Source organism: Vibrio sp. J2-4 (assembly GCF_021728155.1).
GTDB classification, from domain to species: domain Bacteria; phylum Pseudomonadota; class Gammaproteobacteria; order Enterobacterales; family Vibrionaceae; genus Vibrio; species Vibrio diabolicus.
The window spans coordinates 807,401-922,743 of sequence record NZ_JAKKCN010000002.1 but is presented as its reverse complement, the minus strand read 5'-3'; the positions used below and the strand labels follow the sequence as shown (position 1 = coordinate 922,743).

General features: G+C 44.3%; 92 protein-coding genes, 4 tRNA genes, 5 pseudogenes and 1 other annotated feature (2 of these 102 running past the window's edge). Of the genes and pseudogenes, 46 read left to right on the top strand and 55 right to left on the bottom strand.

What is annotated here, in order from left to right; genetic code table 11:
* The 8 genes from ribA to nrfB all read right to left on the bottom strand — a co-directional run.
* Positions 1 to 47 carry the 5' end (the start) of a GTP cyclohydrolase II gene (gene ribA / locus L3V32_RS09615; RefSeq protein ID WP_005394759.1) on the bottom strand. The gene continues 610 nt to the left of window position 1, outside the view, so the window shows 47 of its 657 coding nt (coding positions 1-47); its start codon is at positions 45 to 47; its stop codon lies off the left edge, out of view.
* Between the two features lie 216 nt (positions 48 to 263).
* A complete protein-coding gene (locus tag L3V32_RS09610; protein ID WP_005394761.1) occupies positions 264 to 440 on the bottom strand; it encodes a hypothetical protein in 177 nt (58 codons plus the stop codon).
* A gap of 146 nt (positions 441 to 586) precedes the next feature.
* Positions 587 to 997: a heme lyase NrfEFG subunit NrfF gene (gene nrfF, locus L3V32_RS09605; protein WP_053808915.1), complete on the bottom strand. Its 411-nt coding sequence runs from the start codon at positions 995 to 997 to the stop codon at positions 587 to 589.
* Positions 984 to 1,517, bottom strand: coding sequence for a DsbE family thiol:disulfide interchange protein (locus L3V32_RS09600; protein WP_167426424.1), 534 nt, complete (start codon positions 1,515 to 1,517; stop codon positions 984 to 986). The genes nrfF and L3V32_RS09600 overlap by 14 nt, the downstream gene beginning before the upstream one ends.
* The gene (locus L3V32_RS09595) at positions 1,495 to 3,399 is read right to left on the bottom strand and encodes a heme lyase CcmF/NrfE family subunit (protein WP_237284183.1); all 1,905 of its coding nucleotides are present in this window, start codon (positions 3,397 to 3,399) and stop codon (positions 1,495 to 1,497) included. Before L3V32_RS09595 ends, L3V32_RS09600 begins: the two co-directional genes overlap by 23 nt.
* Before the next feature lie 9 nt (positions 3,400 to 3,408).
* On the bottom strand, positions 3,409 to 4,380 hold the full coding sequence (nrfD, locus tag L3V32_RS09590; protein ID WP_006743139.1) for a cytochrome c nitrite reductase subunit NrfD: 972 nt from the start codon (positions 4,378 to 4,380) through the stop codon (positions 3,409 to 3,411).
* The gene (gene nrfC, locus L3V32_RS09585; RefSeq protein ID WP_237284182.1) at positions 4,377 to 5,063 is read right to left on the bottom strand and encodes a cytochrome c nitrite reductase Fe-S protein; all 687 of its coding nucleotides are present in this window, start codon (positions 5,061 to 5,063) and stop codon (positions 4,377 to 4,379) included. Before nrfC ends, nrfD begins: the two co-directional genes overlap by 4 nt.
* A 1-nt stretch (position 5,064) precedes the next feature.
* Positions 5,065 to 5,667, bottom strand: coding sequence for a cytochrome c nitrite reductase pentaheme subunit (nrfB, locus tag L3V32_RS09580; protein WP_104969595.1), 603 nt, complete (start codon positions 5,665 to 5,667; stop codon positions 5,065 to 5,067).
* Positions 5,668 to 6,134: 467 nt separating this feature from the next.
* Here nrfB and nrfA point away from each other — a divergent pair, with 467 nt between their 5' ends.
* Positions 6,135 to 7,544, top strand: coding sequence for an ammonia-forming nitrite reductase cytochrome c552 subunit (nrfA, locus tag L3V32_RS09575; RefSeq protein WP_267136659.1), 1,410 nt, complete (start codon positions 6,135 to 6,137; stop codon positions 7,542 to 7,544).
* An 87-nt stretch (positions 7,545 to 7,631) separates the two neighbouring features.
* On the opposite strand, the gene L3V32_RS09570 is transcribed toward nrfA, so the two are convergent.
* From L3V32_RS09570 to gyrA, 3 genes are all read right to left on the bottom strand, one after another.
* Entirely contained in the window at positions 7,632 to 8,186 is a 555-nt protein-coding gene (locus L3V32_RS09570; RefSeq protein WP_104971905.1) for a hypothetical protein, read from the bottom strand.
* Positions 8,187 to 8,227: 41 nt separating this feature from the next.
* Positions 8,228 to 8,851 carry a cytochrome c gene (locus L3V32_RS09565; RefSeq protein WP_006743142.1) on the bottom strand — a complete coding sequence of 208 codons (624 nt, stop codon included), beginning with the start codon at positions 8,849 to 8,851 and terminating at the stop codon, positions 8,228 to 8,230.
* Between the two features lie 123 nt (positions 8,852 to 8,974).
* Positions 8,975 to 11,695, bottom strand: coding sequence for a DNA topoisomerase (ATP-hydrolyzing) subunit A (gene gyrA, locus L3V32_RS09560; protein ID WP_005394780.1), 2,721 nt, complete (start codon positions 11,693 to 11,695; stop codon positions 8,975 to 8,977).
* Positions 11,696 to 12,169: 474 nt separating this feature from the next.
* Here gyrA and ubiG point away from each other — a divergent pair, with 474 nt between their 5' ends.
* The 4 genes from ubiG to yfaE all read left to right on the top strand — a co-directional run bounded on the left by ubiG (position 12,170) and on the right by yfaE (position 17,157).
* Positions 12,170 to 12,877 (top strand): bifunctional 2-polyprenyl-6-hydroxyphenol methylase/3-demethylubiquinol 3-O-methyltransferase UbiG, encoded by a 708-nt coding sequence (gene ubiG, locus L3V32_RS09555; protein ID WP_031780424.1) that lies wholly within the window; start codon positions 12,170 to 12,172, stop codon positions 12,875 to 12,877.
* A 501-nt stretch (positions 12,878 to 13,378) separates the two neighbouring features.
* A complete protein-coding gene (nrdA, locus tag L3V32_RS09550; protein ID WP_006743144.1) occupies positions 13,379 to 15,661 on the top strand; it encodes a class 1a ribonucleoside-diphosphate reductase subunit alpha in 2,283 nt (760 codons plus the stop codon).
* A gap of 81 nt (positions 15,662 to 15,742) precedes the next feature.
* A complete protein-coding gene (nrdB, locus tag L3V32_RS09545; protein ID WP_005376818.1) occupies positions 15,743 to 16,876 on the top strand; it encodes a class Ia ribonucleoside-diphosphate reductase subunit beta in 1,134 nt (377 codons plus the stop codon).
* Positions 16,876 to 17,157 (top strand): class I ribonucleotide reductase maintenance protein YfaE, encoded by a 282-nt coding sequence (gene yfaE / locus L3V32_RS09540; protein WP_005376817.1) that lies wholly within the window; start codon positions 16,876 to 16,878, stop codon positions 17,155 to 17,157. The genes nrdB and yfaE overlap by 1 nt, the downstream gene beginning before the upstream one ends.
* A gap of 95 nt (positions 17,158 to 17,252) precedes the next feature.
* Here the strand turns inward: yfaE and L3V32_RS09535 are convergent, their stop codons facing one another.
* Complete coding sequence (locus L3V32_RS09535; protein ID WP_053808905.1) at positions 17,253 to 18,485, bottom strand: CinA family nicotinamide mononucleotide deamidase-related protein; 1,233 nt, start codon at positions 18,483 to 18,485, stop codon at positions 17,253 to 17,255.
* A 193-nt stretch (positions 18,486 to 18,678) separates the two neighbouring features.
* On the opposite strand from L3V32_RS09535, the gene L3V32_RS09530 reads away from it, so the two are divergent.
* Together L3V32_RS09530 and L3V32_RS09525 are read left to right on the top strand one after the other, a co-directional pair.
* Complete coding sequence (locus L3V32_RS09530; protein WP_031780425.1) at positions 18,679 to 19,581, top strand: DUF3943 domain-containing protein; 903 nt, start codon at positions 18,679 to 18,681, stop codon at positions 19,579 to 19,581.
* A 226-nt stretch (positions 19,582 to 19,807) separates the two neighbouring features.
* Positions 19,808 to 20,320, top strand: coding sequence for a glycine cleavage system protein R (locus tag L3V32_RS09525; protein ID WP_005394795.1), 513 nt, complete (start codon positions 19,808 to 19,810; stop codon positions 20,318 to 20,320).
* 78 nt (positions 20,321 to 20,398) lie between these two features.
* Here the strand turns inward: L3V32_RS09525 and nspC are convergent, their stop codons facing one another.
* The 10 genes from nspC to uvrY form a co-directional block, all read right to left on the bottom strand.
* The gene (nspC, locus tag L3V32_RS09520; protein ID WP_048625711.1) at positions 20,399 to 21,532 is read right to left on the bottom strand and encodes a carboxynorspermidine decarboxylase; all 1,134 of its coding nucleotides are present in this window, start codon (positions 21,530 to 21,532) and stop codon (positions 20,399 to 20,401) included.
* 103 nt (positions 21,533 to 21,635) lie between these two features.
* Positions 21,636 to 22,880, bottom strand: a complete 1,245-nt coding sequence (locus L3V32_RS09515) for a carboxynorspermidine synthase (protein WP_012841628.1) — start codon at positions 22,878 to 22,880, stop codon at positions 21,636 to 21,638.
* An 18-nt stretch (positions 22,881 to 22,898) separates the two neighbouring features.
* Positions 22,899 to 25,775 (bottom strand): pyridoxal phosphate-dependent class III aminotransferase, encoded by a 2,877-nt coding sequence (locus tag L3V32_RS09510; RefSeq protein ID WP_237284180.1) that lies wholly within the window; start codon positions 25,773 to 25,775, stop codon positions 22,899 to 22,901.
* 911 nt (positions 25,776 to 26,686) lie between these two features.
* Positions 26,687 to 26,762: transfer RNA gene (locus L3V32_RS09505), tRNA-Gly, on the bottom strand.
* Positions 26,763 to 26,775: 13 nt separating this feature from the next.
* Positions 26,776 to 26,862: transfer RNA gene (locus L3V32_RS09500), tRNA-Leu, on the bottom strand.
* A 77-nt stretch (positions 26,863 to 26,939) separates the two neighbouring features.
* A tRNA-Gly gene (locus L3V32_RS09495) sits at positions 26,940 to 27,015 on the bottom strand.
* 37 nt (positions 27,016 to 27,052) lie between these two features.
* Positions 27,053 to 27,126, bottom strand: a tRNA-Cys gene (locus L3V32_RS09490).
* Positions 27,127 to 27,590: 464 nt separating this feature from the next.
* Positions 27,591 to 28,148, bottom strand: a complete 558-nt coding sequence (pgsA, locus tag L3V32_RS09485) for a CDP-diacylglycerol--glycerol-3-phosphate 3-phosphatidyltransferase (protein WP_005394805.1) — start codon at positions 28,146 to 28,148, stop codon at positions 27,591 to 27,593.
* 46 nt (positions 28,149 to 28,194) lie between these two features.
* Positions 28,195 to 30,027: an excinuclease ABC subunit UvrC gene (gene uvrC, locus L3V32_RS09480; protein ID WP_237284179.1), complete on the bottom strand. Its 1,833-nt coding sequence runs from the start codon at positions 30,025 to 30,027 to the stop codon at positions 28,195 to 28,197.
* 1 nt (position 30,028) lies between these two features.
* Positions 30,029 to 30,673, bottom strand: coding sequence for a UvrY/SirA/GacA family response regulator transcription factor (gene uvrY / locus L3V32_RS09475; protein ID WP_005386783.1), 645 nt, complete (start codon positions 30,671 to 30,673; stop codon positions 30,029 to 30,031).
* A 427-nt stretch (positions 30,674 to 31,100) separates the two neighbouring features.
* Here uvrY and L3V32_RS09470 point away from each other — a divergent pair, with 427 nt between their 5' ends.
* Positions 31,101 to 33,464 carry a DNA polymerase II gene (locus tag L3V32_RS09470; RefSeq protein ID WP_237284178.1) on the top strand — a complete coding sequence of 788 codons (2,364 nt, stop codon included), beginning with the start codon at positions 31,101 to 31,103 and terminating at the stop codon, positions 33,462 to 33,464.
* On the opposite strand, the gene L3V32_RS09465 is transcribed toward L3V32_RS09470, so the two are convergent.
* Positions 33,461 to 34,228 (bottom strand): hypothetical protein, encoded by a 768-nt coding sequence (locus tag L3V32_RS09465; RefSeq protein WP_012841624.1) that lies wholly within the window; start codon positions 34,226 to 34,228, stop codon positions 33,461 to 33,463. The two genes, L3V32_RS09470 and L3V32_RS09465, sit on opposite strands and share 4 nt — an antisense overlap.
* Before the next feature lie 194 nt (positions 34,229 to 34,422).
* Between L3V32_RS09465 and yeiP the strand changes: the two genes are divergently transcribed.
* Together yeiP and L3V32_RS09455 are read left to right on the top strand one after the other, a co-directional pair.
* Complete coding sequence (gene yeiP, locus L3V32_RS09460) at positions 34,423 to 34,989, top strand: elongation factor P-like protein YeiP (protein ID WP_005376801.1); 567 nt, start codon at positions 34,423 to 34,425, stop codon at positions 34,987 to 34,989.
* A 2-nt stretch (positions 34,990 to 34,991) separates the two neighbouring features.
* Positions 34,992 to 35,312, top strand: a complete 321-nt coding sequence (locus L3V32_RS09455) for an HI1450 family dsDNA-mimic protein (RefSeq protein WP_005376800.1) — start codon at positions 34,992 to 34,994, stop codon at positions 35,310 to 35,312.
* 186 nt (positions 35,313 to 35,498) lie between these two features.
* On the opposite strand, the gene rluB is transcribed toward L3V32_RS09455, so the two are convergent.
* Complete coding sequence (rluB, locus tag L3V32_RS09450) at positions 35,499 to 36,437, bottom strand: 23S rRNA pseudouridine(2605) synthase RluB (protein ID WP_005376798.1); 939 nt, start codon at positions 36,435 to 36,437, stop codon at positions 35,499 to 35,501.
* Between the two features lie 547 nt (positions 36,438 to 36,984).
* Here rluB and L3V32_RS09445 point away from each other — a divergent pair.
* Positions 36,985 to 37,695, top strand: coding sequence for a calcium-binding protein (locus L3V32_RS09445; protein WP_047009985.1), 711 nt, complete (start codon positions 36,985 to 36,987; stop codon positions 37,693 to 37,695).
* Positions 37,696 to 37,799: 104 nt separating this feature from the next.
* Here the strand turns inward: L3V32_RS09445 and L3V32_RS09440 are convergent, their stop codons facing one another.
* Positions 37,800 to 38,420, bottom strand: coding sequence for an L-threonylcarbamoyladenylate synthase (locus L3V32_RS09440; protein ID WP_005376791.1), 621 nt, complete (start codon positions 38,418 to 38,420; stop codon positions 37,800 to 37,802).
* Positions 38,421 to 38,605: 185 nt separating this feature from the next.
* Positions 38,606 to 39,463, bottom strand: coding sequence for a PHP domain-containing protein (locus tag L3V32_RS09435; protein ID WP_005394817.1), 858 nt, complete (start codon positions 39,461 to 39,463; stop codon positions 38,606 to 38,608).
* A gap of 95 nt (positions 39,464 to 39,558) precedes the next feature.
* Here L3V32_RS09435 and L3V32_RS09430 point away from each other — a divergent pair, with 95 nt between their 5' ends.
* From L3V32_RS09430 to L3V32_RS09395, 8 genes are all read left to right on the top strand, one after another.
* The gene (locus L3V32_RS09430) at positions 39,559 to 39,684 is read left to right on the top strand and encodes a trp operon leader peptide (RefSeq protein WP_005394819.1); all 126 of its coding nucleotides are present in this window, start codon (positions 39,559 to 39,561) and stop codon (positions 39,682 to 39,684) included.
* Positions 39,631 to 39,734, top strand: a sequence feature (Trp leader region). Its footprint overlaps the gene before it by 54 nt.
* A 126-nt stretch (positions 39,735 to 39,860) precedes the next feature.
* A complete protein-coding gene (locus L3V32_RS09425) occupies positions 39,861 to 41,438 on the top strand; it encodes an anthranilate synthase component 1 (RefSeq protein ID WP_237284177.1) in 1,578 nt (525 codons plus the stop codon).
* 5 nt (positions 41,439 to 41,443) lie between these two features.
* Positions 41,444 to 42,052: an aminodeoxychorismate/anthranilate synthase component II gene (locus tag L3V32_RS09420; protein ID WP_046874475.1), complete on the top strand. Its 609-nt coding sequence runs from the start codon at positions 41,444 to 41,446 to the stop codon at positions 42,050 to 42,052.
* Between the two features lie 37 nt (positions 42,053 to 42,089).
* On the top strand, positions 42,090 to 43,100 hold the full coding sequence (gene trpD / locus L3V32_RS09415; RefSeq protein ID WP_152811983.1) for an anthranilate phosphoribosyltransferase: 1,011 nt from the start codon (positions 42,090 to 42,092) through the stop codon (positions 43,098 to 43,100).
* A 13-nt stretch (positions 43,101 to 43,113) separates the two neighbouring features.
* Positions 43,114 to 44,553, top strand: coding sequence for a bifunctional indole-3-glycerol-phosphate synthase TrpC/phosphoribosylanthranilate isomerase TrpF (gene trpCF, locus L3V32_RS09410; protein WP_047009989.1), 1,440 nt, complete (start codon positions 43,114 to 43,116; stop codon positions 44,551 to 44,553).
* A 64-nt stretch (positions 44,554 to 44,617) separates the two neighbouring features.
* Positions 44,618 to 45,808: a tryptophan synthase subunit beta gene (trpB, locus tag L3V32_RS09405; RefSeq protein WP_005394827.1), complete on the top strand. Its 1,191-nt coding sequence runs from the start codon at positions 44,618 to 44,620 to the stop codon at positions 45,806 to 45,808.
* The gene (trpA, locus tag L3V32_RS09400) at positions 45,808 to 46,614 is read left to right on the top strand and encodes a tryptophan synthase subunit alpha (RefSeq protein WP_237284176.1); all 807 of its coding nucleotides are present in this window, start codon (positions 45,808 to 45,810) and stop codon (positions 46,612 to 46,614) included. The genes trpB and trpA overlap by 1 nt, the downstream gene beginning before the upstream one ends.
* Before the next feature lie 201 nt (positions 46,615 to 46,815).
* On the top strand, positions 46,816 to 47,511 hold the full coding sequence (locus tag L3V32_RS09395) for a Crp/Fnr family transcriptional regulator (protein ID WP_006743300.1): 696 nt from the start codon (positions 46,816 to 46,818) through the stop codon (positions 47,509 to 47,511).
* Positions 47,512 to 47,636: 125 nt separating this feature from the next.
* Here the strand turns inward: L3V32_RS09395 and L3V32_RS09390 are convergent, their stop codons facing one another.
* On the bottom strand, positions 47,637 to 49,178 hold the full coding sequence (locus L3V32_RS09390) for a long-chain fatty acid--CoA ligase (protein WP_237284175.1): 1,542 nt from the start codon (positions 49,176 to 49,178) through the stop codon (positions 47,637 to 47,639).
* Positions 49,179 to 49,722: 544 nt separating this feature from the next.
* Between L3V32_RS09390 and L3V32_RS09385 the strand changes: the two genes are divergently transcribed.
* From L3V32_RS09385 to gspS2, 8 genes are all read left to right on the top strand, one after another.
* Positions 49,723 to 50,982 (top strand): dicarboxylate/amino acid:cation symporter, encoded by a 1,260-nt coding sequence (locus tag L3V32_RS09385; protein WP_237284174.1) that lies wholly within the window; start codon positions 49,723 to 49,725, stop codon positions 50,980 to 50,982.
* 155 nt (positions 50,983 to 51,137) lie between these two features.
* A complete protein-coding gene (locus L3V32_RS09380) occupies positions 51,138 to 52,322 on the top strand; it encodes an acyl-homoserine-lactone synthase (protein ID WP_237284173.1) in 1,185 nt (394 codons plus the stop codon).
* Positions 52,315 to 54,855: a hybrid sensor histidine kinase/response regulator gene (locus L3V32_RS09375; RefSeq protein ID WP_237284172.1), complete on the top strand. Its 2,541-nt coding sequence runs from the start codon at positions 52,315 to 52,317 to the stop codon at positions 54,853 to 54,855. The genes L3V32_RS09380 and L3V32_RS09375 overlap by 8 nt, the downstream gene beginning before the upstream one ends.
* Before the next feature lie 111 nt (positions 54,856 to 54,966).
* Positions 54,967 to 55,209 (top strand): hypothetical protein, encoded by a 243-nt coding sequence (locus L3V32_RS09370; protein WP_005392851.1) that lies wholly within the window; start codon positions 54,967 to 54,969, stop codon positions 55,207 to 55,209.
* 203 nt (positions 55,210 to 55,412) lie between these two features.
* Positions 55,413 to 55,976: a septation protein A gene (locus tag L3V32_RS09365; RefSeq protein ID WP_005392849.1), complete on the top strand. Its 564-nt coding sequence runs from the start codon at positions 55,413 to 55,415 to the stop codon at positions 55,974 to 55,976.
* A gap of 227 nt (positions 55,977 to 56,203) precedes the next feature.
* Positions 56,204 to 56,599, top strand: a complete 396-nt coding sequence (gene yciA, locus L3V32_RS09360) for an acyl-CoA thioester hydrolase YciA (protein ID WP_005392848.1) — start codon at positions 56,204 to 56,206, stop codon at positions 56,597 to 56,599.
* Positions 56,600 to 56,714: 115 nt separating this feature from the next.
* Complete coding sequence (locus L3V32_RS09355) at positions 56,715 to 57,011, top strand: YciI family protein (RefSeq protein ID WP_005392847.1); 297 nt, start codon at positions 56,715 to 56,717, stop codon at positions 57,009 to 57,011.
* 3 nt (positions 57,012 to 57,014) lie between these two features.
* On the top strand, positions 57,015 to 57,407 hold the full coding sequence (gene gspS2, locus L3V32_RS09350) for a GspS/AspS pilotin family protein (RefSeq protein ID WP_048625727.1): 393 nt from the start codon (positions 57,015 to 57,017) through the stop codon (positions 57,405 to 57,407).
* 133 nt (positions 57,408 to 57,540) lie between these two features.
* Here gspS2 and metE read toward each other — a convergent pair whose 3' ends face one another.
* Positions 57,541 to 59,823 (bottom strand): 5-methyltetrahydropteroyltriglutamate--homocysteine S-methyltransferase, encoded by a 2,283-nt coding sequence (gene metE, locus L3V32_RS09345; protein WP_237284171.1) that lies wholly within the window; start codon positions 59,821 to 59,823, stop codon positions 57,541 to 57,543.
* Positions 59,824 to 60,101: 278 nt separating this feature from the next.
* Between metE and metR the strand changes: the two genes are divergently transcribed.
* Positions 60,102 to 61,013, top strand: a complete 912-nt coding sequence (gene metR, locus L3V32_RS09340) for an HTH-type transcriptional regulator MetR (RefSeq protein ID WP_005392844.1) — start codon at positions 60,102 to 60,104, stop codon at positions 61,011 to 61,013.
* A gap of 20 nt (positions 61,014 to 61,033) precedes the next feature.
* Here the strand turns inward: metR and L3V32_RS09335 are convergent, their stop codons facing one another.
* From L3V32_RS09335 to L3V32_RS09325, 3 genes are all read right to left on the bottom strand, one after another.
* Positions 61,034 to 61,234 carry a DUF4250 domain-containing protein gene (locus tag L3V32_RS09335; RefSeq protein WP_005392843.1) on the bottom strand — a complete coding sequence of 67 codons (201 nt, stop codon included), beginning with the start codon at positions 61,232 to 61,234 and terminating at the stop codon, positions 61,034 to 61,036.
* Positions 61,235 to 61,387: 153 nt separating this feature from the next.
* Positions 61,388 to 62,098, bottom strand: coding sequence for a hypothetical protein (locus L3V32_RS09330; protein ID WP_012841615.1), 711 nt, complete (start codon positions 62,096 to 62,098; stop codon positions 61,388 to 61,390).
* Positions 62,099 to 62,184: 86 nt separating this feature from the next.
* The gene (locus L3V32_RS09325; protein ID WP_237284170.1) at positions 62,185 to 64,641 is read right to left on the bottom strand and encodes an EAL domain-containing protein; all 2,457 of its coding nucleotides are present in this window, start codon (positions 64,639 to 64,641) and stop codon (positions 62,185 to 62,187) included.
* A gap of 422 nt (positions 64,642 to 65,063) precedes the next feature.
* Here L3V32_RS09325 and L3V32_RS09320 point away from each other — a divergent pair, with 422 nt between their 5' ends.
* The 8 genes and pseudogenes from L3V32_RS09320 (at position 65,064) to L3V32_RS09275 (ending at position 76,885) form a co-directional block, all read left to right on the top strand.
* The gene (locus tag L3V32_RS09320) at positions 65,064 to 67,397 is read left to right on the top strand and encodes a YgiQ family radical SAM protein (protein ID WP_237284169.1); all 2,334 of its coding nucleotides are present in this window, start codon (positions 65,064 to 65,066) and stop codon (positions 67,395 to 67,397) included.
* 262 nt (positions 67,398 to 67,659) lie between these two features.
* Positions 67,660 to 71,179, top strand: a pseudogene (locus tag L3V32_RS26230) (T6SS effector BTH_I2691 family protein).
* A 3-nt stretch (positions 71,180 to 71,182) separates the two neighbouring features.
* On the top strand, positions 71,183 to 72,127 hold the full coding sequence (locus L3V32_RS09300) for a hypothetical protein (RefSeq protein ID WP_237284165.1): 945 nt from the start codon (positions 71,183 to 71,185) through the stop codon (positions 72,125 to 72,127).
* Positions 72,128 to 72,130: 3 nt separating this feature from the next.
* Entirely contained in the window at positions 72,131 to 73,075 is a 945-nt protein-coding gene (locus L3V32_RS09295) for a hypothetical protein (RefSeq protein ID WP_237284164.1), read from the top strand.
* Between the two features lie 3 nt (positions 73,076 to 73,078).
* Positions 73,079 to 74,023, top strand: a complete 945-nt coding sequence (locus L3V32_RS09290) for a hypothetical protein (protein WP_237284163.1) — start codon at positions 73,079 to 73,081, stop codon at positions 74,021 to 74,023.
* 3 nt (positions 74,024 to 74,026) lie between these two features.
* Positions 74,027 to 74,974 (top strand): hypothetical protein, encoded by a 948-nt coding sequence (locus L3V32_RS09285; RefSeq protein ID WP_237284162.1) that lies wholly within the window; start codon positions 74,027 to 74,029, stop codon positions 74,972 to 74,974.
* Between the two features lie 3 nt (positions 74,975 to 74,977).
* Positions 74,978 to 75,928 carry a hypothetical protein gene (locus L3V32_RS09280; RefSeq protein ID WP_237284161.1) on the top strand — a complete coding sequence of 317 codons (951 nt, stop codon included), beginning with the start codon at positions 74,978 to 74,980 and terminating at the stop codon, positions 75,926 to 75,928.
* 3 nt (positions 75,929 to 75,931) lie between these two features.
* A complete protein-coding gene (locus L3V32_RS09275; RefSeq protein WP_237284160.1) occupies positions 75,932 to 76,885 on the top strand; it encodes a hypothetical protein in 954 nt (317 codons plus the stop codon).
* Positions 76,886 to 76,987: 102 nt separating this feature from the next.
* Here L3V32_RS09275 and L3V32_RS09270 read toward each other — a convergent pair whose 3' ends face one another.
* Complete coding sequence (locus tag L3V32_RS09270) at positions 76,988 to 79,084, bottom strand: methyl-accepting chemotaxis protein (RefSeq protein ID WP_237284159.1); 2,097 nt, start codon at positions 79,082 to 79,084, stop codon at positions 76,988 to 76,990.
* A gap of 578 nt (positions 79,085 to 79,662) precedes the next feature.
* Between L3V32_RS09270 and L3V32_RS09265 the strand changes: the two genes are divergently transcribed.
* Together L3V32_RS09265 and L3V32_RS09260 are read left to right on the top strand one after the other, a co-directional pair.
* Positions 79,663 to 80,340: a response regulator transcription factor gene (locus L3V32_RS09265; RefSeq protein ID WP_005392834.1), complete on the top strand. Its 678-nt coding sequence runs from the start codon at positions 79,663 to 79,665 to the stop codon at positions 80,338 to 80,340.
* Positions 80,337 to 81,626, top strand: coding sequence for a HAMP domain-containing sensor histidine kinase (locus L3V32_RS09260; protein WP_237284158.1), 1,290 nt, complete (start codon positions 80,337 to 80,339; stop codon positions 81,624 to 81,626). Before L3V32_RS09265 ends, L3V32_RS09260 begins: the two co-directional genes overlap by 4 nt.
* Positions 81,627 to 81,721: 95 nt before the next feature.
* On the opposite strand, the gene L3V32_RS09255 is transcribed toward L3V32_RS09260, so the two are convergent.
* Positions 81,722 to 82,960 (bottom strand): leucine-rich repeat-containing protein kinase family protein, encoded by a 1,239-nt coding sequence (locus L3V32_RS09255; RefSeq protein WP_237284157.1) that lies wholly within the window; start codon positions 82,958 to 82,960, stop codon positions 81,722 to 81,724.
* A gap of 280 nt (positions 82,961 to 83,240) precedes the next feature.
* Between L3V32_RS09255 and L3V32_RS09250 the strand changes: the two genes are divergently transcribed.
* Positions 83,241 to 84,137, top strand: coding sequence for a 1-aminocyclopropane-1-carboxylate deaminase/D-cysteine desulfhydrase (locus L3V32_RS09250; protein WP_237284225.1), 897 nt, complete (start codon positions 83,241 to 83,243; stop codon positions 84,135 to 84,137).
* Positions 84,138 to 84,176: 39 nt separating this feature from the next.
* Here the strand turns inward: L3V32_RS09250 and L3V32_RS09245 are convergent, their stop codons facing one another.
* On the bottom strand, positions 84,177 to 84,719 hold the full coding sequence (locus L3V32_RS09245; RefSeq protein ID WP_025591497.1) for a hydrolase: 543 nt from the start codon (positions 84,717 to 84,719) through the stop codon (positions 84,177 to 84,179).
* A gap of 149 nt (positions 84,720 to 84,868) precedes the next feature.
* Complete coding sequence (locus tag L3V32_RS09240; protein WP_024700258.1) at positions 84,869 to 85,729, bottom strand: LysR family transcriptional regulator; 861 nt, start codon at positions 85,727 to 85,729, stop codon at positions 84,869 to 84,871.
* Positions 85,730 to 85,828: 99 nt separating this feature from the next.
* On the opposite strand from L3V32_RS09240, the gene L3V32_RS09235 reads away from it, so the two are divergent.
* Together L3V32_RS09235 and L3V32_RS09230 are read left to right on the top strand one after the other, a co-directional pair.
* Positions 85,829 to 86,893: an HlyD family secretion protein gene (locus tag L3V32_RS09235; protein ID WP_237284156.1), complete on the top strand. Its 1,065-nt coding sequence runs from the start codon at positions 85,829 to 85,831 to the stop codon at positions 86,891 to 86,893.
* Between the two features lie 9 nt (positions 86,894 to 86,902).
* Positions 86,903 to 87,922: a DUF2955 domain-containing protein gene (locus L3V32_RS09230; protein WP_237284155.1), complete on the top strand. Its 1,020-nt coding sequence runs from the start codon at positions 86,903 to 86,905 to the stop codon at positions 87,920 to 87,922.
* Positions 87,923 to 88,378: 456 nt separating this feature from the next.
* On the opposite strand, the gene L3V32_RS09225 is transcribed toward L3V32_RS09230, so the two are convergent.
* The 3 genes and pseudogenes from L3V32_RS09225 to L3V32_RS09215 all read right to left on the bottom strand — a co-directional run bounded on the left by L3V32_RS09225 (position 88,379) and on the right by L3V32_RS09215 (position 91,542).
* Complete coding sequence (locus L3V32_RS09225; protein WP_048625736.1) at positions 88,379 to 89,407, bottom strand: methionine synthase; 1,029 nt, start codon at positions 89,405 to 89,407, stop codon at positions 88,379 to 88,381.
* 30 nt (positions 89,408 to 89,437) lie between these two features.
* Positions 89,438 to 90,412, bottom strand: a complete 975-nt coding sequence (locus tag L3V32_RS09220) for a DUF1852 domain-containing protein (RefSeq protein WP_124008320.1) — start codon at positions 90,410 to 90,412, stop codon at positions 89,438 to 89,440.
* A gap of 230 nt (positions 90,413 to 90,642) precedes the next feature.
* A pseudogene (locus L3V32_RS09215) lies at positions 90,643 to 91,542 on the bottom strand (LysR family transcriptional regulator).
* A 112-nt stretch (positions 91,543 to 91,654) separates the two neighbouring features.
* Here L3V32_RS09215 and eamB point away from each other — a divergent pair.
* A complete protein-coding gene (gene eamB, locus L3V32_RS09210) occupies positions 91,655 to 92,239 on the top strand; it encodes a cysteine/O-acetylserine transporter (protein WP_237284153.1) in 585 nt (194 codons plus the stop codon).
* A 222-nt stretch (positions 92,240 to 92,461) separates the two neighbouring features.
* On the opposite strand, the pseudogene L3V32_RS09205 reads toward eamB, so the two are convergent.
* Positions 92,462 to 92,776, bottom strand: a pseudogene (locus L3V32_RS09205) (thiamine biosynthesis protein ThiJ); the annotation flags it as partial.
* A gap of 166 nt (positions 92,777 to 92,942) precedes the next feature.
* Entirely contained in the window at positions 92,943 to 93,767 is an 825-nt protein-coding gene (locus L3V32_RS09195; RefSeq protein WP_237284152.1) for a leucine-rich repeat domain-containing protein, read from the bottom strand.
* A 405-nt stretch (positions 93,768 to 94,172) separates the two neighbouring features.
* Between L3V32_RS09195 and L3V32_RS26310 the strand changes: the two are divergent.
* Together L3V32_RS26310 and L3V32_RS09190 are read left to right on the top strand one after the other, a co-directional pair.
* Positions 94,173 to 94,307: pseudogene (locus L3V32_RS26310) on the top strand (chromosome partitioning protein ParB); the annotation flags it as partial.
* A gap of 180 nt (positions 94,308 to 94,487) precedes the next feature.
* Entirely contained in the window at positions 94,488 to 95,495 is a 1,008-nt protein-coding gene (locus L3V32_RS09190; RefSeq protein ID WP_225473326.1) for a DUF1176 domain-containing protein, read from the top strand.
* A gap of 499 nt (positions 95,496 to 95,994) precedes the next feature.
* Here the strand turns inward: L3V32_RS09190 and L3V32_RS09185 are convergent, their stop codons facing one another.
* From L3V32_RS09185 to L3V32_RS09175, 3 genes are all read right to left on the bottom strand, one after another.
* Complete coding sequence (locus L3V32_RS09185) at positions 95,995 to 99,393, bottom strand: leucine-rich repeat domain-containing protein (RefSeq protein ID WP_237284150.1); 3,399 nt, start codon at positions 99,391 to 99,393, stop codon at positions 95,995 to 95,997.
* A 791-nt stretch (positions 99,394 to 100,184) separates the two neighbouring features.
* Positions 100,185 to 101,255, bottom strand: a complete 1,071-nt coding sequence (locus L3V32_RS09180) for a DUF1176 domain-containing protein (RefSeq protein WP_237284149.1) — start codon at positions 101,253 to 101,255, stop codon at positions 100,185 to 100,187.
* A 243-nt stretch (positions 101,256 to 101,498) separates the two neighbouring features.
* On the bottom strand, positions 101,499 to 102,647 hold the full coding sequence (locus L3V32_RS09175; protein WP_225473331.1) for a tetratricopeptide repeat protein: 1,149 nt from the start codon (positions 102,645 to 102,647) through the stop codon (positions 101,499 to 101,501).
* 738 nt (positions 102,648 to 103,385) lie between these two features.
* On the opposite strand from L3V32_RS09175, the gene L3V32_RS09170 reads away from it, so the two are divergent.
* On the top strand, positions 103,386 to 104,000 hold the full coding sequence (locus tag L3V32_RS09170; protein ID WP_237284148.1) for a PolC-type DNA polymerase III: 615 nt from the start codon (positions 103,386 to 103,388) through the stop codon (positions 103,998 to 104,000).
* Between the two features lie 104 nt (positions 104,001 to 104,104).
* On the opposite strand, the gene L3V32_RS09165 is transcribed toward L3V32_RS09170, so the two are convergent.
* From L3V32_RS09165 to L3V32_RS09120, 10 genes and pseudogenes are all read right to left on the bottom strand, one after another.
* Positions 104,105 to 104,647, bottom strand: coding sequence for a hypothetical protein (locus tag L3V32_RS09165; RefSeq protein ID WP_054824120.1), 543 nt, complete (start codon positions 104,645 to 104,647; stop codon positions 104,105 to 104,107).
* 129 nt (positions 104,648 to 104,776) lie between these two features.
* Entirely contained in the window at positions 104,777 to 105,469 is a 693-nt protein-coding gene (locus L3V32_RS09160; protein WP_237284224.1) for an ABC transporter ATP-binding protein, read from the bottom strand.
* A 22-nt stretch (positions 105,470 to 105,491) separates the two neighbouring features.
* Positions 105,492 to 106,775, bottom strand: coding sequence for an ABC transporter permease (locus L3V32_RS09155; RefSeq protein WP_237284147.1), 1,284 nt, complete (start codon positions 106,773 to 106,775; stop codon positions 105,492 to 105,494).
* Between the two features lie 2 nt (positions 106,776 to 106,777).
* The gene (locus L3V32_RS09150) at positions 106,778 to 107,992 is read right to left on the bottom strand and encodes an ABC transporter permease (RefSeq protein ID WP_237284146.1); all 1,215 of its coding nucleotides are present in this window, start codon (positions 107,990 to 107,992) and stop codon (positions 106,778 to 106,780) included.
* The gene (locus L3V32_RS09145; RefSeq protein ID WP_005385783.1) at positions 107,989 to 109,260 is read right to left on the bottom strand and encodes a TolC family protein; all 1,272 of its coding nucleotides are present in this window, start codon (positions 109,258 to 109,260) and stop codon (positions 107,989 to 107,991) included. The genes L3V32_RS09150 and L3V32_RS09145 overlap by 4 nt, the downstream gene beginning before the upstream one ends.
* On the bottom strand, positions 109,253 to 110,386 hold the full coding sequence (locus L3V32_RS09140; protein WP_005457947.1) for an efflux RND transporter periplasmic adaptor subunit: 1,134 nt from the start codon (positions 110,384 to 110,386) through the stop codon (positions 109,253 to 109,255). The genes L3V32_RS09145 and L3V32_RS09140 overlap by 8 nt, the downstream gene beginning before the upstream one ends.
* 227 nt (positions 110,387 to 110,613) lie before the next feature.
* Positions 110,614 to 111,175: pseudogene (locus L3V32_RS09135) on the bottom strand (GNAT family N-acetyltransferase).
* A gap of 3 nt (positions 111,176 to 111,178) precedes the next feature.
* Positions 111,179 to 111,604, bottom strand: coding sequence for a GNAT family N-acetyltransferase (locus L3V32_RS09130; protein ID WP_237284145.1), 426 nt, complete (start codon positions 111,602 to 111,604; stop codon positions 111,179 to 111,181).
* 19 nt (positions 111,605 to 111,623) lie between these two features.
* Positions 111,624 to 112,379, bottom strand: a complete 756-nt coding sequence (locus L3V32_RS09125; RefSeq protein WP_140309793.1) for a class I SAM-dependent methyltransferase — start codon at positions 112,377 to 112,379, stop codon at positions 111,624 to 111,626.
* A 25-nt stretch (positions 112,380 to 112,404) separates the two neighbouring features.
* Positions 112,405 to 113,037 carry a class I SAM-dependent methyltransferase gene (locus L3V32_RS09120; protein ID WP_069500984.1) on the bottom strand — a complete coding sequence of 211 codons (633 nt, stop codon included), beginning with the start codon at positions 113,035 to 113,037 and terminating at the stop codon, positions 112,405 to 112,407.
* Positions 113,038 to 113,429: 392 nt separating this feature from the next.
* Here L3V32_RS09120 and L3V32_RS09115 point away from each other — a divergent pair, with 392 nt between their 5' ends.
* Positions 113,430 to 113,963, top strand: coding sequence for a hypothetical protein (locus L3V32_RS09115; protein WP_005397084.1), 534 nt, complete (start codon positions 113,430 to 113,432; stop codon positions 113,961 to 113,963).
* Between the two features lie 49 nt (positions 113,964 to 114,012).
* Here the strand turns inward: L3V32_RS09115 and L3V32_RS09110 are convergent, their stop codons facing one another.
* Entirely contained in the window at positions 114,013 to 114,528 is a 516-nt protein-coding gene (locus tag L3V32_RS09110) for a protein disulfide oxidoreductase (RefSeq protein ID WP_237284144.1), read from the bottom strand.
* Positions 114,525 to 115,343 carry the end of a protein-disulfide reductase DsbD gene (locus L3V32_RS09105; RefSeq protein ID WP_237284143.1) on the bottom strand. 1,293 nt of this gene lie beyond the right edge of the window, so 819 of the gene's 2,112 nt are visible here — the last part of the coding sequence; its start codon lies off the right edge, out of view; its stop codon occupies positions 114,525 to 114,527. The genes L3V32_RS09110 and L3V32_RS09105 overlap by 4 nt, the downstream gene beginning before the upstream one ends.

The following is a 115,343-nucleotide window of genomic DNA, read 5'->3' as shown; positions in this document are numbered from 1 at the left end:
CGATTTATTGCTTGATGCGCTTGATGCGTTTTCGTTATTGCATTCATGGGATTCACTCATTGCTCTTCAACTATGGGGATTGATACCGCATTTTTCAATATAGAGATCACAATTGAGAGCAGTTATCCCCTAAAGACAGCCAAAGAGAACAACTCCCCGCGCTGACGAATTGTTATAGTATAACAATTTTGAAAAACTACAATAAAAAACCCCAGACAAATTTTGTCTGGGGTTGATAATGAGTTGCATGTAGGGGTGATGATTTAATGTGTTTGGCTACGTTTCCAAACAGTAAGCTCTATCCATACCGCTTCGAGTTCTTGAATTTCTTCTTCGGTTAATACGGCAAGAGACGATGTAACTTGAGGCAGTTTCGAGGTTTGCAATGCACGAATCTGCGAATAAAAGTCTTTTTTTAACTGTAATATAACTGAATCCACTGCGTGCACCTACTTAGTTCTTTTATTACTTCTCCAGCTCAAATCGTTGATTTTCTTTATACTGGAATCTTCATAAATTCGGAAAAATGATAACATTCTGTTTGTTATCTGCACGATTTATTTCCCATAGTGGAATAGTGGTCACATTATTGACGCTTTATCATTTTGATCGAAAATAGGATAAAAAAGATCAAAAGTAATAGAGGAAAGATCCACAACGCTGCTGTCGAATAATTAAATGGCGGCTGATACAAAACGATATTCCCATATCTCTGAACCAAATAATCTTTTACCTCTTGATCCGTACTTCCTTCGTTTACCATCGAGTACACTTTCAATCTTAAATCTTTAGCGGCTTGTGCATTAGATTCAACAAGGTTTTGGTTTTGACATTGTGGGCATCGTAAAGCCTTAGCTAATGCAATTGCTCTTTGTTGCAGTTCAACGGAATGAAATTCAAACAGATCAACATGCTGCGTAATTTGCTCTGCTTTGACCCAAGAAGAACACAAAGAAAACAAAACAATAATGAAGTAAGCATATTTAAAGTGAGACATTAAAATACCCCGAAAATAACGAGTTCCATTTGTCTATTGTTAACTTACCTCTATATTTGATCAAAACATTGCCACTTTGATCAATTAAGTAAGTTTCAGGCGTTCCTACTACACCAAGTTCAACCGCCAGTTGCCCATTAGGATCGGATATAACTTCGGTATATGGATTGTGTAAAGAGCTCAAATAGCGCTTAGCCGCGCTCTCTTTATCTCGATAGTTAAGGCCAACGATGGGCACACCTCGTCGAGCTAATTTGAGCAAATCATCATGTTCTTGTTTACAAACCCCACACCAAGACGCCCAAACATTCAATAGCACATAACCTTGATTTTCTAGTACTGCATCGGTGATTCGATTGCCTGAAATGAGTGAGTAAGCGGTAAAATCCGGGATAGATAACACACGATTTTGTTGTATTTCTACGTTTGGTCTATCGGATAATGCCAATGTCGCGGTGACAACAAAAATCGCAACTAGCAATATGAGAACGATCAGTTTAAGCGTATTTTTCGATCTCATTACCTTTTCCCCTTAGATTCATCATACTCCCCAAAGCACTTATTACGATTAAAGCGCCACCAAACCATATCCACCAGATACCCGCCCGATATTGCACTTTAATTGCGTAGGCGCTGTTGTCGAGCTTATCACCCAAAGTGATGTAGTAGTCTCCATGCCATAGTGATCGAATAGCGGGCTCGGTCATATTCATCACGCGTACAGGGTAATGCCGTTTCTCGGGTTGAAAGTTCAGCGCCTTACCGCTCTCCAAATAAAGATCAACACTTCCCTGTTCTGCGGCGTAGTTCGGCCCAACTAACCATTCAATTCCATGATAATCAACGGTGATACTCGCTTTTTGATACGAGCTACCAGGCTCTGCCCGTAAGTTGTATTCATACGAATAGTCACTATTAAATACTGCTCCGCTTGCAGCCAACGCAAAGCCAATATGAGCAAGAAGCATAGGCATTAATTTGCTCTTGTTTTCTGCATAAAACAGCAAAAGCAAATGAGAAACCACTACCCACGTCGCTAATACCAGAGTAATCAAAGTCGTTATATGAAGCTCTTTTGTAGTAAAAACGAAAATAGTACTAACCGCAATAACATGAATACCGACAAACCCAATGGTTTTAACGGCATGAGGATTGGCTCCTTTCGTCCACTTCAACACGGGCATAAAGGCGAGAAAGGTCAGAGCAAGTAATGTAAGGGGAAAAACGAGGCTATTAAAGTAAGGTGCCCCAACGGATATATTACCCAGGCCAAGCAGTTGATAAAGCATTGGGTAAAAGGTACCGAGGAAAACAATCGCCATACAAACAACGAGAAGTCCAATAGCGATGTATACCATGTAGGCACGACTTATTAACGAATCGAGCGTAAAACGAGGAATATGTAGCCCTCGCACAATGAGCACACCAAAGGTGACAACCACCAAAACGCTGAGAACGGCAAGAAGTACTACACCTTTGGTTGGATCAACCGCAAACGCGTGTACTGAGGTTAATACACCCGATCTCACCACAAATGTGCCGAGAATACTCAAACTGAACGTCGCAAAAGCCAATGCGTAGGTGCTCCAAATTGCTCCTTTATTATGCTTCGACAACACACCGCTATGCAGTAGTGCGGTACCCATTAACCAAGGCAGCAAAGACGCGTTTTCTACCGGGTCCCAAAACCACCACCCGCCCCAACCTAATTCATTGTATGCCCACCAAGAACCAATCAAAATTCCAATTGTTAGCGTACCCCAAGCAAAGAAAGCGGCACTACGGGCAACACCATACCATTCATTTATAGGTCGTTTCGCTAATAACGCAGCTAAGGCGAACGCCAGTATCGCGGCATAACCAACGTAGCCCAAATATAACAGCGGTGGATGAATAATAAGCCCGATATCTTGCAACATCGGATTGAGATCTCGTCCCTCCAACGCTAGTGTCTGAGCATACTCAAAAGGATTGGACGTGGTGAGGGTAAACCAAGCGAAAATAGCAATAAGTAAGTTCATGATACCCAAGCAATCGCCTGTATATTGAGTGCAAACTGGCGACTTGATAGCAATAAAAGACGCCCATAAGCTCAACGTAACCACCCAAAACAACATAGACCCTTGATGGCCGCCCCAAGCAGCTGCAATCTTAAACGCGATAGGTAACTGGCTGTTCGAGTGTGTAACCACATACTCAAGCGCAAAATTATCCTGAATAAAACAGACTATCAAAAGCGCCAAACAAACTAAGGAGGCTAAGCTGATAATATGAGACGTTGCGGTTTGGTGTGGCAACACTCCCTTCTTCCTCAGCGTAAAGCAAACCCAATGCAGCAGCGTCGCACATGTCGATGCGACAGCCACCAATATCAACAAAAAGAAACCGAGCTCAGCCTCCATTTTGCCTCCTTACACGATGGTCATTTGACCAGCATAGAGAATGAAAGTACGCAGCATGAGTACGCCAACCAAGCTCAACGTTGTGACCGCAAAAACGTAACTTCCCCTATGACGAACTTCTGAAGGCGTTAGCCAGTTTAGTGTCAACGGTGTGATCATTCCGATGAGCACCACCCCAACCCAGAACCACTGAGCCCAGAACCCACTCGAAATGGCATTCCAAGCCGCGGCTTCATTTTGCCCGCCACTAAAGATAAGCCCAGTGAAGAATGTCACTAAGACAAACAGCTCAAACAATACTACTGGGCGTTCAAATCCGTGTACCCAAGACACACTTGGGCTGCTGGTCGACTCTTTAAATACCAAGATGCCGAACATCAAGCATGCTGCTGCGCCAGATGACAGACTAGAGAACAGGAACAAGATTGGCAGTACTGGATTGTTTAGCATTGGGTAAGTCTTCAATGCAGACAATAAAAAGCCGGTGTATGCCGCAAGCACGATGGCTAAGAAGCCCAAGAATAATTCAATTGCGTTGTTGGCTTTCCCTGCTTTAATCAAGATGCCATCGGCAAAATCCAATAATTTACTCGGCAACTTTCCTTCGCAGAAGCTGATGATTTGATGACGGAAGATAACGCCGATCCAAACAAACAGCACTAGCATGTACACTTGGAACAAGACAACGCCCATCGACATCACGGAAGTCGGGTTGTAGTAAATCATGATCTTCCAAAACTCAAGCGGTTTAGTTAAGTGGAAAATCAAAATCACTAAGCCAGAAATAATGCCAAATGGCGCTAGCCAAGCCATTGCTTTTATAATGCCATTGTTTGCGGGATCACCTTCAATCACTTTGCGTTTTAAATAGATAGAAATCATCACCGCACCTGCTGACATCCCAGCGAGGAATAAGTAAATCGCAATAATCCAATCCCAGACTAACGAGTCAAAGTGGAATGCACTTTCGAAGCCGTTCATGATGACACCTCCCCTTTACTATGCGGAATTTTGTACAGTTTAGGCTGCGTACCTAAATGCGATTTATCGCGATAGACAACATGGCTTTCGATAGCTTTGCTCACCTCGCTAGCTGGGTCATTTAAATCACCAAAGATGAGTGCTTTTGTTGGGCAAGATTCCACGCAAGCTGGCTGCTTACCTTGCGCCAGGTTGGTATCGCGGCAGAAGTTACATTTATCCGCAGAGTGATCGACTGGATTAAAGAAGCGCACTTGGTAAGGACAAGCAGCAAGGCAATAACCACATCCGACACATTTCTCTTTGTGTACATCCACAATGCCCGTCGCTTCATCTTTGTATGCTGCGCCTGTTGGGCACACATAGACACATGGTGGATTATCACAGTGCTGACAGGATTCGCGAGTAAACTGGTATTCCACATCTGGGAATTCGCCAGTCGGTTCACTGCGATGAATTTTAAGTCGCGTTACGCCTTCAGGGACTTTATTTACTTCGCGACAAGCATCGGTACAAGCGGTACAGCCAATACAGGCATTTTCATCATGAACCATACCCATGCGCTTCGCTTGTTCACTGTTGCTGGCATAAAGAGAGGAGCTAACAACGGAAGTGCCCGCAACGCCTGTAGTTAAAATCAACGCACCGCTGCTAGCTAAAAAGTTTCTTCTCGAACATTTCATGCTATCTCTCCTCTTCTTTGGCAAGTTCAGGTTCGACGGCAAATTCAGAGTGACAATCCACACACTGCTTAATCAGCTGTTTTCTGTCATAAGACAAAGCTTTGGTTTTTGCGGCATGAACATCATGACAGTTTGAACAAGTGAGATTCTTGGCGTGCACATCGTGCGTCCAGTGGCTTTCTCTAAGCTGTGTCGGTGCATGGCAATCCACACACTGGCTATTAGCTTTGAGAATCAAGCTTGGGTCAAGGGACACTTTGTCGTGCACCGCTTTCGATTGCGCAGCAGAAAACTTAATCACATCGGGTGCGCCTTCACGGTGATCAGGGCCAATGTTGCTGTGGCAGTTAGTGCAATTGAGCTGCTTACCTTGACTCAATAACGCTTGCGAATCATGCGATAGATTCAGAGTATCTTTAGCATCCTTATGACATTGAAGACATTTATAGTCTCGGTCACGAATCAACTCGACTTGATGACGCTCAGCTTGAGCACCTTCAACTGGCTCTGAAGAAGTCGCATGGGCGGCGGTGAAAAAACCATAGATGGCAAAGATGAAGAGAAATTTCAGCATTGTCTCTATGGTCAATTTTATATTGCCCATATTTTTCTTTCCTTAGCTCGATAATAATTGATAACTGTTATCAACTATTATTTGAGCAACAATTAATTTCCTCTGAAGATATTTTTACACCTTCAAATGACATCAATTCTTATTTTGGAAAGCCACAACGCTAAACCTGTATTTATAATACCTCTATAATTCCTAAGAGGTAGAATCACATGTTCAAAAAGCGAACTTAATCACCTTATTTTTAAAATGGTTATCCCCATAACACACTGTGATTAAAGGGGATTACAATATACCACTTTAGGGGTATATGAACTTAAACATGATTAAGATCACTAGCATAAATTGATCTAAAACAAGGCCAATTTCGGTCACTATTTCATCTATTCAATTCACTATTAATATTAACGATAGATCTCCGATTCTTATTTGGAATAGCTCCTCACAACGCTGCTAATAAAAACGAATATGGAGATAACACCGTGAGCATAAAACACTGGATGAGCGCACCTATCGCGGTTGCGACCTTATTCGCCAGCCAATTATTTTTGGTTGGTGCTCCTTTGGCGGCAGAGGATACTGGTCTCATAGAGCCTCGCAATGATACCTTTGAACAAAACCATCCTGACCAATATCACTCTTGGAAAGCCACATCGGAAAGCGAGCATATTGAAGATGCCTTAAGTGAAGACCCAAACATGGTGATCTTGTGGGCTGGTTATGGTTTTGCTAAAGACTACAACAAAGCGCGCGGTCACTTTTACGCGCTTGATGATGTGAGGCAAACCCTCAGAACCGGCGCACCAGCAGACGAAAACTCCGGGCCAATGCCGATGGCTTGTTGGAGTTGTAAAAGCCCAGATGTCGCCCGCGTAATTGAAGAGCGCGGTGAAGACGGCTATTTTGAAGGTAAATGGGCGCGCTTGGGCTCAGAAATCGTCAACCCTATCGGTTGTTCCGACTGTCACAATACGGGTTCTGAAGCCTTCAAGAAGGGCGAACCCGCACTGGCACTGACTCGCCCATACGTCGAGCGTGCTTTTGACACCATCGGCAAAAATTTTGACCAACAATCTCGCTTAGATAAACAAGCGTCAGTCTGCGCTCAATGTCATGTCGAGTACTACTTCACAGGTCCGACTAAAGCAGTCAAATTCCCATGGGACATGGGGACCAACGTCGCTGATATGGAGAAATACTACGACGCGTTGAACTTTAAAGATTGGACGCACGCCGTTTCTAAAGCACCAATGCTTAAGGCGCAACACCCAGGTTTCGAAACTTGGAGAGCGGGTATTCATGGCAAAAACAAAGTGGTGTGTGTGGACTGTCACATGCCTAAAGTAACCAAAGAAGACGGTACGGTATACACTGACCACAAAGTGGGTAACCCGTTTGATCGTTTTGAAGACACCTGTGCGCAATGCCATACTCAAACCAAAGAGCAGCTACAAGGCATCGTTTCGACTCGCAAAGCGCAAGTACTAAACATGAAGCTAACCGCCGAGAAGCAAATTGTGGCAGCGCACTTTGAAGCTGGTGCAGCATGGGAAGCAGGGGCAACAGAAGAAGAGATGCAACCTATCCTACAAGATATTCGCCATGCACAATGGCGTTGGGACTACGCGATTGCTTCTCACGGTGTTCACATGCATGCTCCTGAGGTAGCACTTGAAGTACTCGGTACCGCAGTTGATCGCGCTGCTGACGCTCGTACTAAGTTAGTTCGTTTACTGGCAACAAAAGGTATTACTGACCCAGTTCAAACTCCAGATATCTCGACCAAAGCAAAAGCGCAACAAGCACTAGGTATGGATATGGAAAAGATGAACGCAGACAAGAAACACTTCCTAGAAACGGTGGCACCAGAATGGGATAAAGCAGCTGCTGAGCGCGAAGCAACGTACTGATCAGTATCGATTACACTAGGTTAAATGGATAAAACGAAGGGCGCACGTTGCGCCCTTTTTGTTTGATAGAAGGCAGAGGAAAACAGATTAGCGACGAGGAAGTCTCGGCCTAGGCTGAATATGTGGACGTGTTTTAGGCATCTGCACATTTGGGCGTGTAACTGGGCGCTGGATCTTCGTTTCCGGCAATGCTTTTCTTTGTTGAAGCTTTTCTGCCACGGCTTTGTCTTGTAAAGCCGTAGGCTCGATGCGCTCGGGGCGGTTCTCCCACTTGGTTTGAATCTCCTGCTTTTGCTCGTCAGGCAGCGATTGCCAATGATCGTCAAGCTGTCGCTTCATGTTATCGATATTGGCGGACATATCATCGTCTTTCCAATCTTCGACTTTGTCTTTGATGGATTGCTGTTGCTCTTCATCCAAGCCATTCCACCACTCTTCTAGTTTCTCTTTGTATTCATCGTCGTTGTCGCAACAACCCGGATAGTAATAAATCCAGTAGTCGTCATGATCGTACCACCAAGGGTCGTAATAACCGGAAGAGTAATAAACCGTAGATGAGGTGCCAGAATGTTCGGAAGAGCTACAACCCACTAACACGGAGCCGCACAGCACCACAAATATTCCGAACGCTTTATTCTTCATTCGTCCCCCACCTTTCTTCTACTACTTATTAGAGTCTACGCCTACAACAGCTCTTTCGCTTTATTGATCGAGTTAATAATTTGTACTCGATCTAAGCTTGGATCGTTCGAGTCGAGTAATAGCACCCAAGTATCAATGGCTTCCTGAAAGCGGAATGACAGAAAATGATCATTGGCAATCAACGACAAAGCCGCTTCATTATGCGGTTCTATCTGCAAAGCTTGTTCTAGAAGCAAACTGACTTCTTGCGTCATTGATTGCTGGTGAATGTAGTATAAGGTCGTTGCTTTCGCAGCAAGTTGCGTGGCACCGACTGGCTCAGTTAGTTGGATGGCGTAATCAAAACAAATCAGTGCGCCATCCAGTTCTCCCTCTAGCAGGTAGCCCTGCCCTAACTGAAACCACAATTCGGCATTGTTTGGGTCTTCACGTAATTGGTCTTGAATTTCCTGCATGATATCGCGAGCAGTCATCATTCGAGAGACTTCAGCTTGAATAGGTTGTGGAGGAGATTGACGCAACAATAAGAAGCTAGCGCTGGTTAACACTAGTACCAAAGCACAAAAACCGAACCATTGTGCCGCTCTTACTCTTGAAGCGCTGAGCGATAATACGACGACGAATAATCCCATCAAAGTGATGGCAATGAAAAACCAAACAGACATAACGCGCTCCCTAGACAAACTGAGTATTAGTGTACTGGTTTAATGCTTGTATTGCGTTGATACAGGTACAAAAAAGCCGAGCAACTGAGGCTCGGCTTTTTACATTAGAATAGTAACGAAAGATTACTCTTCGTTACCTTCCTCTGCATCATCAGCGGCTGGCGCTTCTGGAGTATCTTGCTGCGTATTTTCGTCTGTTGACTCTAACGCTTCTGCTTCTTCACCAGCAGGCAGCTCTTCGTCATCAACTTCTTCAATACGTTGCAAACCAACAACAGATTCGTCTTCCGCAGTACGGATAAGCGTTACACCTTGCGTGTTACGACCAACCTGGCTAACTTCACCCACACGAGTACGTACTAGTGTACCAGCGTCGGTGATCATCATCATTTCATCACCTTCAACAACCTGGATAGCACCAACTACCGGGCCGTTTCGCTCAGAAACTTTGATAGAAACGACACCTTGAGTGCCTCGACCTTTTGTCGGGTACTCGCTCAGCGCTGTACGTTTACCATAACCGTTTTCTGTAACCGTTAGGATGTCGCCTTCGTGCGAAGGAACGATAAGTGATACAACTTGGTCATTTTCAGCCAGTTTCATACCACGAACACCAGAGGCAGTACGACCCATAGGACGAACACCTTTAAACTTGATCTCTGGCTGACCATTCTCATCAAGAACTGGCTTACCATTTTCGTCAAGTACTGGAATTTCTTCTGCTTCTTTAAAGCGAACCACTTTACCCGCTTTAGAGAACAGCATGATTTCGTTTTCGCCGTTAGTGATATCCACACCGATTAACGAATCGTCTTCACGTAGGTTTACCGCAATCAGGCCATTTGAACGAACATTTGCAAATTGGTTCAACGGCGTTTTCTTAACCGTACCGTCACCTGTTGCCATGAAGATGAATTTGTCTTCAGAGAATTCATCAACACGCAGAATCGCGGTAATGCGCTCACCTTCTTCTAGTGGAAGGATGTTCACAATTGGCTTACCACGAGCAGTGCGGCTCGCTAGAGGCAATTGGTAAACTTTCAGACGGTATGTTTTACCGCGAGTAGAGAAACACAAGATGTTATCGTGGGTATTCGCCACTAGAAGACGCTCGATATGGTCTTCATCTTTCATCTTGGTCGCACTCTTACCTTTACCACCACGGCGCTGTGACTCGTAGTCGCTCAGTACTTGGTACTTAACGTAACCACCGTGCGATAGAGTAACCACAACGTCTTCACGTGCGATCAGCTCTTCCATGTCGATATCATGGCTCGCAGCTGTGATTTCTGTACGACGAGCATCACCAAAGCCGTCACGAACCGCTTCAAGTTCTTCGCGGATCACTTCCATCAAACGCTCAGTGCTTGCAAGGATATGCATGAGTTCAGCGATTTCTTCTAGAAGTGTTTTGTATTCGCCAAGAATCTTCTCGTGTTCTAGACCTGTTAGTTTGTGTAGACGAAGATCTAGGATAGCTTGTGCTTGTTGCTCAGTCAGGAAGTACTGACCATCGCGGATACCATATTGAGGCTCTAGCCACTCAGGGCGTGCTGCATCAGTACCTGCACGCTCTAGCATTGCTGAAACGTTGCCTAAATCCCAACCACGAGCGATAAGGCCCGCTTTTGCTTCAGCCGGTGTTGGCGCCTTACGGATAAGCTCAATGATTTCATCAATGTTGGCAAGCGCTAGCGCTAAACCTTCAAGGATGTGGGCACGTTCACGCGCTTTACGTAGTTCGAAAATAGTACGACGAGTCACAACTTCACGACGGTGATCAACGAAGCACTTCAACATATCTTTCAGGTTGAATAGCTGTGGTTGGCCATTGTTTAGGGCCACCATGTTGATACCGAAAGTGGTTTGCAACTGAGTCTGAGCGTATAGGTTGTTTAGAACCACTTCGCCCACTGCGTCGCGCTTACATTCAATAACAATACGCATACCGTCTTTATCTGACTCGTCGCGTAGTGCACTGATGCCTTCAACTTTCTTATCTTTAACTAGCTCAGCGATCTTTTCGATCAAGCGAGCTTTGTTTACCTGGTACGGGATCTCAGTGACGATGATGGTTTCTTTACCATTCTTTTCCACTTCGATGTCCGCTTTCGAACGCATGTAGATTTTGCCGCGACCTGTTTTGTACGCGTCTACAATGCCTTTACGACCGCTGATCAGCGCCGCCGTTGGGAAATCAGGACCAGGAATGTAATCCATTAGTTCATCAATAGTGATTTCTTCATTATTGATGTATGCAAGACAGCCATCGATCACTTCGCCAAGGTTATGAGGCGGGATGTTGGTTGCCATACCTACTGCGATACCTGAAGCACCGTTAACCAATAGGTTTGGAATTTTAGTTGGAAGAACCGCTGGGATCTGCTCAGTACCGTCGTAGTTTGGTACGTAGTCTACGGTTTCTTTGTCTAGGTCAGCCAATAGTTCATGGGCAATTTTTGCCATTCGAACTTCGGTGTAACGCATTGCCGCAGCAGAGTCGCCATCGATCGAGCCAAAGTTACCTTGACCATCGACCAGCATGTAACGAAGCGAGAACGGCTGAGCCATACGTACGATTGTGTCGTACACAGCACTATCACCGTGTGGGTGATATTTACCGATTACGTCGCCGACAACACGGGCTGATTTTTTATATGGTTTGTTCCAATCGTTGCCTAGTACGTTCATCGCGAATAAAACGCGGCGGTGTACTGGTTTTAGGCCATCACGCACATCTGGAAGAGCACGACCCACGATGACTGACATCGCATAGTCTAGATATGAACCTCTAAGCTCATCTTCAATGTTTACGGGCGTGATCTCTTTAGCTAAATCGCTCATAGAGCCATTATCCCTCTATTATCTGATCGTAATTACGATACGTGTAAGGTGCAAAAATATAACACACAATTCATCACTTCGGCATCACTTTCCCTCTCCTTTTATCAGGTTGTGAGCTTGGTTATGAATCAAATGTCGAGAATTTGCACACTCATCCCATATCTTTCTGATTAGTGGTTATATTTCGGTCAACATTGAGCAAAATCGGACTCTTTACGCGGAAAAGCGAGGTAAATTCCTTTAACCACACAACGCGAAAATGCAGGTTTTAGAGTATTGTCACTGGCATTAGTTCAAGGATGAACCAAAAACAATAGCTAGCGCTTTCAAAATTACAGGAACCTGTCGCGTTTGCCGCGCCAGTGAACTCTGTCATTGTCCCTTCACTAAGCACATCGAGGTTGTTTGGGTATAAAACGTTGGAGTATACTGACGCCCTCTAAAGGACTCAGATTGAATGCAATAAAACCAATTATGACTAAAGCACAAAACGTCGACCCAAGTGAAATTAAGAAATTCGAGGACATGGCTTCTCGATGGTGGGATTTAGAAGGCGAGTTTAAGCCACTTCATCAAATTAACCCACTTCGTTTGAACTATGTACTTGAAAAAGCAAATGGCTTGTTTGGCAAGCGCGCACTTGATGTCGGCTGTGGTGGTGGCATTCTTGCTGAAAGCATGGCGAAAGAAGGCGCTATTGTTACTGGACTTGATATGGGCAAAGAACCTTTAGAAGTCGCACGACTACATGCATTAGAAACAGGTACTCAACTGACCTACATTCAGAGCACAATAGAAGACCACGCTATAGAAAACGCAGGGACTTACGATGTCGTGACTTGTATGGAGATGCTTGAACACGTTCCAGATCCTCTCTCCGTTATCCGCTCTTGTGCTGCGCTAGTCAAACCCGGTGGTCACGTGTTTTTCTCAACCTTGAACCGAAACATCAAGTCATACTTGTTTGCTATTGTCGGTGCAGAGAAGCTTCTTAAGATTGTTCCTGAGGGGACTCACGAGCACGAGAAGTTTATCAAGCCTGCCGAAATGATGAAGATGATAGACCAAACAGACCTAACAGAAATGGGCATTACAGGCCTGCATTACAACCCTCTTAATGACAGTTACAAACTCGGCCGTAATGTAGATGTAAACTACATCGTTCATACTAAAAAATACTGAACGCCGTTATGTTAAAAAATGCGTTTTGTGATTGACATTTTTTGTAGAAAATGAATCGAAAGCGGTAGCACAAAGTTGCCGCTTTTTTTGTCTTTTTATGCCTAAAATTCGTGCTCTAGATTCCATTTTAACCAACCTATTTTTCGTAGATAAAAACGGCCAAAGATCAAGGAAAATATTTTTGCATGCGGTTATTTCTAAACCGATCTCAAAACCGTGCTTTTAACCATTCAAGTCTGCCCTTTTCTCATCGGTTAGTGTTCACTTACTGATTTTTTTCATTTTGTCAGTTATCCACAAGTCATCCCCGATCTGTACCTTGATAAATCAGTGTAATAGCACTATCTTGTAACCCGCAAACAAATGAACCCCTATATGTTGTGTTTAAGCGACAATATATAGATAGACTTTGATCACAAAGCCGCCGCAAGCTTTACTCATATTGCACATAAACAAACAAAAATACGGCTTTTATCAGTTTTCTTAGGGAAATAAAGCAGAATGAACCAACAACTTACCGTCACCAAGCGTGATGGCCGTAAAGAAAGTATCGATCTGGATAAAATCCACCGCGTTATCACTTGGGCTGCAGAAGGTCTAGATAATGTTTCGGTTTCTCAAGTAGAACTTCGCGCTCACATCCAGTTTTACGACGGCATCACAACGACAGATATTCACGAGACAATCATCAAGTCTGCGGCAGACCTGATCTCTGAAGAGACTCCGGATTACCAATACCTAGCTGCTCGCCTAGCGGTATTCCATCTGCGTAAAAAAGCGTATGGCCAATACGAGCCACCAACGCTTCATGATCACGTGTCTCGCCTCGTCGATATGGGTAAGTACGATCAACATATTCTAGAAGACTACACAAAAGCAGAACTCGACGAACTTGATGCGTACATCGACCATAAACGCGACCTAAACTTCTCATACGCGGCAGTTAAGCAGCTAGAGGGCAAGTACTTCGTACAAAACCGTGTAACGGGCCAAATTTACGAAAGTGCTCAGTTCTTATATATCCTTGTAGCAGCGTGCCTATTTGCGAAATATCCAAAAGCAACGCGTCTTGATTACATCAAGCGTTTCTACGATGCGACATCGACATTTAAGATTTCTCTACCTACGCCAATTATGTCTGGCGTGCGTACCCCTACTCGCCAGTTCAGCTCATGTGTTCTGATTGAGTGTGGCGACAGTCTTGATTCTATCAACGCAACAGCAAGCTCGATTGTTCGTTACGTATCTCAGCGCGCTGGTATTGGTATCAACGCTGGTCGTATCCGTGCATTAGGTTCAGAGATTCGCGGTGGTGAAGCATTCCACACTGGCTGTATCCCGTTCTACAAATACTTCCAAACCGCAGTAAAATGTTGTTCGCAAGGTGGTGTTCGTGGTGGCGCAGCGACTGTATTCTACCCAATGTGGCACGGCGAAGCTCGCTCTCTAATGGTGCTTAAAAACAACCGTGGTGTTGAAGAGAACCGTGTTCGTCACATGGACTACGGTGTACAGCTGAACAAACTGATGTACCAACGTTTGGTTGAGGGTGGCAACATCACACTATTCTCACCTTCAGACGTACCGGGTCTATACGACGCATTCTTCGAAAACCAAGAAGAGTTTGAGCGTCTATACGTGAAGTACGAGAACGATCCTTCAATCAAGAAAGAAACGGTTAAAGCGATTGAAATGTTCACTCTGCTAATGCAAGAGCGTGCATCAACAGGTCGTATCTACATTCAGAACGTGGACCACTGTAATACTCACAGCCCATTCGACTCTGAAGTAGCGCCAGTTCGTCAATCGAACCTATGTCTAGAAATCGCACTGCCAACGAAGCCATTAACTAACGTTGAAGATGACTCGGGCGAGATCGCACTATGTACGCTTTCTGCCTTCAACCTTGGTGCTATCAAGTCTCTAGATGATTTCGAAGAGCTATCTGATCTTGTTGTTCGTGCGCTAGATGCACTGCTTGATTATCAAGATTACCCTCTACCAGCGGCATACAAATCGACGATGAACCGTCGTACGCTAGGTGTTGGTGTGATCAACTTCGCTTACTACTTAGCGAAGCATGGCGTGAAATACTCTGACGGTAGCGCAAATGGCCTGACTCACCGTACGTTCGAAGCAATGCAGTACTACCTACTAAAAGCATCGGTAGAACTGGCAAAAGAGCAAGGCAAGTGTCCTTCATTCGACGAAACGAACTACGCGAAAGGCTTACTGCCGATTGATACGTACAAGAAAGATATCGACCTAATTTGTGACGAAGCGCTGCACTACGACTGGGACAGCCTACGTAAAGAAATTATGGAGCACGGCCTACGTAACTCAACACTGACTGCGCTAATGCCTTCTGAGACCTCTTCTCAGATTTCAAACGCCACTAACGGTATTGAGCCACCACGTGGTTATGTTTCAGTAAAAGCTTCGAAAGACGGTATTCTGAAGCAAGTTGTACCTGAGTTCACTGAACTTAAAGACAACTATGAACTGCTTTGGAACATCGGTTCGAACGACGGTTACCTACATCTTGTGGGTATTATGCAGAAGTTTGTTGACCAAGCTATCTCTGCTAATACTAACTACGACCCGTCACGTTACGAGACTGGCAAGGTACCAATGAAGAAACTACTTCAAGACCTGCTAACAGCGTACAAGTTTGGTGTGAAAACGCTTTACTACCATAACACTCGTGATGGCGCAAAAGATGAACAGAAAGACGCTGTTCAACCACAAGATGACGATTGTGCTGGCGGCGGTTGTAAGATTTAATCTACCCGCACCTAACACTCCGTAAAGACAGACTATCGATAACCTCCCCTTATGGGGAGGTTTAAAAGGAATTGAGGCATTATGGCTTACAGTACTTTTAACCAAAAAAAGAATGACCAATTGAAGGAACCAATGTTTCTAGGTCAATCAGTAAACGTTGCACGCTACGACCAACAAAAGTTTGAGATTTTCGAAAAGCTTATCGAGAAACAACTTTCTTTCTTCTGGCGTCCAGAAGAAGTAGACGTATCTAGCGACCGTATCGATTACAACAAACTGCCAGATCACGAGAAGCACATCTTCATCTCTAACTTGAAGTACCAAACGCTTCTAGACTCTATCCAAGGTCGTAGCCCTAACGTGGCACTGCTGCCGCTTGTATCTCTGCCGGAACTAGAGACTTGGATTGAGACTTGGTCTTTCTCTGAAACGATTCACTCTCGTTCTTACACGCACATTATTCGTAACATCGTGAACGACCCTGCTGTGGTATTTGATGATATCGTTGAGAACGAGCACATCCTGAAGCGTGCAAAAGACATCGCGCACTACTACGACGATTTGATTCAAGCGACGAATGATTACCATCGCTACGGTGAAGGTGAGCATGTCCTTAACGGTGAAACGGTTAAGGTTAGTCTGTACGACCTTAAGAAGAAACTGTACATCTGTCTGATGTCTGTGAACGCTCTAGAAGCGATTCGTTTTTACGTAAGTTTCGCATGTTCTTTCGCTTTCGCAGAACGCGAACTAATGGAAGGTAACGCGAAAATCATCAAACTGATTGCACGTGATGAAGCGCTTCACCTGAACGGTACGCAACACATGATCAACCTGCTACGTAACGGTCAGGATGATTTCACTTTCATGCAAATCGCGGAAGAAGCAAAACAAGACTGTTTTGACCTATTCAAAGAAGCGGCTGAACAAGAAAAAGAGTGGGCAGAGTATCTATTCAAAGATGGCTCGATGATCGGTCTAAACAAAGACATCCTAAGCCAATATGTTGAATACATCACCAACATCCGTATGCAAGCAGTAGGTCTACCTGCAGCTTATCCAGAAGCAACAACCAACCCAATCCCATGGATTAACGCTTGGTTGTCTTCAGATAACGTTCAAGTTGCACCTCAAGAAGCGGAAATTTCTTCTTACCTTGTGGGTCAAATTGACAATGAAGTTCGCGCAGACGACTTCGAAGGATTCGAGCTGTAATGGCAACACTCAAAATCAACAAACTCATCAGTATTGAATCCAACCCTTCCAATACAATTTTGGAAACAATGGAGCAAGCTGGCTTATTACCAGAATACAACTGTCGTGATGGGCACTGTGGCGCTTGTCGCTGCAAGTTGGAATCTGGTGAAGTGGAGTATGTTGGTTTTGCCATGGCTTACACGCAAAGTGATGAGATATTACCTTGTATCTGTAAAGCAAAATCGGATTTGTCACTCAGTGGCGTTAACTACGCGATGAAAGAAAAGCAGCGCGCATAACGTGACTCGACGGTATAAAACGCAAAAGCCAAGGTGATTACCTTGGCTTTTTTGTATCTACGTGTTTTATCTCTCAGGCTGTTATAGGTCTCTGGTTATAAAGCACTACCTGGGAGATGCATCTCTTTAACTTTCTCTAAAAATGCATAATGTGCAAACATCGGTTTACGTTCTAGGTAACGACGCAACAAGTCTAGTGCTGCCGTGCTGATCACTTTAACTTGATCATTGCGCGGATACTTTTTCGAGAGTTTATATAATGCTCCCCACTCGCCTGACGGTGTCGATAAAGCGACGGAAAAAACACCCTCTTCAATATCGCCAGTGACGAGTGATAAATCCGTCCCACACTTCTCTCGCGTCGCTCCTGCCAGAGCAAACGTTTCTGCTAATGGGTCTCCGCTGTTGCTCATCGCTTGAGTCTGGCTTGGTAGTACCCAACCATGTCCAAGTTGCCTTTCAGCGTTTTCATCACTATTTAACCAATAAGTTAAGTATCCACCACTGCTTTTTTCGGAAACCGACACGGTTAACTCTTTATCCACCAACAGCTGGCCGACATTTTCAACCATAGGTAAATCAATACTAACGGTATTGCTTTCAAGATGCTTATTGATCATCTGTACCAACTTCAAACGCTGTTCAAGCTGGTCAGAAGGGCCAAAGAGTTTCACTTCAATAAAAGGTAAGTAAGAGCGATAACCAAGCTCATACCCTTGAGGAAGTTTTAGCTGATCAAGCTTGTCCGAGATGCCGGATTCGGAAAGGCCGAACGTATAGATTCGACTACAACATGAACCTTGCACCTCTGGAAAAGCTCTTCTCAGATCAGGCAAAATTTGCGTCTCTGCCATAAGCTTAAATTCACTTGGCACACCCGGCGTAAAATAAAAAATGGCATCATTAATCAGCATCTTGAAACCACAGGCCGTGCCTATCGGGTTATCCAGAATCTCAGCCGTTTCTGGTAGCATGGCTTGTTTTAAGTTACTGTCTGGCATTGGGATGCCACGTCGAGCATACAAACTTTCTAGATGCTGCAACCACTCTTTGAAAAGCACGAGTTTACACTCAGCAGCTCTCGCTGCGGCGGCCGCACTCATATCATCGGTCGTTGGCCCTAAACCACCATTCACGATCACCACGTCATTGTTGAAGCTCAACATTAAAAACTCTTCAACCAAGCTCGACAGGCTATCACCAACCGTTGAGCGCTTTGTTAAGCCAAATCCATGTTGATAAAACAGGCTAGATAACCATGCCGCATTAGTATCAACAATATCACCGTGGAGCACTTCCTCACCGGTACTAAGCATTGCTATTTTCACAACTGACTCCTGAACATAAGCACGATCCTATTATTCGTTATAGTGCTTATTTTTCTTTTTATTTGGACGAATCTCGACGAGATATATTGGGACTAAATAAGGATCAAGTATTTAAATGGTTGATGTTTTGAGGGATAATTGCGAGCCCGATCATCACACCATCAACTCGGAGACCTTTGTGTCAAAATCATCCATGTTCAAGAAAACTCTAACTGGCCTTTGCTTGACTTCGTCAGCGCTTGCGCACGCAAGTCAGTACGATATGACCAGTCATACGGAGTTTTCTTACACACCTGATTGCTTGTCAGGTTACTGCGAAACGACGACTCTGTACACCTTCGAGTCTCAAAATCGCGGTCTTATGTTTGAACAGAATAATGATGATTCATTAAATCTTGATGCAGGGCTTCAGCCTAAACATCTCATAATCCCTCAAGATAAAGACTGGGATTACCTCATGGGTCAAACATACACCATTCTTGGCCTGAGTATCGCAACCGTTGGTATGATGACTTTCCTTCCAGAAAGTATCACTAAGTGGGACGAAGAAGACCGAGACATGAGTAAGCTGGGTCAAAAATGGAAAGATAATGTCTCTGACGGGCCTGTTTGGGATCGTGATGAACATGTCCTCAACTACATCATGCACCCTTATTTTGGCGGCGTTTACTACACAGCCGCACGCCACGCTGGCTATAACGAGTTTCAGTCATTCTTGTACTCCGCAACCATGTCAACGTTCTTTTGGGAGTACGGAGTAGAGGCATTTGCAGAAGTGCCATCTTGGCAGGATATTTTTATCACACCATTCTTTGGTGCTGTGGTTGGCGAAATGATGCTCACTGCTGAGCAAGATATTGTAGCAAACGGCGGCGAAGTCATGGGCTCTGAAACCGTCGGTGATGTATCACTCTTCTTCCTAAACCCTGTTGGGCATATCCATTATTGGGTAACCGATGCGTGGGGCGGTAGTGCAGAGCTACAATTTAATTCATCACCTTGGTTTGGTAATCAAGACGTCGCAAAATTCGCAATGGACGCAGGTGCCAACTACGATAGCCAATTTTACGGTGTCGAACTAAAAGTAACATTTTAGCCTTGACTTGAGTTGATACTCGGTAGAAAAGCAGCCTTATGATGGCTGCTTTTTTGTGCCCTAAACATCGTTTTAATTATTTGCTTCACGAATTAGTGTCAAAAATTGACTTTCATCAAACATAACCCTCTCCTAGCACCTACACTAAATAAAAGGATTTATTCCAATAACTTAAGTAGCACGTTTATTCGTACTGCGTCCAAACCTTATTCCAGGAGGGGACATTATGAACACCGTATTTATTGTTAATTTTGTCGGACAAGCGTCACCCGCAACTATCAAAGAACTCGCAGCAATTACTCATGAAAATGGCGGTAAATGGCTGATAAGCAAAGTAAACTTTATCGAAGATCAAGTTGCAGGTGTCATCAAAGTAGAGCTTCCAAGAGAAAATGCCGACATCGTTAAAGAGGCGTTCTCTTCATGTCAAACTCTTGTGGTTAGGTTCGTTGACTCGGATCCTCACTCGCATCGTGAAGACACCATCTTTCAGCTTCGCTTAGATGCCAACGATAGAGCAGGTATTGTGAATGAAATTACTCACGTTCTCGATAATCAAGGCATTTCAATTCTAGATATGGATTGCCAACGCGTATTCATTGCAGGCGGCGGTGGGGTAAGCTCCAGCTTATTCAGCGCAAAAATGGCGATTAAATTGCCTAGCGAGCTAGAAATAGAGGACGTGGCTAATGAGTTAGAATCTCTGAGTGAAGACACTCGTGTAATCGTAGAAAGCTAACTGCACACCTTTAACGCTTCCCCAATAAAAAAGAGCAGCAATTCAGCTGCTCTTTGTCGTTCTAATACTCAATACGTTTTATTTCACCGACCACTGAGATAGTGAACGTTTGAAATCAGAGTAGTCAAATTCATTCAGTTTTTGAATGTCACCATTCGAGCGTTCACAGTAAACCGAAGGCATACGTAGACCGTTAAACCAGTTCAGTTTCACCATGGTGTAACCTGCACTATCTAGAATATGCAGACGCTGTCCGATCTCGAGAGGCTGTTCGAAGTTCGCCACGCAAAACTGGTCACCAGCTAAACAAGAGCACGACCCAATCACGTATTCATGTTCACCGTTTTCAGATGCTTCAAGAATGGACGCTGGCTCGTTGTAGATAAGTGTATCCAAACGGTGGGCTTCTGTTGCTGAATCGACAATCGCCGTCTTCTTCACGTTCTCCACGATATCAACCACTGTTACAACAAGATCGGTTGTCTTAGTGATGATCGCTTCACCCGGCTCTAGATACATTTGTACGCCGTGTTTCTCTGAGAATGCTTTAAGCGCTAAACCCAACTTCTCGATGTCGTATCCCGGCCATGTGAAGAACACGCCGCCACCCATGCTTACCCAGTCCAGCTTATCTAGGTACTCGCCAAACTGCTCTGAAATAGCATCGAGTAAGCCGATAAACGCATCCACGTCTTTGTTCTCACAGTTCATGTGGAACATTACGCCATCAATACCATCAAAAATTTCCGGTTTGATGTGATCAGCCTGAACACCAAGACGAGAGAATTGACGAGCTGGGTTTGCTAAGTCTTGCCCTGCGTAGCTCACACCAGGGTTTAGGCGCAAGCCAATCGATGCTTTACCTTCGACAATATGACGATAAGCCGCTAACTGTGACTGAGAGTTAAAGATCATCTTGTCACAGATGTTCGCCACATCGCGAACGTCATCTTCGCTGTAACCCACACTGTATGCGTGTGTCTCACCACCGAACGTTTCGTAGCCAAGCTTCACTTCAAACGGGCCAGAGCTGGTTGTTCCGTCTAGGTAAGGCTTGATGATGTCGAATACACCCCATGTTGAGAAGCACTTCAGTGCTAATACAAGCTTCACACCAGAGATGTCTTTTAGCTGTTTTGCTTTCTCTAGGTTCTCAATCAGCTTGTCTTCATTAATCATGAAGTATGGCGTTTTTAGTTCGTTTTGTTGCATTTTGATACCTTACGTCCCTTCGCCTTAGCAAAGGCACTATAAAATCGAACAAAGCCGACGCAAGTGCATCGGCTCAAACGTACAAATAAGAGTCGCTAAATTCTTACTTCAATTTATGGATAACAGGTTGTCCTGGCTCCAGTTCTTGAACATGCCAATCTAGACCAATAGATGGCATGGTTTCTAGGAATGGGTCAGGATCTAGCTGCTCCATGTTGAACACGCCTTTGTCTGCCCACTTGCCACGGAAGAACTGCAAAGCCGCAGTGATCGCAGGTACGCCAGTGGTGTATGAGATAGCTTGGTGTTCAACATCTTCGTATGCGACTTCGTGATCTGCGTTGTTGTAGATGAACACACTGCGCTCTTTACCGTCTTTCTTACCTTGAACCCAAGTACCGATACACGTTAGGCCAGTGTAGCCTGGCGCGAGAGATGTTGGATCTGGTAGTAGTGCTTTTAGCACGTGCAAAGGTTGAACAACCGTACCGTCGTGCAGTGTTAGTGGATCTGGGCTGAGTAGACCGATGTCACGCATTACATTGAAGTAATTTAGGTAACGATCACCAAAGCCCATCCAGAATTCGATACGTTTCGCCGGGATGAACTCTTGCATAGATCGAACTTCGTCGTGCGCCATTGAGTACACTTTATGTGAACCACAGTTCGGGAATTCAAACTCAAGCATACGTGAGTGACAAGGTACTTGTTTCCACTCGCCGTTTTCCCAGTAGAAGGAATCACCTTGAATCTCAAGCATGTTCGTTTCTGGGTCAAAGTTAGTTGCGAACTTCTTACCGTGGTCACCTGCGTTTACATCCATTACGTCGATAGTATCGATTTCATCGAACAGATGTTTCACCGCGTATGCAGCAAACACCGATACTACGCCCGGATCGAAACCGGCACCAAGAATACCTGTGATACCCGCCTCTTCAAACTTCTCACGGTAGCCCCACTGCCAATCGTAAGCTTGAGGTACTTGTTGGCCTTCAGAGCACAAATCAACCGCAACAGATGTATCAAGGTATGACACTTTAGCTTGGTAACATGCTTCCATAATAGACATGTTCACCCAAGGAGGACCCGCGTTGATCACTAAGTCAGGCTGCACTTCTTTAATTAAAGCAACTAAAGAATCTACGTCGTCCGCGTTTACCGCACGAGCTTCTAGTTTCTTAGTTGAATCTTTCAGATTGTTTTTCTTCTGAATCGATTCGATGATTTTCTCACACTTACCTACGGTACGTGATGCGATTGTGATATCACCCAGAACGTCGTTGTTTTGTGCTGCTTTATGTGCAACTACCCAGCCAACGCCGCCTGCACCAATCTGTAGAATTGCCATAGTTTTCCGTTACCTTTGTTAAACTAGCTCTGCCGCTAGCGTATTGATTTTTGAGAGCAAAGATTCAAAGTCCGCCGTCGTCAGACACGGGTTCAAAATCGTAAATTTCAATGCAGTTTTATCGTCGACAATGGTTTCACCCAATACCGCGATACCACGTGTTAACGCTTCTAAGCGCAACGTTTTATTCAGTTCATCAAGATCCGCTGATTCATGTGTCGCGCGGAACAGAACCGTAGATAGCGATGGTTCAGCCAACAACTCAAAGTGTTTGTTATCTCGAATCATATCCGCAACTTCAAGCGTCTGATCAAGTAAATGATCGTACATATCGCCTAGGGCTTTTGGCCCCACGCTTTGCATCGTCATAAACACTTTTAGCGCATCAAAACGCTTAGTTGTAGCAATAGACTTATCCACCAAGTTCGGTAGTTCGTCGTGTTCGCGGTTCAAGTAGTCTGCATGATGAAGCAGGAATTTAAAGTTAGACTTGTCATTCACCAACAGCGCGCCACAACTGATGGTTTGGTAAAACAACTTGTGGAAGTCTACGCTGATGGAGTGTGCACGCTCACAACCTTTCAGACGGGCTTTTTGGCTACTTAGAATCAGAGCTCCACCGTATGCACCGTCGACGTGCATCCACATGTCATGTTTCGCTGCCATATCGGCGATAAAGTCTAGGTCATCAATAGCACCGTGATCCGTTGTGCCCGCTGTGCCGACAATTGCAAATGGGATCAAACCTTCTGCTTTTGCCTGATTTAGAACTTCGTCTAACTTAGTGACATCCATCGTTCCATCGGCATTCGCATCGACGGCCATGACCGCTTTTTCACCCAATCCCATCCAAGACGCTGATTTTTGAACCGTGAAGTGGGATTTTTTCGAACATACAATACGCAGCTTGTCTGCGTATTCAGGAAGGCCAAGCTTTTGAATTGAGTGTGCACTGAGTTTGTCAGCAATCCAATCACGCGCAAGCATCAAACCCATTTGATTACTTTGCGTGCCGCCGCTCGTGAAGATACCGTCCGCTTTTTCACCTAACTCGTATTTATCGCATAGCCAGTTCACAACTTTCTGTTCAACATAAGTCGCTGATGAAGCTTGATCCCATGAGTCCATTGATTGGTTCAAAGCCGCAATCATTGCCTCTGCGGCAATAGCAGGCATCAACGGTGGAGTATGAAGGTGAGCGATACAATCTGGATGTTGAGTAAAAATCGCGTTTTTCGCGACCAACTCGGCTGCATCATCAATAACCGTTTTGAGAGGCGCATTTTTATTGTCAAGATCAACAGCATGGATCGCTGCTTCCAATGCTTTTGGATCCATACCTGAGTATGGTGCAGCAACCTGTTCAAACACTGATTTCATTGCTGTCGTAGTGTGATTCATCACCGAAGCAAACTCATTGCTGCCCAACTCTCCAGTGTGGATGAAATGCTTCTTCCATTCATCTTGTGGCTGAGTTTCGATGTGACTACCGCCTGCTGCTAAAATCGCGTCTTCAAATACACGTAAAGCAAAGTCGATTTGCTCAAACGAGATGATAAGAGGAGGAAGGAAGCGAATTACTGCACCTTCACGTCCGCCTTTCTCAACGATCAAGCCACGCTCAAGTGCTGCGCGTTGAATGGAAAGAGTGAGTTCACTATCCGCTTGAGGTTCGCCAAATTTATTGAGCTCACCGTTTGGATTTTTAATCTCCACACCAAGCATCAAGCCTTTGCCACGTACTTCTGCGATACAGTTCACGCGCTTTTTAATGCTTTCAAGACCATAGCGCAAATACTGGCCCGCAATATTGGCATGCTCAACCAGATTGTCACGCTGGATGATTTCTAATGCTTTCGCACCAGAGACCATGGCTAACTGATTGCCACGAAACGTACCTGTGTGTTCGCCCGGCTTCCAAGTATCATGCTGCTTGTTGATAACCAATAGCGACATTGGTAAGCCACCGCCAATAGCTTTTGATAAACACAGGATATCTGGAACAATGCCCGACTCTTCAAATGCGAAATTGTAGCCAGTTTTACCAACACCACACTGGATCTCATCGAAGATCAGTAAGATACCGTGTTCATCACAAATACGACGTAACTCTCGCAGCCAGAATGCTGGCGCAGGAACAACACCACCCTCACCTTGCACTGGCTCAACGATGATCGCAGCAGGCTTCATAATGCCCGATTCATCATCGTTTAAAAGACGATCGATATAGCGAATACTTGCTTTCGCACCTTCATCACCGCCAAGCCCAAATGGACAACGCAGATTGTATGGGAAAGGCATAAAGTGCACGTCTGACATTAAACCAGTTCGACGCGCTTTCGTACCTAGGTTGCCCATCATTCCCATTGTGCCGTTAGTCATACCATGATATGCGCCACGAAAAGCAAACATGGTGTTGCGACCAGTAGTCTGCTTCGCGAGCTTGATCGCGGCTTCAACTGCATCGGCTCCAGACGGACCACAAAATTGGATAACGCTGTTCTCACTTAACTCTTGAGGAAGAAAAGATTTAACAGATTGAATAAACGTCGTTTTTGCTGATGTTGCAATATCTAGCGTCTGATATGGCAGACCCGAATCTAATTGCTCTTTCAGAGCTTGGTTTATTTCAGGATGGTTATACCCCAAAGCTAGAGTGCCCGCCCCCGCAAGGCAGTCTAAAAAGATCTGTCCACGTGTATCTTCAACCAAGCAACCAAAAGCTTGTTTAATTGCGATTGGCAAGCGACGTGGATAAGAACGCACTTCAGATTCATGCTCAGCCTGATCAATCAATACTTGATCTGGCGTTAAGTCATACGTTCCCTCAACGATAGGAACCTGAGACGAAAAAATGTTTGCGATATTGCTATCGACTTCAAAGGCAGTGCTCATACTACATAATCCCTTGAATTATAATAATTCTATATCCTGTATTAATAATCATTGGAACGAAGTTACAGGAGGTGTGTATACCCCTCCGCATTTGTCAGTGCAAAATGACAAATACAGATCATCTGCCACGATATTCGTGACTTTATATGTAAAAGGGATTAATCAAGGTTCCGTAATGCACCCGTTTTGTAAAACAGGACATTTCGGCAGTATGAAGCTGATTAGTGTGTGTTTATTCAAAGGTTTCAATGTTGGGTTTCCCATTAATATGCCGCTTTTACAGCATTAGTATCCCGTCTATCGACAAAAGGCTTTGCCGATACCTACCCTACGCAGTGTCACAATCAGCTTGAATGGTCACTACGCGTATCCCCCAGAGATCAAACGTTGTTAATTACGCTCCGAGATTGCGCGCGAATTTATCACAAAATAAAATCTTCTGGCAACGATTTTTCATATTAGTAACAGTGACGCAAATCACAACAAAGTTCCCCCTAGTGATATTTGTACATTCATACTCATCTACAACGCTTTTCTTCTTTTCTCAAATACCTGTTATTTAAACAAATATCCATACAATATCAGCGCCATGAACCAAAACGGTTTATGAACATACCACTCTTTAATCGTAGAACATTATTTTCAGTATCCAAGGCATTTAACAGAGCTAGTATTTACGTTACTGCTCAGCCTAAATCGATGAGTCTTTATTCACAGAACTTTGATTGACTAAACTTAAACTAGTCGGATAGGTATGGCCATGAAGTGACGTTGCTATGGCTAAAATTAACAAGGAGTTAAGTTAGTAAGCTGAAGGAGCTCAGTGCTTAAAGAAATACATCGCGAAGAAGAAATTTAAGATTTTAAGAAATACAAAAAAGGCCCAGCATTTTTATGCTGGGCCTTAAACCTGGAGCGACACACGAGGTTCGAACTCGTGACCTCAACCTTGGCAAGGTTGCGCTCTACCAACTGAGCTAGTGTCGCATTTAATATGAGATGGTGCCCCGGGCCGGACTTGAACCGGCACAACGCGAACGTCGAGGGATTTTAAATCCCTTGTGTCTACCAATTCCACCACCAGGGCACACAAATATTCTTTGTGATGCCTTTACAGAAAAGTAAAACACCATCTGATACCGCTAACGCCATATCAATAAAATTTGGAGCGACACACGAGGTTCGAACTCGTGACCTCAACCTTGGCAAGGTTGCGCTCTACCAACTGAGCTAGTGTCGCATTTATTCTCGAAAGCTATTCACTCTCAAAAGAATAATGGAGGCGCCTCCCGGAGTCGAACCGAGGTCCACGGATTTGCAATCCGCTGCATAGCCACTCTGCCAAGGCGCCTCATCTTTGAATAAAGCTAAGCTTTTTTCACCACCCTACTGAGCTGTGCTCTCCTGGGTACGGGATGCATTCTACGGATTCGAGCGATCGAGTCAATACTATTTTTATTTTTTTAAATCGTTTGACTAGAATTTGTGCGAAAGACTGTAGATTGCTTAGTTTTAATACTAAAAATCGCTTAAATACACTTGTTTATCATAAAACTTTGGCTACGCCTTACACTGATGGCCGTGCGTTACGTGTATTGAAGCGTTAATAATCAGGAGGCTCGCTTCTCTGAGACTCTCCAAGGGCGAAAACAAGACTTAGATCACATATGGAACTCTATCGAAGCAAAAGCTCCAGATACAAATTTCAAGCATGACTGTTAGCAAGCATTGAAAAACGTGAGAAGCAAAGAAATGCTGTAGATTATCTTAGATACAAAAAAGCAGGCTATTAAGCCTGCTTTCTAATATCAGAATTTAATGATGCTCTTCATTCAACAGATCGTCTTTCGCAGCTGCTAAATATTGAATCATTGACCAGTACGTCAAGAAAGTTGCCACATACAATGCTGCAAAGCCTAGCCAAACCATCCATTCATCGTAACGCCATATCAACACCCATAAGGCGAACATTTGCGAAACAGTTTTTACTTTGCCAACCCAAGATACCGCAACACTGGCTCGCTTACCGATTTCAGCCATCCATTCTCGCAATGCTGAGATAATGATTTCTCGCGCGATCATCGTTACCGCAGGAATGGTCACCCAAATTGAATGGTAATGTTCCGTGATTAAAATCAATGCCGTTGCCACTAGCACTTTATCAGCAACAGGATCAATAAACGCACCAAAACGAGAAGTTTGGCCAAGTTTACGGGCCAACATACCGTCAAGCCAGTCAGTAAAACCCGCTACCCAAAACACCATTGCTGCTGCAAACGGTGCCCATGAATAAGGTAGATAAAAGACAACCACAAAAACAGGGATTAGGAACAGTCTAAGAAGAGACAGAATGTTCGGGATATTCAAACGCATTTTATTATTCTCTTACACATTGCGGCTTAATGTTGCGCGATTTTCCTTATTGTTTCAATGCTTGGAAAATAATTTCTGCTAAAGAGTGACTTATTCCCGGTACTTTGGCGATTTCTTCGACACTTGCACGTTTAAGTTCTTGTAGCCCACCCATGTACTTGAGTAACGCCTGACGTCGTTTAGGGCCGATTCCCTCAATCCCTTCAAGTGCACTAGTACGTCTGGTTTTACCTCGCTTAGCACGATGCCCCGCTATAGCATGGTTATGGCTTTCATCACGAATATGTTGAATAAGATGCAGCGCTGGAGCATCGCTTGGTAAATGAAACTCGTCCCCATCGACTGTAATCAGCGTTTCTAAGCCTGGTTTGCGAGTGACCCCTTTCGCAATACCAATCATGATGGGACGCTTTGGCCAATCACCCCAATATTGCGAAATAATATCATGCGCACGATTTAACTGACCTTTACCACCATCGATAAAGATGATGTCGGGAATTGTCTCTACGTCCAATTGCTTTGAATAACGGCGCTCCAACGCTTGTCCCATTGCAGCGTAATCGTCACCACCAGTAATCCCAGTGATGTTATAGCGACGATACTCCTGCTTAACGGGGCCTTCATTGTTGAACACCACACACGATGCAATCGTACTTTCCCCCATAGTATGGGAGATATCAAAACACTCCATTCGAGCTATAGACTCCAACTTCAATGTTTCGCGAAGCGCATGAAAACGCTGATTAATCGTCATCTTGTGATTGATTTTGGTGGTAATCGCCGTTAGTGCATTCGTGTTCGAAAGCTTGAGATACCTTGCTCGAGAGCCAGTTGGCGAGGTATGGAAATGAACCTTACGACCTGCAACTTCACTTAACGCTTTCTGTATTGGCGCGATATTTTCTGCCAACTCTTGATTCAAAATAATACGAGAAGGAATCGTGCGTGCTTCATTATGGCTCAAATAGTATTGAGTCAGAAAACTATCGAACACTTCCTGCTGGCTTGTATTTTGTGGGATTTTCGGAAAATGGCTACGGCTACCAAGCACTTTGCCTTGGCGTATCATCAGGATATGGATACACGCGATACCATTCTTCTGAGCAAACCCGAGTACATCCATATCATCCATGCTGTCTTCTGAGACGTACTGCTGCTCTTGAACACGTCTAATCGCTTGAATTTGATCGCGGAATTTAGCGGCATCTTCAAAGCGCAATTGCTGACTGGCAACTTCCATTTTCTCGATCAGTTGTTTGAGTACTTGCTGGTCTTTGCCTTGCAAAAACATGCGCACAAAGCCAACCAACTCTGCGTATTCTTCATCAGAAATGATGGTATCAACGCATGGCCCTGCACAACGGCCAATTTGGTACATCAAACATGGGCGCGTTCGGTTGGAATAGACAGTGTCTTCACACTGGCGCACAGGAAATATCTTTTGCAGCAAATGCAATGTTTCTCTTACTGCACCAGAATCTGGGTAGGGGCCAAAATATTCACCTTTGCGCTTCTTGGCGCCACGGTGGATAGAAAGCCGTGGGTGCTTATGACCGCTAATAAAGATATAAGGGTAAGACTTATCATCTCGCAGCAAAACATTGTATTTCGGTAAATACTGCTTGATGTAGTTATGCTCTAAGATGAGCGCTTCTGTCTCAGTGTGAGTCACTGTGACGTCTATTTTTGCGATATTACTGACAAGCGCGCGAGTTTTCTCACTGTCTACTTTTTTTCGAAAGTAGCTTGAAAGGCGCTTTTTTAGATCTTTGGCTTTACCTACGTAGATTACAACAGCTTCGGCGTTGTACATTCTGTAAACGCCGGGCTGATGAGTTACTGTCTTGAGAAAGGAAGCCGAATCGAAGGGAGGATTCACACTAAAGGGTCTCGGTGTCGAGCATTCCGTGGCGAATCGCTAAGTGAGTTAACTCAACGTCACCATTAATGTCCAATTTACTAAAGAGTCGGTAGCGATAGCTGTTGACTGTCTTTGGACTTAAATTAAGTTGCTCAGAAATATCCGTTACCTTTTGGCCTTTGGTGATCATAAGCATGATCTGCAATTCACGTTCGGATAAGTCTTTAAAAGGGTTCTCAGAGGCTGGAGAAAATTGACTCAATGCCATCTGCTGCGCAATCTCTGGTGAGATGTAACGCTGCCCACTATTAACGACACGAATCGCATTCACCATTTCATCAGGGCCAGCACCTTTGGTTAAATAACCAGACGCACCTGCCTGCATCACCTTGGTTGGAAACGGGTTTTCTGTATGAACGGTAAGTACGATGATTTTCACATCAGGATTCACGCGAAGAATTTTTTTAGTGGCTTCCAAGCCACCAATTCCTGGCATATTCATGTCCATTAAAACGACGTCAGCATGATTACTGCGACACCATTTTACTGCATCTTCACCGCTGTCAGCTTCTCCTGCTACGTTCATTCCACGGACGTCTTCAATAATACGTCGTATCCCTGTGCGAACCAGCTCGTGATCATCTACAAGGAAAACATTTATCAAACTTGTATCTCCACACTTTGTATTGGTTCTGCACCCACATAACCATTATTTGTTAAATGTGGATATCAGTATGACTGCCTATATACTAACGTAATCGACAAAAAATTGCTTTCTATGAATATGTGCTGAAACGCAAACTTTAGCAAGAACTTATTCATAAACCACTCTATTATTTTAGAGCGTGATGAGCAGAACCGAAATCTAAGAAAAGACAATTAACAACATTAAGTACAATAAATCAAGTAACTAGGTTTCATATTGCCCAGAGAAACACGCTATAACTTAAAATGACACTATCCCTCTTGCACCAAAGGCTAACTTGTAATCACTAATTCCAGCAAAAATTTGAACCGTTTTCTTTACTGGTTATTTTTACAGTTCTTAATGTTAAACTAGCGTTCTTCAAGTTTTCTAAGGTTTCTCACATTTGAATATCCAACAAGGCTTTCTGCTTACTCGACAGGCACGAGACATCAAAGGTCAAACTCAAATCGAGCTGTGGCTTTCGACAGAAGCAGGTCCTACTCAGTTAATTATTAATGGTGAGAAGCCAGTATTTTTCATCGCTCAGAAACACTCAGAGCAAGCAAAAACACTCGCGCGAGAAAAAAACATACCCGTCGACATCCGCCTTTTGGATCTCAAAACGTTTGAACATACGCCTCTTTCTGCATGCTATACCAACGTAACCAGAGACGCTCTCACACTTAAAGACACGTTCGCTCAAAATGATATCACCACTTACGAAAGTGATATTCGCCTCGCCGATCGCTACCTCATGGAGCGTTTTATTAAAGGCAGTATTGAGTTTACAGGCAATGTGACTCGTACCAATGGCTACCAACGCGTCCAGAACGCAAAATGCCGTACGGGGCAATATGAGCCGAAGTTAAACGTTGTCTCGTTAGATCTAGAATGCTCTGAGAAAGGCATTCTTTACTCCATCGGATTAGACAGCCTCATGGATTCCCGCGTTATCATGATCGGAGAACCAGAACCTTCGGATACACCAATACAATGGGTCCAGGATGAAAAGGCGCTTCTAGAAGCACTCATCGATTGGTTTAAAAAATTCGACCCCGATGTCATTGTCGGTTGGAATGTCATTGATTTTGACTTTCGTCTGTTACACAAACGAGCAGAATGGCACAACATGAAACTCATGCTTGGCAGAGCAGACCAAGCCAGTTTTTTCAGAAGCTCATTTCAAAGCCAACAAGGGTTTATTTCCATTCCCGGGCGAGTTGTAATGGACGGTATCGATACGTTAAAAACGGCGACTTATCACTTTCGGTCTTGGTCATTAGAGTCTGTATCTCAAGAACTCTTGGGGGAAGGTAAAGAAATCCACAACGTTCATGACCGTATGGATGAGATCAATCGTATGTACCGCTCCGACAAACCATCGCTGGCTAAATATAACTTACAAGACTGCGTGTTGGTGAACAAGATTTTCAATCACACTCACCTGCTCGACTTTGCAATTGAACGCTCTCGCCTCACTGGTGTAGAACTGGATCGTGTCGGTGGCTCGGTAGCGGCATTCACTAATTTATACATGCCGCAAATACACCGCGCAGGCTATGTTGCCCCGAACCTACACCCAGAAAATTGGATTGCGAGCCCCGGCGGTTACGTGATGGACTCCATCCCTAACCTATATGATTCCGTTTTAGTGTTGGACTTTAAGAGTCTATACCCATCGATTATTCGCTCTTTCTTGATTGATCCTATGGGTTTGGTTGAGGGGTTATTACTCGATATTGGTAAAGAAGATGATAAAGCAGTACCTGGCTTTCGCGGTGGACAGTTCCATCGTACGAAACACTTTTTACCAGAAATGATTGAAAAGCTTTGGGCAGCACGTGATGTTGCAAAGAAGAACAATGAAAAAGCTTTTTCTCAGGCAATCAAAATCATCATGAACTCGTTTTATGGCGTACTGGGGTCATCGGGATGTCGTTTCTTTGATACTCGGTTAGCTTCTAGTATTACCATGCGCGGACATGAAATCATGAAGCAAACTAAGGTGCTGATTGAGGAGCAAGGCTATCAAGTGATTTACGGCGATACGGATTCCACATTCGTGTCGTTGAATCGACCATACAGTCAAGTAGAAGCTGACGCTGTTGGAAATCAATTAGTTGATTACATCAACTCTTGGTGGCAAGAACACCTGCGTTCTGAGTACAACCTAACATCTATGTTGGAAATCGAGTATGAAACCCATTATCGCAGATTCCTTATGCCAACGATTCGTGGCGCAGAAACTGGCTCGAAAAAGCGCTATGCGGGTTTAATCGGTGAAGGAGAGCAAGAACGGATTGTATTTAAAGGGTTAGAAAGTGCCCGTACTGATTGGACCTCGTTAGCACAGAAATTTCAAAATACACTCTATAGCATGATTTTCCATGGTGAAGATCCAAGCGACTATGTCCGAGAGATGGTTGAGAAAACTAACAACGGTGAATTTGATGAACAGTTGGTGTATCAAAAGCGACTGCGCAGAAAACTGCATGAGTATCAGAAGAACGTCCCGCCACAAGTGCGTGCAGCTCGTTTAGCGGATGAGATAAATGCCAAGCTTGGACGCCCATTACAGTATCAAAACAAAGGACGAATTGAATACATTATAACCGTGAACGGTCCTGAACCTTATGAGTACTTCAATAGTCCGATTGATTATCAACATTACATTGATAAACAACTCAAACCCGTTGCAGATGCGATTCTCCCTTTCATTGGGACGGATTTTGACAGGCTTTCAGCACCACAAATGGGGTTGTTTTAACCGATACGAAACTCTGTTTTCTGGTACTGTTTGACTAACCAATCACCAAACGCATCAATTAGCCCGATAACAGAACGCTTGGGAATACCCCGGCCAGAAAGTAAAATTTCTAGCCGCTCGATCTCAAGCTGCTTTTCAGGATGATAAGTTAAGAATACCTTGCCACATTGTATAGGGTCATCAAACCAACGTTTATCTCGATACATCACCAAAGAGTATGACGCTCTTAGTAACTTTTTAGCAATCACGCGCTGGGCGGCCACCTGCTCTTCTATCGTCTTCGCTTGTACGATTTTTTTGCGATACACCGTAATCCAATCTTCCACATCCATATTCCAGTGCTTAGCAATTTCCCAACTTGGGACGTAATCACCAAAACAGTCTGCTAGATCATCACCATAAACACAGACACAGCAATGCTTAAGCATAAAGCCCCAAGTGAAAATACTATCTAAATTAGCTACTTCGCTCACTAAGGCTGTACGGACCGATACACCATTAACTTGAGGGTAACTCTGCTGCGCACGCCACTTAATTGTGTTGAGCAAAGTCGCGCGATTGTGCTCAAAGGATGATTGAGTAACGACAACCAGGTCTAAGTTCGACCTCCCAGCGACCGCTGTTTTGCGAGCGACGCTACCATACACATAAACGCTGTGTAAGTTTTGCCCCAGTCCACCTTTGAGACAAGCGGTGACTTCTCTAATTAAAGGCGCAAACTCTGGTTGAAATGGTTGTTTAGGATCGATAACAGGCAGAGACATGACTTAAAACGTGTTCTCAGATGGTTCAAGAAGTTGGACTATATGTTCTCTTAGCCGACTCACTGAATCAAGTCCATTCAGGTGTTTAGTCATGGGAGTAACAACAAATTTCTGCAATGAATTTTAATGCTAGGCGGCTAACTTAGCGCTATAATCACCGAGTTTTGCTTAATAAGTATGAATAGGAATATACAATGCCAAAGGCAAGTGAAATCAAAAAAGGCTTCGCAATCGAGTCTAATGGTAAAACTCTTCTAGTTAAAGACATCGAAGTAACGACTCCTGGCGGTCGTGGCGGCGCTAAAATCTACAAAATGCGTTGTACAGATCTAAACACGGGCGCACGTGTAGATGAGCGTTACAAGTCTGATGACGTTGTTGAAACGGTAGAAATGAACAAACGTGCAGTTGTGTACTCATACGCTGACGGCGATGAGCACATCTTCATGGATAACGAAGACTACTCACAATACACATTCAAGCACAATGAAGTTGAAGACGACATGCTGTTCATCAACGAAGATACACAAGGTATCCACATTATTCTTGTTAACGGTGCTGCTGTGGGTATTGAACTACCATCTTCTGTTGAGCTAGTGATTGAAGAAACTGACCCTTCAATCAAAGGTGCTTCTGCATCTGCTCGTACTAAACCAGCACGCTTCGCTTCAGGTCTTGTCATCCAGGTTCCTGAGTACATTGCAACTGGTGACCGTGTTATCATTAACACAGCTGAACGTAAATACATGAGCCGAGCATAAGCATGTCTGATTTGATTTCTTACGACGACGTCATCGACGCAGCGTACGACATTTTCCTTGAAATGGCTCCAGATAATCTAGAGCCTGCTGACGTGATTCTGTTTACTGCGCAATTTGAAGATCGTGGTGCCGCAGAACTTGTTGAAACTGGTGATGACTGGGTTGAACATGTTGGCTTCGAGATCGACAAAGAAGTATATGCAGAGGTTCGTATCGGCCTAGTAAATGAGGAAAATGACGTTCTTGATGACGTATTTGCTCGTATGCTAATCAGCCGAGACCCTGAACATAAGTTCTGCCATATGCTTTGGAAACGCGATTAACGTTTCTTCATCATGAACAAAAATACCAGCCTAGTGCTGGTATTTTTTATCTGTTGTTTTTGTTTAGCTGAGATATTTTTTTATCCAAAGTCCCCTGCTCTATATCGGCTTTAGATCCTTTTGTTATGTAACAGATAAGAAAAAGGCTTGCCGAATTGGCAAGCCTTTCTGATGTTTTGCTATCGATTAACGATGCTTGTTACGTGCGCCTTGGTCACCAGCAGTCTTCTTCGGCTTACGACGAGAAGGGTTGTTACTGCGACCTTTTGGCGTGTTAACACGCTCTTCATGGCGCTTAACTGCGCGACGAATTTTTTGGCTGCGTGCACGCTCACGTTTGCGTGACGTGTTGTCTTTGTTCAGATCAAGCATGGTTTCTTTTTCTGGACGAAGCTCTACAAGCTCACGCAAGTAGTTTACTTCTTTCAGGTCAAGCTCCATCCAACCGCCACGCGGCAGTTTCTTGTCTAAGAAAATGTCGCCGTAACGAACACGTTTCAGACGACTAACGGTACACTCTTGCGATTCCCATAGTCGACGAACTTCGCGGTTACGACCTTCGTTGATAACAACGTAAAACGTGTGGTTCATGCCTTCACCACCCGCGTAAACAACATCTTCGAAGCGAGCTAAACCGTCTTCCAGTTCAACACCTTTTACTAGATTACGAACTTTCTGTTCAGTTACTTCACCGAACACACGTACTAGGTATTCACGTTCAACTTGGCGGCTTGGGTGCATTAAGCGGTTCGCCAGTTCACCATCCGTTGTGAAAAGCAGAAGACCAGAAGTGTTCGCATCCAGACGACCAACTGAAATCCAACGAGAGCCACGAATTTTTGGCAGACGATCAAAAACAGTACGACGACCTTCTGGATCGTGACGAGTACACAGTTCACCTTCAGGTTTGTAGTACGCAAGTACACGACAAATCACTTCTTCTTGAATCTTTGCAGAGACAATGTGACCATCGATACGAACTACGCTGCTCTCGTCTTCAAGTCTTTCACCAAGCTTAGCGACTACACCGTTCACGCTAACGCGACCAGATTTAATTAACGATTCAATCTCACGACGAGAACCGTGACCAGCACGTGCTAATACTTTTTGTAACTTTTCGCTCATTTATCTACCTATGTGTCGTCTTCACAGACGTCTAGACCAGGATTGGTCTGTATTTTGCTAATTACCCATTTCAGTGGGATTTTTCGGTCCGACATTATACGTAACTTTCTCAGTTAATGTAAGCTAAATCGGCGCCATTCTCCACACCAAAAATTCACTTTAAAACATCGAAAATATTTACTCTATTCTGCAACTTTTTTCCTACTTAATGCTGATATTGCCAAGCGAGAATCCCACTAATATCGGTCTTCTCGAGCCACTTTAGCCGTGCAGTACCTGATAAAATTGTCAGGGTTACAACGATAACCACTTGGGGTGTGTTTACTGTTCGTGTTGCTTTAAAGGCAACGAAGAATAAACAGTCCCAGTTTGCTGCTAAGTAATACCAATCATCGTGGATAAATGAGCACTCATAGCAAGACAAGAAACATCGGTAAGTCACTATTTACTATTAAAAATGACACTAACGTTATCGTGTATTTTAACTAGCTAGATTGGCTCTGCATTTTCGGCGATTGGCATAAATCAGACAAAAAGGAATAGAACAATGTCTATGCTAAATCTAGACCTAAATTGGATTTTTGGGACATCTCAAGATGACAATATGACCGGTACAAAAGGGTCTGAAACAACCGATATTTTCTTCGGCTTCTGTGGTGATGATAAGTTCGTAGGATACGGAGGAAATGATGTTGTCTTCGGGGGCTGGGGAGACGATACCTTGCTCGGTGGCCGAGGGAACGACTTTGTTTCTGGCGGCTTTGGCAACGACTTCCTATCGGGCGGATTAGGAAATGACAAGCTCTTTGGTGGTTGTGGCGATGATACAATTTTTGATTACTCAGGCAACAACTACTTGAGTGGGGGTTGGGGTAACGACACGCTCGTCGTTGGCGATGGTGAATCAGTACTGAGCGGCGGCTGTGGAGACGACACTTTCGTGCTTACAAACCGCCTGGCTATTGGTGTACCGGATCAACCTGTATCCTCCAACGATATTGATATTAAAGCCGATATTGTCGATTTTAATATTTTTCATGACAAACTTGTCTTCGATATGGGCAGAGACACCGACAATGATGGCATTCGAGATACGTTTTTGGATTCAGCGGATGATCTGACTTTATCTTATAATGAGTGTGGCTGGGCAGTATTCTCTAGTGATGAATACAATGTCGAAGTAACATTAAACGGCGTGAGCTCTGCATACATCAACTATGCTGAACAAAATGGTATCGACATTTTCGATTTCGCTTAATCTCAATCAGCGAAGTTCGCTGAGATACGCAATAATAAGAAACTAAAATAGGAGGCGCGATGCCTCCTATTTTGTTTGACGGTGGTGTACGTCTATTAATCGAATTATTCGAATGGTGCCGGGTCACCTGATCCCAAACGCACCACAACAGGTTCACCTTCGCTAAAGTCAATGACGGTCGTAGGTTGTTCACCTAAGTAACCGCCATTAAGAATCACATCAACCGCATGTTCTAGTTTATCGCGAATATCTTCCGGATCAGACTCTGTTACGTCACTGCCAGGTAGGATCAACGACGTAGACATCATCGGTTCACCTAATGCTTCCAACAAATCCAAGGCAATTTGATTGTCTGGAACACGGATACCGATGGTCTTACGTTTTGCATTCATCAAACGACGCGGCACTTCTTTCGTGCCTTTGAAGATGAAGGTGTAAGGACCTGGTGTGTTGTTTTTCAGTAGTCGGAATGCAGAGTTATCTACTCGCGCATATAGAGAAAGCTCCGACAAATCACGACACAATAAAGTAAAGTTATGCTTATCATCCAGACGACGGATCTGACAGATTCGTTCCAGTGCCTGTTTGTTCTCCAACTGACAGCCAAGTGCGTACCCTGAATCGGTAGGGTACACCACAACGCCGCCGTTACGAATGATTGCTACTGCTTGATTAATCAAGCGAGCCTGTGGGTTTTCTGGGTGAACGTAAAAAAACTGGCTCATTGTAATTCCTCATTATCGAGCCTCTCGGCTCTATATTCTTATGTGGAGCTTGAATGCCGCCTTGTTGTGTTTTATCAAGTGACTTCAAGATTCAAAGTGTTGTTCAGTTCCAACGACAAGGAAAGCCACATTAATACCCAATATACACTTTCCAGTTATTTGATGCTGAAACCCACGCTTTGAGGTTACTTTGATATATCCAACGAAGGATCAATACCCCAATCTTTCCAAACTGGTTCGACGCCTGCGGGCAACCAAAGGTTCCTTCCTAGCTCCATCCAAGGGGATGGGTAGTGAAAATCACTGCCTTGAGACGCTAATAGTTTGTATTGTATAGCATAATCAGCCAAGTTGCGCCTTTCTTGTTGCGCTTGCTGCGGCTGTGCAACTTCCATCGCATCGCCGTTTGCTTCTACAAACGCTGCTAGAAGACGCTTAATCCACTTCGCTGTCAACTTATATCTTCCAGGATGCGCTAATACCGCCAAACCACCAGCAGCATGGATAGCATCAACCGCATCTTTCATCGAGCACCAATTCGGTGGTACATAACCTGGGTTATTACGCGTTAGGTATTTTTTAAACACCATTTGCATGGTTTTTGCGTAACCATTATCCACCAACCATTTCGCGAAGTGCGCTCTCGTAACAGGCGCATCACCGGCGATCTGCCTTACTTCTTCGAGCACACCTTCCCGAGTTGCTTTTTGTAGTCGCTCTGCAATCAACTCTGACCTTGTTATGCGGTGCTGCTTCTGCTGCTCGATGAGGGCGGATAATTGTTCATTTTCCGGATCGATATTCAAACCGACAATATGAATGTCTTTGTTTTGCCAGACAGTCGATATCTCAATGCCGTTGATGATTTTGATCGGCAAATTATTGTCTTGAACGTGTTGCTTGGCTAACGCCAAGCCGTCAACCGTATCGTGATCAGTGATCGCCAAAACCTCGATATCAAAACTCAGCGCCCTTTCCACTAAATCTTTAGGCTCTAACCGACCGTCCGATGCAGTGGTGTGACTATGTAAATCAATTCTCATATTTTTATCGTTTTAATGCTGTTTTGGGGTTGACTTTTTACTCTCGCACTAGTTAACTAGTGCACAAATACAAAGTACGTAATTTAAGGTTCACCATGTTACAAGAATTTAACCAAAACCAAAAAGCGAAAGTTGCGGTTTGTCTTAATAAGACAAACTCATCAGATCTTGCTTGGTGGCGCACTTGGACTAGTTCTTGGTGGGCAAACGTATACTTCTAGTTTATAGAACCAAACGTTGTAAAGCCCGCTACTTAAGCGGGCTTTTTTGTTTTGTTGCTCATTTCACATTCAACTGCCTAAACATTAATCGAATATGGCTAACTCTAGATTGGGAGAACGTTTGCTTTATGCGACTATGTACGGCAGGAAGATTTAGACAGCTACAAGGAGGTCTTGTGAATAAGGCCATAGAAATCAAGAAACTTGGATGCCTAGAAGTATTAAAGACTTCGGTTCCTTACACTCAAGACCCAACACGTTTGTTCCATACCATTTGTGAGAACAAAAGAGATAGCTTGCTTCTCGAATCCGCTGAAATTGATTCGAAACAGAATCTAAAATCACTTTTAATCGTAGATTCAGCGGTGCGCATCGTTTGTTACGGCCACACTGTAAACATGCAGGCGTTAACCAACAACGGTAAAAACCTACTGTCTCACCTAAACCAGAACATCCGTGGTGACGTTGAAAGTAAGTTCGATGGCGAAACGCTGACTTTGGAGTTTAGCCAGCCATGCGACACGTTAGATGAAGATTCTCGCCTACGTGAAGCCTCTTCTTTCGATGCGCTACGTTTGGTTCAGCATAGTTTTGAGATTTCACAGCAAGACAAACACGCTATTTTCCTTGGTGGTCTGTTTGCCTACGACTTAGTCGCAAACTTCGAGCCGCTTGGTAATGCAGAAGCAACCAATCAATGTCCAGATTACGTTTTCTACGTCGCGGAAACACTACTTGTTGTCGACCATCAAACGGAATCTTGCCAGCTTCAAGCGACGTTGTTTGTTGACGGTTCAGAGAAAACAGCGTTAGAGACTCGTATTGCAGAAATCTGTGCACAATGCGCAGCGCCAAAACTGCTGCCAAATGCAGAGCAAATAACAGATGTAACGGTAGAGCCTAGCGTGTCTGATGCAGACTTCTGCCAAACTGTTCGCGACTTAAAAGAGTTCGTAGTGAAAGGCGATGTGTTCCAAGTTGTACCATCTCGCCGATTCACTCTACCTTGCCCTTCTCCACTCGCGGCTTACAAAGAACTGAAACAAAGTAACCCAAGCCCTTACATGTTCTACATACAAGATGAGCTGTTCACTTTGTTTGGCGCATCACCAGAAAGCGCGCTTAAGTACGAAACCGACACCAACCAAATTGAAATCTACCCAATTGCAGGCACACGTCGCCGTGGTAAACGCCCGAATGGAGAGATCGATTTCGACCTAGATAGCCGCATCGAACTTGAACTGCGCACCGACATGAAAGAAAACGCAGAACACATGATGTTGGTTGACTTAGCACGTAACGACGTCGCTCGTATTGCTCAAGCTGGCACTCGCCACGTAGCAGACCTACTAAAAGTCGACCGCTACAGCCACGTAATGCACTTAGTATCTCGTGTGGTTGGTCAACTGCGTGAAGACCTAGACGCCCTGCACGCATACCAAGCTTGTATGAACATGGGCACGCTCACTGGCGCACCAAAGATTCGTGCAATGCAGTTGATTCGCGATGTAGAAGGCGCACGACGCGGTAGCTACGGCGGTGCTGTGGGTTACCTTACCGGCGAAGGTACACTCGACACATGTATCGTAATTCGCTCAGCTTACGTTGAGAACGGCATTGCTCAAGTTCAAGCAGGCGCAGGCGTTGTGTTCGACTCTGACCCACAAGCGGAAGCAGACGAAACGCGCGGTAAAGCACAAGCGGTAATCTCTGCTATTCAAGCAGCGCATTCTCAACCTACGAACAAGGAGTAGCAGACATGGCGAACATCGTATTCATCGATAACTTTGACTCGTTCACCTACAACCTTGTGGATCAATTCCGCTCGCTAGGTCACTCAGTCAAGATTTACCGAAACAACATCCCAGCAGAAACCATCGAACAAGCGGTAAACGAGCTTGAAAACCCAGTGGTTCTGCTATCGCCAGGCCCTGGTGCACCGTCAGAGGCAGGCTCAATGCCAGAACTTATCCTACGCATGAAAGGCAAAGTTCCGATGATCGGTATTTGTCTTGGTCACCAAGCGATTGTTGAAGCGTACGGCGGCACCGTCGCTGGCGCGGGTGAAATCATTCACGGTAAGGTCTCTATGATGGAGCACCAAAACCATGCGATTTACCAAAACCTACCATCACCACTTGCGATTGCACGCTACCACTCGCTGGTTGCGACCAAGATTCCTGAGAGTCTAACCATCACGGCAGAAGTGGATGACTTGGTGATGTCTGTTGTACATGAAGAAGATAAAGTTTGCGGGTTCCAGTTCCACCCGGAATCTATTATGACGACCTACGGAGCGACACTGTTGGCCAATGCCATTGAATGGGCACTTGAAGAACAAACTTCAGCGAATCCACTCACTGCTTAAAAAGCACTTGGCACATAAGAAATTTAGGAGAGGAAATATGGAAGCAATCATCAACCCTATTATTACCAAACTGTACGAGCAAGAATCGCTTACTCAGGAAGAGAGCCAACAGCTATTCGACATCATTATCCGTGGAGAACTAGACCCAATTTTAATGGCGTCAGCACTGACTGCACTAAAAATCAAAGGCGAGACACCGGATGAAATTGCGGGTGCGGCAAAAGCACTGCTGGCAAACGCAAACCCATTTCCTCGCCCAGATTACGATTTCGCAGATATCGTAGGTACCGGCGGTGACGGCCACAACACCATCAATATCTCAACCACTGCGGCGTTTGTTGCTGCAGCATGTGGTCTAAAAGTAGCAAAACACGGCAACCGCAGCGTTTCAAGCAAATCGGGGTCTTCTGACCTTCTTGATTCATTTGGTATCAACCTAGCTATGAGCGCAGAAGATACACGCAAAGCGGTCGACGATATCGGTGTTGCTTTCCTATTTGCACCTCAATACCACGGTGGTGTGCGTCATGCGATGCCAGTGCGTCAAACCATGAAAACACGCACCATCTTTAACATTCTTGGCCCACTGATTAACCCTGCTCGTCCTAACATCGAATTGATGGGCGTTTATAGTGAAAAACTGGTTCGTCCTATCGCAGAAACCATGCTACAAATGGGTATGAAGCGCGCCGCTGTAGTACACGGCAGTGGCTTGGATGAAGTGGCGATTCACGGTGAAACAACCGTTGCCGAAATCAAAGACGGTAAGATCACAGAATACAAACTAACGCCTGCAGACTTCGGTTTAGATGCGCACCCGCTAGAAGCGATCAAAGGCGGTGATCCTGAAGAAAACAAAGCGATTATTACCAATATCCTGACGGGTAAAGGTACAGACGCACAATTGGGCGCAGTGGCGGTGAACGTTGCTCTGCTAATGCGTCTATTCGGCCACGAAGATTTAAAAGCCAACACGCAACAAGCGATTGAGGCAATGAATTCAGGCAAGGCGTACCAATTGGTACAACAACTTGCCGCACACGCTTAAGGAATTGAAGAAGATGACTGACTTCAACACTCAGCAAGCTGACAACCTGTCTGAACACGTTTCTAAGAAAGAAGCAGAAATGGCAGAAGTACTGGCAAAAATTGTCCGCGACAAATATCAGTGGGTAGCAGACCGTAAGGTGTCTCAACCGCTAAGCACCTTTCAGTCTGATTTGCTGCCATCGGACCGCAGCTTCTACGATGCACTGAGTGGCGAAAAGACAGCATTCATCACCGAATGTAAGAAGGCGTCTCCTTCCAAAGGTTTGATTCGTGATCACTTCGACTTGGATTACATTGCATCGGTTTACAACAACCATGCTGATGCAATTTCAGTATTAACAGACGAGAAATACTTCCAAGGTAACTTTGACTTTCTTCCTCAAGTGCGTGGTCAAGTCAAACAGCCAGTTCTGTGCAAAGACTTCATGGTAGATACCTACCAAGTTTACCTAGCGCGTCATTACAGTGCTGATGCTGTCTTGCTAATGCTGTCTGTCCTCAATGATGAAGAGTACAAAGCCCTAGAAGAAGCAGCACACAGCCTGAACATGGGCATTCTGACCGAAGTCAGCAACGAAGACGAGCTTCATCGTGCCGTTAATCTAGGAGCACGCGTTATCGGCATCAATAACCGTAACTTGCGCGACCTAAGTACCGATTTGAATCGTACTAAAGAACTGGCACCGACAATTCGCGAACTGGCTCCTAACGCAACAGTAATCTCAGAATCTGGCATTTATACGCATCAACAAGTTCGTGATTTAGCGAAATACGCAGACGGCTTCTTGATTGGTAGTTCACTGATGGCGGAAGACAACTTAGAACTTGCTGTACGTAAAGTGACGTTGGGTGAAAACAAAGTGTGTGGCTTAACGCACCCAGATGACGCAGCAAAAGCATATCAAGCTGGCGCGGTATTTGGTGGCCTGATTTTTGTCGAGAAGTCGAAGCGTGCGGTTGACCTTGAAGGTGCGCGCTTAACCATGAGCGGTGCTCCACTGAATTACGTTGGCGTTTTCCAAAATCACGATATCGATTTTGTTGCTTCAGTCGCAACCTCTTTGGGTTTAAAAGCAGTTCAGCTGCACGGTCAAGAAGACCAAGCTTACGTAAACCAACTCAAAGCCGAACTGCCAACAACAGTAGAAATTTGGAAAGCTTATGGCGTGACTGATGCCAAGCCAGAACTGCTTGTAGACCACATTGACCGCCATCTATTAGATGCGCAAGTTGGCACTCAAACTGGCGGAACTGGTCAAGTGTTCGACTGGTCACTGATCGGTGACCCAAGTCAAATTATGCTAGCGGGCGGACTGTCGCCAGAAAATGCTCAACAAGCAGCGACACTAGGTTGCTTGGGATTAGATTTAAACTCTGGTGTAGAAAGCGCGCCAGGCAAAAAAGATTCACAGAAGTTGCTCGCGGCCTTCACCGCCATTCGCAACTACTAAAGCTGGACATCAGCTAAAAAATTTAAAGCTATTCGTAGCGAAAAATACGAGAAGGAATATAACGATGGCAAAACTGAATGCCTACTTTGGCGAATACGGCGGTCAGTACGTTCCGCAAATTCTAGTTCCAGCACTGGAGCAATTAGAGCAAGCGTTTATCGACGCGCAAGAAGATCCAGAATTCCGCAGTGAGTTCATGACGCTTCTTCAAGAGTATGCGGGCCGCCCAACGGCTTTAACTCTAACTCGTAACCTAACTAAAGGTACGAAAACCAAACTGTACCTAAAACGTGAAGACCTGCTTCACGGTGGCGCACACAAGACCAACCAAGTGTTAGGTCAAGCTCTGCTTGCGAAACGCATGGGTAAAAACGAAATCATCGCAGAAACCGGCGCAGGTCAACACGGCGTAGCAACCGCACTAGCGTGTGCACTACTTGGCCTTAAGTGTCGCGTTTACATGGGAGCAAAAGACGTTGAGCGTCAGAGCCCAAACGTATTCCGTATGAAGCTAATGGGCGCGGAAGTCATTCCGGTTCACTCAGGTTCAGCGACACTAAAAGACGCATGTAACGAAGCGCTGCGCGACTGGTCTGCAACTTATGAAGATGCGCACTACCTACTAGGTACAGCAGCTGGTCCTCACCCATTCCCAACCATCGTGCGTGATTTCCAACGAATGATCGGTGAAGAAACTAAGAATCAGATTTTGGCACGTGAAGGTCGTCTTCCTGATGCAGTTATCGCGTGTGTGGGCGGTGGTTCAAACGCTATCGGTATGTTTGCTGACTTCATCGAAGAAGAAAGCGTTCGCCTAATTGGTGTTGAGCCAGCAGGTAAAGGTATCGATACAGACCAACACGGTGCACCACTTAAACATGGCAAAACGGGCATCTTCTTTGGTATGAAAGCGCCATTGATGCAAGATCCTAACGGCCAAGTTGAGGAGTCTTACTCTGTATCTGCGGGTCTTGATTTCCCTTCAGTTGGTCCACAGCACGCACACCTAAACGCAATTGGCCGTGCAGAATACGACAACGTAACTGACGACGAAGCGCTCGAGGCATTCCAAGAATTGGCTCGCAGCGAAGGGATCATCCCAGCTCTAGAGTCTTCTCACGCTCTAGCTCATGCATTGCGCATGGCTCGTGAGAATCCTGAGAAAGAACAACTATTGGTCGTAAACCTATCTGGTCGTGGTGACAAAGACATCTTCACCGTACACGCCATCCTAGAAGAAAAAGGAGTGATTTAATGAGCCGTTATGAGAAGATGTTTGCGCGCCTAAACGAAAAAAACCAAGGCGCATTTGTACCGTTCGTAACGGTTTGCGATCCAGACGCAGAACAATCTTACAAGATCATGGAAACCCTTATTGAGTCTGGCGCAGACGCCCTTGAACTTGGTATTCCATTTTCAGATCCGCTTGCAGATGGCCCAACCATCCAAGGCGCTAACATTCGTGCGCTAGATTCAGGCGCTACACCAGATATCTGCTTTGAACAAATTGGTAAGATTCGTGCTAAACACCCAGATCTGCCTATTGGCCTTCTGATGTACGCGAACCTAGTTTACTCACGCGGTGTCGAAAACTTCTACGAGCGCTGTGCAAAAGCAGGCATCGATTCTGTTCTGATTGCAGACGTACCAACCAACGAAAGTGCAGAGTTTGTTGCAGCAGCAGAGAAGTTTGGTATTCACCCAATCTTCATCGCACCGCCAACGGCAAGTGACGAAACACTGAAGCAAGTATCAGAACTGGGTGGTGGCTACACTTACTTGCTTTCTCGTGCTGGCGTGACAGGCGCAGAGACAAAAGCAAATATGCCAGTTGGTCACATGTTAGATAGATTAAACCAGTTCGATGCACCACCAGCGCTGCTTGGCTTCGGTATTTCTGAACCAGCACAGGTGAAACAAGCAATAGAGTCTGGCGCAGCAGGGGCCATCTCCGGCTCAGCTGTGGTGAAAATCATTGAAGCGAATGTCGAGCAGCCACAAATTATGCTCGATAAACTTGGTGATTTTGTGTCAGCGATGAAAGCTGCCACTCAGAAATAATTTCCATTTGATGTAACGCTATAGCGCCCGCTTAACATTCTGTTTAGCGGGCGTTTTCTTGTATGGCGTTTATACCATATCATTTTTTATTCAACGCCCGCACTTTCCAAACCAATCTAAAGCAGAGCAATCAAAGAGTGATAAACTTTGCCACTTAACCAGCACAAATAATAACTAGAGCAGGATGCAGTAAGGTTGCACATGGAAGAAGTCAAAGCATTATTAGCCAAATGTCCTGTATTATCAGGGCTGCCCGAGAAAGGACTTAGTGAAGCAGCACAAATAGCTAAAGTTCGCTGTTTCGACGAAAAAGCACTGATTTGCAATAAAGGGGAACCTCAATCTTCTCTTATGGTCATTGCACAGGGTGCCGTACGAATTAATTCGATGAGTTCAAAAGGCAAAGAAGTCACATTAATGATTTTCGAGGCAGGAGGCTGGTTTGGAGACAATGTTTTTTCTCCCGGCATGCCCCGTATTTTTGGCGCAACCGCGCATTCGGGCGTGACCTTACTGGAACTACCTGGTGATAAATTTCGCCAATTACTCGCCAAATATCCTCAAAGTTATCCTACGATTCTCGACTTGCTTAGCCGCCGCTTATGGTCTGCCATTTCAGTTATCGAAGATGATGCGATTAGAGGAATCGAAGAGCGGATTGCAAGAAGATTGCTGTTGCTTGCTGAATACCAACACAACCAAGCTATCAATACTCAGCCGTGTGTCGTGAGAGTGACTAGAGAGCATATCGCCAACATGATGGGGCTAACTCGTCAAAGTGTTCATAAAGTACTAAAAAATTTGGAGAGTATTGGGATGCTAGAACTGAAATATGGTTCAGTGACCATTACCAATCCAAAACGCTTAGAAGCGCACATAAAACAACTCGAACAATAGATCAAACAGATAGTTCATGTGTACACGCTAGCGAGAGATTGCCATCTTCTGTTCCTTAGTAACCAGGCGCACAACACCATTCGCTCTAGGCAAGTGGCGCTGTGACCCAAAGTTCATTGAATTGACTAAGCCACATTCAATTCAGATTTCAACTCACGTTTCAAAATCTTTCCTGTTGCACTCATCGGGAGATGCTCACGAATTTCAACATAACGAGGATATTTAAAAGAGGCTAACTGCTCTTTGCCCCACTTTTGTAATGTTTCCGCGTCAATGTACTCTCCCGGTTTAAGCACAACGTAAGCCTTTATCTCTTCGCCATACTCTTCATTTGGAATCCCTATCACCGCTACCATTGAGATTGCAGGATGAGTCATAAACACTTCTTCAATTTCTCTAGGGTAAACGTTAAATCCACCTCGAATGATCAGATCTTTCATTCTATCGACGATAAATAGATTACCTGAACTGTCAAAACGGCCAACATCACCAGTATGGAACCAGCCATTTTGTAGCGCGGATTCAGTAACTTCCGGGCGGTCAAGGTATCCCTTCATAACATTATGCCCACGCACAACAATCTCACCTTCTTCACCGATCGGTAGCGCATTGCCTTCAATGTCGACAACTTTTACTTCAACGCCTTGAATCGCTTGACCTACCGATCCTGGTATACGTTCCTGATCTAAATGATTAAAACATGCAATAGGACTTGTTTCTGATAACCCGTATCCTTCAAGAATTGGGACATTAAATTGTTCCTCAAAGGATCTAAAGATTTCGGTTGGCAACGGGGCTCCACCGCTGATAGCAACACGTAGTGAGGATGTATCAAATTGGTGCTGGACATGAAGCAAGCCGATATACATCGTTGGCACTCCAGCAAACAACGTCACTTTGTGTTTTTCCATCAGCTCAAGAACATGTTTAGGCTCAAACCTAGGCACTAACACCAAGGTTGCCCCGCCCAAAACACTAGCATTTAAGTGGACGGTTTGACCAAAGGTATGAAATAAAGGCAAAGTTACCAAGTGAATATCGTCGGCCTGGCTACCCATAATGTTTTGTGCCACCAGAGCATTCATTATGATGTTCTGCTGCGTCAGTTCAGCTCCTTTTGGTAAGCCTGTCGTCCCTGATGTATACAAAATAACACAAGTATCATCCGCATTACGCGGTACATAATCTGACAATGGTTCTGCATCCGCTATAAACGCATTGAGAGTTGGCACACCATTCCATTCGTTTTCACTTTGAGATTGAGTCATCACGACCATATTTTCACATATATCAACCTGCTCAAACGCTTTAACCCCCTCTTTTGCCATTGGCAGTTCTGCTGTCCCTTCAAAACAGAAGTAAAACTTCGCTTTTGAATCTTCTAAGTGATACTTAATTTCTCGCGCTTTCAAAAGCACATTTAATGGGACAGCAACCGCGCCAGCTTTTTGTATCGCATAATAAACAAACGCGAAAAAAGGAATGTTTGGGCATGAGAGCGCAATACGATCGCCCGGAACGCCCCCTTTGTTGATTAAAGATGCCGCGATCTTTCCGGTAATCGCATCAAACTGCGCATAAGTTATCTCGACATCACCACATATCAACGCCGTCTTATCTGGTTTACTCGCAGCATTTCTTTGTAATGCAGCAGCAAGATTCATCATAATCGCTTCACCTCTTACTTGTTGATTTTCGTTTTATCGGCTCGGGAGTATTAACAGAGAGAGCACTCCCCTACACTAAAATGTTGGTACTTAATATTTGTTTTGCCATTTTTGATTAACATTATGTTTACAATGCAATCCGAACTAAGAATGTAAAGCAATTAACATTTCACAAAGCTAATTGGTAAAAATGTGAGCTTGAAAGAGATTAATTGTTATAAATATCAATCCAAGTCACGCAAGACGCAGACTACGCTCGCAAACACAAAAGCCATCTCAGTTAACAAAAAACAAACAAGAAAAAGAAATAAACAAAAACAATTACACAGCTAACAGGCATAACAAAAATCAATAGCAAACGTTTGCTATTGAGCAAAACTTTATCGTTCGTCAATAAAATATCGATTAATCCATCAATAATACCTTGCTGCATATTGCCAATTGTAAACGATAAGTGTAAAAAGCAAGGCGAGATAATTATCCATAAAACCATTTATGGTTAGTGGGTAATTTTAGGATTTTACATTTTATTAGCACAGAGGTTATGGAAGTGTTAAAAGAAAAGAGTTTGCTAAACAACATTGGCGTACAAGTCGTAATCGCCATGATCGTGGGCACAGCCGTTGGTGCCATGATGGGTCATGATGCGACGGTGTTCGCTCCTTTAGGTGCTATCTTTATCAACTTAATCAAAATGTTGGTTATTCCTTTGGTCGCTGTAGCCTTGATTTCTGGCGCAGCTGGTCTTGGGAACAGCCAGTCAGCAGGCAAAGTTGGCATCGTCACTCTAGGTTATTTCGGTTTAACATCCGCCCTAGCCGTTGCGCTTGCACTATTTATGGGTGAAGTATTCCAACCAGGCATGGGGATCGACGTCTCTGGCGTTGAAGGCATGTTCTCAGCAGAATACGCTTCAAAAGGTGAACTACCTACTTTCTGGGCAACCATCACTGGTATGATCCCAACCAACGTTTTCCAATCACTAAATGAAGCAAACATCCTACAGATCCTCGTTTTCTGTATGTTCTTTGGTATTGCAATTTCTAAGCAAACAAAAGAGCGTCGTGAGCCAATCATTAATGGTGTTAACTGCATCGTTGACGCAATGGTTTGGATGATCAACAAAGTCATGATCATTGCCCCTATCGGCGTGTTCGGTCTAATGGCAGAAGCAGTCGGCACATTCGGTTTTGGCGCACTAATGGTGGTATTCAAACTGTTCGTTGTTTACGTTGCCGCAATCCTAATCTTCGGTTTCGTTGTTTACCCAGCAATGGTGCATATTTTCACCAAGACATCAGCGAAGAAGTTCCTGTCTTCAATGAAAAAGCCACAAGCTGTTGCGCTTTCAACGGCCTCTTCTATGGCAACACTGCCTGTCACAATGGACACCTGTGAAAAAGAACTGGGCGTAAAAAATTCAACCGCGTCATTTGTTCTGCCTCTAGGCGCAACGATCAACATGTCAGGTAATGCGATTTACTATGGCTTGGTTGCTATCTTCTTTGCTCAACTGTTCAATATCGACCTAGGTATGGGCGCTTACATTGCAATTATCGTAACGTCTACATTGGGTGCGGTTGGTCAAGCGGGTGTTCCTGGTCCTTCTTTCCTAGTGGTTGCCGTACTTCTTGCCGCTGGCATTCCAATTGAAGGTCTACCACTGCTATTCGCTCTTGACCGTATTTTCGATATGATTCGTACAGCACTAAACATCACTGGTGATGCAGCATGTGCAGTTATTGTTGATGCGCTAATAGAAGAGGAAGCGGCAGAAGCTGAGCTTAAAAAGCAAGAAGCTTAGTCCTTTCTCGAATGAACTAAAAACCGCTCACTATGAGCGGTTTTTTTGTCTTTTCTTGCATTACGTAACTATATAAATAGAAACCAATAGCATAAATTTATCAAAATGATATAAACCATTACAAAATATAAAAAACGTCAGAACTAGGTTATATCATGAGTCTTAAGCTGTCTTTGGAGCCCCTCGCCAGTACAGATTTGCCGATCGAGTCAAAACAACAGGCGCTGGTTGACACGGTTCTTCTTACTCTTACATCGCAAGAAAGGTCTTCTCTTTTTCAACAAGTTGCTTTGTATAGAATAAAGCTTCTTAAATCCCTCTTTCCTAAATACGCATCTAAGAGTCTGTCCGTACTGTTTGAATTAATAGATTATCGAGATTTAGTACAGCAGTATCCAACGCCTTTCTCCGAAGAGGCGCTCTTACTTGAACAAGTTGCCGCAGATTGTTACCCGCATTGGATGGTTTTCTGGTGTGAATGTGAGATTGCTGCGATCAAGCAAAAGCACCCTTTAAATGAAGCGACAAGACCAACTCAGCTCTCGTTTGACGACCGCGACTATTCAAGCATATTGATCGAAGATATTGCCGAATGCGACCTAAAGGTAACACTGCCAAATCACGCTGCATTAATGCCGATTTCCGCAGCAATCACACTGAGCAATCTTGAGCTCTTCGTCCAAACTGAACAATGGTTTGAGATATTGCCTCTATTATCACTCTCGCAGAAAGGTCAACACTTTGTGCTATTGTTCAAGCAGTCATCTACACCAATCATGGTCTCCTCCGCTTTGGTGCAAAACTGGCACCAAAGAAATACCTGGCTCAGCTATTCATCACCATTTAGTAGTGAGCAATGGCAGTTTTGCCTTCCTGATTATGGCTACATTACTCTTAATCAATTAGGCCTTTGGGAAGGTAACGCTCTAACTCGCCAACGGACTCTTATTGAATTTGATGCGCAGTTCCAATCTCACTTGAAAAACACTGAAGCGGTTTGCGAAGTGCTGCGTCTGACAGTGGGTGGCAACATCCAACAAAAACTGTACTTTTTGTATTTGGCACAAAAAGCATTGATGAGTGAGCTATATAAAGCAGGCTATAAGCTCAGCTTTACCATTATTGAACAAATATTTATGTTAAATTTCTATCAATCTATTGATTTAGAGGCCTACTTTCACTCAGGATACCGCGACATTAACGGTGACGGTACCAAGACATACCGCGGTTTCTGGAATTTAGGTATGATGGTTGAAGCATTTCAAGACATACAGTTTCGCGACTACAAACACCGCGTACGAACAAAAAGAATTGATGAAAAGGTGAATGTACATGCTTGATATTCATCTTCACGGCCTTTTTTATCCAAAAGCAATGACGCTATACGCCACTGTACTGGTGGTGTTCGCTTGGTTGTTATATTACTGCTATCGCCTAAAACAGAAGAGTGAAACGATTTTAGGCTCGCATCATGCGCCGTACATTGCTTATTCTAGTTGCATCATCGTTTGGATCAGCAGCAACGCATACTTCCATACCGATTTATTGCCGGAGTTGGGGTCCGCTGGCGGTATTTTTATGGCTAAGTTGGCGAACTTGGCGTCATTCTTTGCCTTTGCATTCGCGTTCTATTTTTCTTGCCAGCTAGCGGCTGATATCAAAAAAACTGCGGTCAAAGCCTGGCAAAAAATCGTCTTTGTGGCACTAGCAACGTACTCGCTTTACATCAACTTAGTACCAAACCTTACTGTCGAAAATGTCACCATTAGCGGTCCAAGCCAGTTCGTGATCGAGTTTGGTCCCCATACCTCATATTTCTTTATTAGTTTACTGACATTTGTTGTATTAACCCTGCTGAACTTGATTACCATGCGAGCGAACAGCAGCAAACTCACGCTGGCAAAAAGTAACTATATGATAGCCGGCATTTTGGTCTTCATGTTATCAACTGCAGTGATACACCTTGGAATGACTTACTTCCTTGGTGACTTTTCCTTAACCTGGTTACCACCAGCACTTTCAATTAGTGAAATGTTGTTTGTAGGCTATGCCCTGCTTACCTCTCGCTTTTATAGCGCTAAATACCTCACATACTTAACCGTTAGCGCGCTGTTTGTCTGTGCCATTTTCGTCCTCCCGCTGGGCGCAATATTTATTCCAATCTCGGAAGATAACCAATGGCTTGTAGCGGTGCCTTTATGCGCACTCATCGGTATCACTTGGCACTTGCTTTACAAACGCGTCAGTCGCTTCGCGTCCTATTTTATTTATGGGAAACGGCATACACCCGTTCAACAAATTCTTGGATTAGAAGAGGAATTTAAACGCTCAATAGATGATGCAATGCGCCAGTTAGCAGCGTTACTGAATATACCAAATAATAAATTGCAGCTCGTCACCAGCAGTTACACCGAAACGTTTTATGAAGATTATCTGCCGTCAAGCAAGTCTGTTCTCGTGCTTGATGAACTGTCTGAAGAAATTAATTATGCCTCCTCGTCTAAAGGCTCAATGCGCAAGCTCTATGAACGTATGCGATCCAGCAATACGGCGCTCGTAATGCCTCTTTTTGGTCGTGGAAAGTCCGTTACGCACCTACTGATTTCTTCACACAAAATGGATAATAAGCTGTTTTCTAATGAAGAAATTTCAGCATTGCAAACCTTATTAGTTCGCATCCAGAGCACCATAGAGGCCGATAGAAAAGTACGCCAAAGCCGTGCGCTCGCTAACTCTATTGCGCATGAGATGCGTAACCCTCTCGCTCAAGTGCAATTACGATTTGAAGCTTTAAAACAGCATATCGAATCAAACGCTTCACTTGAGACGTTAAAGAGTGAGATTGATAAAGGAGAAGCAGCGATTCAGCGTGGTCGCCAACTTATCGACATTATTTTGCGAGAAGTCAGCGACAGCTCACCTGAGCACGAACCCTTAACTATTACGTCTATACATAAAGCTGTCGATCAAGCGGTCAGCCGTTATGGCTTTGAAAACGATCAAATAATTGAAAGGATCAATCTGCCCCAAGAGCACGATTTTGTCGCGAAATTAAACGAAACTCTGTTTAACTTTGTCATTTTCAATTTGATTCGCAATGCTATCTACTATTTTGATTCTTATCCCGATAGTCAAATTGAGATTCGTAGCCAAACGGGGGCCTACGAAAACATTCTGGTCTTCCGAGATAGTGGCCCTGGCATAGATAGCAGTATCTTACACAAGATATTTGACGACTTCTTCTCGTATCAAAAAAGTGGCGGCAGTGGCCTTGGCTTGGGCTACTGTCAACGCGTTATGCGCTCTTTTGGCGGACGAATTGAGTGCCAGTCTGAATTAGGCGAATTTACTGAGTTCTACTTGTATTTCCCGGTCGTCCCAAACGCCCCCAAACCAGAGACGTTGAGAACACCGGACTTCAATGGCTGGAAAGTAAATGCACCACATTCTGAACCTCGCACAGACCAACACGTACAAGTAAGTAACGATGCACCAACAGTGCTCATTGTTGATGACAAAGAGGTGCAGCGTACTTTGGTTCAAATGTACTTAAAAAGGCTGGGAGTCAACAGCTTACAAGCAAATAATGGCGCTTCTGCGGTGGAGCTATTTCAGTCGCACAAGATTGATTTGGTGCTTATGGATGTACAGATGCCAGTGATGAATGGATTTGACGCAAGCCAACGAATTAAGCAAATTGCGCCTTCCGTTCCTATCATCGCACTATCTGGAGAGTCTGGAGCTAAAGAGCTGGAGCTCATTGCGAAACTCATGGATGACAGACTTGAAAAGCCAACCACGTTAAATGCGCTCCAAACCGTCATCAAGCGCTGGTTGCAACAAGAGAGTTTTGCTACTTCCAACACTTTCTAATTTGCGAAGATAAAACTGGCACTAGATGTGCATTACTGAAGTAAATCGAATTATCCAGAGGGTCAAGCAAGCTGCAAATGGTTAGCGGATGAGCTTGATAAGGAGATCGCCATGTTACTTCATCGACACACATACTACGGCTTGATTCATCATGGAATCAAAGCACTACTACTCGATCGCTTAGGCCACTATACAGAAGAAGAATACCATCAGTATCTGAGCCTTATGACCGGCAAATCCACTTGCTTTACGATGTCTCTCGAAGAGCTTGAAGCAACCGTTGATAATCTGTTACGTGAAGGCTATTTAGAAGATGTCAAAACGCTTATTTCTCAATATCAACGTGTTGCTTAAATCTTAAATTCTATCAACTCAATTGCCGCTCTATCGCGGCAATTTTTATGCCTTCGATTTACTACTTCATCTTTGCGAAATGTTGCTTGTTGTATCATTCAGTCAGGGGATTACTTCTCTTACCTCTAACCTTGACGGTATTCACATCTTGTCAGATTCCGTTAGACTGTCTTCAATTCACTAATTAGGTAGATTTTGCCACCATGAAGCAAATCCTAGATTTTATCCCACTCATCGTCTTCTTCGCTTTGTACAAGATGTACGACATCTACGCAGCAACAGGAGCGTTGATCGTTGCAACGGCAATTCAGCTTGTCGTCACCTATGCTCTGTATAAAAAAGTCGAGAAAATGCAGCTAATTACGTTCGTTATCGTGACGATATTTGGCAGCATGACCCTTTTCTTCCACGACGACAATTTCATAAAATGGAAAGTCACCATCATTTATGTGATTCTAGCTATCGGTTTAGCAGCGAGTCACGCAATGGGGAAATCAGCCATCAAAGGCATGTTGGGCAAAGAAATTTCGCTACCTGATGCTATTTGGGCGAAGATCAACTGGGCTTGGGTCGGCTTCTTCTCATTCTTTGCTGGTCTGAACATTTATATCGCTTACGAGCTACCACTGGATGTTTGGGTCAACTTCAAAGTATTCGGAATGTTGATTGCGACATTTGCCTACATGATTGCGACTGGCTTCTACATTTACAAACACATGCCAAAAGAACAAAAAAATAACTCATCCGATGTGTCGACTGATGATTAAAAACTCAGTTTTGCTATAATCCGCGCACTTTGCAGCGACCTTCGGGTCGCTGTTTTGCTCCATGTATCACTAAACCGATCAAACGGCATACCGGAATCAGACCATTCTTGCTGCTGTAAACCAACTTTCTCTGGTCCGGTGTCTGCGGTTTTTTTAAGGACCTTTGGTTCTAGGTATTTACTATGTTGGCGCTTAGTTTGAGCGCCTTTAAGATTTAGGATGTCACAATGAGTCAAGAAATTAGCTCTCCGAGAGGTCAACTGCTGCTTCGTACCCTTGCAATGCCTGCCGATACTAATGCCAATGGCGATATTTTTGGTGGTTGGATTATGTCTCAGCTCGACCTAGCAGGTGCAATTCTGGCCAAAGAGATCTCTTCTGGTCGCGTTGTTACCGTTTCAGTGTCCAGCATTACCTTCAAGAAGCCTGTAGGTGTTGGCGATGTCGTTTGCTGCTATGGCGAATGCACTAAGATTGGTCGCACCTCAATGAGTGTCGATCTGGAAGTATGGGTCAAGCCGGTAAAAGCACACGGTGTCGGCGAGCGCTTCATGGTTTGTGATGCGACTTTCAACTACGTAGCCATTGACAGTGAAGGCAAACCACGCCCGGTTCAGAATTAGTCAACCTACAGCACTAACAGTTAGAAAGGATCTCACATTTTCTGTTGTTCACTTGTGAGAGACACAAAAAAGGCGTTAAATTAACACTTTACCCTACCAATTAAGGAACTATGCTATGTGGTATGTCATCTTTTCTCAGGACGTCGAGAACTCGCTGGAAAAACGCATGAGCGTTCGCCCGCAACACTTGGAGCGCTTACAAAAGCTTCAAGACGAAGGTCGCCTTCTTACTGCTGGCCCTATGCCTGCGATAGACTCTGACAACCCAGGAGAAGCTGGATTTACGGGCTCGACTGTCATCGCTGAGTTCGCCTCTCTAGAAGACGCTAAAGCGTGGGCAGAAGCCGATCCTTACGTAGCGGCTGGTGTTTACGATAATGTAATCGTGAAACCGTTCAAAAAAGTGTTTTAATTTATGAAAAAATTACTGTGTCTTTTCTTGGCATTTGGTGCGTTAGCGGGCTGTTCATCTACCGATGATAATCAACGCCAGCTTGAGCTATTGGCATCAAACCGAGCGGGAGTCTTGTCCGCAGGTCTCCCTTTGGAATACGGTCCACTGCAGATAATGCGTGTCTCATCCAACAAAAATGTTGTTGAAATGATGATGATTTATAACGATGACGCACTCGGTGCAAAGCCGTTAAATCAAGTACTGAATACCAGTATCTACACCTATTGCAATAACCCGGAAGTTCGTAAGCAAATTGATATGGGCTTAATGTACCGTATTAAAGTGCGTAACTCTCGCGGTCAGTTGATGGCAGATGAGTTGGTTTCCGCGCAAACTTGTACTCAAATGAAATAGTCACAGTGAGTGCGTTGTTTTCGATACGAGCAATTCATCCGCTATTGCGGGATAGTATAACGACGAAAATGAACGGCTAAGAATAGAAAAACGGAGACAACAATCTCCGTTTTTTATTTGCTAAAAAGGTGCCTTACGCCAGCTCAGCACGAAGTTTCTTCGCCGCTGACACGAGGTTCGCCAATGCTGCTTCTGTCTCTGCCCAGTTACGTGTTTTCAGACCACAGTCTGGGTTCACCCACAAACGTTGTACCGGAATCTTTTCTGCCGCTTTCTTGATTAAGCCTTCAATCCACTCTTCCGTCGGAATGTTTGGTGAGTGAATGTCATAAACACCTGGACCGATTTCATTCGGGTAATTGAACTCTTCAAACGCTTTAAGCAGTTCCATATTTGAGCGTGACGTTTCAATGGTAATCACATCCGCATCGAGCGCCGCGACTGAATCGATGATTTCATTGAACTCGCTGTAACACATGTGAGTGTGAATCTGAGTCTCTGGTTTTGCACTCGCTGCCGAGATCTTAAATGCATCCACCGCCCATTCTAAATACGCTTTGTGATCGCGCTTTTTCAACGGCAGACCTTCACGAATCGCAGGCTCATCGATTTGAATGATATTGATGCCTGCATCTTGCAGATCAGAAACCTCATCACGCAGTGCCAGTGCCAGTTGCTGGGCGATTTCTTGACGTGTGATGTCTTCACGCGGGAACGTCCAACATAAAATCGTTACCGGGCCCGTCAGCATACCTTTCATCTGCTTGCTGGTTAGCGATTGTGCGTACGTCGACCATTCCACCGTAATCGGCTTTTCACGCTCAATGTCAGCAACCACAATGGCTGGTTTCACGCAACGAGAGCCATAACTCTGTACCCAACCAAATTTCGTCGTTTGGAAGCCCGCCAAGTTCTCCGCGAAGTATTCCACCATGTCGTTACGTTCTGCTTCACCATGCACAAGTACATCTAGGTCGAGGGCTTCTTGGCGTTTTACGGCATCCGCAATATGTCCTTTTAGTGCTTGGATATAGTCGGACTCAGATAACTGGCCAGTGCGATAAGCGCTGCGCTGAACACGAATTTCACCCGTTTGAGGGAAAGAACCGATTGTCGTGGTTGGCAACAGAGGCAAGCCCAATACTTCAGCTTGATGCGCAGCACGCTCCGCGTAAGGTGCGCTGCGCTCGGCAAGTGACGCAGTAATACTGTTTAAACGTGCTTGAACTTGTGGCTTATTCACATGCGTTGCCGTTTTACGTGCTTTGATTGGCTGGCTGTAGGTATCACAAGCGAGAATCGCATCTTGATCACCATCGAGTGCTCGGCCAAGCAAGGCGACTTCTGTTACTTTTTGTTTTGCGAACGCAAACCAGCTTTTCACTTCTTCACTCAGTTCTGTTTCCAGTTCCAGATCAACCGGGCTATGTAGCAGAGAGCATGAGCTCGCAACCCAAAGGTTGTCGCCCAGTTTTTCTTTTACTGGCTGTAGACGTTCAAGTTGCGCACTCAAATCCGAGCGCCACACGTTACGACCATTGACCACGCCAGCAGACAGCACCCAACCCTCCGGTAGTTTGGCAACCACGTCGTCAAGCTGTTGAGGCGCGGCAGACAAATCAACGTGTAAACCGTCCACTGGCAGCTCAACAATTTTGTCTAACGTATCGGTGACAGAGTCAAAGTACGTCGTTAGCAGCACTTTTACATCGCTTCGAATCACTTGGTACGCTAGCTTGAACGCATCAGCCCACTGACTTTCAAGCTCTAGTGACAAAATTGGCTCATCAATCTGAACCCACTCAACACCTTGACTCGCGAGCTTTGCCAAAATAGCTTGGTAAGCCGTAAGCAATCGTGGCAGTAGCGTCAGGCGATCGAACCCTTCTTCTACCTCTTTACCTAAGTAAAGATAACTGACTGGGCCAAGCAAAACTGGCTTCACTTTATGCCCAGCTTGGGTTGCTTCGTTGACTTCTTCAAACAGTTGAGGCCAGCTCACTTCAAATGTATCGTCCTTGCTAAATTCAGGTACGATGTAGTGGTAGTTTGTGTTGAACCATTTAGTCATATCCGATGCTGCAGCGCCCGCACAGCCGCAACCCGCTTGAGATTGACCGCGACCCACTTTGAATAGCGTATCCAAATCAGGGAAACCGTCTGCGTGACGTTTTGGCACGTGACCCAGTAACAACGTGGTCGTCAGTACATGATCGTACCAAGCGAAATCGCCAGCGATGGTAAAACTCAAGCCAGCATCTGTTTGTGTTTGCCAGTTTTTAGCGCGCAGATCTTCCCCAACCTTTTTAAGCTCTGCTTGATCAATTTCTCCGCGCCAGTATTTTTCCTGAGCGAATTTTAATTCTCGTTTTTCACCGATGCGTGGATAACCTAGTACGTGCGTTGTTGTAGCCATGTCCCTATTCCTTTTTCAATCTTGTTCAATTTGTTTGGGTCAGAGTATCTTTCGTCATAAAAGATGTCTGGATGGCTAAACTATCGCTCTCATCTGCGGTTTGAACAACGTCCATTTATTCAACTTGTTTATTAAAAAAATTCATCATGAGGAGACATGATTCGCAAATAAACACAACAAATAGACGTCTAGACGTTTACATATCCATTTTTTGTCGTTAAGTTATTTATACGATTGCTATTCTGTTCATAGCGAGCAACAAAGGATGAAAGGAATTCATGATAGAGCTAAAACATTTGCGGACACTCACTTCGCTTCGAGACACCGGCTCTCTAACCGCGACCGCGACCGCGTTGCATCTCACTCAATCGGCCTTGTCTCACCAGATCAAAGATTTAGAGGCACGGATTGGGGGACAATTATTCCTTAGAAAAACTCGTCCGGTGAAGTTCACTTCAGAGGGAGAAATCCTATTGCGTCTTGCAGAAGATATTCTTCCCAAACTCGCAAGAGCAGAAAATGATTTGGCAAGCTTGAAAGAAGACGTCAATGGTCGGTTGCATATGGCGATTGAATGTCACTCATGTTTCCAATGGCTCATGCCTGCTCTAAGGGAATATCAATTAGCGTGGCCTAGCGTAACACTGGATTTTTCATCAGGTTTTGGCTTTGAACCACTTCCTGCACTGTTAGCTGGCGAGTTGGATCTCGTTATCACGTCAGATATTCAACCTCGTTCTGAAGTGCATTATGAACCTTTATTCGACTTTGAAATGCGCTTAATTACCGCGACCAACCACCCATTGGCGGAAAAAGAAGTTATTGATCCGCAAGATCTCGCAGATCAAACCATGCTCTCTTATCCGGTTCAAAAACAAAGGCTAGACGTCGTAAAACACTTCTTGCAGCCAGCGGGGGTAGAACCCGCCAAATGGAAGCAAGCCGACAATACTCTGATGTTAGTGCAAATGGTTTCCGCAGGATTAGGGGTTGCAGCACTGCCAAATTGGGCGATTTCTGAATTTTCTCGCCAAGGCCTTATTACCAGTAAACCTTTTGGTCAAGGCTTATGGCGTCGCTTATTTGCTGCAACGCGTCACTCAGAGAAAGATAAACGTTACTTACAAGCCTTTTTCGCAACCGCAAGGCTACAATGTAAAAGCCACCTTGACGGAATCAAGATGGCTTAGGGATATGGATTAAGAAAGGTTTAGCGTTGATATGCTTTAAATTGGTTGGTCAATGGATCGTACTGATAACCAAGCATATCAAGCTTGCCTACAACGGACTCTACATCCATTTCATACACCGATACTAACTCGTCAAAACTGTCGCACTCTAAACGTAGCTTTTCATTGACGATACCTAGCAAAATAATACTGTCCAAATTACCTACATTGCTTAAATCCATCGCGACTCTCCTCTTCGACAAGGTATATAGACAAGCGTAGACGTAATCACGTGAATTTAAAGTGAGCGCGATCCAAAACGTGAGTGCCTTATACTCAAGCAACCTAGAAAGGACTTGAGTACAAGCAGTATTGCTCTGTTTCTCGACTCGCGATTAAGCCGCCAGAGAGAATAAACCTTGTAGGCTCGTCATTGACGCAAGCGCGAGCAACAGGGCGACGCTCAGTTGAACCTTTTCCGGTTTTTTATGTGTGAAGATATGCCAGCACCAAACAATGATTGAAGAAATGAGCATGGCTAAAGACAATAAAATTGGTTGTGTTGCGGCGCTCAATGTCGCTTCATTTAACTGGTAAGAAGCAAATAGCGTTGCGATTACCAGCAGCATTCCAGACACAATGCCCGTAACTGGCAAAATGCGGTGAAATGCCTGCAATCTGCTACGAGCGATAGTCAGAAGCAATTGAGAAAATGACGCCCCAAGGAAAAATATCATTATTGCCATCGCAATAGACGCAGGCCAGCTTGGCTGTTCAAATGCTTGAATACTTACATACGCAAAAGCCAAACCATTCGCTAAATGCATCGCCCAAAGAGGGCCTTTTTCACGCGTTTTCTTGGTTTGAACCTGAGAGTAGAAATAGAAAATAGCGAACACGATCATAAATGCTTCAATGCGAAGAGAAGCAACCGCAAGCCACAATAACGCCACTGCTGGCAACATTTTATGAAGACGGCCTCTCTGACCCGGACAAATATCGCCCTTGATGAGAAGTAAAGTCAGTAGCGCTTGCGCGCCAAATAGCATCGGAGGAAAAGTAACCAGCAATTGTTGAATCATGTTAAATGCACGCTCAAAAGTCATTTTGGGGTGGCGATAATAGCAAATCACCTATCGTCAAACCACCGAAAGTCTATCCCCAAATGTACTAGAACAGCGAGACTTTTTATTCAACAAGAAGCGAGATACTTCAACGCATCTTCTTGAGTTAACACGCCTCTGTATTCTTCTTTTTCATCACATAAAACCCACGGGAAGCGAATGCCTGTTTTGATTAGCTCTCGAATAGCAGCGACGGACAAATGCGCATTGACGAGCACAAACTCCGTGCTCATTATCTGGTTAACCGGGCGTTTCCAAATCCAATTTTCTCGCTCAGTCTCTAATTCTGTCCCCATGGAAGGCGTTAGGTGTAAGTTAACTTGCTCTTTGGTAACTAAGCCAACACAGCGCTTTTCGTTAATGACAACCAACGGCGAACTTGGACTTAAATTCATATATTCCACCGCCAACGATAATGGCTCCCCGGGATCAAGGTGTCTGACCTCTTCATGGCTCAGTGATTGCAATACATCATCTTGTTTTGGTTTGACAGCAACACCCGAAAACAAATGTTCGTAACTTTCCGCTTTCTCCATCAAATCGACAGGCCGAGCACGAGAGAACAAAAAGCCTTGCATGTAATCCACACCTATTTCAGCCAATGTTTGAAGCTCCTGTTCTGACTCCACGCCCTCGGCAACCACTTTTACATTCATTTGCTGAGCAAGATCAGTGACCATTTTGACAATATTATAACTGGTATTGCCATGCTGAATGTTCTTAACGAATTTTCGGTCGATTTTCAGTAAATCAAACTGCCCTTTCTCTAGGTAAGAAAAAGAAGAATACCCTGTACCGAAGTCATCAATCGCTATTTTAATGCCCTCTTTGCGCACTTGCTCTAGCGCTTGCGTATGCTCTTCGTCTTGCTCAAAATACGCTGTTTCCGTCAGCTCAATCGTGACTCGTTTAGGATCGACACCACTGGCTTTAATTAGGTCATGCGAACGCTGAAGAACCTGGAGCGAATCCAATTTAGTATTCAGTGAGCGATTGATGGTTAACCCTATTTCCTCGCCATATATGTCTTGCAAGCGCGGAAAGTGTTTGAGCGCGGCTTGACAAACCTCATCATCCAGAGCCGCAATCAACTCTAAATCTTCAATAACAGTAATCATCTCTTGAGTGCTATAGGCATCACTTTCATGATAAAAGCGCGCTAAGGCCTCGAACTTAACGACTTTACCAGTTCGGCTGTCAATTATTGGTTGAAAATGAACATCCACCAGCCCACTGTCGATTTGCGCTTCCAAAAACGCCTCTAAATGCTGGCGTTTGACTAACTCAGAATGAAGCTCACTATTATAAAAATTAAAATAGCCACCTTCTCCAGAAAGTGAGGACAACATCGCCTGGGCTGCATGCGCTAACGCTTGCTTTGGCCTGTTTGTATCATAGCCGAGGATTGACACACCCGTTTGTCCCTCGACGATAGTGGTATGCATTTTTGTTCCCATTTCATTCCTAAGCTCAGTGAAGAACCCTTTCATCGCAATTTGAATCAAACGTAAAGGACTTAGCCATTGACAGTGAGGAGTTTGTAAACAGACAACAAACACATCCCTAGAAAGTTGACCCGCTATACTGGTGTAGCGGCTTCGCATAATAAAATCGGCGAAGCCTAGTTGCTGTTCAAGTAAGCATTTTTCAGAAAAATTTGGTCTGAGAGTCATGACGATATTGAGTTCTTTACTCCCACTTTCGTTCGCCAAATTAGCTAATTGCAGTTCGAACTCTTCTCTAGAAGGCAAAAAAGCTGACCAATCATGTTGTTGTTCACAGCGATTTTTCATCCACAACAAGGAAGCCGAAATGTCAGTAGAGAAGCCGAGATAAAGGATCCGTCCAGAATTAAACGTTAGCCGATAGATACAAAGGTGATGTGCTTGATTACTACCATTTGCAGTTCTACTCAATAAATTACCGCTCCAGTATCCTTCATCATCAATATGTTGCCAGAGCTGGTCGTAAAACGCCTGACTATGGTGAGATGTGCTAAAGATATAGGTTTTAAGTCCAACCAAATCACGGTTTTGATAACCCATTTGCAATTCAAAGGCACGGTTACAACCTAAGATTCGGGTGTCTTCGTCCGCGACTAAAACCCCTACGTTCGGTAAATCAAAAATCGTTTCGAGAATTTTCGCTAACTCTTCGCAGCCAGTGATCGTCAATTGCGGGATGATAGAGCCTTGAACAATACACTCATTGAGCTTTTCAAAGCTAATTGTGACATGTATTAAGCGAGCTTCATTAAGCATCATGCAACAAGAAAAACGACCTTGCCCACCTAGGAGCTCCACTTCTAAAATTCGTTGCCTTAGTGTTTCCTGTTGCCCCATCAGCATGTGCTCAAACAAATCATCTAAGCAGGTGACTGGCGTATTTAACCCAAAAGCATTTGCCATTCCTAGCTGGTCGCATTCGAACTCGCGAGTATCAATCTTGTAAGACCATTCAATCACTGGAGTCGGATTGGATGTCGGTTGCACTTTTTCATGTGCTATTGTTGTTGAGTCACTCATTCCCTAGCCCCCTTTTTAATTAGCCTCATGCTCAGGGTTCGTAGTCAACGTGCCTTATTCCATTTGGGACCTGCTGATCCTCTTGTAAAATAGATTCTGGCAACGTAAGCCAATCGACTTAGAACCTTTTCAGAGCTTGTTCGGCTTTTTGCATTTTCTTATGCATTAATTTGATTATAGGCGTTGTTTTTAATAAGCACACCATTGCTTATTGGTTGTATTAACATTGCGACATTTTTCACGACTCGACCTATAACCATGAGGCTTTCAAGGTGATATTAGACATAAAATCGCCGATATAGCCTTGATATTTTTGCAAACCAAATAAAACTCGATGAACTAAGCTTGAATAGATGAGTTTGGTATAGATACCTGATCCTCAAATCGCTATAATTCGCGCTCCCTGGAACAGAGAGCAAAATATGACCAATAACATCACTCCTATTCATGAGTACAAAAAATACTGGGCAGAGTGTTTTGGTACGGCACCTTTCTTGCCGACCAGTCGCAAAGAAATGGACGCCCTAGGATGGGATAGCTGTGACATTATCATCGTAACCGGTGACGCTTACGTAGATCACCCGAGCTTTGGTATGGCTATCATTGGCCGTCTGCTAGAAGCGCAGGGTTTCCGTGTCGGTATCATTGCTCAACCAGAATGGCAAAACAAAGATGCATTCATGCAGCTAGGTAAGCCAAATCTGTTCTTCGGGATCACTGCGGGTAACATGGACTCCATGATCAACCGTTACACCGCGGATAAAAAACTTCGTCACGATGACGCGTACACCCCCCATAACGAAGGTGGCAAACGCCCAGACCGCGCGACTTTGGTTTACTCTCAGCGTTGTCGTGAAGCCTATAAAGAAGTGCCTATTGTTTTAGGTGGTATCGAAGCCAGCCTACGCCGTGTTGCGCACTACGATTACTGGTCAGACAAAGTTCGCCGTTCGGTACTGTTTGATGCAAAAGCAGATATACTACTTTTTGGTAACGCAGAGCGTGCACTTGTAGAAGTAGCGCATCGCATCGCAAACGGCGAAGACATCAGCACCATGACTAATATTCGTGGTACAGCCGTGAACCTGCCAGCCGCGCCAGAAGGCTACACGGTTATCGATTCTTCTCGCATTGAAAAACCTCGTAAAGAAGCGTTCGTACCAAAGAACCCATACGAAGTAGAAACTCAGTGTGAAACTAAAAAAGATGAGCCAGTTGCACAACCAATCACGATTCGCCCATCACGCCACGATGCTGCGACAACTGCGGTTCGCTTACCTTCGTTTGAAAAACTAAGAAACGATCGCATTCTTTATGCTCATGCAAGTCGTGTATTGCATTTAGAAACGAACCCGTACTCAGGTCGAGCGTTACTTCAAAGCCATGGTGATCGTGAACTTTGGGTAAACCAAGCCCCAATCCCATTGACAACCGAAGAGATGGATTTTGTGTTTGGCTTGCCTTACGCGCGTGTTCCTCATCCTATGTACGGCAAAGCAAAAATTCCAGCGTATGACATGATCAAAACGTCTGTGAACATCATGCGTGGTTGTTTTGGTGGCTGTTCTTTCTGTTCGATTACCGAGCACGAAGGCCGAATCATTCAAAACCGCTCGAAAGAGTCAATCATTAACGAGATTGAAGAAATTCGCGACAAAGTTCCGGGCTTTACCGGCACAATTTCCGATCTTGGTGGGCCGACTGCAAACATGTACCGTCTGGGCTGTAAAGATCCAAAAGCGGAAGCGAACTGTCGTCGTCCATCCTGTGTATTCCCAGGCATCTGTAACAAGTTAAATACAGACCATAAACACACCATCGATCTATACCGCGAAGCGCGTAAAGTTGAAGGCGTGAAGAAAGTGATGGTCGCATCTGGCGTACGTTACGACCTTGCGATTGAATCACCAGAATACGTGAAAGAGCTCGTAACTCATCACGTAGGTGGTTACTTGAAGATTGCACCGGAACATACAGAGAAAGGCCCTCTTGATCTGATGATGAAACCTGGCATGGGCACGTATGATCGCTTTAAAGAGATGTTCGAGAAGTACAGCGCAGAAGCGGGTAAGAAGCAGTACTTAATCCCTTACTTTATCTCTGCGCACCCAGGCACAGAAGACGAAGACATGCTGAACCTTGCTCTGTGGCTGAAGAAAAACAACTTCGAGTGTGACCAAGTACAAAACTTCTACCCATCACCGATGTGTAACGCAACGTCGATGTACTACTCAGAGACAAACCCTCTGAAACGAGTGAAGTATAAAAAACGTGAAGATGTACCTGTAGCAAAAGGTGAACGTCAACGTCGCCTACATAAAGCGCTGTTGCGTTACCACGATCCAGCAAACTGGCCAATGATTCGCGAAGCCCTAATCAGCATGGGTAAAAAACATTTGATTGGTGACAAACAAGGCTGTCTCGTTCCTGCGGAAGACATTGAAGCACAAACACCTGCACAACGTCGTAAATCTGGTCGTCACGGGGCAAACCGCTTTGCAACCAAACATACCAAAAACCAACCAGGCTTCGGTGGTCATTTGAACAAACGCTCTGAAGGCGGTTCAAAAGATGGTAAACCATCTGGCAACCGTAACGGTTCTGGCAAAGCACAAGGTGGTCAACGCCCTGCAAGCAACGGCCAACGTCCTAGCGGCAACGGTGCAAACCGCCCGGCAGGCAGCAAGCCGCAAGGTCCAGGTCGCCCACAAGGACAAGGCAAACCAGCTGGTCAACGTAAACCAAAGCGTCGTTAATTCTTTAGCACTTAAATACTAGAAAGGGCTCCAGAGGTAACTCTGGAGCCCTTTTGTTTTGTCGGTTCATTGAGGTATCACTCACAACTCAAACTTTGATTCAATCAATACAAAAAATGGTAAACACCAACCAACTTATTGGAAAAACAAACAATTATTTGATTGAATCAAAACAATACAAAACTAACTCATTGATTTTTAATTACTTTATTTTGGTGCGATATTTGCGTAATAGAGTAAAACTCTTAAACATGGGCTAACGATGAGTAATCCACTTCCCCCAAAACTTCTATGTTCTGGTATGACAACAGCTATACCTATGAGGAGGCCGTTCAGGCATTTGAAAGCGATGGTACGCTGAAATCGCTGAATATCGTTCCAACCACGGAATCCGATGATCTTGCTGGCTCACCCCCAGAGCGCAGTATGTTTTGGGAGGGAGAAACAAAAAAAATCGATCCGCCACCGCCGTCTGCACCAGAGCCTCTCAATTTAAAAACCGAGAAAGAACCAACAGAGGCTTTACCGGCACACTTCATCCCTGTTCGCTACGCCATCGATCAGCTAGAAACGGAAGAAACACAACCTTTTGGTTTGCCTGAAGAATGGAAAGGCCAAGGCCCAGCCAAACTCAATACCGTTGGCTACACCCTGCGTCAACTACGCGATGGTTGGCTGTATGTCTATGATGCAATTAACAAAAGCTTAGACGAATACAAAATCAAAGGAACGCAATTCACGCTCTATAAGTTGGGAGAATCAGAAAGCCCAAAATCCGAACAGCGTGGCACACCAGAAGGTGCAAACCTTTCCTTACTTACGAAGACGGGAGTGTGCTGTCGATTTGTTACTCTGAACACCGTTGGACATGGAACATGTTCATGCGCGTCCTTAACAATCCGAGTAATCATATCGATCGCATGCAGACTGTTGTTCTGTCTGCAAACGAGAATCAGCACAACATTGCATCAATAGATAAATTAACCCAAGTTGCTGATATTGAATCTTCTGCCGTCGATGATGGCCGCTTTGCGGATTCTGGCATCGCTACCAAAGCTGATGAAGATGGCTCCGTCTTTAAACCTGTCGCAGCTGAGAGTGATTTAACCTCTGCAATTCCAGAAGAAGAATCGGGCTACTTTGTCGCGATAAAAGATTACGCCGCAGACATTCAAGACATGTCGTTGCATTTTGTTGGTGCCGCAAGCCCATACCGCCTTTTCACTGACCAGTTTTCAAACCAGTGGAGCTTGATGCAGACCGCCATGCAGTTGTGTATGTTCGGTGCAAGCGACAATATAGACATGCCTACAGGAGTAAAGCGCAAAAACCAAGAGCTTGAATTCTATATGGACATGGCGGATTACTATGACAACTCAGCAATGGTTGACCTTACCAGTGAATCTCAAGCAGCTATCATCAAAGGAATGCCATCTTCATTTTCCCAGCAAGCTATCGATGATTACCAAAAATCCACTTCAGAAATAGCGGAGGCCATACAGAAGAAATATGGCATTTCAGCAAACCGATTTGGTAAATACGAGCAATGGATAGCGACTGAGCGTTGGCGTAAGCAGCTCAACTGGAAGCAAATGCTGAGTGAGATGCAAGAGCTGTCAGAACAAAAAGAAACCATGCTTGCCGAAGTTGTCTCAGTAAAACGAGACTTTATAGCAGTCATGGAGTCCTTAACGCCCCATCATCTCGAAAGAACCTTCGACCTATACAGTGAAGATACACAATACAGCTTGTATCAACTTCATAAACAAGCCGTTGAGTCATTTACTTTGGTGGTGCAAGAAGAAGACCGCCAATGGGCTGAAAGCCAATGGGATAAACCAACCAGTTTACTTGCACTCTACACTTCCGGGTTTAGTCGTAGTCTCTTTAAACAAGTGGAGAAGCTAATTCCTGAACAAGTTTCAAATCAGGTAGGTGAAGTAGACGTTGCCAAAAATGTTCCAGACACTGAAAGCTCAGACAAAAAGTTTATGGACTACGTTTAGGAGGCAAGTAACCGTGTGGGTATGTATGCAAAAGTAATGGACTTTATTTCTAACCCAAATACTGCCGAAACCGAATTTTTAAAAGATATAGCAAAAGGGTTCGATGAGCTAGATAGCATATTCAAAGCGACTAACAGCGCTTTATTGAAGGGGGCAATAGAGGTTGGCGTTAGCCTTACAGCCCAAGCGTCCATCATCATAATATCTCTATTGTCAAAACCGTTCACCCGAAAAAGTTTTTACATAAGAGCTGCCGTTGTAGAACGTCTGTCGATGGATACTCCAATCAACGTCAACAAAGGCTACGCACAAAATTTTGGTTCTTGGAAATCTAATCATGATAAAAAACTCATCGCATCGAATCAAAACAAGGAAGTGTTAGCAGCCTTCAACAAGGGCGATAAAACTATATCAAACAAGCAGTATAAGAAGGCTCTCCAGCAACAGCGGCACCTTCAAAAAAGCTTAGCCGTTGCGACGTTGGAATACCCACATTACATAGAACTTCCAGATGACGTACTTGAGGCAACAATTCAAATGCGTAAAGACATATGGGATAACAGGTTAAGTAATCTTAATAAACGGTTTGAAGATGTGGGTGGCCTAGGTTTCCTAGCTCTAATTTTCAACTGCCTCGCACTTGCTGATGCGATAAACAGTATTCAAGAGACCGGGCTTATGTCTCAAGATGATTTCTTGGATATTCAGCAAAAGCTTTTTTATACAGCCGGAGCTTGGACGGGTATTCGTACAGGTAAATTCTGGGATAGTGTGAAGGGTGATCCCAAATTAAGAGCTCATTCATACAAAGTCTTAAAAGAGCTAGTGAATCAAAATGTCGAAGGTTTTGAAAACTTGATCCTAGATGATTTAAAGGTATTCAATAAATGGCTCGCGATTACAGGAGCTTTAGGTGCGTTAGCTTCAGGTATTGAGGCTTACCGTTCTTGGCAGAGTGTAGATGACGTATATGGTCTCGAGAGCAAATTATATTTAGCAAATACCGTAACGCTTGGTTTAACTGGTGCGATTGGTGCGTTTCAGTTCTTAGGAGCCTCTACTGGTACTTTTTCGACTAACTTGCTTTTTGGAGGCCCGGTAACGGCAGCTTTAGTTATTCTTACAGTCACATACCTAGCCATCAGTTATATGCTGAATAAAATGAAACAAGATGATTACCAAAAATGGTTAGATAAACTGCCTTGGGGTTATCACCCGTCTCGCACTCAGTGGAGCCAATCTTCGAGCTTACCCGAAAGAGAGAAGCATAATTCAGCATTGGTGCAGCAAGCACTGTTTGACTTACAATCTATTATTCAACAGCCTACGGTATACCATCAACCTATTGAAAAAGTACAGGCTTATCCAGGCTATACACATCGTGAGTTAGTTGGCTTGGAAGTACATATTCAACTGCCACGGCGTGCTGCAACGAATGGTATTACAGTGACTACCAACACCAAGGCAACAGAAGATGATTTGACGTCAGGCTCGTGGCATCACAACGCAGATTTAGTTACGCTACAAACTCAAGACCAAGCGAGAAAAGAATCACTGGTGTACAAGGTAACATTGCCAATTGAAGAAGCAGACCAATACTTTGCCATGCAAGTATCATATGATGTGGAAGATGATGCTCCAGCCAAGCATGAGTATTGGTTCCAAAATAGCGTAAAACAGAGTGCAACTTATGGCGTGATTTCAGACAATACCAAACAAAACATCATTAAGAAATCACTCACCCCCATTGTTGGCGCATTAGTTTTTCAGGAGTAACCCTTGGCATATTCACCATTTTATATCACCCCAGAAGAATTGGCAGTTTATCAAGAGGCGCAAGAGCAAGAAATACTCGCAGGCGATAATGTCAGAACATGGCATAAGTATGATGTAGAGGAACCATTTCGCTATTACTTTAAACTTTTTTCGCTTCCATTTGTGATCGCCCCATTCCTATTAACTTTGTTTATACACACGAGTGACACGGTTGGCGTAACTATTTTTTCTTTTATTTTGTCGGTGATGGTGTCTGGAGCCTTTTACCTTACGATTGGCCTCGACTATCGCTATGACTATATTTTTTCTAGCAAAGGCTTTGTGATGAAAAAGCGTCGCAATATGCCTAAATGGGTAAATACCGCTACGCAAGCTGTTGGCTGGATAGGTGCAGTGGTGTGTGTGGTGATGGTAGCACTGGTTGGTCCGATGTCATTAGCGGGAGCAGGTGCCTTCATTTTGCTTTCATTTGGTATGCTTAAACGCAAGCCTGATGAACCAACAGAAGTGAGAGTTGGAGAGCGAGAAGACTGGCTCTTTGCTGATTACAATAAGAAAAGAAAAGTAATTAAGTTCTTTTTTAAGTATGACAGGTGCGAATACCAAGATACTGCTCAGGAGATTACTTTTCGCTCACAGGGGCGATTCTATTGTTACATTTTCTTTAAAACTGAAGCGGACTTAGAATCCATGGTCACACAACTTTCAAATATCTACAAGCTGGATTGTAAAGAGGTCAATGATCATAAAAAGCTGTTTGAAGCGAAGCCTGAACCTAGACTTTTTACGACTCCTGCTTGTTATCGAGAATACCCTACCAATGAAGTGTTTGATTTAAGGGATGCGAAAGCGCCTCTCCCAGAGTGTAAGTATCTTTATAACGGCAAGTGGCAAACCGAATCTGAAATCGAACAGTCAAAATCTGAACTAATGACAGCCAAGGAGTAACCATTGGCATACTTACCATTTTATTTAACACCTGAAGAACTTTCTGCTTATCAAGAAGCTCAAGAGCAAGAGATTCTCACAGGGGACAATTTAACAACATGGCATAAGTATGATGTAGAAGAGCCATTTCGCTACCATTTCAAGTTAACGGCTTTGCCATTTATGAGCTTCTTATTTGTAATAGTATTTTTGACACACTCAAGTGATACGCTTGTCGTAACCTTTTTCGGTCTTATCTTGTCAGTGATGATGGCTGGAATCTTTTACCTTACGATCGGCCTCAATTATCGCTATGACTATATTTTTTCTGACAAAGGCTTTGTGATGAAAAAGCGTCGCAATATGCCTAAATGGGTAAATACTGCCTCGCAAGCTGTTGGCTGGGTAGGCGCAGTGGTGTGTGTGGTTATGGTAGCGGTGGTTGGCCCAATGGCGTTAGCGGGAGCAGGTGCCCTTATTTTATTCTCATTCGGTATGTTAAAACGCCAGCCTGATGAACAAACAGAAGTCAAAGTGGGCGAACGAGAAGATTGGCTTTTTACGGACTACAACAAGAAAAGGAAAGTGATCCAATTCTATTTTAAGCAGGACATATGCAGATATCGAGATACTGCTCATAAGACTATCTTCCGCTCACAAGATAGATCAGATTGTTATGTTTTCTTTAAAACTGAAGCGGATTTAGAATCCATGGTCGCGCGACTGTCAAAGGTCTACAAACTGAATTGTACAGAGGTCGATGACCATAAAAAGCTGTTCGAAGCAAAGCCAGAATCAAGGCTCTTTAGTATTCCTGTTTGTAGTAGAGAATATCAAACCGATGAGGTATTTGATTTAAGGGCTTCAAAAGCCCCGCTCCCAGAGCGTGAATACCTTTATAACGGCAAGTGGCAAACCGAATCTGAAATCGAACAGTCAAAATCTGAACTAGCGACAGCCAAGGAGTGACAATTGGCTTATTTACCTTTCTATATTACCCCAGAAGAATTTTCGGCCTACCAAGAAGAACAAGAGCAACAAATTTTAAAGGGGAAAGATCTCACAACCTGGCACAAGTACGATATTGAAGAGCCTTTTCGATACTTATACCTATCGATTGCTATAGCCGCTGTCAGTCCATTATTTTTCCTTACCTATTTCCTACATGATAGTAGTGAAATGATCTTAACTTACATTTTATCGGGTCTGACGATAATCATGTCTGGTGTGTCTTATCTGACATTTGGTTTGGACAATCGTTATGATTACACCTTGTCCGATCGCGGGTTGGTTATAAAAAAGCGTCGTGATTTACCGAGTTGCGTAAACTCCGCGACTCAAGTCATGGGCTGGATTGGAGCAATAGTTTGTGTCGTGATGGTTGGGGTTGCTGGACCAGTGACACTTGTCGGAGCTGGGGGGGGTATATTGGTTTCATTTGGTATGTTAAAACGCCAGCCTGATGAACCAACGGAAGTGAGAGTTGGAGAGCGAGCAGATTGGCTTTTTGCTGACTACAACAAGAAAAGGAAAGTGCTCCAGTTCTATTTTAAGCATGACAGATGCGCATATCGAGATACTGCTCATAAGACTATCTTTCGCTCACAAGATAGATCAGATTGTTATGTTTTCTTTAAAACTGAAGCGGATTTAGAATCCATGGTCGCGCAACTGTCAAAGATCTACAAACTGAATTGTACCGAGGTCGATGACCATAAAAAGCTGTTTGAAGCAAAGCCAGAATCAAGGCTCTTTAGTATTCCTGTTTGTAGTAGAGAATATCAAACCGATGACGTATTTGATTTAAGGGCTTCAAAAGCCCCGCTCCCAGAGCAAGAATACCTTTACAACGGCAAGTGGCAAACCGAATCAGAAATCGAACAATCAAAGTCTGAACTAACGACAGCCAAGGAGTGACAATTGGCTTATTTACCTTTTTACATCACTCCAGACGAATTTTCGACTTATAAAGAAGAGCAAGAACAACAGCTCCTGAAAGGGAGAAATCTGACTACCTGGCACAAGTACGATATTGAAGAGCCTTTTCGATACTTATACCTATCGATTGCTATAGCCGCTGTCAGTCCATTATTTTTCCTTACCTATTTCCTACATGATAGTAGTGAAATAATCTTAACTTACATGTTATCGGGCCTGACGATAATCATATCTGGAGTGTCTTACCTGACATTTGGTTTGGACAATCGTTATGATTACACCTTGTCCGATCGCGGATTGGTTATAAAAAAGCGACGTAATTTACCGAATTGGGTAAACTCTGCGACCCAATTCATGGGCTGGATTGGAGCAATTGTTTGTGTCGTGATGGTTGGGGTTGCTGGGCTCATGGTTCTTGTCGGAGCTGGTGGGTTTATATTGGTTTCATTTCGCATGCTAAAGAGCCAACCTGAAGAAGAAACTGAAGTACGAGTGGGGCTTCGCGAGGATTCATTCTTTGCTCAATACAATAAAAAACGAAAGCTCATTGTGATTTATCACAAATTTGACGACTGCTATTTTTTTGATACTAAGCATACTGAAATCAGTCGAAACCAAACTCGCGGTTGTAGCCATATATTCTGTAAAACTGAATCTGAAATGGATAAGTTGTTAGATTTGTTAACGACCAAATGGCACATCGAATGCTCTGAGGAAAACAGTATTAAACAGCTCTTCAATACCGACCTAATGTACGAAAAACTTCAAGATATTCGAGTGAGAGGAACCAAATATCTACTCCGCGAAGTTGATAGCCTTAGGAGTCAGAACGCCAAATTGCCTGAACTAAGATACTTGCGTGATGACCTATGGTTAAGCGAAGCGGAAGTAAACCAACGTAAAGCAGCTCTAAGTGCAGCGAAGGAATAAACCTTGGCATATTTACCTTTTTTCATCACGCCAGAAGAAATAGCGATTTATCAAGAAGCGCAAGAGCAAGAAATAAGCTCGGGTAATGATGTTTTACGTTGGAGCGTTGTAAACGCCGAGATGCCTTCTCGATACATTCACCTCTATTTTACTCTCGTAACCTTATTTGTCTGTATTGCGATATTTTTTGCCTTAGCAAACTTTGATCAAAACGATGACACAATTTTCTTAGCATGTGTACTTTCATTTTGCGTGGCACTTTTTTATTTCCTAATGAGATGGGGGCTTTTAAAGCAGTACCATTATGTTTTTTCAGAAAAAGGACTTGTTGCAAAGTCTAGTAGTACCATCCCGAAATGGATGAATAGTACGACTCAAACTATCGGTTGGGTTGGCGCTACCATATGTATATTAATGGTAATTCTTGTTGGTCCAATGGCATTAGCTGGCGCTGGTGCTTTTATATTAGTCTCCTTTAAAATGCTTAAGCGCCAGCCTGATGAACCAACAGAAGTGAGAGTTGGAAAGCGTGAGGATTGGCTGTTCGCCTACTACAACAAAAAGCGCAAAGTGATTCGCTTCTACCACAAGTATGACGAGTGTTCTAAAAAAAACCTAGAGAAGCACACCGTCTTCAGAGCTCAAACTCGTGGTTATAGCTACATATTCTTTAAGACTGTTCAAGACTTAGATGCATTGCTAGAAGCCCTTTCAAACAAGTACGGCATTGAATGTATTGATTTTCCAGACCATAAAGCGTTTTTTGAAGGAAGACCTGAATCTCGAATTGAAGATATCCCTTCTCGTAGCCTTGAATTTCCGATAGCCGATACCTTTGACCTTAGGGCTCAAAACGCCCCGCTTCCTGAATGGCGACGTATATACAACGGCAAGTGGCAAACCGAATCAGAAATCGAAAAATCAAAATCTGAATTAACTACAGCGAAGGAGTGACCATTGGCTTATTTACCATTTTACGTCACCCCAGAAGAATTAGCAGTTTATCAAGAGGCGCAAGAGCAGGAAATACTCGCAGGTGATAATGTAACAACTTGGCATAAGTATGATGTAGAGGAACCATTTCGCTATTACTTTAAACTTTTTGCGTTTCCATTTGTGATCGCCCCATTCCTATTAACTTTGTTTATACACACGAGTGACACGGTTGGCGTAACTATTTTTTCTTTTATTTTGTCGGTGATGGTGTCTGGAGCTTTTTACCTTACGATTGGCCTCGATTATCGATATGACTACATTTTTTCAGATAAAGGCTTTGTGATGAAAAAGCGTCGCAATATGCCTAAATGGGTAAATACCGCTACGCAAGCTGTTGGCTGGATAGGTGCAGTGGTGTGTGTGATTATGGTAGCACTGGTTGGTCCGATGGCATTAGCTGGAGCAGGTGCCTTCATTTTGCTTTCATTTGGTATGTTAAAACGCCAGCCTGATGAACGAACAGAAGTTAAAGTGGGCGAACGAGAAGATTGGCTTTTTGCGGACTACAACAAGAAAAGGAAAGTGATCCAGTTCTATTTTAAGCATGACATATGCAGATATCGAGATACTGCTCATAAGACTATCTTTCGCTCACAAGATCGATTCGATTGTTATGTTTTCTTTAAAACTGAAGCGGATTTAGAATCCATGGTCGCGCAACTGTCAAAGGTCTACAAACTGAATTGTACCGAGGTCGATGACCATAAAAAGTTGTTTGAAGCAAAGCCAGAATCAAGGCTCTTTAGTATTCCTGTTTGTAGTAAAGAATATCAAACCGATGAGGTATTTGATTTAAGGGCGTCAAATGCCCCGCTTCCTGAGCGTGAATACCTTTACAACGGTAAGTGGCAAACCGAATCAGAAATCGAACGCTTAAAAGCGGCTGGTGAACAGCAAGCAACTCCCGCTTCATAGTTTGCAGCAAGCATTAAAAAAGGCTCCAGAGGTAACTCTGGAGCCTTTTGTTTTGTGAGAAGTAAACGTTTTAAGTTGGGTTAAACTCTCTCACTTACTTGATTAAGACAACTTGAATTTGCTCAACTCACCGTGAAGATCACTCGCTTTTGCCGTCAGTTCATTGCTGATCGCTACAGAAGATGACATGGTATCCATCACTTCCATCGCCGTATCATTAATCACAACCACATTACGGTTGATCTCTTCTGACACCGAGCTTTGCTCTTCTGCCGCTGAAGCGATCTGATTATTCATATCATTAATCACTTCAATAGCTTGGTTGATTTCGGCCAACGCCAACTGCGCTGCTTGTGTTTCTTCTTTAGTATCCACCGCTTGCTTCTGGCTTTGCTCCATTAACAGGACGATTGATTGCGTTTCTTGCTCCAAACGAGCCAACATTGCACGAATTTCTTCTGTCGAGCCTTGTGTGCGCGTTGCAAGGTTGCGGACTTCATCGGCTACCACAGCAAAACCACGACCCGCTTCACCAGCACGCGCAGCTTCAATCGCAGCGTTCAGAGCCAACAAGTTGGTTTGATCGGCAATGCCACCAATCTCACTCAGAATCCCCTGAATCGCCGTGCTTGAAGCCACCAAATTCTGCGTCTGGTGCTGTGCATCATTCACTTGCGAAGCGAGGTTATCCACCGCGCTTGCAGCATTGTCCATACGCGACATGCCATTCGCACTATTGCTTTGAACTTGGCTTGCCGCCGCTGCTGCTTGTACCGCAGAATTTGCCACTTCTTGTGCGGTTGCGCTCATCTCATTAATCGCCGTTGCTAGCGAGTTGACTTCGTTCACTTGAACGTTCAGTTGATCTCTCGAAGCCGCCGCGCGAGCTTGGCCTTCACTTGCGTTTTTATCAACTTGGTCTGCCGTCGCCATTACGGTTAAAAGCATTTCCTGAATGCGAGCGAGGAAGGTATTAAACCAGTGCGCCAGTTGGGCAGTTTCGTCCTTACCTTTCACCTCAATGCGGTAAGTTAGGTCGCCCTCGCCTTGCGCTGCGTCTTTAAAACGCTCCACTAAGTTAGTTAACACTTTACCCAACGAGGTCGCGATCATCGTCATCGCAACAATACCAATCAGAGCCGCAATAATCCCTGCCCACACTCCCTTTTCAAGAGCTTCTGCACTTTGTTCTTCACTCCATCGCTCGTAGTCATCCACGTTCTTTTTAAGGAAGCTACTGGGAACCGACACCATAACGATCCAAGGCGCATCGCTGGTTTCAATTGCAGTAATCGCATACTCATCCCCGCCAAACGTCACAAGGCCTGCGCCTTTTTGTTTCGCAATGGATTGAATACGCGTCCATTGAGACGCCAACTCATGAGAGACTTTCTTACCCACTTGATCCGCTTGGCTGCTGTTCGCCAGCGTGATGCCTTTCCACGAAGAAATCAGAATACGGCCTTGTCCATCAAATAAGTCGCTCGCGTAATCTTCACTTTGGCTTTGTAACTCGTTCAATGACAAATCAAAACCGAGAGAACCAATGCTCTCGCCACGTAACTTGATTGGTTGGCTAATGGTCGTGATCAGTTCTTGTTTGCCGCGAACCGGATACATGTACGGTTCCATCACGAACGTTTTGCCCGTTTCGTAAGGCATCAAGTGCCAATCGTCTTTACGCTCACCGTTGTTGTTTAATTCAGTATTGCTAAAGCTATCCATCGCCACGACATCAAAACTGTTGTGCGAATTTGGCGAAAAGAATGGCGCTAAGTAGCCTTCGCTATTAAAGCCAAGGCTTTTGTCTTGAATCGTTGGCTCAACCCACGATGGCTTTTCCCATACCATGTAACCAGCAAACACAGCTTTGTTCTGAGCTTCTAGCGACGCAATAAACTGTTTAACAATAATGTCTGGCGTCGCGGTCGTCTCTGCGCTTAATTCGATAATTGAACGCGCTTGCTTTAAGTTCGCCAACACTGGTTCTAACTGGTTGGAAATATTCAGCCCTTGCTGAATCGCCGTATTACTCAGGTCGGTCGTGGTGGCTTCGGTCAGTTGAGATTTTACTTTTGTAGTGATTTGTTCATTCACTTGAGTGAACGCATTGGTTGTCATACCCATTGCAATCAATAGAGTGAAGGCCATTGCCCCACCCGCACTGACAGCAATTCGAGTGCGTATACTGTTAAACATGATCGCCTCACAAATTGATTTTTATCTGGCATTAAGCATTGGAAGGATCATGGATTTTAAACAAGTAAAGTTAATGGAAGGCTTTCATTTATGAACAGAGCAAGAACAGAAAATGTAGTTTTATTAATAAAAATAAAATAATGCAGATTTTCGCTTATACATGAAGCCATTGATTTAATTGAATTATCTCAAAAAGGAGAATCTAAGCGTTTGTATTTAAAAGCAATAGCCATAATTAAAAAAGGGACTTAAGAGAAGTAAGAACTTTTTCTATGAGTGAGTCAGTAAAAATCAGTAATTACTAACAATGTGCTCAAGGTCACATAAATAATTTAGTATCTTCATGTTTTATATAAAGTTAACAGAATCAAATAATCTACCCCATTTATACATCAAGAGAAATTGATAGATATGAGCAAAAGATCGTAGATTTACTTGGATAATAAGACGGTATTCAAGCTAGACATTGAAAACCGACACAAAGGTGAGAAAATCATCGTCGACAACTTTTTCACACCTATAGTGAATAATGTTCGTTAAAATCAACATTCGAATTTATCGAGATTGGATAAGAATAAATGAAACGTGTACTTTTGGTAGAAGATAATCGTGAAATAGCGGGAATGTTGTTCGATTATTTTGAGTGTGCTGGCATGCAGCTGGATTACGCCGACAACGGTGAGCTAGGCTTAAAACTGGCGATGGATAATACGTTTGACATCATTTTGCTCGACCTCATGCTGCCGCGCATGGATGGCCTAACACTGTGCAACAAGCTGCGCGATGCGGGTAATAACACTCCGGTGTTGATGTTGACAGCACTTGATAGCCGAGACGACATGCTCAAAGGCTTCCAACACGGCGCCGACGACTACCTCACCAAACCGTTTGATCTCGATATTCTTGAAGCACGCATGACTGCATTGATTAAACGCTACCGCGGTACGGTTGCCTCTACAAAAATTCAGTATGGCGAAGTGTCTATCGATCAAAAAACGCATCAAGCCTACCGTCAAGATAAGCTGTTGGCGTTGAATCCAACCACGTACACGATTCTAGAAATGCTGGTGAAAAACGCGCCAGAAGTGGTCACACGTGAGGAGATTGCTTTCCGATTGTGGCAAGAAGACGAGCCGAATAACGATGTGCTGCGTAGCCATATTTATCAACTGCGTGGGCAGCTCGACAAACCATTCAAAGAGCACGTTTTGAAAACCATTCCAAAAGTCGGCTTCCGATTGGAGCCCGGGGCATGATTCGCCGCTTATTTAACAATACACAAAGCTTAACCGGACGCCTTGAACTCTTCTTCCTTCTAGTGTCGGTTGTGATTGGCTTGCTATGCTTCGCATTGGTTAGCGGAGCGCTATTATGGTCGGAAGATCGCGTCGGTGAACGACGCATTATGATCGATAAAAAAGAGGCGATTGAGCACTTTCGAAACCATCCTGATAGCGGAATCATCAAACTCGATTTACTGACAACGGCATACAACGATATCAATCTCGTTCCTGAGCTCTATCAACCCTTTATTCAAAATAAAAAATATTTTCTCGCTGAAGTTGCTGACGAACCAGACACTCGCATGATTTACATGAGCACCTACACGCAAGATGGAGAGGAACACCCTATTATTCTGATCTCTCTAATTGATGAGATAGAAATTACATCTAACGAGTTCATGTTTGTTCTCGTTATGGTGCTGGCGGTTGTCATCGGGTTACTTTTGATTTTTGGCAGCCTATTATCGAGACTTTCTCTGCGTCTCATTGAACCTGTTAGTGCCCTAAAAACACAACTGGACCGCCATCAAGGTGACACTACACAAAAATTTGTTGTCCCTGAAGGCTCTGCAAATGAATTCCAAACGCTCGCAAATCAGCTTAATGAATATCGACATCAAATTAATCAAGTGATTAAACGTGAACAAGCTTTTGCACGATATGCCAGCCATGAACTGAGAACACCACTCACAGTGATGAAAGGCTCAAGCAGCTTGCTAGCCAGAAGCCCAAGTACATCGTTTCAAGAACGTCAGATTGGCCGTATTCAAGATGCCACTTTGCAGATGTCGACCATGGTTGATGCTTTGTTAGGTTTGGTTCGATATGAACGCAACACCGACGACAGCCCCGTTCGAACCATCTCAGAGCAAGAGCTCCACAACATCGTGGCTCTTAGCCAAGCGCAAGCCGATGAAAAATCGCTGGAATTTAATGTACAAATATTGGGGCATCCGCAAACCAAAGCGACCACTGCAGTGCTTAACATTACGTTGAGTAACTTAATTCGCAACGGCATTGCAGCCACGTCAGCGGGAACGATTCATATCACCATGACCGATACCACACTGTCGGTGAGAGATGAAGGCGAAGGCTTCTCTTCCGTGCCAGATGCCGAAGGCCATGGTTTGGGACTCATGATTGTGGACGACTTATGCCGACGCTATGGCTGGCAATTCACTATTGATGCACATTCTGAGGGTGGATGTGAGGCAGTGATTGACCTTTCGTCAGAGCATCATGAGGCTTGCTCAGAGTAACTTCCTCAGCACTAGATTTAATCAAGAGGTATCTCATTTGCTCAGTATCAAAACGGGCGGTTCGACACCTCTTTCTGATTCGATTGAATGAAATCTTATGCCGCAAGCCCAACTAGTCGTTCGAATGCTTGCGATGCCGATTCCGACGCATCACACACAGAAAACACATCTTCGATAAAGTACTTCAACGCTCTGGATTCAATGGCTCTGATTGCAGCTTGCTGATCGTCCGATAAATAGCCGTAAATGCTCGCCGCGCCAAAGTCACCGAAGATCATCTCCCCTTGCTCGTTCACCAACGTATTGTGCGCATACAAATCACCATGACACAGCTTGTTGTCGTGTAGGTGATTAAATACGTCCACCATCTGCTCAACAATAGAATTCACTTGCTCGACTGTCAGCGTAAACCCTTGTGGGAACGTATCTCGGGTGCAGGTTTCCAACGTTGGTGGCAAACCTAAGTTGTAGTAACTGTTTGGAATCAACTCCATCACCAACGCAAGCTCTTTACCGTCATCCACTTGCGCGATGGATTTCACTAAGTTGTTGTGATGCCCAGCTTGCAAACACGCTTCAAGTTCATCATGAGGGTAACCGTCACTGGTGACCTCGCCCTTGAACACTTTTACCGCAACTTCACTCGGGAAGTTGTATTGAGCGTCAATCCAGTTAGCATGAGAAATCACGCCACTTGCCCCTTGGCCGAGAACATGATTAAGCGAGTAACTGTTTGTGGTCACTTTCGGCACACTGTTTAGCGAAGATGGGTGTTTGCAGAATGGATTACCTGCAAAAGCAAACCATGCCAATTTAGGTAGCTTCATCAACACATCCGGAAAGTGCTCTAGCTGGTTCGCCGAGAGACGAATCAGTTCCAAATTAACTAAGTTTTCCATACTACTTGGCAGTCGTTTGATGCGATTCCCCGCCAGTGCAAGCTTTCTTAAGCGCGGTCTTTCACCCAGACTGTTTGGTAGCGTTTCAATTTCGTTGTCGGTCAGGATCAGCCAACGCAACTGACTTGGTAGTGAGGCTTCACTCACCACTTTGATCTTGTTGGTTTTAAATCCAACCATCTCAAGGTTTGGCAGCTTGCCCAATACCTCTGGTAAATGGGTGAACTGATTATTGGAAGCAAAAATGATTTTTAGTTTGGTCAGCTGTTCCAGCTCTTGTGGCAAATCTGACAGTGCGTTACCGGATAAATCTAACATTTCAAGCGAGTCTGCAAGCTCTAAAATTTCCATAGGGAACTCAGTTAGCCCTTCCGCCAACTTCAGTTGTTTAATTCCTACTAATTGTCCTGTTTTTAATTGTTCTAGAGTCTGCAAAACCAAGCCTTCTGATTGAATGGAGATAAGCGGCGTAGTGTACGTGGCTTGAGGTAGAAAGGCGAGTCATGGGATGGAATACCATGGAATCAAAGCAACCAAAGGATAGAAGTGAAACCATTGCAATGGTATTACAGCACCGGTGAGTGCGAGTCAAAACATCAGGAATAACCGAAATGGTTGTACTGAAACACAGACTTTTTATCTGGGTTTAATGGCGTTACACTACGCGCCCTTTTTAAATGGCAAAGGTGACACGGTTTATTCCGTCAGCATCGACATGAAACTCTCAGAAAGTCCTATCACCCAACATAGCTTTAATGGGCGCAAATTTTTCCTTAAACGTGACGACATGCTCCACTCCCACTTTTCTGGGAACAAAGCACGTAAGTTTATGGCGTTAATGGAAGAGCAAAATCCCGACATCACCACGTTAATAAGCTTTGGCTCCGCTCAATCTAATGCCATGTACTCGCTAGCGGCTCTCGCCCAGATTAAAGGTTGGGCATTTGAGTTTTATGTTCATCACATTCCATCTTGGCTAAAAAGCTCCCCCATCGGAAACTATCGCGGCGCTCTCGATTTGGGTATGAAAATCACCGCCATGCAAGACATCGGTAGCGAACTCCACCCTAGTGAATACATCCACCAGGTACGAAGATTAGATGAGTCGACATTGCTTATTCCAGAGGGCGGACGTTCCCACCTCGCTGAAGCTGGCATCAAACAGTTAGCACGAGAAATTCTTGATTGGACGCGATTGAGAGGTAAAGAGCAGTTTACGGTCGCCCTGCCATCAGGTACTGGCACGACGGCTTTATATCTTCATAAACATTTAAGCCCACACGGCATAGAAGTGCTAACTTGCCCTTGCGTAGGCGATGTAGATTACTTAACTGAACAGTTCAACCAGCTCTGTGAAAACAGCCACCCAACCATTTTAACCGTGCGCAACAAACACCATTTTGGTCGCTTGTACGAAGAAGATTACATCACATGGAAAGCACTCTTTGAGCAAACCGACCTCGAATTTGACCTGTTATACGACCCGTATATGTGGCAATGCCTCACCCCTTGGTTGGAAGACAACACAGATAAAACGGTGATTTACATTCACCAAGGCGGGTTACTTGGCAACGAGTCGATGTTGCCAAGATATCAACGAGAATTTGAATAGCGTGTTCAGATAAAGTTGTTGTTGATTCCAGTGATTACACTATTTGATGAGCGCCAGAATTTCTTTGAATTCAGGAGCTCGGCAATCTTCGACCATTTCATACAAACACATTTCTAGCCCAGTGAGCACCACACCGTTAGCGGTTAACTTCGCAAGAGCGAGCGCTTTATTGGCAGCGGTTCGGGAAGAGACACAATCCGTGACTAATTCAACGCGATAACCGGACTGGCGCAGAGAAACCGCGGTTTGATAGACGCAAATGTGGGATTCAATACCGCAAACCAACCAGGTATCCACTTTTGCGTTCTCCACCGCGACGTTAAACGTCGCCTCTTTGCAGCCATCAAACGTGTACTTGGTAATAGGTAAATGCGTGCTTTCAAGCACTTCACGAATCGGCTCCGCGGTTGGGCCCAACCTTTCTGGATTCTGTTCTAGCCACAGAATAGGCAAATCTAGTGCTTTGGCACCCTTTACCAGTTTCGTGATATTTTCAATCAGTGCGTCGCTTTCATGCATTAATGTAGCGAGTTTGCCCTGAACATCCACCACAATCAGGCCCGTGTTTCCTTTCGATAACATTTCCATCTCCTATCTTGTGCGACCACAAATCATACTCAACAAGTTGAGAACAGTTAATGTATCAGAACCCTTTCATGTTAGAGCAATAAAACCTAGAAAGATGACCTTCGCTCACACATTTGCCCTTAGGTAAGGGTGGTTTGAACTGACTATTTAAATTTCTCTCGAATTAGTTCAATCAAGGCTTTGACTTTATTGGGCAGAAATAAGGCCGAGGGATAAATCAGAGTAAGATGCTGCTTCGGATGCGCGAATTGAGGCAGCACCTCGACCAACAAACCGTCTCTCAGTGCAGGCTTGGAATGAATTTGAGGAATAAACGCGATGCCGTTTCCTGCTATCGCCATCGAGCGCAGCAAGTTGAGGTCATCTGAACGCAACGCCACATGCAAATCTGAATCGAGCAAGTCGGCATTGTAACGATTAGTTAAAAGGCGATGCTGCTTAAGATCTTCCACCGTTTTTACTGGCGGATGCGATTCTAGATAGGCTTTTGACGCAACAAAGTGACTACGATAAGGCAAAAGACTGAACTGCACATAGCTGTCATCGGTGACTTTGACCACGCTCGGAAGAAGCTGTAAATCAAACGATTGACGCTTGAGATCGACACTCTCTTGATGGTTTTCAATCTCGACCGAAACCTCCGGATACCGCGTTGTGTACTCGGTGATGATCGCGTTAAACGCGGCAGAGCTCATCAATGCGGAAGGAATGGCTAAACGCACCTTGCCCGTCAGCTCTTGTTGATATTCATGCATGGCATTTAAACCTTGCTGAATATGGTCAATAGGCTGCCCCACCAACTCAAACAAGCGTTTCCCGTGCTCCGTCAACTCAATGCTGCGTGTTGTGCGGATCAAAAGCTGTACCCCGAGTGATTTCTCTAATTCTTGCAGGCGACGACTCACTTTTGAGCGTTGTAGTTGATTCGCCTCTGCCGCTGCACTTATACCGCCGTGAACCACCGTCTGAGTGAATAGGTAAATATCATCAAAACTAACGTTCATTGTCCTATTTTTAGGTCATTTATGTTCGTATTATCATTCTACTGAATTGTGAGTGACTTCTCTATAATCCGCTATCCAATATGTTTAACGGAACTTGTAATGACGGCTGACCAAAAATTCAAACACTGGATGCGAACTTTGATTGTCCTGTTCATCGTACTATTTTTGTACATTATCATTGCTGACCGCCACGCCCCCTTAACGACCGAAGGACGAGTGCAAGGATACGTTGTCCAAGTCGCGCCCGAGGTATCTGGTAAAGTGACCGACGTTCTCATCGAGAATAACCAGTCCGTTCAAAAAGGCGATGTGTTGTTTACAATTGATGATCGTAAATACAAGATAGCGCTTGAACAGGCCGAGCTGTCTCTGCAATCCGCTTATGAAAAAGAAGCAACGCTGTATTCTCAACGCGAAGCCGCTCTTGCCAATATTGCCCGCGCACAAGCGACATTTGATAATGCGCACCGCGAATACAACCGCTTACTGACGTTATCGAAGCAGAAAGTCATCTCTCAATCGACACTCGATAATGCCTTTGCCCAAAATCAGGTATCACGTGCAGCGCTTAAAGCGGAAGGACAAAACTTAAAAGTCATTGAGGCGCAATTAGGCGATCAAAAAGGTCAAAGCACCGCCGTTCGAATTGCCAAAAACGGCATCGAAAAGGCGCAACTTGATTTGGCAAATACCGCGGTACTCGCTCCCAGTGATGGTGTCGTGACCAACCTGCAACTAGAAGTTGGCACGATGGCAAACACCAACATGCCATTGCTGACATTTGTACCAACAGGTTTACTCTGGGTAGCCGCTGATTTTCGTGAAAAATCCGTCGCGAACGTAGACAAGACTTTCCACGCCTTGGTCACATTTGATGCCACCCCAGGTTCGGTGTACGACTTTGATTTAGCTAGCCGCGATTACGGTGTAGCAGCCGCACAACAAACGCCTAATGGCGCACTAACCAAAGTAGAAGTGAACAACCGCTGGGTACGTGATGCGCAGCGTACACGAGTGAACCTAACCAGCAGCGAAGAATTACCACCAGCACTGTTTGTCGGCTCTCGCGCTACCATTGTTTTGTACCCAGACAACAACATTTTCTGGCAGTTGATGGCGCAAGCACAGATTCACCTCGCAAGCTGGTTCCACTTCATTTACTAGGCGGCGACAATGAAAACCTTACGAATTTGGTTCGGCTGCTCTTTAGGGCTCACGCTAAGCATGATCTTCGGTTGGTCTTACGGATTTTTTGCCATCATGATGCCGCTGTTTATATTGGGCAGAATGGACAACTTTAATCTTTCGGCTTTATTGATCGTGTTTTTCTCTGCGGTGTGGACAACCATACAAGCCACATTTTTGCTGGAATACTTGCAGTTTCATCCAACATTAATGACCGTTGCCGTCGGAATTATGATGCTGTTCAAGTGCATTGCAATGATGAACCAGAAAACCTATTTGTTTGGTTACATGGGGCTGTTGGTGGGTTCAATTGTGTTGAATTTTGCCAGCTATAACTTCATGGATATTGAAGAGTTCAACGTCAACATGTGGGTGATGGCGTTCAGCAATATTTTTGTTTGCGCATTCGCGTATTGGTTGTTCCCGGAGCCAAAATCCCCCGCCGAGCACATTGAGATGTCGACCCCAGTAAAAAGCGATATTGACTACATCAGCCAAGTTGCTATGGGTTGGATAGTGGCGATGGCTGCGTTTATCGTATTCCAAGTAGCGGACTTATATGACTCGCTATCCGCACAAGCTTCCATTTTGATCATCCTAACCCCAATGACTTTAGCGGGCTCGCTCGCCATGGCAAAAATTCGCATCATCGGCACCGCACTAGGCTGCATCGCAGGGATGGCTGTTCAGCTCATATTGGGCAGTTGGTATGGGCATGGGCTACTCTTTTGGCTCGCCTTTACCATTGCGATGGGGCCATTCTGCTTGTGGCTCACCAAGGGGCAAATTAAAGCGGCTATCGCGTTTTCTGCCATGTCTGCCCTATCGGTTCCGCTGACGACCTCATTGGTGCCAGAACAAAAAGACGCGTTCTTTTCAATCTTATACCGTTTCAGCTCGATTTTCGTTGCGGTTCTGCTCACCGCGATGGTGATGTGGGTGGTGCACCACTGGATTCGTGTGATGTTGCTAAAGCATCCTGAGATGAGGAATGTGGAGTTGAATTAAGCCTTGGCCGAGGGCTGAAAACGGAAAACAAACTATGCCGCTCACTTTACTGCGAGTTACTGCGAGTTACTGCGAGCGGCATTTTTATTTAAAACGGTCATCCTAAACATCGAGGAATGAGCGTGATTCAGGATCTACTCACCGAGTGCTGTGAAGTTCTAAGGTTATCGCCATTTTCCAGTGAGTTGTTAGTAGATTCCTAGTCTCGTCTAGACTCGCTGGAATGACCCTACCTTGGAGCTGCTCTAATACCTGGTGGGTGGCGAGCAATGTATCTTCCAACATCCGTCATCCTGAACAGCGAGGGACGAGGTGATTCAGGACCTACTAACCACGTGCTTTGAAGTACGAACGTTATCGCCATTTCCTAGCGAGCTGTAACCCGATTCCTAGTCTCGTCTAGACTCGCTGGAATGACCCTAACTTAGTTCATGGTGCGGAGCCTAAGTATTAATATCAACCCACCAACTCTTTACGAATGATCTCCGCTCCCGCACTTAGCGCATTGAGCTTAGCGGTTGATACTTCACGAGACAAAGGCGCCATACCACAGTTGGTACATGGGTAAAGCTTGTCGGCATCAACGTATTTCAATGCCTCTCGCAGTGTATTCGCCACTTCTTCTGGCGTTTCAATTTCGTTGGTTGCAACGTCAATCGCACCAACCATCACTTTCTTACCGCGAATCAACTCAAGTAACTCAATAGGCACTCGTGAGTTATGACATTCGAGCGAGATAATATCGATATTCGACTGCTGCAATTTAGGGAATACTTCTTCGTATTGTCGCCATTCAGTGCCTAGCGTTTGCTTCCAATCCGTGTTCGCTTTGATGCCGTAGCCATAGCAGATATGCACCGCCGTTTCACATTTCAGCCCTTCAATCGCACGCTCTAAACATGCAATGCCCCACTCGTTCACATCATCGAAGAACACATTGAACGCAGGCTCATCAAACTGAATGATGTCGACACCTGCCGCTTCAAGCTCTTTCGCTTCTTGATTGAGGATCTTTGCAAATTCCCAAGCCAGCTTTTCACGGCTACCGTAATGATCATCATAAAGCGTGTCGATCATCGTCATAGGGCCTGGCAGCGCCCACTTGATAGGTTGCTTAGTTTGCTCACGCAAGAACTTTGCATCTTCAACAAACACGGGCTTTGTGCGGCTTACTGGGCCAACCACAGTCGGAACACTTGCTTCATAACGGTTGCGAATGGTCACCGTTTTACGGTTTTCAAAATCTACGCCGCTTAAATGCTCAATAAAGGTCGTCACAAAATGTTGGCGAGTTTGCTCACCATCACTGACGATATCAACGCCTGCCAGTTCTTGTTCTTGCAAAGCGACACGTAGCGCATCGCGTTTGCCATCAATCAGTTCTTCACCTTGCAGTTTCCACGGTGACCAAAGTTTTTCTGGTTCGGCCAGCCAAGAAGGTTTCGGTAAGCTGCCAGCCGTTGAAGTCGGTAATAATGTTTTCATCGTCATTCCTTTCTAGATTCTCGTTGTCGATTACGCGTAGTTTGCAGACCATTGTTCAAGCACAGATTGATAAGGTTTGATGAAATGCTCCTCGGCAAATTTCCCTTGTTCAATCGCCAGTTGGCTGCGCTCTTCTCGGTCGTAAACGATTTGAGTTAGCGAGTGGTCTAGGTTTTTTAGGTTTGGCTGGTAGCAATTACCGGCAACCGCGTTGGCATTGTAAATCTCAGGTCGGTAAATCTTCTGGAATGTCTCCATCGTGCTTATCGTGCTGATAAGCTCTAGGTTTGAATAATCGTTCAGCAAGTCACCGAAGAAGTAGAATGCCAATGGTGCGACACTGTTTGGTGGCATAAAGTAGCGCACCTGTAAGCCCATCTTTTTGAAGTACTGCTCCGTCAACGAAGATTCGTTCGGCTGATATTCAAAGCCCAAAACAGGATGTTGGTTTTCGGTGCGTCGGTATACCTTGTTGTCCGATACGCTCAGACAAATCACCGGCAGCTTTTTGAAATGCTGTTTGTAAGACTCAGAATTAACGAAAGCTTTGAACAGTTTGCCATGCAAATCACCGAAGTTAGCTGGGATGCTGAAACGGGGCTGGTTTTTGTTGTGGTCCAACAGCAAAACGCTAAAGTCGTAATCACGAACGTATGAAGAGAAGTTGTTGCCCACTATGCCTTCAATGCGCTCGTTAGTGTTGTGGTCAACAATGTTGGTTTTGAGCACTTCAATCGATGGGAAGGCTTCGCCACTACCTTGGATATCCATATCAACAGAGATGATTTCAAGCTCAACGGAGTAGCGGTCACCTTGCGCGTTATCCCAATATGCCAAGGCGTTAAAACGATTGTCGATCATTCGGAGTGCATTGCGCAGATTCTCTCGGCGGTAGTTTCCGCGAGCCAGATTAGCAAAGTTGGTAGTGATTCGCGTGTTGTCTGATGGTTGGTAATTCTCATCAAAGCGAATGCTTTTGATAGCAAATGTGAAATCGTTATTCATCGTGAGTTGGTATCCTATTTCCTTAGATAAAGCAGACTTTTCCTAACTCTGTGCATGGGGACATTTTTTGTTTTTTGGTTTTCCCAATCGTTAGGTTGCACAGCACTTATGGCGAACGGTTCGTACAAAAATGACAGTCGCAGTGCCTAACATCAGAGCAGTCCTTTTTTTATACTTGCTTCACGAGTTGAGTAATATTGGTATTGTTTCACATTGAACATGAAGGAATTTCATGATTTGAGGAAAAAGCCTGTCTCGTGCGTGTTACACATGCAGTCGATAAAGACCTCCATTGCAGGCGTGACACACTTTCCGGCATTGCAGCCACACTGCGGTTTGATCATTTGCGGTGCGTTGGTAAACTCGAGCTCTTGCTGGCTGCCCTCTTGTAGTTCTTTTTCAACAGTGAAGCGAGGCAGATAAGAGATACCGATATGACTCTCTACACAGTTTTTGATGGTGTTAATACTGCTCAGCTCAATCATGTTATCGATGCTGATGTTTCGCTCTTGGATGATGCTCTCAAAAGTCTGACGGAAAAGGCACTTAGGACCATTGCTGATGAATCCCAAATCAATGTGTTGCTCCCCTTTCTGTAGATCCAACCCTGTTAAAAGCGGCGAAGCAACAAGGACCAACGGCTCTTGTTCAAACTCATGCACCTTGAGTGCATCATCATTACCGACACGATAAAACACACCCAAATCGGCTTTATCAGCAATCAATTCATCACGAATCTTATAGCAGTTTTGTGATTGCAGTGAGAGCCTTACTTTCGGCGCTCGTATTCTGAATTCCTTCAAAACATTGGCCATTTTATAAGCGAGCTGAGTTTCTGCGATTAAAACCTTCAACTCCCCTGTCGGCTCAGAACTCTCTTGCTGCGCCGTGCCTTCAATGTTTTCCATCACTCGTGCGAGCTCATAAACGTAAGGAAGGATCTTTTCTCCTGCCTGAGTCAGCACCATTTTTCGGCCAATCTTTTCGAACAACTGCAATGAGAGATCTTGTTCTAACTGCCTGATCTTAAAGGTCACTGTCGACTGAGTGCAATAAAGCTTTTGCGACGCTTTAAGAAACGAGCCTTCCTAAACAATGGTTTTAAACGTAAGGAAACGCTTTAGATTCATGACCAAACTCCTGACGTGATAGTTCAAAAACTTAAAACTCTTAGTTTAAATATATTCAATTTCTTAATTGATTAACGCGAAGTATAGTGCACAAAAAACAGGAGAGATAGAGATGAGTGCCATCTACACCGCATTTTTCACCTACGTCATCATTACTTCGATCACGCCGGGTCCCAACAACATTTTGTCGCTTAGTGTTGCAACCCAGCACGGGCTAAAGCGTTCTACTAAAGTCATTTCTGGGATGTTCTGCGGCTATATTGTTTTGATGCTGTTGTGTGGCGTTTTCACTTACCACATGGTCAGCCTGCTTCCTGTGATTACACCTTGGCTCACATGGGTGGGTGCGGCTTACATCATTTGGTTAGCTTGGGGAATTGCGACAAGTGATATCAAAGCCGCATCAAAAAATTCTGAGGGCATCACTTTCTTAACGGGCTTTGGTTTGCAGTTCGTAAACGTGAAAATCATTCTGTACGGCGTAACATCCATCTCGACATTCGTGTTGCCTTATACACAAAACATCTACTGGATCTTGGCCACCAGTCTAGTGTTCGCATTTATCGCATTGGTGAGCAACTTAATCTGGGCAATAGCAGGCAAACTTCTTCAATCGCAATTCCAGAAATATGGTAAAGCGATCAATATGACTTTAGCGGCGACGCTACTTTACTGCGCGGTACAGTTGTTTGTTTGAGGCTGAGGTTGAGGAGATGAGACGCAGTGATTTCCGCGTCTCGAATTTGTAGATGGAGAAATGGTTGGCTTTGAGTATGCTAACTCAAAGTTGGACAGAAGCTTGTTGAACTTTCTGCTCTATTTTGGCTGGCGGTGATTAGGAGAAGTATGGATAGATCCATAAATATAGTTTTTTAAGATATCAAAAATCCGCCAAGATGCGCGGTCACTTGACAGTCATTCAATTTATGAGCGCTAAAATACTGAGCAGACGAAATGTTGCTGAAATGAGATTTCCAAATAAGTCGAACTGCCCTGTGGGAGTTAACTGTTCTTGTATGCTTTACGTTTGTTTGAATCACAAAGCCTTTCTGCTACCCAAACGACTAAGTAAATAACTGAAAGGCGTCTCCGACGGTAGCTATATTACCTTCAAAACAAAAGGAAGATCTTAAACATCTCCTCCCGTGCTCTACTGAATAGCTTTTGCATGTGGATCTGTCGTTAATTTTTTACCTTTCAGCAAGCCAAGCCCGTGTAAAAAAGACCCTGCACATTTATGTACTTTCGCCTTTTCGAGACTCATACAAACAAACCGTCAAAAGAACTACTGCCTTTTATTCGGCAGTGCTCGTTTTGTGTGCCTCAATATATATGGTTTCAAGGATAACTTATCAATAGTTGCTATTTACCAGCTGAAGACGACAGCATCCAAGATAGCTTTAATTCCGCTTAGTTACTACACCAAGATCAAACGCCCATGGGCTAATAGCGCGCACCGAACCAGGAATGATCACACTAGTGATCTCGTTATCAGTAAATGCCTCTTCACCAATGACAGTCACCGAATCTGGAAAGGTTATGCTAGTAAGCTTGTTTCCATCAAATGCCCTCCTCCCAATGGTAAGTACTGAGTCAGGTAGAGTTACTCTGGTGAGCTCATTATGGCTAAGTGCCAGCTCCCGAATGGTAGTCAACGTGTTTGGAAGGGTTACGTTAGTGAGCTTATTTCCATAAAGTGCCCCCTTCCCAAGAGTAGTCACGGAGTCAGGAACAACGATATCTCTTCTTGCTCCACCGTAGGAAACAACGACCTTTTTGTTCTCAGTTCCATCATCATTACGAGCAAAAATAAAGCCATCTGATGGTATATTGTTTAATGTGGATAACGCGTTACCATTGAACCCTCCAGCACCGATGGTGGATAACGAATCTGGGAGAGTTACGCTAGTGAGCTTGTTATCACTAAACACCCCTTTGCCAATGGCTACCACGGAATCTGGAATGGTCAGGTTGGTGAGCTCATTGTCCTTAAATGCCTCATCTTCAATTGTGGTAACCGAATCCGGTATGGTTACATTAGTGAGTTGGTGACCAACAAACGCGCCTTCACCAATAATGGTCACCGAGCTTGAAATTATGACATCGGTCTCTCTACCGGTATACTCTACAAGTATTGATTTGTTCTGCGAGCCATCTAATTTTTTAGCGTAGACTAACCCTTCCGTTGCATGCTCACAGCCTGTTAGAAGGGCTAGACTAAGCAAGATGCCAAAGATTTAGCCAGTTAGCCTATTGAGTTTTATTCTTGATAATGACATTGCTACTCTCGGGTGTATAATTAGACCGTTATCGGTCTTTCTATGCAAACGCATAAAATGTTCACAGAAATTTAGCTCTACTCAGAGATAAAAGGATGATAACAATACTTTTAATGGATTATCACTCCCAAAAAGATGCTTAGATAGTTTCTCTAACAAAAGAGGCACTTTGACAAGCCAAACAAGCATATAAAACGCTTAAATCGTGTTGAATTTCATTCTATCGGATAACTTTTTGCAGGGTATTTGATCTAATGAGTATAGGGGCAACAGTTTCCTGTAATAAAGAAAACTGTTGCCTATTTGATCATCCATATTCAAGATGAATATTCATAAGAAGACTAGAGATGGGCAATTTCTGCGGCTATCAAAGTCGAGCTAAAAGTCGCGGAAGCGAACAAAGGCTCAGACCAAGCGGAAGTTACGCTCCTAACCCAATTCAATATTATCGGGATGTTTGCACGCAAGCGCCTGAAGGGGCGTAACAGCTGGTAAAACTAATGTATTTCAAGCGATGAGATTGGTTTTAGATTAATCATTATCTACTCCAGTCTGGCTGGAGTAGTTCATGTCAAAAATCGCCTTCGAATAAGTCAAATTAACTTAAATTCAACGCATAGAATCCATCAGACATTCACAGATATATTATCTCAAAGGAATAAGAAAGTGCGCTATATTCGTCTAATTATAATCGCATTGAGTATAGCGATTTTTTCTGTCCAAGCTTTTGACGGAGCTAGGTTTGATCACAAAGATTGGTATTTGGCTTGTGACAATACTGGCACTTGCCGAGCAGCGGGGTACGCGCCAGCTGGTCTTGGCTATGGTATGGCAATGATGTTTAGACGTGAAGCTGGACCTGCAACCCAGATCACGGCAAAGCTTTTTCTGCAGCTACATGATGAGCAGGCGTTGCCAGCAAGTGTGACTTTGTTGATTGACAACCAAGACCTCGGCCCAATCTACACGGATAAAACGAGTCAGCTGAGCGCCATGCAAGTACAGGCATTATTGGCGGTGGTTACTACTAACGCGGTAATTGAAGTAGGCGCTGGCAAGCAGCGCTGGCGCATTTCGAACAATGGCGCCAGCGCTGTGTTTCGCAAAATGGATGAGTATCAAGGGCGTAGCAACACACCATTTGCTGTGGTTGCCAAAGGTAAACAATCTGAGAACGAAGTACCACCCGCTAAAGTACCACCAAGTTTGACTGTGCAAGCACCGCTATCAAACGCTGTTACCCTTGAAATCGGTTCGTCAGCTTATAATGAGGTGTTACAGTTGCTGACCACTAATGTGCCAGCATCTGAGTTGGATTTCGAACTCCAGAGCGCATCACTTGAAACTGCAGAGCTGGGCCAGGGTAAACGCTTTATTGGTGCTTGTTGGCTTATGGCTTACAACGCGCTTTGCCACCATTGGTTAGCGGATAAAAATGACCCCAATCAGTTGGTTGCATTGAAGAGTGATGGTTTTTATATCGATGGTATGGCGCGCCAAGACCGCAAGGTACGAGGATACGGCGATTGCTGGGAAAGTCAGGCATGGGTGTTTGATGGGCAATCTATGGTACCCACTTTGATATCCAGCACGGGTCCATGCAGGGGTATTGCCGGCGGTATTGACCCTATGCCGACCTACATCACTGATGTAACTTTTCCTTCTAAGCAATAATTTTGTAAATGAGGTGAGTTTAAATGTCGCTCTTGGTAGCGGATTGCTAAGTTGTTCGCATCAATAAGTGGTGGAGTATAAAAAAGGATTACTTTCAGTAGGGCAGGTACATGCGGCCTCTGTTTTATAGGGTATAAGATTCTAAGCGATTTAGGGCATTTTCAAGCTAGAAAACACCATGTGTTAAAATTCAGATCGTGATATTTCTGTACAAAAACGTGTTTAGGAAAATTGAATATAAGCAACTATCAAATAACTACAGATGCGGCAACATGAGTTTGGAAGTGCTAGTGCGATGAGCGAAATCGCAATAGTAAAAAGGCTTTGTTTAGATACAGATTATTAAATACCATTACTTTAAATACCTAGACAAGGATGTTGCACGTCGACCTCGGTCGTCATAAGAGAGCCTTCAAAAACAATATCTGATGAAAACACCATTCTCCAAAAACTTTGTGTACTGCCACATATTAAAATTGCAACAGCACACAAAATAGTGTTAATACCAGTGAATATCTACACCTTCATCAAACGCTATCAAACCATTGTGGGTCGCCAAAGATGGAATAGTCACACTGGTGAGTTCATTGCCAGCAAACGCTTCACTTTGAATATCGAACACTGATTCTGGGATAGTTACGCTGGCAAGTCGGTTATTCCGGAACGCTTTATAACCAATGAAGGACACTGAACTTGGTATAGTCACCTTAGTGATCTTATTATCAGCAAACGCCTCCGGTGCAATGGTATTTACCGAATCTGATATAGTTACGCTAGTGAGATTATTGTTACTAAATACCCCATGGCTAATAGTGGAAACCGATTCTGGGATGGCCACACTGATAAGTTCATTGCCAGCAAACGCCTCACGCCCAATGGTGGTAACCGAATCTGGGATGACCACACTGGTTAGTTCGCTGCTAGCAAGCGCCCTACGCTCAATGATGGTCACCGTATCAGGAATAACAACTTCTTTTCTTGCCCCACCATAGGAAATAACAACCTTCTTATTCTCGGTGCCATCCTCATTACGAGCAAAAATAAAGCCATCTGATGGTGCATTATTAACTGTGGATAGTGCATTGCGATTAAATGCACCTAAGCCAATAGTAGTCAACGAATTTGAGAGGGTCACGTTGACAAGCTGGTTGTCAGAAAACGCAGCCTCTCCGATAGTTCTTACTGAATCTGGAATGGTCAAATTGGTGAGTTTATTATTACTAAACGCCTTATCCTCAATAGAGGTCACAGAATCTGGGATAGTTACGCTGGTCAGTCGGTTGTTCCGAAACGCCTCATTCTCAATGGTAGTCACTGAATAAGGTATAGTCACATTGGTGAGCTTGTTGTAAGCAAACGCCTTTTCACCAATGGTCGTCACCGAATCAGGCATAGTCACATTGGTGAGCTTGTTGTAAGCAAACGCCTTTTCACCAATGGTCGTCACCGAATCAGGCATAGTCACACTGGTGAGCTCATTATCAGAAAACGCGCCACGCTCAATAGTGTTTACCGAATCTGGAATAACAATTCCTTTTCTTGAACCACCATAGGATACGACAACCTTCTTGTTCTCTGTGCCATCATCATTACGAGCAAAAATAAATCCATCTGATGCCGCATTGTTAACTGCAGATATTACATTACCATTAAACGCTCCATTACCAATAATGGTCACAGAATCCGGGATAGTCACGCTGATGAGCTGGTTGTTAGAAAATGCAGCCCCCTCAATAGTGTTCACGGAATCTGGGATAGTCAAACTGGTGAGTTTATTATCACTAAACACCTTCCAACCAATAATGGTCACCGAATCTGGAATGATCAAATTGGTTAAATTATTGTAACTAAATGCTTCCCACCCAAGAATATTCACGGAATCTGGGATAGTTACACTGGTGAGTTCATTGCCAGAAAAGGCCCGATGTCCAATGGTGGTTATCGAATCTGGAATGGTCACGTTGGTGAGCCTGTTGTGAGCAAACGCATCATCCTCAACGGTAGTTAAAGAACTAGGTATAGTCACACTGGTGAGCTCGTTATCAGCAAACGCCCCCTGGCCAACGGTAGTCAGCGAATCAGGGATAGTCACGTTAGCAAGCTTGTTAGCAGAAAACGCCTTCACACCAATGGTGGTCACCGAATTTGGAATGGTCACACTAGTAAGCTCATTATCAGCAAATGCCCTCTCACCAATGGTGGTCACCGAATTTGGAATGGTCACACTAGTAAGCTCATTATCAGCAAATGCCCTCTCACCAATGGTGGTTACCGAATTTGGAATGGTCACACTAGTAAGCTCATTATCAGCAAATGCCCTCTCACCAATGGTGGTCATCGAATCTGAAATGGTTACACTAATGAGCTTGTTGTCAGCAAACGCCCCTTCACCAATGGTGGTCACCGAATCTGGAATGGCCACACTGATGAGCTTGTTACCAGCAAACGCCCCTTCACCAATGGTGGTCACCGAATCTGGAATGGTCACACTGATGAGCTTGTTACCAGCAAACGCCCCTTCACCAATGGTGGTCACTGAATCTGGAATGGTCACACTGATGAGCTTGTTACCAGCAAACGCCCCTTCACCAATGGTAGTCACCGAATCTGGAATAGTCACACTAGTGAGCGCGTTATCAGCAAACGCCTCCTCACCAATGGTGGTCACCGAGTCTGGAATGGTCACGCTGGTAAGTTTGTTGTGAGCAAACGCATTATCCCCAACAGTAATCACAGAACCTGGGAGCGTTACACTAGTGAGCTCATTGTAAATAAACGCATAGTCTCCAATAGTAGTTATCGAATCTGGAAGGGTTATGCTAGTGAGATTATTATGACCAAACGCGCTCTTATCAACGGCAGTCACCGAATCTGGAAAAGTCACACTGGTAAGATTGTTGCCCTCAAACATACCGAAACCAATGGTAGTCACCGAATCAGGAATAACAATCTCCTTTCTCCCTCCGCCAAAGGAAACAACAACCTTCTTGTTGTCAGTACCATCATCATTACGAGCAAAGATTATGCCATCTGATGGCGCATTGTTGAATGTGGATATTGCATTACCATTAAACGCATTAGAACCAATGGTGGTCACCGAATCTGGGATAATCACGCTGGTGAGATTGTTGTCAGAAAACGCTGAACCCTCAATAGTCGTCACAGAGTCTGGGATGGTCACACTGGTAAGCGTATTGCCAGTAAATGCCCCCCAACCAATAGTGGTTACCGAATCAGAGAGACTCACGTGGGTGAGGTTGTTGTCAGCAAACGCAACTTTTCCTATGGTGGTCACTGAATTAGGTATAGTCAGGCTGGTGAGTTTGTTTCGAATAAACGCCTCATCCTCAATGGTGGTCACAGATTCTGGTATAGTCACGTTGTGGATCTCATTATCGGCAAACACACTCTCGCCAATAACGGTCACCGAATCTGGAAGGATCAGGCTAGTAAGCTCGTTGCGTTCAAACGCACTATCCCCAATAGTGGTCACAGAATTTGAAAGGGTCAGGCTAGAGAGCTTGTTTCCATAAAATGCTTCCTTACCAATGGTTGTTACCGAGTCTGGAATGATCAAGCTAGTTAGTTCGTTGTGTTGAAACGCCCAATCACCAATGGTAGTCAACGAATTTGAAAGGGTCAGACTAGAGAGCTTGTTTCCATTAAATGCATCCCTACCAATGGTGGTCACGGAATTTGGAATAGTCACATTGGTCAAATTGTTGTAACTAAACGCACTCGCACCAATAGTAGTCACTGAATCAGGGATAGTCACGCTGGTGAGCTTGCTACGTCTAAACGCATCACGCCGAATAGTAGTTACCGAATCTGGGATGATGACATCTGTTTCGCTACCATTATAGTCAATAATTACTGACTTGCTTTTTGTGCCATACACCAACCCTTCTGTTGCTTTTTCACAGCCAGTAAGAAAGGTTAAACAGAGCAAACTGCCCAGGGGCGGGCAGATTACCCTCGTGAATCTTGTTATTGATAATGACATACCTGTTCTCAGATTTATATTTAGACCGTCATCAGATTTTCTGTGCGAATGCATAAAACATTCACATACGGTCAGTTTTATCTTGGGTTAAGAGGATGATAGCAATACTTATTGCGACTTATCATTCCTAACAAGTTGTTTAAACAATTTCACTACTAAAAGAAGCGGTTTGACAAGCAAAACAACTATATAAAAGGCTTAAATCTTGTTAAGTTTCATTCTATCGCAGTATTTTCGTAGTATAAAACACACGCTTTTAGACTTTTTAGATTATTTAATCTAACGAATTTGGGGTAGAGCCCTCTTAAAACCATCACATCCACAAAGTACCACGAGCAAAATTAAGCTTGAGGGGCGAGCCGGCATAAAAGTTGAAATAGGAGTAAAGAACCTCATCAAAAGAGCTTTTGGTATAGTTCCTGATTTCGCAAACTTTACACCGAATTGATTATATATTGGATGTATTTTTTATCTGACTATAGCTACGCCTTATCGAAGCTAGGAACGCACAAGAAGAGTTTTATGTAATTTATACTTCACAAACAATTTCTCGTAGGTATTTGTGATAGGGTCTACCGTTTTTTAGTACCAGAATTGTTACGAGTCAGACAGCAATTATTGCTTTTAAACTCAGAACCTTAAAAGGCCCTGAGCAGAAGTGCTAGAACAGTAACTTAAAAACATAGCTATTTATTCAAATCTTGTGTAGTAACCACTTCGCTTACCCAAATAGGCATCAAGTCAATGCCTCCAGCGGCAATACCACGGCACAAACCTGTATTACCATAACTCGCACGAACCATTTGTTTGCCATCAAACAACCAGCTTTCAAAGCTCCAGCAATCCCCCAATCCTCGGCCTTTATGAGCGGAGGAAACAATGCCGTCAGAATAGTCATTACCAGAGATGTTAAGACGTTTAGGCACAGCAGCATCGCCTTCTCCCAACAACCAATAACTTGAACCATAGTTATAAGCCGCCATCCAACAGGACGCCTCAATCAATGATTGGCCATTATTAAGCTTTGCAATAGCAATTGACGGTGTTTCTTCAAACAACCTATGGCACTCGGAGCTGTCTCCCTTAGACTCATAGCTAGCACGAAGCTGTGGTAACAATTTGGCATATTGGGCAGATTCTGGCTCAAGTGATTTCATCATTGCATCGCCGCCAACATTCACAAGTGTTGGGATAGCCACAGCAAGATTCACCCTAGACTCAGCGCCCTGACCTTTTGCGACAATAGCAAACGGAGTATTCTGGCGCCCCTGATATTCATCCATCTTACGAAACACGGCACTGGCACCGCTACCAGACAGTACCCATTTAGTTTTACCATCACCAATTTCAATAAGTGCATCTTTAGTCACTACTGCAAGAATGGCCTGAACCTGCATGGATGTCATGGCGTCATGCTGTATCGGGCCCAACTCTAGGCCATCGATATAAAGATTTATCTGCTCAGGCCAATGGTCAAAATCAGATTCATCACCTAAATACACTTTGCCCGTTACTGGCGCTGCAGGCCCCGCTTTACGAGTAAACATCACAGCAACAGGATTAAGACTGCCAATTTCTGAATAGCCAGCCGCCCGGCAGGTCCCTGTATTATCACAAGCTAGATACCAATCTTTGTGTTGAAAACTCTCTCCCTCAAAAGCGCTGACAGAAAAAGCTACCAAACCCAATGTATATATTGTACTTCTAATACAGAGCATTAGCATATTCCTCCAGTTCAGTTTTAATGAATATATCATTGTGCCTCCTTTGCTACTTGCTACTTCTATTTGCCAGTATTAAAAATTCCGTATTCTTATTAACATAAATTTTATATTTATTTATTAGAGCGAACCAGAAAACAAATTTAGTCATTTACTCAAATTCATCAATAGCTAAAGGAATGGCTCCATATCTTTTAGGACTTAACTTTCTTCTCTTTATTGACAAACAATAATAAAAACTCATAATAAATTATTAAGCAATCTTATTTTAATAATTATTCACCTATATATAGTACCTTTTTCTCCCATTTTATAACCTAGAGTAAAGCCCAAACTTTTAACAGGTTTTACTTTATAATTCTGAGCCGAACGTAGTGCTTTATCTATATCTTTTTTCGTTAGTTTATCAGAAATTTCTTTGAACTGTTTTTCTGCGTCTGGATGTTTGTTTTTTTTTGCCCAGTAAGACCATTTAAACGCTTCAATTAAATTCATCATCCCATTTTCATTATCACGATATAATTGCGCAAAGCCAAATTGAGAATATGGGTCATTGTATTTAACCCCCAATGAATACCACTCTATTGCTTTATCTATATTCTTATCGCAACCCAGGCCGTATTGGTACATATACCCAATTTTCCCCATCGCAACGCTTGAACCTTCTTTTACTGCGCTATAATATTTTTGAATAGCCTCTTTATAATTTACAACGTTGTACTTAGTTGATGAATAAATGTCACCAAGTAAAACTAATGCGTAGTGATCCTTCTTTTTGGCAGCAGTCTTAAGCCACTTAAGAGCCTCGTTGAGATCGTAATGGTCATCATCGAGATAAGTGTGTCCAAGAAGAAGCATTGCATCCGTGTCATTCTGATCTGCTGCCTTGTGTAGCCAATGCATCATCATTTTAGGGTTAGAGTACTCTTTTTCCATGGTATAAATCGCCGCAAGAGTTTTTTGCGCTTCTAAATCTCCAGATTCTGCTGCAATCGTGTGCCATCTCAACATTTCTGCTGAATCTCGACGAAAGTGTCCGTTTCCTTCATAGATTACGCCTAAAATAGCAGCGCAATCTACTTCTCCGTCAGCATATGCTTCCGTCAACCATTTGCTAGCTAACCGCCAATCCTTTTTAAATTTTTCACCACTAAAATACAGGTAGCCAAGTTCTTTCTTTGCCTCCGAGCTTCCCTTCAACGCTGCCTTCGTTAACCAATTTACTACTAGCTTTTTGTTATACTTAACACGCCTTCCATGATAGTAACGTCTCGCTAAGATAATTTGAGCCACACTAGACCCCTTTATCGCTAAGTATTTAAGAATATCAATCGGCAACGCAACAACAAGTAATTTATAAATAATATTGAATGTTATTTTTAGCCTAAACATGACTCTTTGTAATAAATTAACATCACGTTTTTTCATTGTTATCTAAATTTCTCCAAGGTTAAATCCTCCGAACTTCATATCAAACTTAATAGTTATTAGTAATATTGAACTTCAACATTTACTTATATCTCTTTCAACTTGTTAAGTACAGGTAAGCATCTGTAGATGATAACCCAAAATTGACCGTGTTTGTGTTGGTTTCACTATGCAAGATAACTTTTTTTCAGGCAAAATCACGTCAGCAACATATAATTGAGTAAAAACACTCTGTAGAAAAGAAACACTATTGAGCTAGAAAGTATAACGGGTAGAAATACAATCGTGTTTGGTGTTCCACCGGCACATCTATGAATATCTATTTGTAACTTTTTCAAATTTAGTAAGTCATGATATTGCAACGTTATTTGTGGACACCAGCGTAATGGTTAAGATTGCACCAGTTAAAAGATATGATCAAAGTGGGTAAGTGCCGTTTCATTAAAAAGCACAGAATAATCATTGCTGACCAGATATCAGGATAACTCGCCACCCAAAAAGGTAACTTTGAACAGACAAACACCCACAGTGAGAGTTTGAATCGCTTTAGGTTACATTTTATGAGGGCAAACGAACGCACCAGATTTTGTAGGGTGTTTTATCTAGTGGGCAATCTAACACTCAATGTCTAACTGAGCTTCCGTAAGTTTCTCTCACTACTAAAGCTTCTCCCCCTCCTTCCCTTTTCCCACACTTTCAACGATACTCTTGCGCCCTATTGTTCAGTTGGAAAACTTCATGCCTCAAGCTAACTCCGTTGTCGTACTCGACTTTGAAACCTCAGGTCTGTCTCCGAATATGGGGGATCGCGCGATTGAAATCGGTGCGGTTAAGATCGTCGATGGTGAGGTGGCCGATAGTTTTCAGCAACTTATGAATCCTGGCTTTCGTGTTAGCTCATTTATTGAGGGCTACACAGGCATTACCAATAACATGCTGCGCACAGCGCCGAGCTGCGATGAAGTGATGGCATCGTTCAGTGAATTTATTGCGGGTGAGAACCTTATCGCGCACAACGCGTCTTTTGATAAGCGCTTTCTGGATACGGAACTGGAGCGAATCGACTGCGGCTACTCTGGTGAGTTCGCGTGTTCTTTATTGGTAGCAAGACGCCTTATTCAAGATGCGCCATCACACAAGCAGGGTGAGTTGGTTCGTTATAAGAACATCGAAAACGACGGTGTATTCCACCGCGCGTTAGCCGATGCACAGGTAACAGCAAAACTGTGGCTGCTGATGGTAGAAGAGCTTGAGCAATCGGGCATCGCAGCGCCAAGCTTTAAGTTTATGCAGACGGTAAGTAAAACAGCGAAAGGAAAAGTGGAGCAGTTGCTCTCTAAAAATCGGTTTTAACCACACGAGATATAGACAAAAGTCGATTGCTTTTGATAGGAATCGGATTATTAAATATAGAAAGCGATTGCTCACATTAACATCGCTTTTTATGTATTTAATAACTACTGTTTAGTGTTATTTAATCTCAAAATTTTGTTTGCCAGCTTTATTTGACCTGGAAGGTAAATCATTTGTAATAAACTTGGAACTGAAAATATCAAAACAGCTTTCAATAGATTCCAAATAACATCGTAATCACCAGGAGTAAATTTAAGGGCTGACATTAAAAAAGCCAGAACAATAAATGCATAACAAAACTTTTGAACAAACTCATCAGGATACCAAGAGTACGTTATTTTCGTTTTATTTTTATCTTGTTCTAGTTTACATCGAAGCTCGCCGCCAATCTCTCGCCCTGCAACAATTGAGCTGGAGTTTATAAACTCACGATCATTGAATAACCGGTCTTGATGTGCTTCAGAACTTCGAGAAGTTTTTCTTTTTACTATTAAGATATTTTTCTTTTTCTTAGTCAAGTAAGCACCTTCACTAGGGTTACTCTCATTCAAATAAAAATAATCAGTATTGTTTAACCGAGAAAGGATCTCTTCTATTGGTTCATCGCTATATTTTTCACTTCTATAAAGTGCGTGATTGATATGCATTACAATATTACAGCCTTGTTTAAAATTGAGATGTAAATTCTAAACAAAGATGACTAAAACACCACTTCCAAAGTAACCATTTTCATAGGTAAATTATCTTTATTTTAGTAAAGTTCCAAACTGTAGATATCACTCCGGCACCCAATCCGAAATCACCTTACCATCTTTGATCGTGATGATGCGTTTGGTGCGTTCTGCGAGGGCGTTATCGTGCGTCACGATGATCAATGTTCTGCCTTCAGCGTGAAGTTGATTGAACAAGGCTTCAATCTCTGCGCCGGATTTTGAATCCAATGCACCCGTTGGTTCATCCGCTAAGATGATTTGCGGATCGTTGACCAAGGCTCTTGCAATCGCAACTCTCTGCTTTTGACCACCAGAAAGCTGGTTTGGTTTATGGTCTAAACGATCCCCTAGCCCGACTTGCTCTAGCAATTTAGCTGCGCGCTGGCGACGTTCTTTGGCTTTGATACCAGAGTAAACCAACGGCAGTGCCACGTTATCAAGCGCCGTCGCGTATTCCAATAAGTTAAAGCTTTGGAAGACAAATCCGATCTTTTGGTTACGAATGCCAGCCAGGTCATTCGCACTTAAACTTGCGACGTTTTGGCCGCCAAGTTGGTACTCGCCATCGGTGGGTTTATCTAAACAGCCGAGCATGTTCATCAACGTTGATTTGCCTGAACCGGACGGGCCAAGAATCGAAAGAAACTCGCCTTGATTAATGGTTAAGTCAACGCCGTCTAGCGCGCGAACTTCCGCCTCCCCGCTTGAGTAGTATTTACAGATGTTGGTCAGCTCAACAAGCGGCTTGTTCGACATGTTCTCTCCAGAGTTATTGTTGTTATTCACTTTGTAGCGCCTCCAACGGACTGACTTTTGCGGCTCGGTTTGCAGGTAACCATGCAGATGCCACACCAATGATCACTAAGGTGAGGATGACAATCGCGACAACGACCCACGACAACTCAGGGACAGGTTTACCCAATTGTTCATAAAAGGCATTGCCCTCTAAAGGAATGGAACTGATGGCAGACACCAGCGCGTACGTCACGGCTAACCCAAGCGCGCCCCCCATCATCATTGTCAATAAAGACTGCACTAAATAGTGCATGCGAATTGCTGTTGGGGTTGCACCGACTGCCATGCGCACACCGATATCACGCGTAGATCGCTTTACGGTGGCATACATCACATTGGCAATGCCAACGCCAGCAACAGCTAACGTAACGAAGCCGATAATGCCAAGAAAACTCTGCAAACCTATCAGAAATTGCTGCATACTCTTTTGCTTAAGGAACATATCATCGACTTGGACGACCTGTTCATCACTGACACTTGCCCCGTGTTTACGGGCAATCACTTGCCTGATCGTCTTTGCTAAGGCTTCTCGGTCTGCATCCGCTTGTGGCTGCACATTGATGCCACCAATTTCACCGTTGACATGAAATCGTTTCCACGTCGCTAACGGCACAAAGCTGGAATAGTTGATAAGATCCCCCTGTTCTATTTGGGCGCTGTTTTTCTCCAATACGCCCACAACGGTGAACTCCTCATTGCCGATTTTTACCTTTTTCCCCACAGGGTTGACTTGCAATGTGACTGTCGCAAACCAACTAAAGTCCTCATTCGGGTTGAATAAGTCGGCTGCCAGTTCATAACCCAGTACAACGACTTTGCGCGTCTCTTTTTGATCGAGTGGATTTAACCATCGTCCCCCCACCATCGGCACCAAATTGGTCATGGATTGAAACTCGCTCGTGACCGCTAACGGCTCTTGCCACGAGCTTCTGTCACCAACGGTGATACGCTCTTTCCACTTCGCAGTTGGCGCAACACTTTTTACATCGGGTAACGCTCGAACGATCTCTGAATCGTCCATTTTTAATGTCAGAAACTTACCTTGGTGGAAAGCACCGTGGTCGACGGTGGCCATCCCTCCGGTCAAATAGATCAAGTTGCCGTTACCATTTTGTGCGGTTTTCAATACGCCCTGACGAATACCCTCACCTACCGCCAACATAGCAGCGATACAGAGGGTCGCCCACGCTACAGCCAGAATGGTCAAACCCAATCTCAGCTTTTCTGCGGCCATTTCTTGGAAAATTTGTCTCATCGGTAACAACATGACTAAGCCCTCGCACTCAAAGCAATGACTGGCGTGAGACGCGATGCTCGCCTTGCTGGGAAATACGACGCCATCAATGCCAAGATAAGCGTCACAAGTAAAGACCAAGCAATGGAATCTGGCGTGATCACAGGTAAACCAATCCATTCCGGTAATGCCATGCTGCTTAAGACAGATACCACTGCATACGAAAACATCAGACCTAATGCCGTGCCCACGGCTACCAAAATAAGCCCTTCAAGAATAAACTGACTGAGTATGGATTTTTGAGTCGCCCCGATCGCCAAACGCACACCGATTTCACGCGTGCGCTCCGTGACAGATAAAAACATGATGTTGGCAACGCCAAGCGCACCGACCGCCATGGTCATCGCGCCGCTCGCTCCGAGAAAAATCTGAATGCCACGCAAAATTCCACTGATGACCGCCGCACCTTCACTAAAATCGGGTAATTCGACCGCATCTTTATCACTTGGGTCAAAATGAAGCTGCTTGGCGAAAAAGTTCACGATATTTTGTCGAAATGACGATGCATCCATCCCTTCTCTCGGCTTCATCAATATCATCCAAGGTTTCGCATCCCACAAATCGCGGTACGTTGTTTGAGGAATGAAAACCGTGCGGCTATCGCCGAATGAAATGCCAGTGTCCTCACCTACGGTTATCCCAATCACCAAAAACGGAATGCCGTTGACTTTGAGCCTATCTCCGATTTGGATTCCGCCCATTTGCGCAATTTGATCGCCTAACACCGCCACGCGAGTGTGGTTGTCCATATCACTTGGTGACAGGTTTCTCGAACCGGATTGCAGCTTGCGTTGCATTAAAGGAAAGTAAGACGTATCAATACCGCTGACCGTACTCGATAAGTTCTGTCCTTTGAGATTGGTGATATTCGCATCCCATTTGGCGTAAACGCTCGACGCCTGTTGCACGAAGCCTGACTGTTTGATCATGTCGACTTTTTCTTGTGGAATATCAATTTGTCGTCTTGAAGGTAACCCTTGCCACGGTTTGCTGGTACTCGACGGAAACACCACTTGCACATTGTTGATCATAAATGAAAACGACTGGGTCTGATGGCGATAAAAGCCTTCGCCAAGTGCGATTAACACCACCACAGAGATCACGCCCCAAGCAATCGCGATAATGGCTAGCACGCTCTTCATGCGATGCGCCATCAACGTTTGCCAAGTTTGTTGCAATAGACTGCTCATGAATGAAAAGCTCGAGAGATCAACGCCATGGTATCGTCATCGAGTTTCCCTGCGGTTTGCAGTAAGCCGATTCTCTTACGCCAGTAGCTGTACAAGTTGGTTTGCAGACTGTTTTTCGCCTCAAACAAGCTGTTGTGTGCGCTGATAACTTCCGACACTTCAAGCAGGCCAGCGTCGTAAAGTTTCTCTTTGCTTTGCAACACTCTGGCGCGCGACTCAACCAGCTCGTTCGCTATCAAAACTTGATTCCAGTTGATATCGACCTGCGTAAACTGCTGAATAACTCGTTTCTGAATATCAATTTCCACTCTACGCATATCTTGCTTGGCGCTTAAAATGTTCAACGATGCTTCGTCCACTTTCGCTCGCACTGCACCATTGAGGTCAATCGGCAAACTCAAACTAATCCCAGCGTTAAACTCGCCGTTTGAACGACTGTCACCATCGCTGTAGCCCACACTGCCTTTGACGGTCGGGTAGTATCCACCTTTAGCTGAATCTTTCGCGAACTCGCTCGCTTTCACCATCTGCGCCGCCACCAGCAGCTCTGGACTGCTGTCTTTCGCCAGCTTTAGCCATTGCTCCTGAGAGTCCACCAGCATCGGAGGCTGAATTAAAGAATCCGTTCGAATTTGGTCGACACTCTCCGGCATTTGATTAATTAACGCCGCAAGCTCTGCTTTTTTCACTTCGAGATCGGCTTTTGCATTGAGGATACTTGCTTGCTCAGAGACTTGATTCGCTCGCATCTCTTCAACATCAACCGACTTCACTTTGCCTGCTCGATAGCGTTTCTCAATGATGTTGAGAAGTTCCTTACCCTCCTCCAGCTTGGACTGCGCCAATTTGAGGTCGCCCTGTGCGCTTGCCACATCTAGGTAAGCGGTGAGCAACTTCTGCGCAAGCTCGTTATGCGATTGAGATAGCTCTAACTGTGCTTTGAGATAATTGGCATTCGCTTGATCCAGTTCCGACCACAAACTGCTATCCCAAATAGTTTGAGATAAGGTCGCGCCGTAACTGTTGGAATGGCTTGAGGACTCATTCCAATCCGCTGACGCACTGGCACTTAAACCCGGCAGTAACGCACTGCGGCTACTCTGTACGCCAACCTCGCCAAGCTGGACGCCGATTTTCGCTTTTTCGTAATTTGGATCGTTCTGCTTTGCTTGTTGCCAAGCTTGTTCAATAGAAATTGCGTAGGTCGGCAAACTGAGCGTGGCAGCCAACAATGCAAAGGCGATTGTTGATCGTTGCAGCTTAACCATGCGCCGCCCCCATCATGCTGTTGTCGATAACCTCTTCATCAAGCTCCACGCCGTCAAGCACTTCGACATTGATGCCATCTGACAGACCGAGTTTCACAGGTTGTTTATGAAACCCTTGTTCTGAGCTGTCGGGGATCAGAACATTCGGTGCGTCACCATCAAATTGCAGAGCGCGCTCCGGTAGAGTGAGCACGTTTTCAGACTTCTTCAGAATGATTTGAGCCGTCGATGAAAAACCAGAACGAAGCAACACATCTTGTGGGATCTTGAGTTCTCCCACTTCAACCTCAAAACCGTTATCAAAACTTTTTGCCGAAGCGTTGCCTTCTGGTGAGTTAAGGTTCTCAGATTGAATCGCCACTTTGGTTAGCACACCAGAAATCGCCACATCAGGATAAGGCGCAACCGTCAACATAACGGGCATTCCCGGAGACAACTGCGCAGCATCATGCTCACTGACGCTACCTTTAAAAATCAGACTGTTCATGTCGGCCAATGACATCATTTCAGTCGCAGCTTGGCTTGATTGAGTCGAGATGATCGGCTCTCCGACCTCTACTTTCTGGTTGAGTACCGTGCCATCAATTGGCGCGTAGATCGTCGACGTTAAACGTGCATCACCGATAGACGCCTCACCACTGCGGATGAGTTCGAGATTCTGGCGCTTTTGCAATACGTCCGCTTGCGCAGATTTGACTGCCGAGCGCGCACTTACGTATTCGTCGTAGTTACTTGGAATAATGTCCTGCTTGACCAAGCTTTCTAAGTTGGACAGTTTTTGTTTGGCGGATTCCAGATCGGCTTCGCTACGCATGAGTTCTGCCGATGCATCCGTTAATGCTTGGGGAGTTGGGTTTGGACGCACTTTGATCAGCGGCTGGCCTTGCTTCACCTTTTCACCAACTTTCGCGTACACTTCACCGACGATACCGTCGATTTGTGACTTGATAGACACAGAGTGTGCAGGGACAATTTTACCAACAGCCACAGCTTGTTTTTCAATCGTACCTTTTTCCACAATCAATGTAGGCAGCAATTCTGGTTGAGCGGCAGATTGGAGATAGAAATACGTACCACCACCGAGCAGCGCAATGCTCACAGCGGAGACAAGCCAACGTTTCGTCATTATTTATTCCAACAATTATTGGGTAGTCTAATGACTACTCCTAAAACACAAAGTTGAAGGAATAATATCCTGCTTTAATAGCGGTTTGGTTGTCACAGTTGGTAAGGCTTTGTCAGTCGTCTCTGACAATCAAAGATTAAAAAATCTCGACGAATCATTCAGCAAAGACGCTGTCTACGATGGCGACTAACAAGCTCTGTAACCGCTCGTTTCAACCGCCACCCATTTCATTCTGAACAATGTGCAAAATGGTGCTGTTCTGTATCCTCCAATCGCATATCCATACAGTCTTGCGCCTCACGTCCTAAAGCAGGAAAAACCGCATGCGCTTTTAAAATGCCTCGGCTGATAAAGCCACATTTCTCCAACACACGAATACTCGCGTGGTTGCCAATATGCGGGGGTAGTGCGAATGCGCGTTATACCCAAGCTTTGCAGGTAAACAACGCCAAGTTTGCAGGCTTGGGTTGCATAGCCTTTTCCCTGATAGCGAGCAGAAATACCAAAATGGATTTCACTGCTGTCTTGCTCTGGTATCAGCACCAGACAGCCTATAGGAGTTTGAGAAGTGAGTTCTTCAATAGCGAAGACTAATAGATTGGGGGACTTTTTATCATATTGAGCGCGCCATCTTTCGATGGCTTCAAGGGTTTGATTAGAATTTTGATGGGCTTGGCGGTTGAGGAAGCGGCATGCTTGTTCATCGCCTAAATAGTTTTCAAACAGAGGATCTGCATCTGTTGTTTTGAGGTGTCTGATTGCCACTTGTTGAGATTCAACTCTCATCATGATTTAGCTCTGATAAACATTCGGTTTCCAGATTTGCATGAAATTTTCTACTGGAGCAATAGGAGTGAACCCAAACTGTTTGTACAACCCATGAGCATCGCGGGTTGCAAGCATCATACGGCGTAAGCCTTGTAGTTCTGGATGAGCAACAATTTCTGAGATCAACCACTTACTGATGCCTTTACCACGGTGTGCCTCCACAACAAACACATCGGCAAGGTACGCAAACGTGGTGCGATCGGTAATTAACCGAGCAAAAGCGACGAGTTGATTTTCGTCATCCAAAACCGCGAAACAGAACGAATGGCGCAATGACTTCTCAAGGCGTTCTCTTGGAATGCCCTTTCCCCAATAACTGTTTGAAATGAACTGGTAGATAACGTCTAAATCCATGTCATCTAACGACGTGGTAATTCGAAACCCTTGCATTGTATCCCTCAACATTGGTTTATATTTTCTCAGCCACACAGACAAGCGAGTTGGCATTCGCCTCAAATACTTGCGCTGACCAAGATTGGTACTTCTCTATAATTCTGAATCCCGCTTGTTCAAGGAACACCTCTATGTCTTCCAGCGGGCGATATTTTAAATCAATGCTGGAATGCTCAATCGTTCCACTTTCAAAATGGCGCTCTTTGTTCAAATACATGATGGACGTTTGCAAGTCATACTCGGCCTTCATACCGAAATAATTCACTTCACCATAGGTTGGAGAAACATAGGTTTGCCACAGTGCCATCTCATGATCCAGTTCTAGATTCTCTGGCGTTGGTAAACGCGTATCGAAGACAAATCGCCCACCTTTTTCGAGGTGTCTTGATATTGAGCTCAGTGCACCTGCTAGCATCTCATCACTTAAAAAGGCTTGGAATGCATTCCCTGTCATTATGGCTAGGTCAAACTTCTTACCTAACGAAAACTGGGTTGCGTCTAGATGAAGAAAACGCAAGTTACTCCTGCTTTTGGCTTTGTCCTTTGCGTGTTGGAGCATCCCTTCAGAAATATCAATGCCAATGGCTTCGTTGAGTTGCTCAGATACTGGAATCGTGACAATGCCGGAACCACAACAGACATCCAGTACACTTCGAGCATTGGTTTCTTCGATTAACCTTGTGATGAAAGCAATGTCGTAATGGTAATGCTGCTCGTATTGGGCATCGTATTCAATGCCCGACCCGAACTCGGTTAAATCTTGTGTTTTCAAAAACAGTCCTTGTTTGTTACTTATTTCAGCGGTGTGACTTTTTCAGCTCTAGCATCAAGTATCGACACACATAACCAACACCAGATACGTAACCAATCACATTTTCTAGGGAAACCACTTCCAACCCCGCCTGCTGACAGAGTTGTTCAACTTCACTTTCGGTATATGCCGTATGCACGACCGATCCACTATAAGTATTTCGAGGCAAATCTTGTCCATCCGGATCGTGGTATTGAAAGCTGATAAAACATCGTCCATTCGCAGTTAGCTTACGCGAAATGCACTCCAGCAGTTGTTGAGGCTCTGCTAGAAACTCAGTAAAACCAAGTGCGGTGATAAGGTCGAAGGTTTGCTCAAACAAAGGGGAAAATGGCTCATCAAGGTTATGAACCGAGACGCTTTGATAGAGGTTAGTTTGGCGCGCTTTATCAACCATTTTGGACGAGATGTCTAAACCATGGATGGTGAGATCTGGATAGTGATTTTTTACGACATGACCGATACTGCCTGTCGCACAGGCTAGGTCGAGAGCCGAGCCTTGCTCGATGGGAAAGGTTTTTAACTTCCCAGAAATCCAACGTGGGCCGACGTAATGGCTGTCATCCACCAACTTTTGATAGCGCTCCGACACATCATCATACATTTTTGCTACGTTCATCGTTTCCTCCTTGATAACCAGAACGATGCTCGAATGTAACACGCAATACGCACCTAAGCACTTATTAAATGGCTAATTTTTTATGAAACGTAACCGACTGGTTATTCAGCGCTAACCAGTAGAAATAGATGAAATTTTGGAAAGTATTAGCCCGTGATTCCGATGGAATTTTTAAGTGCATAAAGAGAAAATATGTCCTGATAATCTGTCTTAGATTATTCAGCTAATCTTATTTCCATCATTCTATTCGCTGTATATAAAAACAATATTTAAATTAACATAACAAACCTATCGCTTATTATTTTTCATTTAAATAATGATTCTTATTGTTAATATCACTCTATAATTAAAGTGCTCAAATTCTCATGTTGTATTAACTTGAGGTTTAATTTATGAAACTAACTCCTTATTTAACTGCTGTTGTTTCGGTCAGCTGCGCTTTTGGCGCAATCGCAGCCGATGATTCAAAAGCACTTTTAGAAGATGCACTGAGTGCAGCACCACCGACTATTCGTGATAAAGTAACAGTGATGGACTGGAACAATAACGTTCTTCAAGAAGGTTCTAGCCAATACACTTGCTTCCCAACGCCTCCTCAATTGGAAGGCATTGCTCCAATGTGTATGGATGGTCCTTGGATGGAATGGGCAGACGCTTGGATGAACAAAAAACCTTTCCAAGCCAAAGCATTAGGCATTTCTTACATGTTAGCGGGTGATGGCGGTGCCAGTAACACCGACCCATTTGCAGAAGGGATGACGGACGATAATCAATGGATTGTGGAAGGACCACACTTGATGATTATTACCCCAGACCAAGCGTTGCTGGACTCTCTACCAACCGACCCAAGTTATGGTGGCCCATACGTGATGTGGAAAGGCACTCCATACGCACACATTATGATTCCCGTTGGAGCGAGAAAATAAAAAGAAAAAATCCGATATTCAGTATCTTGAATATCGGATTTTTATTTCGTTATCGAGCCAACCAAATTCTCGCCAATATTCCTATCGGCGTTGTGATGCCTGTCGTAATAGAGGTCACTTCACCATTTCTTAAAATATAAATGGTTGGAGTCACGCTAATTTTCCATTCACGCATAATATCGCTCGAAGGATCGTTTATGTTTTCAAAACGATATTCTTTTGCCTGCATAAACTGCGCCACGCGCTCATTCGGCCCCGATGAGCCAGAAACGCCAACTACGGCATAGTCATCACTCAGCCAGCTCACGCTTGGGCTTACAAATTTACAAGCGGGACACCAAGTCGCCCAAAAATAAACAACGACAGGTTGTTCTTGACTTTGTGCGATTGCATCGAAGTATTCACCATCGCTCAATACGGAGCTCAATGGTGGTGCCTCCTGTTTGGGAATATCTTTGGTGCGATACCAATCCATCGCGATAGAAATAACGGTGACAATGAGCACCATCTGTACGATTTGAACGAGCCAATATCGGACTGTTCTACGCTGCTTTGTCGAACTCATTGAATGGATCCCCCACTCGCTTGTTTCACCGCGCTTAAAACAACATCATCAGTCAGAATCACAGGTAACGGGATACCTTGTGGCGCCGCCGGGCCATAGACGATGTTAAACGGCACACCGTAACGCCCATGAGCTCGTAAAAAGTCCGTTACCGAGCCGTCCGGATGCGTCCAATCCCCTTTTAACGTCGCCACATTAGGGCTTTGCAGCAATGAGTAGACAGGATCTTGCCAGATCACGCCGATCTTGTTCGCTTTACACGTGACACACCAATCCGCAGTCACATCCACAAACACCACTCGCCCATTATTGACGTGCTCTTCAATCGCTGAATTAGAAAGCTTTTGCCAAGCTAGATCATCCGGAAGTGGCGTTGCCCATTGGTCAGCAGTGACACTGCCAAGTAACAGGCCACCAGCTATCAACACTAACGATGCGGTCCCCGATACAGCAAGTGCTTTCTCACCATACACTTTCTTAACTCTTGCCATCATGACGACAAAAGCAACCACAGCGATGAGTGCAATCCATAACATCGGTACATGATTTGCCATTAATGAAAGTAGCCAAACGCTGGTTGCCAACATCATTATGCCAAACACGATCTTAACGACATTCATCCATGGACCGGGCTTTGGTAGTTTTAGCGCGATACTTGGAAACACAGCGACTAAGATCCAAGGCAGTGCCATACCCAATGCTAATGCTGTAAAGGTTGCAAATAACGTTAATACGTCCGCGCCCAAGGCAAAAGCAACGGCAGTGCCTAAAAACGGTGCGGAACAAGGTGTCGCAAGCAAAGTGGCGAACATACC

Coding starts and splice junctions, on each gene's coding strand:
- L3V32_RS09525 (WP_005394795.1), top strand. CDS start 19,808: ATGAACACCGTATTTATTGTTAATTTTGTCGGACAAGCGTCACCCGCA.
- nrdA (WP_006743144.1), top strand. CDS start 13,379: ATGAACCAACAACTTACCGTCACCAAGCGTGATGGCCGTAAAGAAAGT.
- L3V32_RS09335 (WP_005392843.1), bottom strand. CDS start 61,234: ATGGATTTAAGCAATGTAGGTAATTTGGACAGTATTATTTTGCTAGGT.
- gyrA (WP_005394780.1), bottom strand. CDS start 11,695: ATGAGCGATTTAGCTAAAGAGATCACGCCCGTAAACATTGAAGATGAG.
- L3V32_RS09250 (WP_237284225.1), top strand. CDS start 83,241: ATGAAACTCTCAGAAAGTCCTATCACCCAACATAGCTTTAATGGGCGC.
- gspS2 (WP_048625727.1), top strand. CDS start 57,015: ATGAAAAAATTACTGTGTCTTTTCTTGGCATTTGGTGCGTTAGCGGGC.
- L3V32_RS09380 (WP_237284173.1), top strand. CDS start 51,138: ATGAGTCTTAAGCTGTCTTTGGAGCCCCTCGCCAGTACAGATTTGCCG.
- L3V32_RS09455 (WP_005376800.1), top strand. CDS start 34,992: ATGTCTGATTTGATTTCTTACGACGACGTCATCGACGCAGCGTACGAC.
- L3V32_RS09565 (WP_006743142.1), bottom strand. CDS start 8,851: ATGTCTGTTTGGTTTTTCATTGCCATCACTTTGATGGGATTATTCGTC.
- L3V32_RS09365 (WP_005392849.1), top strand. CDS start 55,413: ATGAAGCAAATCCTAGATTTTATCCCACTCATCGTCTTCTTCGCTTTG.
- L3V32_RS09110 (WP_237284144.1), bottom strand. CDS start 114,528: ATGAGTTCGACAAAGCAGCGTAGAACAGTCCGATATTGGCTCGTTCAA.
- L3V32_RS09510 (WP_237284180.1), bottom strand. CDS start 25,775: ATGAGCACTGCCTTTGAAGTCGATAGCAATATCGCAAACATTTTTTCG.
- yciA (WP_005392848.1), top strand. CDS start 56,204: ATGAGTCAAGAAATTAGCTCTCCGAGAGGTCAACTGCTGCTTCGTACC.
- L3V32_RS09385 (WP_237284174.1), top strand. CDS start 49,723: ATGGAAGTGTTAAAAGAAAAGAGTTTGCTAAACAACATTGGCGTACAA.
- yfaE (WP_005376817.1), top strand. CDS start 16,876: ATGGCAACACTCAAAATCAACAAACTCATCAGTATTGAATCCAACCCT.
- L3V32_RS09245 (WP_025591497.1), bottom strand. CDS start 84,719: ATGTTATCGAAAGGAAACACGGGCCTGATTGTGGTGGATGTTCAGGGC.
- trpCF (WP_047009989.1), top strand. CDS start 43,114: ATGACTGACTTCAACACTCAGCAAGCTGACAACCTGTCTGAACACGTT.
- L3V32_RS09130 (WP_237284145.1), bottom strand. CDS start 111,604: ATGCAAGGGTTTCGAATTACCACGTCGTTAGATGACATGGATTTAGAC.
- L3V32_RS09330 (WP_012841615.1), bottom strand. CDS start 62,098: ATGACTTTTGAGCGTGCATTTAACATGATTCAACAATTGCTGGTTACT.
- nspC (WP_048625711.1), bottom strand. CDS start 21,532: ATGCAACAAAACGAACTAAAAACGCCATACTTCATGATTAATGAAGAC.
- L3V32_RS09390 (WP_237284175.1), bottom strand. CDS start 49,178: ATGATGAATCTTGCTGCTGCATTACAAAGAAATGCTGCGAGTAAACCA.
- pgsA (WP_005394805.1), bottom strand. CDS start 28,148: ATGCGTTTGAATATCCCGAACATTCTGTCTCTTCTTAGACTGTTCCTA.
- nrfC (WP_237284182.1), bottom strand. CDS start 5,063: ATGAAATGTTCGAGAAGAAACTTTTTAGCTAGCAGCGGTGCGTTGATT.
- trpD (WP_152811983.1), top strand. CDS start 42,090: ATGGAAGCAATCATCAACCCTATTATTACCAAACTGTACGAGCAAGAA.
- L3V32_RS09165 (WP_054824120.1), bottom strand. CDS start 104,647: ATGCATATCAATCACGCACTTTATAGAAGTGAAAAATATAGCGATGAA.
- nrfF (WP_053808915.1), bottom strand. CDS start 997: ATGTCTCACTTTAAATATGCTTACTTCATTATTGTTTTGTTTTCTTTG.
- trpB (WP_005394827.1), top strand. CDS start 44,618: ATGGCAAAACTGAATGCCTACTTTGGCGAATACGGCGGTCAGTACGTT.
- L3V32_RS09120 (WP_069500984.1), bottom strand. CDS start 113,037: ATGAACGTAGCAAAAATGTATGATGATGTGTCGGAGCGCTATCAAAAG.
- L3V32_RS09235 (WP_237284156.1), top strand. CDS start 85,829: ATGACGGCTGACCAAAAATTCAAACACTGGATGCGAACTTTGATTGTC.
- L3V32_RS09230 (WP_237284155.1), top strand. CDS start 86,903: ATGAAAACCTTACGAATTTGGTTCGGCTGCTCTTTAGGGCTCACGCTA.
- L3V32_RS09265 (WP_005392834.1), top strand. CDS start 79,663: ATGAAACGTGTACTTTTGGTAGAAGATAATCGTGAAATAGCGGGAATG.
- L3V32_RS09260 (WP_237284158.1), top strand. CDS start 80,337: ATGATTCGCCGCTTATTTAACAATACACAAAGCTTAACCGGACGCCTT.
- trpA (WP_237284176.1), top strand. CDS start 45,808: ATGAGCCGTTATGAGAAGATGTTTGCGCGCCTAAACGAAAAAAACCAA.
- rluB (WP_005376798.1), bottom strand. CDS start 36,437: ATGAGCGAAAAGTTACAAAAAGTATTAGCACGTGCTGGTCACGGTTCT.
- L3V32_RS09420 (WP_046874475.1), top strand. CDS start 41,444: ATGGCGAACATCGTATTCATCGATAACTTTGACTCGTTCACCTACAAC.
- L3V32_RS09320 (WP_237284169.1), top strand. CDS start 65,064: ATGACCAATAACATCACTCCTATTCATGAGTACAAAAAATACTGGGCA.
- metE (WP_237284171.1), bottom strand. CDS start 59,823: ATGGCTACAACAACGCACGTACTAGGTTATCCACGCATCGGTGAAAAA.
- metR (WP_005392844.1), top strand. CDS start 60,102: ATGATAGAGCTAAAACATTTGCGGACACTCACTTCGCTTCGAGACACC.
- eamB (WP_237284153.1), top strand. CDS start 91,655: ATGAGTGCCATCTACACCGCATTTTTCACCTACGTCATCATTACTTCG.
- L3V32_RS09325 (WP_237284170.1), bottom strand. CDS start 64,641: ATGAGTGACTCAACAACAATAGCACATGAAAAAGTGCAACCGACATCC.
- yeiP (WP_005376801.1), top strand. CDS start 34,423: ATGCCAAAGGCAAGTGAAATCAAAAAAGGCTTCGCAATCGAGTCTAAT.
- L3V32_RS09150 (WP_237284146.1), bottom strand. CDS start 107,992: ATGAGCAGTCTATTGCAACAAACTTGGCAAACGTTGATGGCGCATCGC.
- L3V32_RS09430 (WP_005394819.1), top strand. CDS start 39,559: ATGTTACAAGAATTTAACCAAAACCAAAAAGCGAAAGTTGCGGTTTGT.
- L3V32_RS09175 (WP_225473331.1), bottom strand. CDS start 102,647: ATGAAAAAACGTGATGTTAATTTATTACAAAGAGTCATGTTTAGGCTA.
- L3V32_RS09530 (WP_031780425.1), top strand. CDS start 18,679: ATGTTCAAGAAAACTCTAACTGGCCTTTGCTTGACTTCGTCAGCGCTT.
- L3V32_RS09225 (WP_048625736.1), bottom strand. CDS start 89,407: ATGAAAACATTATTACCGACTTCAACGGCTGGCAGCTTACCGAAACCT.
- L3V32_RS09375 (WP_237284172.1), top strand. CDS start 52,315: ATGCTTGATATTCATCTTCACGGCCTTTTTTATCCAAAAGCAATGACG.
- L3V32_RS09240 (WP_024700258.1), bottom strand. CDS start 85,729: ATGAACGTTAGTTTTGATGATATTTACCTATTCACTCAGACGGTGGTT.
- L3V32_RS09155 (WP_237284147.1), bottom strand. CDS start 106,775: ATGTTGTTACCGATGAGACAAATTTTCCAAGAAATGGCCGCAGAAAAG.
- L3V32_RS09570 (WP_104971905.1), bottom strand. CDS start 8,186: ATGAAGAATAAAGCGTTCGGAATATTTGTGGTGCTGTGCGGCTCCGTG.
- L3V32_RS09170 (WP_237284148.1), top strand. CDS start 103,386: ATGCCTCAAGCTAACTCCGTTGTCGTACTCGACTTTGAAACCTCAGGT.
- nrdB (WP_005376818.1), top strand. CDS start 15,743: ATGGCTTACAGTACTTTTAACCAAAAAAAGAATGACCAATTGAAGGAA.
- L3V32_RS09220 (WP_124008320.1), bottom strand. CDS start 90,412: ATGAATAACGATTTCACATTTGCTATCAAAAGCATTCGCTTTGATGAG.
- L3V32_RS09440 (WP_005376791.1), bottom strand. CDS start 38,420: ATGAGCCAGTTTTTTTACGTTCACCCAGAAAACCCACAGGCTCGCTTG.
- L3V32_RS09465 (WP_012841624.1), bottom strand. CDS start 34,228: ATGTCTCTGCCTGTTATCGATCCTAAACAACCATTTCAACCAGAGTTT.
- L3V32_RS09445 (WP_047009985.1), top strand. CDS start 36,985: ATGTCTATGCTAAATCTAGACCTAAATTGGATTTTTGGGACATCTCAA.
- L3V32_RS09145 (WP_005385783.1), bottom strand. CDS start 109,260: ATGGTTAAGCTGCAACGATCAACAATCGCCTTTGCATTGTTGGCTGCC.
- L3V32_RS09435 (WP_005394817.1), bottom strand. CDS start 39,463: ATGAGAATTGATTTACATAGTCACACCACTGCATCGGACGGTCGGTTA.
- L3V32_RS09355 (WP_005392847.1), top strand. CDS start 56,715: ATGTGGTATGTCATCTTTTCTCAGGACGTCGAGAACTCGCTGGAAAAA.
- L3V32_RS09180 (WP_237284149.1), bottom strand. CDS start 101,255: ATGATATATTCATTAAAACTGAACTGGAGGAATATGCTAATGCTCTGT.
- L3V32_RS09395 (WP_006743300.1), top strand. CDS start 46,816: ATGGAAGAAGTCAAAGCATTATTAGCCAAATGTCCTGTATTATCAGGG.
- L3V32_RS09515 (WP_012841628.1), bottom strand. CDS start 22,880: ATGGCAATTCTACAGATTGGTGCAGGCGGCGTTGGCTGGGTAGTTGCA.
- L3V32_RS09270 (WP_237284159.1), bottom strand. CDS start 79,084: ATGTTTAACAGTATACGCACTCGAATTGCTGTCAGTGCGGGTGGGGCA.
- L3V32_RS09160 (WP_237284224.1), bottom strand. CDS start 105,469: ATGTCGAACAAGCCGCTTGTTGAGCTGACCAACATCTGTAAATACTAC.
- L3V32_RS09595 (WP_237284183.1), bottom strand. CDS start 3,399: ATGGAGGCTGAGCTCGGTTTCTTTTTGTTGATATTGGTGGCTGTCGCA.
- L3V32_RS09140 (WP_005457947.1), bottom strand. CDS start 110,386: ATGACGAAACGTTGGCTTGTCTCCGCTGTGAGCATTGCGCTGCTCGGT.
- L3V32_RS09600 (WP_167426424.1), bottom strand. CDS start 1,517: ATGAGATCGAAAAATACGCTTAAACTGATCGTTCTCATATTGCTAGTT.
- nrfB (WP_104969595.1), bottom strand. CDS start 5,667: ATGGGCAATATAAAATTGACCATAGAGACAATGCTGAAATTTCTCTTC.
- nrfD (WP_006743139.1), bottom strand. CDS start 4,380: ATGAACGGCTTCGAAAGTGCATTCCACTTTGACTCGTTAGTCTGGGAT.
- ubiG (WP_031780424.1), top strand. CDS start 12,170: ATGACTAAAGCACAAAACGTCGACCCAAGTGAAATTAAGAAATTCGAG.
- L3V32_RS09370 (WP_005392851.1), top strand. CDS start 54,967: ATGTTACTTCATCGACACACATACTACGGCTTGATTCATCATGGAATC.
- L3V32_RS09115 (WP_005397084.1), top strand. CDS start 113,430: ATGAAACTAACTCCTTATTTAACTGCTGTTGTTTCGGTCAGCTGCGCT.
- nrfA (WP_267136659.1), top strand. CDS start 6,135: ATGAGCGCACCTATCGCGGTTGCGACCTTATTCGCCAGCCAATTATTT.